Annotated in this window: 100 protein-coding genes (2 of these 100 only partly in view); 71 read left to right on the forward strand and 29 right to left on the reverse strand. The window is 63.6% G+C overall.

The features are described 5' to 3' along the window. The 9 genes from ACWPW1_RS13400 to ACWPW1_RS13440 form a co-directional block, all read left to right on the forward strand. Positions 1 to 41 carry the end of a sugar ABC transporter ATP-binding protein gene (locus ACWPW1_RS13400; RefSeq protein ID WP_454253165.1) on the forward strand. 1,510 nt of this gene lie to the left of the window's left edge, so only the last 41 of its 1,551 coding nucleotides appear in the window; its start codon lies beyond the left edge, outside the window; it ends in the stop codon at positions 39 to 41. A gap of 37 nt (positions 42 to 78) precedes the next feature. Continuing rightward, positions 79 to 1,065: an ABC transporter permease gene (locus ACWPW1_RS13405; RefSeq protein WP_454253166.1), complete on the forward strand. Its 987-nt coding sequence runs from the start codon at positions 79 to 81 to the stop codon at positions 1,063 to 1,065. A gap of 30 nt (positions 1,066 to 1,095) precedes the next feature. After that, entirely contained in the window at positions 1,096 to 2,040 is a 945-nt protein-coding gene (locus ACWPW1_RS13410; protein ID WP_059315225.1) for an ABC transporter substrate-binding protein, read from the forward strand. 14 nt (positions 2,041 to 2,054) lie between these two features. Continuing rightward, a complete protein-coding gene (locus ACWPW1_RS13415; protein WP_454253167.1) occupies positions 2,055 to 3,071 on the forward strand; it encodes an aldo/keto reductase in 1,017 nt (338 codons plus the stop codon). Positions 3,072 to 3,206: 135 nt separating this feature from the next. Next, positions 3,207 to 4,217, forward strand: a complete 1,011-nt coding sequence (locus ACWPW1_RS13420) for a zinc-binding alcohol dehydrogenase family protein (protein WP_454253168.1) — start codon at positions 3,207 to 3,209, stop codon at positions 4,215 to 4,217. Between the two features lie 39 nt (positions 4,218 to 4,256). Next, positions 4,257 to 4,595, forward strand: a complete 339-nt coding sequence (locus ACWPW1_RS13425; protein ID WP_313647311.1) for an L-rhamnose mutarotase — start codon at positions 4,257 to 4,259, stop codon at positions 4,593 to 4,595. A 64-nt stretch (positions 4,596 to 4,659) separates the two neighbouring features. Further along, positions 4,660 to 5,367: a FadR/GntR family transcriptional regulator gene (locus tag ACWPW1_RS13430; protein WP_059315229.1), complete on the forward strand. Its 708-nt coding sequence runs from the start codon at positions 4,660 to 4,662 to the stop codon at positions 5,365 to 5,367. Between the two features lie 362 nt (positions 5,368 to 5,729). Next, positions 5,730 to 6,968 (forward strand): OprD family porin, encoded by a 1,239-nt coding sequence (locus tag ACWPW1_RS13435; RefSeq protein ID WP_059315230.1) that lies wholly within the window; start codon positions 5,730 to 5,732, stop codon positions 6,966 to 6,968. A 60-nt stretch (positions 6,969 to 7,028) separates the two neighbouring features. Beyond that, complete coding sequence (locus ACWPW1_RS13440; RefSeq protein WP_454253169.1) at positions 7,029 to 8,621, forward strand: argininosuccinate lyase; 1,593 nt, start codon at positions 7,029 to 7,031, stop codon at positions 8,619 to 8,621. 14 nt (positions 8,622 to 8,635) lie between these two features. Here the strand turns inward: ACWPW1_RS13440 and ACWPW1_RS13445 are convergent, their stop codons facing one another. Further along, positions 8,636 to 9,880: a cation:dicarboxylate symporter family transporter gene (locus tag ACWPW1_RS13445; protein ID WP_454253170.1), complete on the reverse strand. Its 1,245-nt coding sequence runs from the start codon at positions 9,878 to 9,880 to the stop codon at positions 8,636 to 8,638. A gap of 106 nt (positions 9,881 to 9,986) precedes the next feature. Here ACWPW1_RS13445 and ACWPW1_RS13450 point away from each other — a divergent pair, with 106 nt between their 5' ends. After that, entirely contained in the window at positions 9,987 to 10,937 is a 951-nt protein-coding gene (locus ACWPW1_RS13450; protein WP_454253171.1) for a LysR family transcriptional regulator, read from the forward strand. Between the two features lie 117 nt (positions 10,938 to 11,054). On the opposite strand, the gene ACWPW1_RS13455 is transcribed toward ACWPW1_RS13450, so the two are convergent. After that, positions 11,055 to 11,663: a TetR family transcriptional regulator gene (locus ACWPW1_RS13455; protein WP_313647305.1), complete on the reverse strand. Its 609-nt coding sequence runs from the start codon at positions 11,661 to 11,663 to the stop codon at positions 11,055 to 11,057. A gap of 87 nt (positions 11,664 to 11,750) precedes the next feature. Here ACWPW1_RS13455 and ACWPW1_RS13460 point away from each other — a divergent pair, with 87 nt between their 5' ends. After that, on the forward strand, positions 11,751 to 12,905 hold the full coding sequence (locus ACWPW1_RS13460; protein WP_454253172.1) for an epoxide hydrolase family protein: 1,155 nt from the start codon (positions 11,751 to 11,753) through the stop codon (positions 12,903 to 12,905). 25 nt (positions 12,906 to 12,930) lie between these two features. Here the strand turns inward: ACWPW1_RS13460 and ACWPW1_RS13465 are convergent, their stop codons facing one another. The 3 genes from ACWPW1_RS13465 to ACWPW1_RS13475 are packed head-to-tail and all read right to left on the reverse strand — an operon-like array spanning position 12,931 to position 16,337. Further along, positions 12,931 to 14,733 carry an ABC transporter ATP-binding protein gene (locus ACWPW1_RS13465; protein WP_454253173.1) on the reverse strand — a complete coding sequence of 601 codons (1,803 nt, stop codon included), beginning with the start codon at positions 14,731 to 14,733 and terminating at the stop codon, positions 12,931 to 12,933. A 9-nt stretch (positions 14,734 to 14,742) separates the two neighbouring features. Continuing rightward, positions 14,743 to 16,122 (reverse strand): ATP-binding protein, encoded by a 1,380-nt coding sequence (locus ACWPW1_RS13470; protein ID WP_454253174.1) that lies wholly within the window; start codon positions 16,120 to 16,122, stop codon positions 14,743 to 14,745. After that, entirely contained in the window at positions 16,107 to 16,337 is a 231-nt protein-coding gene (locus tag ACWPW1_RS13475) for a hypothetical protein (protein ID WP_454253175.1), read from the reverse strand. The genes ACWPW1_RS13470 and ACWPW1_RS13475 overlap by 16 nt, the downstream gene beginning before the upstream one ends. A gap of 285 nt (positions 16,338 to 16,622) precedes the next feature. On the opposite strand from ACWPW1_RS13475, the gene ACWPW1_RS13480 reads away from it, so the two are divergent. The 3 genes from ACWPW1_RS13480 (at position 16,623) to ACWPW1_RS13490 (ending at position 19,831) form a co-directional block, all read left to right on the forward strand. After that, on the forward strand, positions 16,623 to 18,020 hold the full coding sequence (locus ACWPW1_RS13480) for an efflux transporter outer membrane subunit (RefSeq protein WP_454253176.1): 1,398 nt from the start codon (positions 16,623 to 16,625) through the stop codon (positions 18,018 to 18,020). A gap of 543 nt (positions 18,021 to 18,563) precedes the next feature. Continuing rightward, positions 18,564 to 19,307, forward strand: coding sequence for a BPL-N domain-containing protein (locus tag ACWPW1_RS13485; RefSeq protein ID WP_454253177.1), 744 nt, complete (start codon positions 18,564 to 18,566; stop codon positions 19,305 to 19,307). A 107-nt stretch (positions 19,308 to 19,414) separates the two neighbouring features. After that, a complete protein-coding gene (locus ACWPW1_RS13490; protein WP_323149565.1) occupies positions 19,415 to 19,831 on the forward strand; it encodes an NUDIX hydrolase in 417 nt (138 codons plus the stop codon). Positions 19,832 to 19,835: 4 nt separating this feature from the next. Here ACWPW1_RS13490 and ACWPW1_RS13495 read toward each other — a convergent pair whose 3' ends face one another. Next, positions 19,836 to 22,307: a YbcC family protein gene (locus ACWPW1_RS13495; RefSeq protein WP_454253178.1), complete on the reverse strand. Its 2,472-nt coding sequence runs from the start codon at positions 22,305 to 22,307 to the stop codon at positions 19,836 to 19,838. Further along, entirely contained in the window at positions 22,304 to 23,830 is a 1,527-nt protein-coding gene (locus tag ACWPW1_RS13500; protein WP_454253179.1) for an NADH-quinone oxidoreductase subunit L, read from the reverse strand. The genes ACWPW1_RS13495 and ACWPW1_RS13500 overlap by 4 nt, the downstream gene beginning before the upstream one ends. Positions 23,831 to 23,933: 103 nt before the next feature. On the opposite strand from ACWPW1_RS13500, the gene ACWPW1_RS13505 reads away from it, so the two are divergent. After that, positions 23,934 to 24,821, forward strand: coding sequence for a LysR family transcriptional regulator (locus tag ACWPW1_RS13505; RefSeq protein ID WP_454253180.1), 888 nt, complete (start codon positions 23,934 to 23,936; stop codon positions 24,819 to 24,821). A gap of 158 nt (positions 24,822 to 24,979) precedes the next feature. On the opposite strand, the gene ACWPW1_RS13510 is transcribed toward ACWPW1_RS13505, so the two are convergent. The 4 genes from ACWPW1_RS13510 to ACWPW1_RS13525 all read right to left on the reverse strand — a co-directional run bounded on the left by ACWPW1_RS13510 (position 24,980) and on the right by ACWPW1_RS13525 (position 29,122). Continuing rightward, complete coding sequence (locus tag ACWPW1_RS13510; RefSeq protein WP_454253181.1) at positions 24,980 to 26,308, reverse strand: MFS transporter; 1,329 nt, start codon at positions 26,306 to 26,308, stop codon at positions 24,980 to 24,982. 84 nt (positions 26,309 to 26,392) lie between these two features. Beyond that, positions 26,393 to 27,238, reverse strand: coding sequence for an NAD(P)-dependent oxidoreductase (locus ACWPW1_RS13515; protein WP_454253182.1), 846 nt, complete (start codon positions 27,236 to 27,238; stop codon positions 26,393 to 26,395). Between the two features lie 8 nt (positions 27,239 to 27,246). Beyond that, positions 27,247 to 28,248: a transketolase family protein gene (locus ACWPW1_RS13520; protein WP_454253183.1), complete on the reverse strand. Its 1,002-nt coding sequence runs from the start codon at positions 28,246 to 28,248 to the stop codon at positions 27,247 to 27,249. A 1-nt stretch (position 28,249) separates the two neighbouring features. Further along, entirely contained in the window at positions 28,250 to 29,122 is an 873-nt protein-coding gene (locus ACWPW1_RS13525; protein WP_271655177.1) for a transketolase, read from the reverse strand. Positions 29,123 to 29,248: 126 nt separating this feature from the next. On the opposite strand from ACWPW1_RS13525, the gene ACWPW1_RS13530 reads away from it, so the two are divergent. Beyond that, a complete protein-coding gene (locus ACWPW1_RS13530) occupies positions 29,249 to 30,154 on the forward strand; it encodes a LysR substrate-binding domain-containing protein (protein ID WP_454253184.1) in 906 nt (301 codons plus the stop codon). Between the two features lie 79 nt (positions 30,155 to 30,233). Here ACWPW1_RS13530 and ACWPW1_RS13535 read toward each other — a convergent pair whose 3' ends face one another. Continuing rightward, positions 30,234 to 31,103: an NAD(P)-binding domain-containing protein gene (locus tag ACWPW1_RS13535; RefSeq protein WP_454253185.1), complete on the reverse strand. Its 870-nt coding sequence runs from the start codon at positions 31,101 to 31,103 to the stop codon at positions 30,234 to 30,236. Positions 31,104 to 31,117: 14 nt separating this feature from the next. After that, positions 31,118 to 31,738, reverse strand: coding sequence for an RraA family protein (locus ACWPW1_RS13540; protein ID WP_454253186.1), 621 nt, complete (start codon positions 31,736 to 31,738; stop codon positions 31,118 to 31,120). Between the two features lie 97 nt (positions 31,739 to 31,835). On the opposite strand from ACWPW1_RS13540, the gene ACWPW1_RS13545 reads away from it, so the two are divergent. Beyond that, positions 31,836 to 32,735, forward strand: coding sequence for a LysR family transcriptional regulator (locus ACWPW1_RS13545; protein ID WP_059315248.1), 900 nt, complete (start codon positions 31,836 to 31,838; stop codon positions 32,733 to 32,735). 100 nt (positions 32,736 to 32,835) lie between these two features. Here ACWPW1_RS13545 and ACWPW1_RS13550 read toward each other — a convergent pair whose 3' ends face one another. Continuing rightward, positions 32,836 to 34,209: an MFS transporter gene (locus ACWPW1_RS13550; protein WP_454253187.1), complete on the reverse strand. Its 1,374-nt coding sequence runs from the start codon at positions 34,207 to 34,209 to the stop codon at positions 32,836 to 32,838. A gap of 282 nt (positions 34,210 to 34,491) precedes the next feature. Here ACWPW1_RS13550 and ACWPW1_RS13555 point away from each other — a divergent pair, with 282 nt between their 5' ends. The 3 genes from ACWPW1_RS13555 (at position 34,492) to ACWPW1_RS13565 (ending at position 39,452) form a co-directional block, all read left to right on the forward strand. Beyond that, a complete protein-coding gene (locus tag ACWPW1_RS13555) occupies positions 34,492 to 36,507 on the forward strand; it encodes a peptidase U32 family protein (protein ID WP_271655181.1) in 2,016 nt (671 codons plus the stop codon). Between the two features lie 519 nt (positions 36,508 to 37,026). Beyond that, the gene (locus tag ACWPW1_RS13560) at positions 37,027 to 38,172 is read left to right on the forward strand and encodes a mechanosensitive ion channel family protein (RefSeq protein WP_271655182.1); all 1,146 of its coding nucleotides are present in this window, start codon (positions 37,027 to 37,029) and stop codon (positions 38,170 to 38,172) included. A 20-nt stretch (positions 38,173 to 38,192) separates the two neighbouring features. Then, a complete protein-coding gene (locus ACWPW1_RS13565; RefSeq protein WP_271655183.1) occupies positions 38,193 to 39,452 on the forward strand; it encodes a cation:proton antiporter in 1,260 nt (419 codons plus the stop codon). A gap of 106 nt (positions 39,453 to 39,558) precedes the next feature. Here ACWPW1_RS13565 and ACWPW1_RS13570 read toward each other — a convergent pair whose 3' ends face one another. Continuing rightward, positions 39,559 to 40,257 carry a glutathione S-transferase family protein gene (locus ACWPW1_RS13570; RefSeq protein ID WP_454253188.1) on the reverse strand — a complete coding sequence of 233 codons (699 nt, stop codon included), beginning with the start codon at positions 40,255 to 40,257 and terminating at the stop codon, positions 39,559 to 39,561. 469 nt (positions 40,258 to 40,726) lie between these two features. Between ACWPW1_RS13570 and ACWPW1_RS13575 the strand changes: the two genes are divergently transcribed. The 10 genes from ACWPW1_RS13575 (at position 40,727) to ACWPW1_RS13620 (ending at position 50,102) form a co-directional block, all read left to right on the forward strand. Continuing rightward, on the forward strand, positions 40,727 to 41,692 hold the full coding sequence (locus ACWPW1_RS13575) for an amino acid ABC transporter permease (RefSeq protein WP_454253189.1): 966 nt from the start codon (positions 40,727 to 40,729) through the stop codon (positions 41,690 to 41,692). Positions 41,693 to 41,706: 14 nt separating this feature from the next. After that, entirely contained in the window at positions 41,707 to 42,471 is a 765-nt protein-coding gene (locus ACWPW1_RS13580) for an amino acid ABC transporter ATP-binding protein (RefSeq protein WP_454253190.1), read from the forward strand. A gap of 55 nt (positions 42,472 to 42,526) precedes the next feature. Then, complete coding sequence (locus ACWPW1_RS13585; protein WP_454253191.1) at positions 42,527 to 43,366, forward strand: transporter substrate-binding domain-containing protein; 840 nt, start codon at positions 42,527 to 42,529, stop codon at positions 43,364 to 43,366. A 75-nt stretch (positions 43,367 to 43,441) separates the two neighbouring features. Continuing rightward, on the forward strand, positions 43,442 to 44,737 hold the full coding sequence (locus ACWPW1_RS13590; RefSeq protein ID WP_454253192.1) for an NAD(P)/FAD-dependent oxidoreductase: 1,296 nt from the start codon (positions 43,442 to 43,444) through the stop codon (positions 44,735 to 44,737). A 14-nt stretch (positions 44,738 to 44,751) separates the two neighbouring features. Beyond that, on the forward strand, positions 44,752 to 45,222 hold the full coding sequence (locus ACWPW1_RS13595; protein ID WP_058790472.1) for an Lrp/AsnC family transcriptional regulator: 471 nt from the start codon (positions 44,752 to 44,754) through the stop codon (positions 45,220 to 45,222). Between the two features lie 284 nt (positions 45,223 to 45,506). Next, positions 45,507 to 46,232, forward strand: a complete 726-nt coding sequence (locus tag ACWPW1_RS13600) for a GntR family transcriptional regulator (RefSeq protein WP_454253193.1) — start codon at positions 45,507 to 45,509, stop codon at positions 46,230 to 46,232. 32 nt (positions 46,233 to 46,264) lie between these two features. After that, complete coding sequence (locus tag ACWPW1_RS13605) at positions 46,265 to 47,563, forward strand: MFS transporter (protein WP_454253194.1); 1,299 nt, start codon at positions 46,265 to 46,267, stop codon at positions 47,561 to 47,563. A gap of 32 nt (positions 47,564 to 47,595) precedes the next feature. Next, positions 47,596 to 48,450 carry an amidohydrolase family protein gene (locus tag ACWPW1_RS13610; RefSeq protein WP_454253195.1) on the forward strand — a complete coding sequence of 285 codons (855 nt, stop codon included), beginning with the start codon at positions 47,596 to 47,598 and terminating at the stop codon, positions 48,448 to 48,450. A 361-nt stretch (positions 48,451 to 48,811) separates the two neighbouring features. Then, a complete protein-coding gene (locus ACWPW1_RS13615; protein ID WP_454253196.1) occupies positions 48,812 to 49,444 on the forward strand; it encodes a pyridoxamine 5'-phosphate oxidase family protein in 633 nt (210 codons plus the stop codon). A 94-nt stretch (positions 49,445 to 49,538) separates the two neighbouring features. Next, complete coding sequence (locus tag ACWPW1_RS13620; protein ID WP_434774413.1) at positions 49,539 to 50,102, forward strand: DUF1993 domain-containing protein; 564 nt, start codon at positions 49,539 to 49,541, stop codon at positions 50,100 to 50,102. A gap of 71 nt (positions 50,103 to 50,173) precedes the next feature. On the opposite strand, the gene ACWPW1_RS13625 is transcribed toward ACWPW1_RS13620, so the two are convergent. Further along, positions 50,174 to 52,126 (reverse strand): sigma 54-interacting transcriptional regulator, encoded by a 1,953-nt coding sequence (locus tag ACWPW1_RS13625; RefSeq protein ID WP_454253197.1) that lies wholly within the window; start codon positions 52,124 to 52,126, stop codon positions 50,174 to 50,176. Positions 52,127 to 52,342: 216 nt separating this feature from the next. Between ACWPW1_RS13625 and ACWPW1_RS13630 the strand changes: the two genes are divergently transcribed. The 5 genes from ACWPW1_RS13630 (at position 52,343) to ACWPW1_RS13650 (ending at position 58,498) form a co-directional block, all read left to right on the forward strand. Then, the gene (locus tag ACWPW1_RS13630; protein WP_454253198.1) at positions 52,343 to 53,239 is read left to right on the forward strand and encodes a DUF1932 domain-containing protein; all 897 of its coding nucleotides are present in this window, start codon (positions 52,343 to 52,345) and stop codon (positions 53,237 to 53,239) included. Continuing rightward, a complete protein-coding gene (locus tag ACWPW1_RS13635) occupies positions 53,236 to 53,940 on the forward strand; it encodes an RraA family protein (protein WP_454253199.1) in 705 nt (234 codons plus the stop codon). Before ACWPW1_RS13630 ends, ACWPW1_RS13635 begins: the two co-directional genes overlap by 4 nt. 80 nt (positions 53,941 to 54,020) lie before the next feature. Next, complete coding sequence (locus ACWPW1_RS13640; RefSeq protein WP_454253200.1) at positions 54,021 to 55,382, forward strand: CitMHS family transporter; 1,362 nt, start codon at positions 54,021 to 54,023, stop codon at positions 55,380 to 55,382. 719 nt (positions 55,383 to 56,101) lie between these two features. Then, entirely contained in the window at positions 56,102 to 56,458 is a 357-nt protein-coding gene (locus ACWPW1_RS13645; protein ID WP_454253201.1) for a response regulator, read from the forward strand. Positions 56,459 to 56,839: 381 nt separating this feature from the next. Next, positions 56,840 to 58,498: a methyl-accepting chemotaxis protein gene (locus tag ACWPW1_RS13650; protein WP_454253202.1), complete on the forward strand. Its 1,659-nt coding sequence runs from the start codon at positions 56,840 to 56,842 to the stop codon at positions 58,496 to 58,498. 150 nt (positions 58,499 to 58,648) lie between these two features. Here the strand turns inward: ACWPW1_RS13650 and ACWPW1_RS13655 are convergent, their stop codons facing one another. Next, entirely contained in the window at positions 58,649 to 59,020 is a 372-nt protein-coding gene (locus ACWPW1_RS13655; RefSeq protein ID WP_454253203.1) for a hypothetical protein, read from the reverse strand. 412 nt (positions 59,021 to 59,432) lie between these two features. Next, positions 59,433 to 60,053, reverse strand: a complete 621-nt coding sequence (rlmE, locus tag ACWPW1_RS13660) for a 23S rRNA (uridine(2552)-2'-O)-methyltransferase RlmE (protein WP_059315259.1) — start codon at positions 60,051 to 60,053, stop codon at positions 59,433 to 59,435. Between the two features lie 245 nt (positions 60,054 to 60,298). On the opposite strand from rlmE, the gene ACWPW1_RS13665 reads away from it, so the two are divergent. Both ACWPW1_RS13665 and ACWPW1_RS13670 read left to right on the forward strand, forming a co-directional pair. Beyond that, positions 60,299 to 61,948, forward strand: a complete 1,650-nt coding sequence (locus ACWPW1_RS13665; protein WP_454253204.1) for an NAD(P)/FAD-dependent oxidoreductase — start codon at positions 60,299 to 60,301, stop codon at positions 61,946 to 61,948. Beyond that, positions 61,948 to 62,679: a TrmH family RNA methyltransferase gene (locus ACWPW1_RS13670; RefSeq protein WP_454253205.1), complete on the forward strand. Its 732-nt coding sequence runs from the start codon at positions 61,948 to 61,950 to the stop codon at positions 62,677 to 62,679. Before ACWPW1_RS13665 ends, ACWPW1_RS13670 begins: the two co-directional genes overlap by 1 nt. A gap of 116 nt (positions 62,680 to 62,795) precedes the next feature. Here ACWPW1_RS13670 and ACWPW1_RS13675 read toward each other — a convergent pair whose 3' ends face one another. Next, positions 62,796 to 64,265, reverse strand: coding sequence for an FAD-binding oxidoreductase (locus ACWPW1_RS13675; RefSeq protein ID WP_454253206.1), 1,470 nt, complete (start codon positions 64,263 to 64,265; stop codon positions 62,796 to 62,798). Between the two features lie 602 nt (positions 64,266 to 64,867). On the opposite strand from ACWPW1_RS13675, the gene ACWPW1_RS13680 reads away from it, so the two are divergent. The 3 genes from ACWPW1_RS13680 to ACWPW1_RS13690 are packed head-to-tail and all read left to right on the forward strand — an operon-like array spanning position 64,868 to position 67,925. Next, entirely contained in the window at positions 64,868 to 65,842 is a 975-nt protein-coding gene (locus ACWPW1_RS13680; protein ID WP_454253207.1) for a Bug family tripartite tricarboxylate transporter substrate binding protein, read from the forward strand. 59 nt (positions 65,843 to 65,901) lie between these two features. Beyond that, positions 65,902 to 66,393: a tripartite tricarboxylate transporter TctB family protein gene (locus ACWPW1_RS13685; RefSeq protein ID WP_454253208.1), complete on the forward strand. Its 492-nt coding sequence runs from the start codon at positions 65,902 to 65,904 to the stop codon at positions 66,391 to 66,393. Between the two features lie 11 nt (positions 66,394 to 66,404). Beyond that, positions 66,405 to 67,925, forward strand: a complete 1,521-nt coding sequence (locus ACWPW1_RS13690) for a tripartite tricarboxylate transporter permease (protein WP_454253209.1) — start codon at positions 66,405 to 66,407, stop codon at positions 67,923 to 67,925. A gap of 459 nt (positions 67,926 to 68,384) precedes the next feature. On the opposite strand, the gene ACWPW1_RS13695 is transcribed toward ACWPW1_RS13690, so the two are convergent. Both ACWPW1_RS13695 and denD read right to left on the reverse strand, forming a co-directional pair. Then, positions 68,385 to 69,791, reverse strand: coding sequence for a GntP family permease (locus tag ACWPW1_RS13695; protein ID WP_454253210.1), 1,407 nt, complete (start codon positions 69,789 to 69,791; stop codon positions 68,385 to 68,387). Between the two features lie 56 nt (positions 69,792 to 69,847). Next, positions 69,848 to 70,804 carry a D-erythronate dehydrogenase gene (gene denD, locus ACWPW1_RS13700; protein ID WP_454253211.1) on the reverse strand — a complete coding sequence of 319 codons (957 nt, stop codon included), beginning with the start codon at positions 70,802 to 70,804 and terminating at the stop codon, positions 69,848 to 69,850. Positions 70,805 to 70,996: 192 nt separating this feature from the next. Here denD and ACWPW1_RS13705 point away from each other — a divergent pair, with 192 nt between their 5' ends. Together ACWPW1_RS13705 and ACWPW1_RS13710 are read left to right on the forward strand one after the other, a co-directional pair. Beyond that, the gene (locus ACWPW1_RS13705; protein WP_454253212.1) at positions 70,997 to 71,704 is read left to right on the forward strand and encodes a FadR/GntR family transcriptional regulator; all 708 of its coding nucleotides are present in this window, start codon (positions 70,997 to 70,999) and stop codon (positions 71,702 to 71,704) included. A 660-nt stretch (positions 71,705 to 72,364) separates the two neighbouring features. Next, positions 72,365 to 72,856, forward strand: coding sequence for a DUF4126 domain-containing protein (locus ACWPW1_RS13710; protein WP_454253213.1), 492 nt, complete (start codon positions 72,365 to 72,367; stop codon positions 72,854 to 72,856). A 220-nt stretch (positions 72,857 to 73,076) separates the two neighbouring features. Here ACWPW1_RS13710 and ACWPW1_RS13715 read toward each other — a convergent pair whose 3' ends face one another. Together ACWPW1_RS13715 and ACWPW1_RS13720 are read right to left on the reverse strand one after the other, a co-directional pair. Continuing rightward, on the reverse strand, positions 73,077 to 73,292 hold the full coding sequence (locus ACWPW1_RS13715; RefSeq protein WP_313647279.1) for a hypothetical protein: 216 nt from the start codon (positions 73,290 to 73,292) through the stop codon (positions 73,077 to 73,079). Between the two features lie 262 nt (positions 73,293 to 73,554). Further along, positions 73,555 to 74,175, reverse strand: coding sequence for a TetR family transcriptional regulator (locus tag ACWPW1_RS13720; RefSeq protein ID WP_434774426.1), 621 nt, complete (start codon positions 74,173 to 74,175; stop codon positions 73,555 to 73,557). Positions 74,176 to 74,317: 142 nt separating this feature from the next. Between ACWPW1_RS13720 and ACWPW1_RS13725 the strand changes: the two genes are divergently transcribed. From ACWPW1_RS13725 to ACWPW1_RS13755, 7 genes are all read left to right on the forward strand, one after another. After that, a complete protein-coding gene (locus ACWPW1_RS13725; protein WP_454253214.1) occupies positions 74,318 to 75,580 on the forward strand; it encodes a serine hydrolase domain-containing protein in 1,263 nt (420 codons plus the stop codon). A 124-nt stretch (positions 75,581 to 75,704) separates the two neighbouring features. Then, positions 75,705 to 77,039 (forward strand): alginate export family protein, encoded by a 1,335-nt coding sequence (locus ACWPW1_RS13730; protein WP_454253215.1) that lies wholly within the window; start codon positions 75,705 to 75,707, stop codon positions 77,037 to 77,039. A gap of 41 nt (positions 77,040 to 77,080) precedes the next feature. Then, positions 77,081 to 77,569, forward strand: a complete 489-nt coding sequence (locus ACWPW1_RS13735) for a DUF3237 domain-containing protein (protein WP_271655203.1) — start codon at positions 77,081 to 77,083, stop codon at positions 77,567 to 77,569. Positions 77,570 to 77,645: 76 nt separating this feature from the next. Further along, positions 77,646 to 78,818 carry an MFS transporter gene (locus ACWPW1_RS13740; RefSeq protein ID WP_434774430.1) on the forward strand — a complete coding sequence of 391 codons (1,173 nt, stop codon included), beginning with the start codon at positions 77,646 to 77,648 and terminating at the stop codon, positions 78,816 to 78,818. A gap of 362 nt (positions 78,819 to 79,180) precedes the next feature. Beyond that, positions 79,181 to 79,384: a hypothetical protein gene (locus tag ACWPW1_RS13745; RefSeq protein ID WP_434774431.1), complete on the forward strand. Its 204-nt coding sequence runs from the start codon at positions 79,181 to 79,183 to the stop codon at positions 79,382 to 79,384. A 375-nt stretch (positions 79,385 to 79,759) separates the two neighbouring features. After that, complete coding sequence (locus ACWPW1_RS13750) at positions 79,760 to 80,077, forward strand: hypothetical protein (RefSeq protein WP_434774432.1); 318 nt, start codon at positions 79,760 to 79,762, stop codon at positions 80,075 to 80,077. A gap of 221 nt (positions 80,078 to 80,298) precedes the next feature. Continuing rightward, entirely contained in the window at positions 80,299 to 81,264 is a 966-nt protein-coding gene (locus ACWPW1_RS13755) for an endonuclease (protein WP_423815072.1), read from the forward strand. Between the two features lie 139 nt (positions 81,265 to 81,403). Here the strand turns inward: ACWPW1_RS13755 and ACWPW1_RS13760 are convergent, their stop codons facing one another. Both ACWPW1_RS13760 and ACWPW1_RS13765 read right to left on the reverse strand, forming a co-directional pair. Then, positions 81,404 to 82,660 (reverse strand): diguanylate cyclase domain-containing protein, encoded by a 1,257-nt coding sequence (locus ACWPW1_RS13760; RefSeq protein ID WP_454253216.1) that lies wholly within the window; start codon positions 82,658 to 82,660, stop codon positions 81,404 to 81,406. A gap of 428 nt (positions 82,661 to 83,088) precedes the next feature. Next, positions 83,089 to 83,466 carry a nuclear transport factor 2 family protein gene (locus ACWPW1_RS13765; RefSeq protein ID WP_454253217.1) on the reverse strand — a complete coding sequence of 126 codons (378 nt, stop codon included), beginning with the start codon at positions 83,464 to 83,466 and terminating at the stop codon, positions 83,089 to 83,091. A gap of 435 nt (positions 83,467 to 83,901) precedes the next feature. On the opposite strand from ACWPW1_RS13765, the gene ACWPW1_RS13770 reads away from it, so the two are divergent. The 7 genes from ACWPW1_RS13770 to ACWPW1_RS13800 all read left to right on the forward strand — a co-directional run bounded on the left by ACWPW1_RS13770 (position 83,902) and on the right by ACWPW1_RS13800 (position 90,513). Next, entirely contained in the window at positions 83,902 to 84,330 is a 429-nt protein-coding gene (locus ACWPW1_RS13770; RefSeq protein ID WP_313647271.1) for a nuclear transport factor 2 family protein, read from the forward strand. Between the two features lie 816 nt (positions 84,331 to 85,146). Beyond that, positions 85,147 to 85,923, forward strand: coding sequence for a transporter substrate-binding domain-containing protein (locus tag ACWPW1_RS13775; protein ID WP_434774435.1), 777 nt, complete (start codon positions 85,147 to 85,149; stop codon positions 85,921 to 85,923). Positions 85,924 to 85,987: 64 nt separating this feature from the next. Further along, positions 85,988 to 86,665: an amino acid ABC transporter permease gene (locus tag ACWPW1_RS13780; RefSeq protein WP_323148469.1), complete on the forward strand. Its 678-nt coding sequence runs from the start codon at positions 85,988 to 85,990 to the stop codon at positions 86,663 to 86,665. Next, a complete protein-coding gene (locus ACWPW1_RS13785; RefSeq protein WP_434774436.1) occupies positions 86,662 to 87,396 on the forward strand; it encodes an ATP-binding cassette domain-containing protein in 735 nt (244 codons plus the stop codon). The genes ACWPW1_RS13780 and ACWPW1_RS13785 overlap by 4 nt, the downstream gene beginning before the upstream one ends. Positions 87,397 to 87,416: 20 nt before the next feature. Then, positions 87,417 to 88,652: a cysteine desulfurase-like protein gene (locus ACWPW1_RS13790; protein ID WP_454253218.1), complete on the forward strand. Its 1,236-nt coding sequence runs from the start codon at positions 87,417 to 87,419 to the stop codon at positions 88,650 to 88,652. Between the two features lie 36 nt (positions 88,653 to 88,688). After that, entirely contained in the window at positions 88,689 to 89,558 is an 870-nt protein-coding gene (locus tag ACWPW1_RS13795; protein WP_434774438.1) for an SIS domain-containing protein, read from the forward strand. Between the two features lie 52 nt (positions 89,559 to 89,610). After that, on the forward strand, positions 89,611 to 90,513 hold the full coding sequence (locus ACWPW1_RS13800; RefSeq protein ID WP_434774439.1) for an allantoinase PuuE: 903 nt from the start codon (positions 89,611 to 89,613) through the stop codon (positions 90,511 to 90,513). A 321-nt stretch (positions 90,514 to 90,834) separates the two neighbouring features. Here ACWPW1_RS13800 and ACWPW1_RS13805 read toward each other — a convergent pair whose 3' ends face one another. Further along, positions 90,835 to 91,839: a dienelactone hydrolase family protein gene (locus tag ACWPW1_RS13805; RefSeq protein WP_454253219.1), complete on the reverse strand. Its 1,005-nt coding sequence runs from the start codon at positions 91,837 to 91,839 to the stop codon at positions 90,835 to 90,837. Between the two features lie 337 nt (positions 91,840 to 92,176). Here ACWPW1_RS13805 and ACWPW1_RS13810 point away from each other — a divergent pair, with 337 nt between their 5' ends. From ACWPW1_RS13810 to ACWPW1_RS13835, 6 genes are all read left to right on the forward strand, one after another. After that, complete coding sequence (locus ACWPW1_RS13810) at positions 92,177 to 93,169, forward strand: helix-turn-helix domain-containing protein (protein WP_454253220.1); 993 nt, start codon at positions 92,177 to 92,179, stop codon at positions 93,167 to 93,169. 55 nt (positions 93,170 to 93,224) lie between these two features. Then, positions 93,225 to 94,151 (forward strand): SphA family protein, encoded by a 927-nt coding sequence (locus ACWPW1_RS13815; protein WP_454253221.1) that lies wholly within the window; start codon positions 93,225 to 93,227, stop codon positions 94,149 to 94,151. A gap of 10 nt (positions 94,152 to 94,161) precedes the next feature. Further along, positions 94,162 to 95,379, forward strand: a complete 1,218-nt coding sequence (locus tag ACWPW1_RS13820) for an MFS transporter (RefSeq protein WP_434774443.1) — start codon at positions 94,162 to 94,164, stop codon at positions 95,377 to 95,379. Positions 95,380 to 95,399: 20 nt separating this feature from the next. Then, entirely contained in the window at positions 95,400 to 96,857 is a 1,458-nt protein-coding gene (locus ACWPW1_RS13825; RefSeq protein WP_434774444.1) for an amidase family protein, read from the forward strand. Positions 96,858 to 97,076: 219 nt separating this feature from the next. Then, entirely contained in the window at positions 97,077 to 99,539 is a 2,463-nt protein-coding gene (locus tag ACWPW1_RS13830) for a PAS domain S-box protein (protein WP_454253222.1), read from the forward strand. Between the two features lie 207 nt (positions 99,540 to 99,746). After that, positions 99,747 to 100,934: an NAD(P)/FAD-dependent oxidoreductase gene (locus tag ACWPW1_RS13835; protein WP_454253223.1), complete on the forward strand. Its 1,188-nt coding sequence runs from the start codon at positions 99,747 to 99,749 to the stop codon at positions 100,932 to 100,934. 78 nt (positions 100,935 to 101,012) lie between these two features. Here ACWPW1_RS13835 and ACWPW1_RS13840 read toward each other — a convergent pair whose 3' ends face one another. Together ACWPW1_RS13840 and ACWPW1_RS13845 are read right to left on the reverse strand one after the other, a co-directional pair. Then, positions 101,013 to 101,927 carry a membrane dipeptidase gene (locus tag ACWPW1_RS13840; RefSeq protein WP_454253224.1) on the reverse strand — a complete coding sequence of 305 codons (915 nt, stop codon included), beginning with the start codon at positions 101,925 to 101,927 and terminating at the stop codon, positions 101,013 to 101,015. Between the two features lie 203 nt (positions 101,928 to 102,130). After that, entirely contained in the window at positions 102,131 to 102,391 is a 261-nt protein-coding gene (locus ACWPW1_RS13845) for a hypothetical protein (RefSeq protein WP_434774447.1), read from the reverse strand. Positions 102,392 to 102,652: 261 nt separating this feature from the next. Between ACWPW1_RS13845 and cydP the strand changes: the two genes are divergently transcribed. From cydP to ACWPW1_RS13880, 7 genes are all read left to right on the forward strand, one after another. Beyond that, a complete protein-coding gene (gene cydP / locus ACWPW1_RS13850; protein ID WP_017641416.1) occupies positions 102,653 to 102,796 on the forward strand; it encodes a cytochrome oxidase putative small subunit CydP in 144 nt (47 codons plus the stop codon). A gap of 33 nt (positions 102,797 to 102,829) precedes the next feature. Further along, the gene (locus ACWPW1_RS13855) at positions 102,830 to 104,443 is read left to right on the forward strand and encodes a cytochrome ubiquinol oxidase subunit I (protein WP_454253225.1); all 1,614 of its coding nucleotides are present in this window, start codon (positions 102,830 to 102,832) and stop codon (positions 104,441 to 104,443) included. A gap of 10 nt (positions 104,444 to 104,453) precedes the next feature. Beyond that, a complete protein-coding gene (gene cydB / locus ACWPW1_RS13860; protein ID WP_454253226.1) occupies positions 104,454 to 105,593 on the forward strand; it encodes a cytochrome d ubiquinol oxidase subunit II in 1,140 nt (379 codons plus the stop codon). Between the two features lie 25 nt (positions 105,594 to 105,618). After that, positions 105,619 to 105,735 carry a cytochrome bd-I oxidase subunit CydX gene (cydX, locus tag ACWPW1_RS13865; protein WP_007158843.1) on the forward strand — a complete coding sequence of 39 codons (117 nt, stop codon included), beginning with the start codon at positions 105,619 to 105,621 and terminating at the stop codon, positions 105,733 to 105,735. Then, the gene (locus tag ACWPW1_RS13870) at positions 105,722 to 106,018 is read left to right on the forward strand and encodes a cyd operon YbgE family protein (RefSeq protein ID WP_454253923.1); all 297 of its coding nucleotides are present in this window, start codon (positions 105,722 to 105,724) and stop codon (positions 106,016 to 106,018) included. Before cydX ends, ACWPW1_RS13870 begins: the two co-directional genes overlap by 14 nt. Before the next feature lie 214 nt (positions 106,019 to 106,232). After that, positions 106,233 to 108,194 carry a methyl-accepting chemotaxis protein gene (locus tag ACWPW1_RS13875; protein WP_454253227.1) on the forward strand — a complete coding sequence of 654 codons (1,962 nt, stop codon included), beginning with the start codon at positions 106,233 to 106,235 and terminating at the stop codon, positions 108,192 to 108,194. Positions 108,195 to 108,375: 181 nt separating this feature from the next. After that, a complete protein-coding gene (locus tag ACWPW1_RS13880; protein WP_454253228.1) occupies positions 108,376 to 109,026 on the forward strand; it encodes a LysE family translocator in 651 nt (216 codons plus the stop codon). Here ACWPW1_RS13880 and ACWPW1_RS13885 read toward each other — a convergent pair. Then, positions 108,994 to 111,567: a bifunctional diguanylate cyclase/phosphodiesterase gene (locus tag ACWPW1_RS13885; RefSeq protein WP_454253229.1), complete on the reverse strand. Its 2,574-nt coding sequence runs from the start codon at positions 111,565 to 111,567 to the stop codon at positions 108,994 to 108,996. The genes ACWPW1_RS13880 and ACWPW1_RS13885 overlap by 33 nt on opposite strands. A gap of 314 nt (positions 111,568 to 111,881) precedes the next feature. Between ACWPW1_RS13885 and xdhA the strand changes: the two genes are divergently transcribed. Beyond that, positions 111,882 to 113,321 carry a xanthine dehydrogenase small subunit gene (xdhA, locus tag ACWPW1_RS13890; RefSeq protein WP_454253230.1) on the forward strand — a complete coding sequence of 480 codons (1,440 nt, stop codon included), beginning with the start codon at positions 111,882 to 111,884 and terminating at the stop codon, positions 113,319 to 113,321. Beyond that, positions 113,314 to 115,343, forward strand: partial view of a xanthine dehydrogenase molybdopterin binding subunit gene (gene xdhB / locus ACWPW1_RS13895; RefSeq protein WP_454253231.1) — the 5' portion only. The gene runs 370 nt beyond the window's last position; only the first 2,030 of its 2,400 coding nucleotides appear in the window; it begins with the start codon at positions 113,314 to 113,316; its stop codon lies beyond the right edge, outside the window. The genes xdhA and xdhB overlap by 8 nt, the downstream gene beginning before the upstream one ends.

Below are 115,343 nucleotides of genomic sequence, written 5' to 3' on the forward strand. Positions count from 1 at the left end.
ACCAGATCATGCACTACGCCTCCGGCTGCACGTCGCACTGACGGCAGGTCGCCTCAGCTTGTCGAGCGAGACAGAGAAATGACCGAAAAACAAAAAGAATTTCTGCAGAAGTTTGGCGCCCTGGTCAGCCTGCTGGCCCTGATCGCGGTGTTTTCCTCCATGAGCAGTGCCTTCCTCACCATGGGCAATGGCATGAGCGTGGCCTTGCAGGTCACCTCCATCGCCTTTCTCGGCCTCGGTGCGACGGCGGTGATCATCACCGGCGGCATCGACCTCTCGGTAGGCTCGGTACTGGCCCTGGCCGGCGTGGCCAACGCCATGGCGGTCAAGGCCGGCGCGTCCATCGAGGTGGGCATCCTGGTGGGCCTGATCGTCGGCGGGATCTGCGGCGCGATCAACGGCCTGTTCGTGACCCTAGTCAAGCTGCCGCCCTTCATCGCCACCCTGGGCATGATGCTGGTGGCCCGCGGCCTGGCGCTGCGACTGACCGATGCCCAGCCCATCTCCGGACTCGGCGCGGCCTTTGGCGTGCTCGGCAACGGCGTTCTGGGCCGCATCGAGCGCATCGGCGACGACGGCTTTCCCAACGTGATCTTTCCGGGCATCCCCTACCCGGTGATCATCATGATCGTCCTGGCCATCGCCCTGTGGCTGGTGCTCAGCCGTACCCGCCTGGGCCGCCACATCTATGCCGTGGGCTCGAACGCCGAAGCGGCCCGGCTCTCCGGGGTCAAGGTGCGCGCGGTCACGCTCTTCACCTATGTGCTGTCCGGCGTGCTGGCCGGCCTGACCGGCGCGGTGCTGATGTCGCGCCTGGTCACCGCCCAGCCGAACGAAGGGGTGATGTACGAACTGGACGCCATCGCCAGCGCGGTGATCGGCGGCACCTCCCTCTCCGGTGGCATCGGCAGCGTGTCGGGCACCCTGATCGGCGCCTTCACCATCGGCGTGCTGCGCAACGGCCTCAACATGCTCGGCGTCTCCAGTTTCACCCAGCAGATCATCATCGGCCTGGTGATCCTGCTGACCGTCTGTATCGACCAGCTCCGCAACCGCAAGAAGTGAACCCTCGATAACAACAACAAGGAACGACCGATGAAAAACTTCAAGAAAGTGGTCCTGGGTGTCGCCCTCTCCGCAGCGACCTCCCTGGCGCTGGCCGGTAACGGCGAGATCGCCGTCATCGTCAAGAGTGCCAACTCCAATTACTGGCAGAACGTGCAGAAGGGCGTGCAGGAAACGGCCAAGCAGCACACCAGCTACAAGGTCACCTTCCAGGGACCGGCCTCGGAATCGGCGATCGCCGACGAGGTGAACATGGTGGTCAATGCCGTCAACCGCGGCGTCTCGGGCATCGTGCTGGCGCCGTCCGACCCGGACGCCCTGGTCCCGGCCATCAAGCAGGCCTGGGAAGCCCATATCCCGGTGGTGCTGATCGACTCCTCGGTGGCGGAAAGCGGCGCGCCCTACTACCAGTCCTTTCTCTCCACCGACAACAACAAGGCCGGCGAGCTGTCCGCCCAGCGCATGATCGAGAAGGTCGGCAAGACCGGCAAGATCGCCATCATGTCCTATGTGCCGGGCACCGGCTCGGAAGTGGGCCGGGTCGGCGGCTTCCGCAAATACCTGGAGCAGCATTCGCAGCTGACCGTGGTGGGCCCCTTCTATTCCCAGTCGCAGATGGCCAACGCCCTCAACCAGACCACCGACGTCCTGGCCTCCAATCCCGACCTCAAGGGCATCTACGGCGCCAACGAACCCACCGCGGTCGGCATGGCGCGGGCCATCGCCCAGTCCGGCAAGGCCGGCAAGCTGCAGGCCATCGGCTTCGACGGCAACGAGGACCTGCAGGGCTTCGTGCGCGACGGCACCCTGGACGCCATCGTGGTGCAGAGTTCCTATCGCATGGGCCTGGAATCGGTCGCCACGGTGATCAAGGTGATCGAGAAGCAGAAGGTGCCCAAGTTCATCGACACCGGCGTCCTGCTCATCGACAAGGCCAACCTGGATAGCGCCGACGCCCGCAACGTGCTGTATTGAACGGAGGCCTGGCGATGAACCTCTCTGAGCGGCGACACCTGGCCGGAAGCCCCCTGACGCTCCCGGTACTCGGGCTCGGCTGTTCCCAGCTGGGGGGTCTGCATCAGGAGATGCCGGTGCAGCAGGCCGTCGATACCTTGGCGAACGCCTGGCAGCAGGGTATCCGCTACTTCGATACGGCGCCCTTCTACGGCCATGGCCGCTCGGAGCATCGCCTCGGGACCGTTCTCGACGAACAGGAGCGCGATGAGTTCGTGCTCAGCAGCAAGGTGGGCCGGCTGCTCGCCCCCAACGGTAGCGAGCGCGCGAACGACGACGGCTGGGCCCGTCCATTGCCCTTCAAGCCAGTCTACGACTACAGCTACGACGCCATCCTGAGATCTCATGAAGACAGCCTGCAGCGGCTGGGGCTGTCACGCATCGACATCCTCTATGTGCACGACATCGGTCGCCGCACCCATGGCGAGCGGCATGACCTGCACTGGCAGGCCCTGACCCAGGGCGGAGGTTTTCGGGCGCTGGAGCAGTTGCGCAGCAGTGGCCAGGTCCGGGCGATCGGACTGGGCGTAAACGAATGGGAAATCGTCGCCGAAAGCATGGGTGAATGCCAGCTGGACTGTACCTTGCTGGCGGGCCGCTACACCCTGCTGGAGCAGCAGAGCCTGCGCCCACTGCTCGACCGCTGCGTTGCTGGCGGCAATGCCATCGTCGCCGGTGGCGTCTTCAATTCTGGGATTCTCGCCGGTGGCCAGCATTTCGACTATGGCGTCGCGCCGGCGGCGGTGGTGGCCAAGGTCGGAGCGTTACAGGAGGTCTGCACCGAATTCGCGATACCCCTGGCAGCGGCGGCCCTGCAGTTTCCGCTGGCGCACCCAGCGGTGGTGTCCTGCGTCATCGGCGCCCGCAGCGCCGAGCAGGTCAGCACCAACGTGGCCTGGCTGCAGACGCCGATCCCGGTGGCTTTCTGGAACACCCTCAAGCAACGCGGCTTGCTGGACGATGCTGCCCCCGTGCCAGGAAACCCGGCATGAGACTGCCCTGCCAGGTCCATCTCCCCATCGGCGCCACCGCCGCCCTCTACCGACGAAGCCGACCGCTCGCGGTCATTCCCGGCGAAAGCATCGCCACGAATCCAACGTGCATCCCGAGCGATGCGGAGTTTCATCATGCTGACCGTCATCTGTGAAAAACCCGGCCTGCTGGTCTCCCGCGATACTCCCAAGCCCGCGCGTGGCAAAGGCGAAACCCTGATCCGCATCCGGCGGGTCGGCGTCTGCGGGACCGACCTGCACATCTACGAAGGCAACCAGCCCTATCTGGAATACCCGCGGGTGATGGGCCACGAGATTTCCGGCATCGTCGAGGAAACCGACGACAGCGGGCGCCTGCAGGCGGGGGACATCGTCTATGTGGTGCCCTACCTGTCCTGCGGCCAGTGCATCGCCTGCCGCCAGGGCAAGACCAACTGCTGCACCAAGATCGCGGTCCTGGGCGTGCATCGTGACGGCGCCTTGACCGAGTACCTCAGTCTGCCCGACCGCTTCGTCTTCAAGGCCGAGGGCCTCACCCTCGACCAGGCGGCGATGGTGGAATTTCTCGCCATCGGCGCCCATGCCGTGCGCCGTTCGGGGCTGGGCCAGGCCCAGCGCGTGCTGGTGGTGGGCGCCGGCCCCATCGGCATGGCGGCGGCGATCTTCGCCGGCATCGCCGGGGCCCAGGTCACCGTCCTCGACACCCGCACCGATCGCCTGGAATTCTGTCGCCAGCACTTGCAGGTCGCGGCCACGGTCACCGTCGGTGACGGCGACAAAGACGAACTGGCGCGGCTGACCGACGGCGACTTCTTCGACGTGGTGTTCGACGCCACCGGCAACGCCCGCGCCATCGAGCGCGGTTTCGAATTCGTCGCCCATGCCGGCAGCTATGTGCTGATCTCGGTGGTCAAGGACCACATCCGCTTCGCCGATCCCGAGTTCCACAAGCGCGAGACCACCCTGCTGGGCAGTCGCAACGCCACCGCCGAGGATTTCCAGCATGTCGAGCGCTGCCTGCGCGAGGACCTGATCCCGGACGCGGCACTCAACACCCATCGCCTGCAACTGGCCGAGCTGCCCACCCGTTTCGCGGAGCTGCTGGACCCGGCCCGTGGCGTCGTCAAAGCCATCGTCGAAATCTGAACGGGTCTGATCGGCCACCCCCGGCCGAGGAGCGAGAACATGACACGCTACTGTCTGCTGCTGGACCTGCGGGACGATCCCGAACTCATCGCCGAATACGAACGCCAGCACGCGGCGGTCTGGCCCGAGGTCATCGCCCATCTGCGCGAGGCCGGCGTCGCCAACATGACCATCTGGCGCCTCGGTTGCCGCCTGACCATGCTGCTCGAAGCCGGGCCGGATTTCTCCTTTGCGCGGATGCAGGCGCTGGAGCAGCGCAATCCCAGGATCCAGGAATGGGAAACCCTGATGGCGCGCTATCAGCTGTCCTCACCCGAGGCGGGATCGGAGAAGTGGCAGCTGGCGACGCCGCTGTTCGAGCTGGCCGCCCTGCCCTGAGCCGCTGGCGCCGAACCGGGTAGCCCATGAGATACTGAAGCCCTTGAAGATGCAGGTTTCATCAATGACGCTGCCCACTGCCACCACCGAAAGAAAGCTCTACCAGAAGATCGCGGATCGCCTGCGCCAGCACATCCGCGAGGGCGCCATCGAAGCCGGTACCCGTCTGCCGCCGGAGCGCGATCTGGCCCAGCTGCTGGGCGTCTCCCGGCCATCGCTGCGCGAAGCCCTGATCGCCCTGGAAATCGAAGGCAACATCGAGGTCCGCCAGGGCTCCGGGATCTATGTGAACGCGGCCCTGCTGAACACCGGAGCACGTACCTCCACCCTCGGCGAGAGTCCTTCGGAGCTGATGCACGCCCGGGCCATGATCGAGGGCGCGACCATCGTGCTGGCCTGTTCCCTGGGCGGCAAGGCCGATTACCGCTACCTGGCGAAGTGCATCCAGAACATGAGCGACAAGATCGCCCAGGGACTTTCGCCCATGGAGGACGATCGCAAGTTCCACTGCCGCCTGGCCCGGATGAGCGGCAACTCCACGCTGGTACGCATCATCACCTCGCTGTTCGACGAGCGCCATAGTCCCCTCTCCACCCACGTCGCCGAGCAGACCGAAAGCCAGAAGACCTGGGGCGTCGCCGTGGCCGAACACGAAGCCATCCTGCGCGCCGTGGAAGCCCGCGACCTGATCGGTGCCCAGACCGCCATGCGCCACCACCTGCTCTGTTCGGAAGCGCGCTGGCTCGAGGGCTTCGCCTCCAGCGAGGATTGAGGACGGCAGCGTCGCACCCGTGACCGGTGGATCTGCCGTCTGAGCCAACTCTTGACGATCAGAGAGCACCGGTTCTTTTCAGCAGGCGCCGCGCCAGCCTTTTCACCGGTCATCGTCCGCTGATACCCAGCGCGGATCGCTACCCCCGCATCCAGCAAGACTTGGCAAGGACCTCGACCCGGCCATCAGCGGCTGAGCAATGACACCCTTTTCGCTCCTCAGGGCCATACTCAAAAAGTATTCACCCACGACTTTTCATATATTTTTAATCTTTCAGCAAAGTCCTTAAGGTTCCCGTCGTGAGCGGCTATCGCCTCACGATGAAACGCGCCCAATAACAATAACGCGTCAAGGAACCCATCATGCGCCTGTCACCCCTAGCACTCGGGGTCGGTACCGCCGCCCTCGCCTCCTTCCTTCCCCTCGATGCCTCCGCCGAGCTGTTCGCCGACAGCAAGGCCGACCTGGAGCTGCGCAATTTCTACTTCAACGGCGACTATCGCCAATCCGGCGCTCGGCAATCCAAGCGGGAGGAATGGGCCCAGGGCTTCATTCTCAACTACGAATCCGGCTTCACCGAGGGCCCGGTAGGCTTCGGTATCGACGCCCTGGGCATGCTCGGCCTCAAGCTGGATTCGGGGCCGGACCGGCAGAACACCGGTCTGCTGCCGGTGGGCGATGAGCGAGCGCCCGACGACTACAGCAAGCTTGGGCTGACCGGCAAGGTCCGGGTGTCCAAGAGCACCCTGAAGGTCGGCACCCTGATTCCCCGGCTGCAAACCATCCGCAGCAGCAATTCGCGCCTGCTGCCGCAGACCTTCCAGGGCGCCCAGCTGGTATCCAAGGAACTGGACAACCTCACCTTCAACGCCGGGCGCCTGACCCAGAACCGGGTCCGCAACGACAGCGCGAACGAGGACATGACCGTGTCGGGCAGCGGCATTCGCGGCGGCCGACCGAGTGACCAGTTCGACTTCGCCGGGCTGAGCTACAAATGGACCAAGCAGCTCACCACCGTCTACGACTACGGTCATCTCGACCAGAACTATGAACAGCATATGTTCAACGTGCTGCATGTCCTTCCGCTCGGCAAGAACCAGTCGCTGGAGACCGATCTGCGTTATGCCCGCTCGCGCAAGGACGGCGGCACCAACGTCGACAACGATGCCTATGGAGCCAAGTTCACCTACAACCTCGGCCATCATGCCTTCGGCGCCGCCTACCAGCAGATGCACGGCGAGACCGGCTTTCCCCATCTCAACGGCACCGATTCGTACCTGGTCAACTACGTAATGCTGTCGCCGGACTTCGCCAATCCGGGCGAGCGCTCCTGGCAGGTGCGCTACGACTACGACTTCGCGGCCTGGGGCCTCCCGGGGCTCGCCTTCATGACCCGCTATCTCAAGGGCGACCATTTCGACGGACCCGGCGGGATCGCCGGCAAGGAGTGGGAGCGCGATACCGAGTTGGAATACACCGTCCAGACGGGTGCCCTGAAGAACGTCAAGGTGCGCTGGCGCAACGGCAGCTACCGCAGCCGCAACGATACCGACCTCGACCAGAACCGCCTGATCCTCAGTTACACCCTGCCCCTGCTCTGACGCCACGGCCGGCTGCGCCTCCGCACCGGCCCCGATCCCGCCCCGAAAGGACCATCGACCATGCTCGCTACCCCGCGTTTACTGCCGCTTGCCCTGTTCATCGCCCTGGCCGCCGGGACTCCGGCACTGGCCGCCAACACCGCCGACTCGCCCTGCAAGACCACCGCCGAGTGCAAGGCCGAGGTCGCCAGGATCGGCGGCACCGTCACCCACAGCGGCGCCCGCGTTGGAGGCGTCGAAGACCAGTTCGACGGACTGAACCGCATCAACAAGGCGTCCATCGTGATGCTGACCGAGGAAGGCATCGTCACCCCGGAGATGGGACGCAAGATCGCCGGCGGGGTCGAATTCGCCATCGACCAGGGCGCTCAGCCGGACGGCAAGCGACCCAGCGACGTGCTCCAGCTGGAAAAGATCATGACCGACAAGATCGGTCCGGAAGCCTCGCTGATCCACTCGGGCCGCAGTCGCCAGGACATCTATGCCACCTACCGCCTGGCGTCCCTGCGTAGCCAGGTGCTGGCCTACAGCGACGCCCTGAACGCGACCCGCCAGCGCCTGCTGACCCTCGCCGCCGCCAACGTCGATACCCTGGTGCCGGCCTATACCAACGGCGTTCAGGCGATGCCGATCTCCTACGCCCACTATCTGCTCGCCTACGCCGATTCCTTCGCCCGCGACGCCCAGCGCATCGCCCAGCTCTATCAGCGCCTCAACCTCAGCCCGATGGGTACCGCCGTACTGGCCAACTCCGCCTACCCGCTGAACCGCGAGCGCCTCGCCAGCCTGCTCGGCTTCGATGGCGTGCGCCAGAACTCGCTGGATTCCAGCCAGGTCTCCACCTACGACATTCCCATCGAAGCCGCCGATATCGCCGCTTCCTCGGCGATCCGTCTCGGCGCGATGATCGGTGACATCCACACCCAGTACCACCAGATCCGTCCCTGGCTGCTGTTGGAGGAAGGCTCCACCTACACCAGCAGCGCCATGCCGCAGAAACGCAATCCGGGGCTGCTGATGCGCACCCGGGAAGCCACCTCGGACACCATCGGCCTGGCGCAGACCATCACCCTGCGCGCGCACAACGTGACCACTGGGATGACGGACTACAAGTTCGCCTTCGATGACCTGAATTTCTACGATTCGGCCATCGGCATGTTCACCAGCATGGACCGCGTGCTCGACGCCCTGAAGGTCAATCCGCAGCGCGCCCTGGAAGAACTCGAGAACGAATGGACCACCTCGATGGAGTTGGCCGATACCCTGGAGCGGGCGCACAAGGTGCCCTTCCGCATCGGTCACAGCTTCGCCTCGCTGATCGTCACGGAAGCCCGCAACGAAGGCTACACGCCCAAGACCTTTCCCTTCGCCAAGGCCCGGCAGCTCTACACCCAGGCCGCCGAGAAATACCAGTGGAAGGAGACCAGCCTGCCGCTGCAGGAAGCCGAATTCCGCAACGCGCTCTCTCCGACCAACATGGTCAAGACGCGGGTCGGTACTGGTGGTCCGCAACCGGCCGAGGTGCAACGTATGCTCGGCGAGGCGAAGCAGGCCCTGCAGGCCGATGTCGACTGGACCAAGGCCCGGCGTCAGCGGTTGGCCGAGGCCGGTACCGCCCTCGACCAGGCCTTCGGCAAGCTGTTGAAGAACTGATCGACTCGCCCGGCTCAGGAGGCGAGCGCGGCCGCCAGTCGTGGCCGGTCCAGCGTCCCCTGCCAGCGCGCCAGCGCCAGGCAGGCGACGCAGTTACCCAGCACATTGGTGAGCGACCGGCATTTCATCAGTCGCTCGACGCCCAGCAACAGGCCGACCGCCTCCACTGGCACGAAGTGCAAGATCGACAGGGTCGCCGCCAAGGTCAGGAAAGCCGAACCGGCGACACTGGTCGAACCCAGGGTGGTGATCAAACCGACGATGATGAAAATCGCCAGTTGCGCGGCTGACAGCTCCACGCCAGCGAACTGGGTCAGGAACAGCAGTGCCACCGCGATATACAGATTCGAGCCCGCCAGGTTGAAGGTGTAGCCGGTGGTGAGCGACAGCCGAACCAGCTCCGTCGGACACCCGGCGCGTTCGAGGCGACCGATCAGCAACGGCAAGGCCGCGACCGAGGAGCCGGTGACCGCCACCAGCAGCAACTCGCGCCTCAACCAGACGATCAGGCGCAGCAGCGAAAAGCCACAGAGGCGAGCCACCAGCCCCAGCACGCCGCAGATGAAACACAGGGCGGCGAGATAGACCGCGACCAGGAACTTCAGGAGGGGCCACAGGGAAGCGCCGCCATAACGTGAGACGGTGAAGGCCATGGCACCAAAGGCGGCGAGGGGCGCCAGTCGGAGAAACAGGCGCAGCAGCCGCAACTGTAGCGCCAAGACCTGTTCGATCCCGGCGAGCCACGGCATACCCCGCTCGCCCAGGCCGCGCAGCACCAGCCCCAGGGCGATGGCCAGGCACAGCATGGGCAGCATGGCGCTCTGGGTAAAGGCGCCCACCAGGGTGCCTGGCAGGCTGTCGAGCAGACTCGGCAAGGGCGTGGCGGCACTCGGCAGCAGCGGGTCCGCGGGCTCCACGCCGTTCCAGTCGATGGGTACGGGGCCAAGCCCGGTGGCGGTACCCGGGTGGATCAGCAGGCCAACCAGTACGCCGACCAGCAGGGACAGCAACGACATGAGCTGAAAATAGAGAACCATGCGCGCCGCCATGGCGCCGGCACCCCGCCCCAACCGCGCGATGGCCGCGACGATGAGCGCGAACATGAGCAGGGGAATCACCAGGCCCAGGGTGCGCAGGAACAGATCGCTCAACGGCTTCATGGCAGCGCCCAGGTCAGGACGCCAGAGTCCGAGCAGCAAACCGCAGGCAAGGGCCACGCCTATCTGCACACTGCCATTGCGAGCGATCCGCGCGATCATCCGGACTCCTGCCGTTGTTATTATTGTGCGGGTGGCGCCAGACACCGTGCGCCCCATCCTAACCGATCGGTCACCCTGGCCGGCGTCAACGAGGTCCTGCGAGCGAATGGAATTGCGGCATTTGCGTTACTTCGTCACGGTAGCCGAGGAGCAGCATTTCACCCGGGCCGCCGCGCGGTTGAACATGCAGCAGCCTCCGCTCAGCCAGCAGATCCGGGCCCTGGAAGACGAACTGGGCTTCGCCCTCTTCCTGCGTCACCCCAAGGGCGTCGCCCTGACCGCCGGGGGCGCCGCCTTCCTGCTGGAGGCCCGCGACATCCTCGCCCGGGTGGGCCAGGGTGCCCACCGTGCGGCACGCGTCGCGCGCGGCATCGACGGCACCCTGGCCCTCGGCTTCACCAGTTCGGCGGCCGCCCATGCCCTTATTCCCCGCATCATCCGCGCCTACCGGGACAGTTACCCGGATGTGGAGATCGCCATCGCCGAAGACAACGCCCAGGGCCTTACCCAGCGGGTAGCCGAGGGCCGGTTGGATATCGGCATCCTGCGCGCCCCCGTCAGCGCGCCGGAGGGTGTCACCTATCACCGGCTGCTCAACGAGGCGATGCTGTTGGCATTGCCAAGCAATCACCGACTCATCGCCGGAATCGGCGAAGAGGCCCTGGAAAGCCTGGAGCGCCGGGGACTGCCACTGGCGACCCTGGCCGACGAACATTTCATCCTGGTGCGCAAACCGGGCGCGCCGGGCATGTATGCCAATCTGCTGGACGCCTGCCGCCATGCCGGCTTCGAGCCCCGGGTCGCCTTCGAAGTCGACCGCATGCTCACCAACCTCAGCCTGGTGGCCGCCGGCGCCGGTCTCTCGGCGGTCCCGGCCTCCATGACCGAGTTGCACAGATCCAGCATCTTCTACTGCCCCATCCTGGACGCCCGCCCCCGGCTGGCCGCCCCGATCACCCTGGCCTGCCGCGCCTTCAACCCTTCGCCCGCCCTGCAGAACTTCATCGCCCTGGCCCGGCAACTGGCCGGCAGGCCACAGCGGCGGGATCGCGTCTGAGGGAGTACGTCCACCCCCTTGGATATTCCGCGCTCAAGCAGGAGGAGGCTACCTGGCTAACGTGCCCTAAAAGGCCGGCCACAGCACTAAGGTGGCCCGTTCACCCGCCAGGTGCACTCAGCGGACCAGGAGGCGGATCGCCTTCTCGATCCGGTCCGCCGCCTGAGCCTGTAGCAACTGGGGGTCATCACCCAGCAGCGCCCGCAGCTGATGCGGGGCAAACACCAGATCGATGAACGCCTCCAGCAGGTGATCGATGTCGTCCGGCCGATCCGGGCCCGCTTCGATCGCCTGCCGCACACGCAGGCGCCCGGCTTCCCAGCCGATGCGGGTCGCCTCGGCCGCGACCGCCGGGAAACGATCGGCCGTCGCGATGACCAAACGCATCATGGCCAGGGTTTCCGACCGTGAGGCGTGCTCCAGCATGTCCTTACCGGCCAGCCGCAGCCGCTCTGCCAGGGGCAGGCCCGTGGGTAGGGGCTCGATCTGCGGCAGCGTTCCGGAGTGGCGGCGGATCACGGCCTCGAACAGCTGATCCTTGTTGGCATAGCGTGCATAGAGGCTGGCCTTGCCTGCCCCCGCGAGCCGCGCGACCGCCTCGCAAGAGGTACCGGCAAAGCCCTGCGCCAGGAACAGCTCGAACGCGGCGTCCAGCAATCGGCGATCGACATCGCCTGCCTCTTCCCGACGGGGTCGCCCGCCTCGTGGTTTGGTCATCTCGCTCATGGCCGAACCTTAAGCGGATTGACAGTGGCTGTAAACTGAACGATAACGTTCAGTTATGCGACTGCGCCCTTTACTGCGAGGCTCTCCATGACCGATCTCATCCAGCCCTTTCCTATCCAGGTGCCCCAAGCCCAGCTCGACGACCTGCTCGAAAGACTCCAACGGACCCGCTGGCCAGACCGCGAGACCGTCCGCGATGGGAGCCAGGGACCGCAACTGGAGCGTTTGAAGGCCCTGGTGGAGCGCTGGAGCGGGGGCTATGACTGGCGAGCGGCTGAGGCCCTGATGAACAGCTGGGGCAGTAGCCGTACCGAAATCGACGGGCTCGGCATTCATTTCCTGCATGTGCGCTCTCCCGAGCCGCAGGCCACACCGCTGCTGCTCACCCACGGCTGGCCAGGTTCAGTGCTGGAGTTTCGTGAGGCGATAGGCCCGCTCACCAACCCGGTCGCCCATGGGGGTGATGCGAGCGACGCCTTCCACCTGGTGATTCCGTCCCTGCCCGGCTTTGGCTTCTCGGACCAGCCGAGCGCATCCGGATGGGGAGTTGGCCGCACCGCCATGGCCTGGATCGAGCTCATGCGCCGGCTCGGCTACGGCGATCACTGGCTGGCGCAGGGTGGTGACTGGGGCGCTGCGGTGACAACGGCCCTGGCGCACCTGCGCCCAGCGGGCCTGGCAGGCGTGCATCTGAACATGGTGATGTTCCAGCCCACCGACCAGGAAGTGGCCGAGGCTACGCCGGACGAGCAACGGATGCTCGCGGATGCCACCCGCTACGAGCGCGAATACTCGGGCTACATGAAAGTACAGGCGACCCGGCCGCAGTCGGTCGCCTTTGCCTTGGCCGACTCACCCGTGGGGCTCGCGGCCTGGATCTACGCCCTGTTCCAGGATGTATCGCACACCGCGGGCGAGCCCGAGCGCGTGCTGGCGCTGGATCATCTGCTCGACGACATCATGCTCTATTGGCTGCCCAATGCCGGTGCCAGTTCGGCGCGTTTCTACTGGGAAGCGATGCGCGAGATGGCGAATGGCATGCCCACCGCCCCGCTACCCCTACCCGCTGGCGTCAGCATCTTTCCCGGCGAGCAGCTGCGCCTGTCCCGCCGCTGGGCAGAGCGGCGCTTCGCCGATCTGCGGTTCTTCGCGGAAGCCGATCAGGGTGGGCACTTCGCGGCGATGGAAAATCCGCAAGCATTCGTGGTGCACCTGCGGGAAGCCTTTCGGACAATGCGCTGAGGTCAGCTCCTCCACTAAGAGGCGTTCAGGCATTCAGTGCCATGGCTGCATAGAGTCCCTCCTGCCTCACCAACTCGTCGTGGGTACCCTGCTCCACCAGCCGCCCCGCCTGAATGACAAGAATCTGATCGGCCTGCCTGACGGTGCTCAGGCGATGCGCGATGGAGATCAAGGTCCGCTGGCCCTGCAGCGAAGCCAGGGCGCTGGCCATTGCGGCCTGCGTCTTGGCGTCCAGGGCGCTGGTCGCTTCATCGAGGAGGATGATCGGCGGATCGCGCAGCAGCATGCGCGCCAGCGACAGGCGTTGGCGCTCGCCGCCGGACAGCTGATAACCCCGGTCACCGACGCCCGCCTGCAACCCGTCGGCAAGCCCGCGCACCGTCGCATCCAACTGCGCCCGTTCCAGTGCCCACCACAACTCCTCCTCGCTCGCCTCGGGCTTGGCGAAGCGCAGATTGGCCTCGATGCTGGCATTGAGCAGGAAGGTATCCTGGGTCACGATGCCTACCAGGTTGGCCAGGCTTTCGAAGCTCAGCGCGCGGACATCGATACCGTCATAGGTGATACGGCCGTGATCGACGTCGTACAGCCGCGCGATAAGGTAGGACACCGTGGTCTTGCCAGAGCCGGTCGGGCCGACCAGCGCCGTGTGCTTGCCGGCCGGTATCTCGAGCGTCAGATCCTTGAGCACGACCCGGTCGCCATAGGCGAAGCTGACGTCCTCGAAGCGGATGCCCTGCGTGAAGTCCTGGCGCGCCAGGCTCACCGGCGATGCAGCCTCGGTGACCGTCGCCGGCGTATCCAGGTAGCTGAACACACGCGCCAGCAAGGCACGGCCCTTGGCGAACTCGATGCGGGTTTCGAATATCTCGATCAGCGGCCAGAGCAGCTGTTCCTGCAGGGCGATGAAGGCCACCAGGGTCCCGATGGATACCTCCAGGCCCAGGCCGATGAACAGGCCGCCGCCCATGAACGTCAGCGCGGGCAGGATATCCAGCGCCAGGAAGACGAGCGCGAACTCCCACTGCCCTGCGGTGCTGGCCTGGGTCTCCAGGCGGGCGAGCGTTGCCGAATCCCGCTGAAAACGGTGCACGAGGTAGTGCACGCGACCCATGGTGCGCGACAGGATGATGCCTCCGGCCGACAGGGACTCGGCGATATTGGCCGACAGGTCCGCCACCTGCTCCTGTTGCTGGTAGGTCACGCGCTCCCGTAACTGCGCGACGCGTCCATTGATCCAGACCAGCAGCGGAATGACCGCCAGCGAGGCACAGGCCAGTCGCCAATCCAGCAGCAGCATCGCTACCAGGGTTGCAGCCACCACGCTCAGGTGCTTGGCGAGATCCGTGGCGGAGTTGGTCAGCAGGGTCTGCAGACCGGCGATGTCACTGGACAGGCGCGCCTGGACTTCGCCCGCGCGGGTACCGGAGAAAAAGCTCAGCGATAGGCTCTGCAGGTGCTGGTAGAGGCGTGTCCGCAGCGCGTGCATGATGCTTTGGCCGACCCGGATCGAGACGTAGGTCTGCGTCAGGTTGGCGATGGCGTTGAACAGCGCGACCCCGACCAGGCCGCCCGCCAGATACCCCAGGAGCCTGAGGTCTTTCGCCGGCAAGGCATCGTCGACGATGCTGCGTATCAGGAACGGACCGACGACGCCGGTCATCCCGGCGACCGCGATCAGCAGCACCACCAGGATGATCGCGGCTCGATGGGGAGCAAGGAGCGTGAAGACCCGGGCGGCGGAGACGTGACGCTCGGCGAGGTCGCCATAGTGGTCAGGGGTCGCGGGATCGTCATGCGGCTGAGCGGAAGAACGGAAACTGGACATGTCACTGATTCAGGAAGGTGAAGAAAAGCGCGGACCGCTGTCCGCCGCGTAACGCGCAGCAGCGTGCGATGGTGTTTCAACGTCAGCCAGGAGGTGGTCGGGCAGCAGGATGGCGAACCGCGCCCCGCCCTTTTCGCTCTGGGCCAGGGTGAGCCGCCCTCCCTGCTTCTCTATCGCCCGACGACTGATCGACAGACCCAGGCCGAAGCCTCCCGTGGTCCGATCCCGACTGCGATCCAGCCGATAGAAGGGCTCGAATACCCGCTCCCGTTCGCCCGCCGGAATGCCTTCGCCGTCGTCCTCGACCAAGATCAGCAAACCTTCGGACTCGCGGCGAACGGTCAGCCATACCTGCTGCTGGCAATACCTCAGGGCGTTGCCGACCAGGTTCTGCAAGGCCCGGGCAGTGAGCCGTGGCGCCAGGACCACCCGTTCCGGCGCCTGGTCGACACTCAGGCTCAAGGTGACGCCCCGCCTTTCCTGTTCCTCGTTGAAATCCGCCAGGACGCTGTCCAGAAACTCGTCGAGCCTGAGCAACTGGCGCTCGGGGGCCTCATGGCTGGCGTGCAGGCGGCCGTAGGACAGCAGCTCGTTGACCAGCGCATCCAGCTCGCGCACATGGCGAATCTGCTGTTCGAGCCGGCGCTGCGTCTCGGCAGGGAGCGGATCGGCTTGCAGCAGCGCCAGGCCGAATTCCAGGCGCGAGAGTGGCGTCCGCAGTTCGTGGGAGACGGCATTGAGCAGGTCACGCTGCTGCACGATCAGGGTTTCGAGGTCCTGCGCCATGTCATCGAACGCCCGGGCGAGCTGGCCGATGTCCGAGCGCGGCGAAATGGCGGTACGTTCCTGCAGATGCCCCTTGCCCAGGCGGGCCGCGGTACGCCTGAGCCGTTCCAGATCTCGCCAGTGGGGCCGCAACCAGAAATACAGGCAGACCAGCAGCGCCGCGCCAATAAGGGCATTCATCGCCCAATAAGTCAGCGCTATGTCGGTGGGCGCCTCGGGAAAGGCTACCCAGAGCACCTGCCCGCCAGGCAACGGTACCAGGGCGATGCTGGGATCACCGTCGTCGCCAAGGCGCACCCGCCGTTCGCCCTTCGCCAAGCCGTGGCGCTCGCTGCGGGTCAACCGGGGATCGGTTTGCAGCCCCAACTGCAAGGCGAGAGGCGCAATCTCGGCATTCAGATCGGCCAGCAGCGTGGGCCACCGGGAAAGCGGCGCTTCTACAAAGGTGCGCTCGACCAGCTTAAGCGGGCCATTCATCTGCTCCAGGCTGTATCGGCTATAGCGATCGCTGAACATCTGTACCAGCGCCTCGGGCACCAGATAGCTGGCGGCGCCATAGGTCGCCAACAGAACGAGATAGAGTCGGATCAGGATCTTGAGCATCTAGCCTTCTCCACCCGGCTGGGCAGGCAACCCTGCCGGCCGTCCAGACCCGGCAACAGGGTATCGAGCCCCTCTTGCTGCGGACCCAGGCACAACATCTCGATCAGGTCCTGTTCAACACGCCCGATGATGGTCACGGCGTAGTCCTGCCGCGCCAGGCAGGGGGCGCTGGGCCCGACCAGGGCAGTGTCGTCTTCGGCGATAAGCAAGGGCATCACAAGGGGGCATCCCGGCAATAAAGCGCGGAGCATAACGGAGCGCCGAGCGCTCAAGCCCAGGCCTTAACACTCTTTCACAAGAGACCTACAGACCTTTACAAGACGGTCCACGGGAGCCGCCTACCATGGCGTTCTCCACGAGGATGCCCCATGTTTCGCCATCAGCACCCAGGCTTGCGCCCACCCTTGAATCAGGGGCCCGCAGCCCTCGATACCACCCTTGTCCCAGTCGCCCTGTCCTGCCTACTCGTGCGCCACGCGCGGCCTGGGAGTGGTGCCAGCATGGCTAAGAGCATCACCCTGGCCTTGAGCGTCCTGCTTGCCGGCTGCTCCCTGGCACCGCCCCACGAACGGCCGCCAGCGCCCATACCGGCGCGCTATCCGCTGGCCAGCGACACCGCTGGTATCCCCACTGACCGTCAGCGACTATTCGCGGACCCGCATCTGCGTGCCTTGCTGGACCAAGCCCTGAATGGCAACCGCGACCTGCGCCTGGTCGTGCTGGATATCCAGCAGGCTCGAGCCCGTTATCGCATCAGCCGCGCCGACCTCATGCTGGAAGTTAGCGCCACTGCCAGTCGGACGCGGGAGCGTACGCAGAGCCAAGGCTCTCGATCCGACGAGGAGAAATCCGCCCTCCAGACCGGTAATCGATACAGCGTCGGTCTCGGAACCAATGCCTACGAAATAGACCTGTTTGGCAGGCTGGGAAACCTGCGGGATGCGGCGCTCGACGAATACCTTGCCCAAGACGAGACACGCCGTGCTGTGGAGCTGTCGCTGACCGCGGAGGTAGCGACGGCCTATCTGAACCAGTGCGCCCTGGAAGAGCGGCTGACGGTGAGCCTTAGCACCCTGGAAGGTCGCCGACGCGGACTCGCCCTCATCGAGCAGCGGCATGCCGCCGGACTGGGTTCGGCGCTGGATCTGGCGCAGGCGCAAAGCAGCGTCGAGCTGGCTGAAGCCGACCTTGCCGCGCTGGAGCGCAACCGGGCCCAGGCAGACAACACCCTACGCCTGCTGCTAGGCGGAGATCCGCCCGCTGATCTGCCGGCACCCCTGCCGCTCGCCCGTCAGGGTCTCGACCAGCCGATACCTGTCGGCCTGCCCTCCGATCTGCTGGAGCGCCGCCCCGATATCCGCGCGGCCGAGTATCGCCTGCGCGCCGCCAACGCCAACATCGGTGCAGCGCGGGCGGCCTTCTTTCCCCGCATCACCTTGACGGCCAATGCGGGCTACCTGAGCTCCGACCTGGACGGCCTGTTCAGCGTGGGCAATAAGGTCTGGAGCTTCGTACCCCAGCTTCAGGTACCGCTGTTCGATGGAGGGCGTAACCGCGCCAACCTGAAGCTGGCAGAGGTGCGGCGAGACCAGGATGTCGCGCGTTACGAAAAGAGTATCCAGGTCGCCTTTCGCGAGGTGGCCGATCAGCTCGTCGCCAATGGTCCCCTGACGCGCCAGCTCGCCGCCCAGCAACGCCTGCGCGAGGCGACCGCATGCAGCCTGGCACTTGCCACCGAACGCTATCGCCAGGGATTGGACAGCTACCTGAACCTGCTAGACAGCCAGCGCAGCCTCTATCAGGCCGACAACGCCCTCATCGAGACCAGGCTGCAGCTGATGGTCTCCCAGGTCGAACTGTTCCGCGCGCTGGGTGGCGAGTGGAGCCCCGAGTCGTGAGGCGGACTGGCCAACGTCCAGGAACCAAGTAATTCGGAATCATGTGCGCAATATCGATTTAACAATCATTTACAGCCGCACAGAGAGTTTTACACGGCTTACTTTCTCGATAGTTACTCTTGGTCCAACGCTAATTTGCCAAGCAGTATGTTTGCAAAAGAGGAGCTCAGGGTGAGGCACTTGGTAAAAAGCATCGGCTTAATCTCCATGATAGCAGGCGTCACGGCAGTACTTTTCGGCTGGCTTATTGACCCCACCATATCCTTGAACAACGGAATAAAGTTGGTCTCGATAAAGCGAGAGTTCCTGCAAACCGACTTCTTCCTCTGGGGCGCCATACTGTTTGCCGCAGGGTTCAATGGCTATTCGCTGCATACCGATCTCTGACCCCGGCCTGGTCCCTGCCGCGAACGCCGACCGTTCAGCCGACGTTCGTTGCCGTGCTGCCAGGCACGCGGCCAATCGCACAGGGGCAGCCATCTGCCGCCTTGGACGCAGCCTTCACCTCTTCGCTCACCACTCGGATGCTACGAGCCTTTGCCTATGCGCGTGTTCGGCCTTGCGACGGCTCTCCTGCTGACCTGCCTATCGGCCGCACTGTGCCTGGTCGATCTCGATGCGCCTGACCTGATACGGATCGCCGTCTATCGCGGCCCTGCCGCCTGTGCGGGCTGCGCCGAAGCGGTGAAAGGTGCCCTAGAACGACGTGGTCCGGCGTATAGGGTCGATTTCCTGGGGCCAACTGAGCGCCTGGATGTTTCCATTGCAAACCTGGCGCGCTATGAGGCCTATGTTCAGCCGGGTGGCGGTCAGGATATAGCGGCGGCCCTGCACAGTTTGGGCAAGGACAGAATCGAAGCCATACGCGCCTATGTCGCTAGTGGCGGTCAATACCTGGGGATCTGCATGGGCGCCTATCTGGCCGACGCCGCCAATCTTGGCTTGATTGATCAGGAACTGGATTCGGAGGTCGGTCGTCCAGGCTTTCCGATCACCTCCCTTGAAGACAGCGTGGTGCGGGTGCGATGGGGTGGTAAGAAGAATCGGCTGTTTTTCCAGGATGGCCCTTATCTGCCACAAACGTCCGGCACCGGTTTTCGCGTGATAGGGGTCTATGGCAACGGCGATATCGCCGCTGCGCGCTATCGCTTCGGAGCCGGCGTCGTGGTCTTGAGCGGCCCCCATCCCGAGGCGGATGAATCCTGGTTTCAAGACGCGGACTTACCCAAGAAGGTGCGGCCCCGGGGTGATCCCTTCAAGATCCTGCTCGACGCCCTTGACCTGTGACTCGCCTCAAGCGCCCTCCTCTCAGGGCAACGGCCGGATCGACGACAGTTGCCTTTTCGACCTCCTGGCTGCAGGGTGATCCGCCCCTCTCGACCGGTACCCGTACGTTGACCACTACCCTCAAGATCGCCGCCGCCATCCTCCTGAATCACCGCCAGCAGATGCTGTTGGTGCGCAAGCGCGGCACCACGGCCTTCATGCAACCCGGAGGCAAGGTGGATCAGGGTGAGCTCCCGTTGGCGGCCCTGATCCGCGAGCTGGAAGAAGAACTCGGCCTGGTCATCACCGCGGACGCTGCAACCTTTCTCGGCAGCTACCAGGCACCCGCCGCCAACGAACCCGGCTTCATCGTCGATTGCGCCCTGTATCAGGTGGCGATGAAGCCGGACGACCGCGCGATTCCTGCCGCCGAAATCGAGGAGGCGCTGTGGGCGTCGGTGCTGGAGCCCTGTGATCTGGCGCTGGCCCCCCTCACCCGCGAGGTGATCTTTCCTCTGCTCAGGCAGCAGCTGTTGTCCCGGTAGCGCCTCAGTGCGCCCGCTGGCCGCCCACCCCAGCCTCTGGCAAGGGCTGCCAGCCCCCCGCCGTGCGCTGCTCCAGGCAGGCCGGCGCTCCATCGAGACGCAGCAGGTACAACCAGCCATTGCGCACCAGATCCCGGACCACCGCGTGCGCCGCGATCACCTGGTCGAGCATCGCACGGGGCGCCTCGATCACCACGTGCAGGCGTAGCGGGCGATGCACCCACTGCTGGCCATCGTGCAACGACTGACGGGCCAGACCGATACGCAGGTCGCCGCCGTTGCCCTCGAACACCCCGATATGGCCGCCGACCACGTTGTGCAGCAGCTTGTTGCCGCTGCCAAAGCGCAGGTTGTCGGTGGTCGAGGTGAAGTACTGCAGGTTGATCCAGTGCGCCACCACCATGGGCGCCGTCATGATCAGCTCCAGTACCCGGCCGTCCCCATCCTGCCGCCAGTCGTAGTCATGCAGGAAGGCACGCCCCTGTAGGTCCACGCCGCGGGTGCGGGCACGCGGCGCGGCGATGAAGGCGGCATTGCCGGCCAGGCCCCATTCGGGCCGGGTTTGCGCCCAGTCACGGGCACGCCGCCGCAGCCGCCCGAGCAGCTTGTCCGGCTGCTCACGCAGCGGCGCCAGGCCCAGGGCGGCGGCCCGCTGACGACGCACCTCACGGCTGGCAACGTCCAGCGCCACTCGCAGACGCTGCCAGCCGGGCTGCAGGGCGGCGGGCAATTCCTCGTGGGCGAAGACCTGCACCTCGTCGGTGGTGGTGTTGTGCAGGCCAGCAAGGACCTGGCAGTGCGGCGGCAGGTCGAGCCCACGTGCGCGCAGTCCCGCGCGGACCTCGCTGTCGTTGAGCAGGCGTGCCAGCAGACGGGCATTGACCTCGCCGCTCTGACCACAGCAGGCGCCGCAGTCGAGGCCGGCCGCCTGGGGATTGTTCGCGCTCTGGCTGCCGTGTCCGAGCAGTACCAGCAGCGCCGGCATGGGCCCGCTGAGTCCCATGCCCTTGAGGATACGTGCGGCCAGATCGACCTGCTGTTGCATCGCCATGGCAGGCAGCTGGGGGTGCAGGCGTTGCCATTCGCCGAGGCGCCAGGCGATGCGCTCTGGTTGCGGCACACCCTCACTCACCCCATAGGTCCGTCCCAGCAAGGCGCCGGCGTAGCCCAGGCCAATACTCTCGACCAGGGTGAAGGTGGAAGCCGGCAACCGCTCGAACAGGCGCCAACCGCCCTGGCGCGCCAGACGATCCTGACGCACCGCCGCCAGTTGCCGATCCTGGACGGCATCGCCACTGCCCTCACTGACCTGCAGCTGCGGGGCGAGCAGGCCCGGCAACTGCGGGCGCGTGGCGCTGGTGCCCAGGGGGGTGTAGGCGATGGGCAAGCCGAAGAAACCGGCGAAGCCGCCCGTCTCGAGTTCAGGGCACGCCTGCTCCAGGGCGCGCCTCAGCGGTTCGGAGCGCACGTCGATGCAAAAGAACAGCTTGGCCAGCGGTGCCTGGGGCAAGGCTGCCGGGGCGCTCTGGCACAGGGCCTGTTGCAATTGCTCCTGCCAGGCCAGCTCATCGGCGCGCTGCCACAGCTGCAGCGCCTGCCAGTTGGCCGATGGGGGTTGCTGCAGCCGCGCCTGCCAGGCCGAGCGCCAAATTTGCCAGCGGCTATCAGCGTCGCGCCGACGATCATCCACCAGGCATTCCCAGGCGGCGCGGATGGCCAGCAAGTCGAGCAAAGTCTGGTCATCCCCACCCTCCAGCCTGGCCTGCCAGCGCTGGTAAGCGCACCAGGACGCCCAACCCAGGCTACGCAGCAGCAGGCAATCGAACCAGGGCGCCCAGTCTTCCGCCGCCAAGCCCAGTCGCTGCACCGCCACTTCCAGGGCCGCCCGGGGCTCGGCGGGCAACTCGGCGATGCGCTGGTGCAGATCGCGACAGGCGCTGAGGACGGTCAGGCCGCGGTCGGCCAGCAGGCTGGCGTGCCAGGCCTGATAGAGTCCGGTACTGTTTGCGGGACGCCAGTCCGCTTGCTCGTGATCGAACCAGGCCGCGCAGCTCTGGCCAATCTGTTGGGTGATCAGGGTCGGCCAACCCGGGAGCGAACTGCCTGGCTCGGCGAGATCCTCCAGGAGCGGCAACCCCGGACAGGCCTCTGCGGAGGCATCCAGGGCCTCCAGCAGCCGTGCCGGCTTGCAGGACTCGCCCTGTTCGGCCAATGCCTGTTGCAGATGGCGTTCGGCGATACGGCCGTCTTGCCAGGCCTGGCGATAGTCGGCGGCGCTCAGGGTGAGGCGGCTACCGGCGCGCTGCCAGAGTTGTGCGGCAACGGTCTGCCAGGCCTGATCGCGACGTTCCCATAGCGGGCTGACCGCGATCATTCGGTCCAGCGGCCAGGTCGGCGCAATGCGCGCGCAGGCCTGCCGCGCCACTTCGTGCAGGGCCTGGTATTCGAGGTCGGGCGTGGGTTCGAAGGCAGTCATGGGCGGGCTCCGGAGGGTGCCATAACGGGCTGCGGCGTGCGCGCCGGCCACAGGCGGAAGGTCAGACGGGTGACGTGTTCATCCAGGTAGAAGCCGGCGAAGGCCAGCGGATAGAGTCGCCGGGCCAGGGCGCCATGGGGATGGGCCAGAAGCAGGCCTTGCAGCAGGTAGAGGCCGAGCAGCAACCCCATCGCCAAGCCACTCAATGGCAGCGGTGCCTCGGCAAGGCGCTGGTCTAGCAGCCAGCCGGCCACCTGGTGCCAGAGCAGGTAGGCGCCCAGCAGCAGGCTGAACATGAGCAGCCCATGGACCCGCTGTCCGCGACCCAGGCACCAGGGCGCCAGGCCGATGGCCAGGATCGTCAGGGCCACCCAGGGCAGCGCAAGGTCCGGTAGCAGCCAGGCCCAGAGTCCCTTGACCCCTATCAGGGCCAGGACCGCCAGCAGCAGCGCACGCACCAGGCCACCCAACTCGGGGACCGGCGTTGGCGGCTGCAGCGCCCGTTGCCGCGCGTGCGCCACCGTATCCCCGGCCGCCAGGAAGGCATGCGCCTTGTACAGCGAGTGGGCCAGCAGGTGCACCAGGGCCAGCTCGTACAGTCCCAGCCCACATTCCAGCAGCATCAGCCCCATTTGCGCGCAGGTCGACCAGGCGAGGCGGACCTTGATGCTGATCCGCGTCATCATCACCAGCGCCGCGAGGACCGCCGTCAGTCCCCCCACCAGCACCAGCAGGCTCTGCGCCGGCACGGCGACGGAAAACAGCGGCGCGAAGCGCAGCAGCAGGAAGCCACCCAGGTTGACCACACCGGCATGCAGCAAGGCCGATACCGGCGTCGGGGCTTCCATCACCTGGATCAGCCAGCCATGCACCGGCAACTGGGCCGACTTGAGGATCACCGCCAGGGCCAGCAGCAGCGCCGCCGCCTGCAGTTCCCAGCCGAGCTGACCGTTGGCCTGCACCTGGGCGGTCACGGCAGTGAGGATCTTCGTGATCTGGCTGTCACCGCTCGCCTGTACCAGCAACAGGGTCGCCAGCAGCAGGCAGATATCGGCCAGGCGGCTGGCGAGAAATTTCTTGTGGGCGGCCACCACGGCCTGAGGGCGGTCGGGGTAGAAGGTGAGCAACTGATGCAGGCACAGACTGGACAGGATCCAGGCACCGACCAGCAGGTACAGATTGGCGCTGGTCACTACCGTAGCCACCGCCGCGAGGGTGGCAAGCAGCGCAAGCACATACCGCCTTTGCCCTGGTTCACCCTCCAGATAGCGCTGGGAATACTCGATGATCACCAGCGCCAGCAGACTGATCAGCCCCGCCATCGCCAGGCCGAGGCGGTCGTGGTGCTGCCCGGCGAACACGGCCTGCAGCCAGGCGGCGAGGACCAGGAAAAAGCCCAGATAACCCGCCACCCGGGCGGGCCACCAGAAGCGGCGAGGTGAAGTGACCAGGGCCACTGGTAACAGCGCCAGGGCATAGACCCAGGGCAACAGCGGCGCCAGGGAAAACAGCAGGCTAGACATCGTGCACACTCCTTGAACACCAGAGGTCACTAGTGTCCGGATGTGTACGAATTATTTAAAATAGATTGATAAGAACCTAACGTTCACTTTTGAAGAACCATCCATGCGCCGACTCAATTTTCATCACCTGCACTACTTTTGGGCCGTGGCCAAGGAAGGCAACCTCACCCGCGCCGCCGAGGCGCTGCACGTTTCCCAGTCCGCGCTTTCCACCCAGATCCGCGTGCTGGAGGATCAGCTCGGCCATCCCCTGTTCATCCGCTCCGGACGCAGCCTGCGGCTGACCGAAGCCGGGCAACTGGTACTGGATTACGCCGAAACCATCTTCGCCCTGGGTAGTGAACTGCAGAACACCCTGCAGAACGCCCGCCAGACGAATCAGACTCTGCGCATCGGCTCCGTGGCGACCCTCTCGCGCAACTTCCAGGAGAACCTGCTACGCCCCTTTCTCGGCCGTGAGGATCTGGTGCTCACCCTGGAATCTGGCGGTGTGGACGCGCTGCTGGAACGCCTGGCCCTGCACAAGCTGGACGTGGTGCTGACCAACCAGGCGGTCAGCGCCGACAGCCAGCGCACCTGGCAATGTCGCCTGCTGCATCGCCAGCCGGTGTGCCTGATCGGCCCGCCTCGCCAGGACAGCCGACCCTTCGACGTGCACCGCGACCTGCAACAGGCGCGGCTGATCGTGCCTGGTCGCAGCAGTGACGTGCGCAGCCAGTTCGAGGTCTATTGCAGCGGCCAGGGGCTGAGCCCGCTGATCTGCGCCGAGGTCGACGACATGGCCATGCTGCGCCTGCTCGCCCGCGACTCCGGCGACATGGCGCTGCTGCCCACCGTGGTGGTCCAAGACGAGTTGCGCAGCGGTGTGCTGCAGCTATACGCCGAATTGCCGGAGATCGCCGAGTGCTTTTATGCGGTGACGCTGCAGCGGCAGTTTCGGCTGAGTATTCTGGATGAACTGCTCGGTCAGCCCGCTCAAGCGGCGACCTGACTACTAACGTATGACTGCTCTGCCGCGAGGGATGACCTCCCTGGCCCTGCCATTGCGGCAGGGCCAAGGCGCTGCATGGCCTGGTAGCGCCAGCTGAGCCGGGCGTAGGCGTCGTGGTGGTCAGCCCAGCCAGCCCGAGGGCACGACCGAAAGCGAACTCAACCCAGCGTGACGGACCGCCGCGCCACCATGGGCTCGCGCTTGGTACCGGCAACCGCAGGCGCTGTTTCCGGCATCCGCAGCGCGCAGAGCGTGGAAATCACCCCGAGCGAACTGAACAGCAGCGCGGGTCCCATCCAGCCCACCACGGCAAACAGCCCGGTCGCGAGGAACGGCAGCAGGCCCGCGATCATGGAGGCGCCGTTGTAGCCCAGGGAAATGCCCGAGGTACGCACATTGGGCGGGAACTGCTCGGTGAACCAGCTGGCTTCGACGGCGAAGATCGGATCGTGACTAAGCAGCAGGGACAGCGCCACCGCCACGATGACCATGACGAACACGCCACTGTTGATCAGCAGGAACAGGGGTATGCCGAATGCAATGGTGAACAGCGATCCCAGCAGGAACACCGGCTTGCGCCCAACTCGATCGCTCAGGGCACCAAACAGCAGGTGGCTGAGCAGGCCGAGTGCCGACCCGATCATGGTCCCCCAGAGCACGTTTTCCTTGGTCGCGACGCCCGCCAGCAGGACGTAGGAAAGCATGAAGCTGGTCGCCAGGTAGTAGCCCCCGGTTTCGGCGAGCCGCAGGCCGATGATCTGCAGGATCTTTCTCCAGTCGTTACGGATCACCTCGAGCGCCGGCTGTTTGACCAGGGTGTTTTCCGCCTTCATCTTCTCGAATTCCGGTGATTCGCTGACTCCCATCCGGATGTACATGCCCACGCCGACCATCACCACCGATGCCAGGAAGGGCGCACGCCAGACCCAGTCGCCCTCGAACAGCGCACCGGATGCGAGGAAGGCGCCATTGGCCATCAACAGGCCCAGCGGAATGCCGATCTGCGGAACGGCGCCAAAGAAGCCTCGCCGCTGCGGCGGGGCATGCTCGCAGGCCATTAGCACCGCCCCGCCCCACTCGGCACCGAAGCCGATCCCCTGGATCATCCGGAGCAGGATCAGCAACAACGGCGCGACTACCCCGGCCTGCTCGTAGGTCGGCAAGGCGCCGATCAATACCGTGGCGCCGCCCATGGCGATGAGCGACCAGAGCAGGATGGCCTTGCGCCCGATGCGATCACCGTAGTGGCCGGCAAGATAGCCGCCCAGCGGGCGCATGAAGAAGCCGACCGCCATGGTGGCGAAGGCCGCCAGGATGCCGACGATGGGTTCGGTCGTATGGAAGAACACGCTGCCGAACCAGCCAGCGGCGGCCGTTCCGTAGATGAAGAAATCGTAACTCTCGACCGCCGAGCCGATCATGGAGGCGAAAGAGACTTTTCCGGCATTGTCCCGAGCCGGCATGGCCTTGCTATCTGAAGGATGCATGGATAACTCCGCTACCTATTGTTGTTGTAATGAGGCGGGTGTCTGCCTCTGGTGGTGAAGCCGAGAAGCTGTAATCCGTCTTGGCTAGCGCCAGGTCTCGATGACGCGACTGTCGTCCCGCTGGCCGAGCCCCGCCGCAGCCGCCGCCGTGAAACGGGCATGGGCGGTGTCGAGCAGGGGCACCGCGGCCTGACAGGCCTGGGCGGCCTCGGCGACCAGGCCGCTGTCCTTCACGAAGATGTCCACCATGCTGGTCACGCGGGTAGTTGTTCCCTCCAGCATGCGCGGGCCCCGGTCGCTGAGCATCCAGGAACCACCAGCGCCCTTCTCGACCAGCTCCAGAACCTGGGCGGGGTCAAGCCCCAGGGATTGGGCAAGACTCAGCGCCTCGGCGGCGGCTACCAGGTGCACGGAACACAGATGCTGGTTGACCACCTTGATGGCCTGCCCATCGCCCACCTGGACGCCGGCATTCTTGACCTCTCCCATCGCCCGCAGGACGGGTTCGCAATGGGCTACGGCCTCCGCCGAACCCGAAGCGAAGATCAGCAGGCTTCCGGTAAGGGCGCGGGCCACCCCGCCAGTGACTGGCGCATCCACGACACGGATACCCTGCGCCTGAAGGCGATTGGCCTGCTCGCGAACGGATGCCGGCCCCACGGTGCTCATGACAATCCAGTGCTGGCCGGCACGAAGCCCGTCGCACTGGCTGACCAGGGACGCCAACTGCGCCGGCGTCGCCACCATCACCACGACGACGTCGGCATCGATCAACGCCCGCCAATCGGCGACCGCCTCCAAGCCCTCCGCTGCCGCCCGCTCCCGGGACACGTCTGCCAATTCGATGCCGATGACTCGGTGCCCGGCGCGCTGGATCTGTACCGCCATGGGCAACCCGATGGCGCCCAACCCTACGAAAGCTACGTTCATGCTGCCTCCTAACCCAACCAGCCTTGAATGCGGGCGACCATGGCGGTCGTGGAAATACCGTAACGGTCGTGCAGCGTCGGCAAGGCGCCAGCGTCGAGAAACCGATCAGGCAAGGCGATCTGCCGGAATTCAGGATGTACGCGCGCGCGCAGGAGGGTCAGGGCGACCGCCTCGCTCAGCCCGCCCACCGTGCTGTGGTTTTCGGCGACCACCACCAGGCGACCGCTACGGCGGCATTGCTCGATGAGGGTGGCCTCGTCCAGCGGTTTTATCGTCGGCACATGCAGCACCGCGACGTCGGCACTGCCATCGGCCATGGCGTCGGCAACTTCCAGCGCCCGCATGGTCATGATGCCGCTGGAAATGATCAGCACGTCGCGTCCGTCACGCAGCAACTTGGCCTTGCCCAATTCGAACCGGTAGTCGTACTGATCCAGGACCATCGGCACCTTGCCCCGCAGCAGGCGCATGTAGACCGGCCCGTCGTGGGCGGCGATGGCGGCGACCGCCTGGGTGGTATCCAGGGCATCACAGGGGTCGACCACGGTCAGACCGGGTATCGCGCGCATCAGCGCGAGGTCGTCGGTGGCCTGATGGCTGGGGCCGTAGCCGGTGGTGAGGCCTGGCAGGGCTGCGCATATCTTGACGTTCAGGTTCTCTTCGGCGATGACCTGATGGATGAAGTCATACGCCCGTCGGGTGGCGAACACGGCATAGGTCGTGGCGAACGGCACCAGGCCTTCCTTCGCCAGGCCGCCGGCCGCGGCCATCAACAGCTGCTCCGCCATCCCCATCTGCAGGTAACGATCCGGGTACTCCCGGGCGAAGAGATGCAGGTCCGTGTACTTGGAAAGATCCGCAGTCATGCCGACGATGCGCGAATCCCGCGCAGCCGCCGCGATGAGCGCCTGCCCGAAGGGTGCAGCCTCGGTACGCTGCCCTTCACTGGCAATCGAGGCGATCATCGCCGAGGTGGTGAGGCGCGGCTTTTTCAAGGTGTCGACACTCATGTCACTGCGCCTCCCGCTGATAGTTGCCATCGAGCACGTCGAGCGCCTGTTGCCATTCATGGGGCTCGACGCGGATGAAGTGGTTCTTCTCCCGGGCTTCGAGAAAGTCCACGCCCTTGCCCATCAGGGTGTCGAACAGGATGACCCGCGGCTTGGGCTCGGGTAGCGCCATCGCGGTATCGAACGCCGCGAGCACGGCGGCCAGGTCATTGCCGTCCACGCGCTGTACGTGCCAACCGAACGCCTGCCATTTATCAACCAGGGGCTCGAAGCCAAGGATGTCGTTGGAATCGCCATCGGCCTGCTGCTTGTTCAGATCCACCAATGCGATGAGATTGGTCAGCTTGTGGTGGGCGGCCGACATCGCGGCCTCCCAGGTCGCCCCTTCGTCCAGTTCGCCATCGGACATGGAGTTGAAGACCCACGCCGGGTTGCTCTTGAGCCGTAATCCGAGCGCCATGCCCACACCGATGGCGAGCCCTTGGCCAAGCGATCCACCGGAGATCTCCATTCCCGGCGTGTAGGTGGCCATTCCCGACATCGGCAGCCGGCTGTCATCCGCGCCATAGCTCTCCAGCTCGCTCTCGGGAATCACCTGCGCTTCCAGTAGCGCGGCGTAGAGCGCTATCGCGTAATGGCCATGGGAGAGCAGAAATCGATCCCGGCCATCCCACTCGGGATCGCCAGGGTCGAGATTCATGGCGTGGCAATAGGCGACGGCCAGGACATCGGCCCAACCGAGGGCCTGGCCTACATAGCCCTGGCCTTGGACTTCACCCATGCGCAGGGCAAAACGGCGGATTCGCCAGGCGTGATAGGCCAGGCGGTCGAGTGGTTCCACCGCCGGAGCAGCGGCCACGGAATTTATTGTCATTATGAATTCCTCGATGTGCAGGCCTGCTCAGGACAGGTGCTTCAAATTCATCCAAAGCACAGTGAGCGGCCTGGAAACCACGCTACCATCGGGAAAACTAGGCGGACAAAGGAGTTTTTAACAGCAATGGATGAATCCAATTCACGTATCAACCTGCTCAGGCGTGTGCCCCTGACCACCCTCAAGGTCTTCGAGGCTGCCGGCAGAACCGAATCCTTTGCCCTGGCCTCCCAGGAACTCGGCATCACCTCCAGTGCGGTCAGCCACTCCATTCGCAAGCTCGAAGAATCCATCGAGCTCGTCCTGTTCGAGCGCAGCACACGCGAGGTTCGCATCACCAGCAAAGGCCGCCTTTTGCTCGAGCACGTTCAGCGTGGACTGGGCGAGATGCACAGAGGGCTCTCACTCATCCAGGCGAGCGAACCGCCCCCGCTCCGCCTGCACACCGCCCCCAGCTTCGCGACGCAGTGGCTCTTGCCTAGGCTTCCGGATTTCGTGAAGAAGCATCCCCACATCGATCTGCGCTTCTCCGCGAGCACGGACTATGCGCGGTTCGAGAACGACGATTTCGATCTCGACATCGTCTACGGCGAACCCCGCCAGGACTTCTGCGAACACGTCCCGCTGGCCGTCGAGCATCTCACGCCCCTTTGCTCCCCCGCGCTGGCCGAGGCCATCAAGACGCCACAGGATCTGCACCAGCACACGCTGATCCAGTGCGATGTGCAGATGCTGCAATGGAAGGGCTGGTTCGAAGCCAATCACCTGCTGCCGGTGCATCACTACTCCCTGCGCTTCGATCGCAGCGCCATGGCCATCGCCGCTGCGGTCAATGGCATGGGGGTAGTCCTGGAGTCCACGCTCCTGGCTGAAAGGGAACTGCAGGAAGGCCGCCTGGTGGCCCCCCTGCGCAGCCTGACCCACGACATCCAGTACGTCGGCCACTTTCTCGCCTATCCCAAAAGCCGCACTCGCAACGAAGCGGCAGAGGTATTCAAGAAATGGCTACTGGACGGACTGGGCGTTCGTTAGCACGACGGCAGGCGGCGCGGTTAGGTGAGCGAGAGCGCCGAGCGGGCGATCTTCGCTCGGCGTTGCGTCGAATGCTTCCCTACCTGACGACCCCATTCGCCTTGAACAGCCAGTCGAAGGCCTGGTCAAGGGTGGGCGAAGCCGTTTCGAGAGGTTCCTTCGCCAGCTGGTCGGAGGTGCGCGCGAACACCTCCCTGACCCCCGGCAACACCGCGACCGGCATCTCGGCTACCCGCAGTTGGCGCTCGGCCTCTTCGACTTCCTTGAGACGACGCGGAGCATGCACGACATGCGTTCTGATCAGGGCGCCGAGAAAGTCTCTGAGCGACGCCTGGTCGATGTCGCTCAGGGCATCGTGGAGCTGTTCCGTGATGCCCTGCTTTTCCGCCGCCATGAAGCACTCGATGGTCAGGGCCTCCAGCCCCTTGGTGAAGACGCTGCGCAGGATCTTCAAGGCGGCGGCATCGCCTGCAGCGCCTCCCTCGACCGGCTTGAGCGGTGCGCCGGCTTCGGCGAAAAGGGCAACCGCGCGCTCCAGGCCAACGCCCGCACCCAGCAGGTTGGTCCTGGCCTGCGTCAGCGCGATGGCACCCAGAATCGCCACATCCACGTAGGGTATCGCGCGCTCGGCCGCGATGGCCGCAGCCTGCCTGATCTGCTGCGGATCCGCGGTGGTCATGTCGATGAACAGCGCACCCGCCTGCATAGGGGCGAGCGCCTGTTCGGCGACCTGAAGCGAGACGGTACCGAAGACGCACGAGACGACGATGTCGCAGTCGGATATCGCCTCCTCTATCGAGGTGAAGAGGGCCAGGCCATGCTCTTTGGCAAAATCCTGGGCTCTGGGTGACGGCTTGAGATCACACAATATGAGCTCGTGACCCGCTGCCACCCAAGGGTTCGCATAGGTGAGGCCCACTTCGCCTGCGCCGATAATCGCTATCTTCATTTGCTATTCCGTAATCAATGGGTCGCGTAGGCGCCCCGGTAGGTTCCAGCGGCAATTTGCGCCAGCATGTCCGCTTCCTTGCGTTCGGTCGCCAGGCACCGATCGAGCAGCTCAGCGGCCTGGGCGATGGGAAAGGCGACGATGCCGTCATGGTCGCCCACGACGAGGTCACCCGGGGACACGATCATGTCGCCAATGCTCACCGGCACGTTGATCTCGCCAGGGCCGTTCTTGTAGGGGCCACGGTGGTAGCCGCCGCGGGCGAAGATGGGAAAGCTGCCTTTGCTGATCGTCGCCAGGTCGCGAATCGCCCCGTCGACCACCACTCCCGCGGCACCGCGCTTTTCCGCGATAGCCGCCATGATGTCTCCCATCAGGGCGCGACTCAGGTCTCCACCGCCATCGACCACCAGCACCTGACCAGGCACGAGGAGTTCCAGCGCCTGGTGGATGGCGCGGTTGTCGCCGGCGGGTACTTTGACGGTGAGTGCAAGGCCGGCCATGGTGCCTTCGATACGGTGGAAGGGCCGCAACGGGGCGCCAGGAAGCCGATCGAGACAATCGCTGATGATCGAGGTGGAGGTGCGGGCGAAGGCTTCGACCAGCGCGGTTGGACTGGAAGCGATGACGGTCATGGGGGCTCCTCTTGTTGGATTACGTCGAGGATAGGCCTGTGGCCAAATAGAAAAAGCGATATTAAGGTATGGTCATTCATGCCTGGAAGGAATGCTAATGGTCACGCTTCGGCAATTGCTGGCACTGCACTGGATCGAACGGCTGGGTACGTTCGAAAGGGCTGCCGAGCACCTCAACACAACCCAGTCGGCCATCTCGAAACGGGTGCAGGAGCTGGAGTCCTCCACGGGCCTGCAGCTGTTCGATCGCTCGCAGCGGGGTGCCCGTTTCACTGCCGAGGGTGAAGAGCTTCTGGTCATTGCGCGGGAGATGCTCGATCTTAGCGAGCGCATCAGTTCGCTCAAGGACGGCAAGCACGTCACCACGCGCCGGCTGCGGCTCGGCGTCACGGAGCTCACCGCCTGGACCTGGCTACCTCGGCTGGTCACGCGCCTGGTCGAGGATTTTCCCGGGCTTACCGTGGAGCCCGAGGTCGACATGAGTCGCAACCTCCATGAGCGCCTGATGGACGACCTGGTCGACCTCATCGTGATCCCGGATACCTTCACGGCACCCGAGGTCACCAGCGTGCCGCTGGCGACGGTGGAGAATGCCTGGATGGCGGCGCCGGGGCTGGTCCGCAGTTCGGGGGTGGTGAGCCTGGCAGAACTGGCCAGGTATCCCATGCTGATGCAGGGCAAGAAGTCTGGATCGGGGCTGTTCGTGAATCGCTGGCTGCATGCACGGGGCATCGAGCTGCCCAGGATTCTCTCCTCCGACAGCCTCACCGCCATGCTTGGACTGGCCTCGGCGGGCCTGGGCGTCACCTATCTGCCGCGCGAGTGCTTCCGGCCGCTGGTCGACGAAGGAAAACTCGCCATCGTCGAGACCGATCCCGAACTGCCTCCGGTCCCCTACATGGCGATGTATCGCAATGATCGGCCTTCGACCTTCGTGGCCGAGATCGCGACCTTGGCTACGCAGCTCTGCGACTTCACCAAACAGTTGCAGCGTTAGCCCCGGACCGCCTGGCGGCCCTGCCGTCACGGGAACGGCGGCGTGGTCGGTAGGACCGATCACGCCGCGGACGCAACCCTGGCACTCCAGGCCCTTTCGGCTAGGCAGCAGCGGCTTCGGCAGGCGCGGTAGCCGGCTCGGAAATGGTCAGCACGAAGGCCAGGGCCGCCAGGGAGCAGACACCGAGGAAGATGAACACCGCCGTCCAGCTATAGCTGTCCAACAGAAAACCGGTGATCAGCGGCGCCATGGCCCCGCCCGCCTGGCCGGCGCTGTTGACGACCGACGCGGCGACCGGATAGGTCTTGCGAGTCGTCAGGCTCATCGAATAGACCGAAAACGACGAGTAGCCGATGTTGAGCAGAAAGCCGGTACCGAAGAGCAACAGACTGACCGCGAGCAGGCCGTTGGGCGCATAGACCAGGGCGATCATCATCAGGCAGGTGGCGACCGCGCTGATCATCATCGTGGGTTTGCGGCGGCGATCCAGGATCCGGTCCGATAGCCAGCCGCCGACGATGTTGCCCAGCACGCCACCGACAAAGGGCAGCGCAGCCACGAAGCCCACCTGCATCAGCTCGAAGTGCTTCACCTCGCCCAGGTATTTGGGAAGCCAGGCCAGCAGCACGTTCACCACACCGGTCATGAGCAGATAGCCCAGACCGCAGCCCCACACGTTCCAGGATCTGAAGACGGATCGGGACGTCTCCAGGGTGGGCGTACGCTCATAACGCAGAACCCGGTCGAAGGTGCCGAAGTCCTTGTGTATGCGGACCGCGCCATTCTGCATGGTCGTCTGATCCTCGATATGTTCAGCCTCGGCGTCGCTCACCCGCTTGCAGGTCCGCGGATCGTTCGGGACCAGCCACCACCACAACAGCGCCAGCAGTACCCCAGGAACGGCGAAGGCGATGAACATGGTCCGCCAGCCATCCAGCAGGATCAGCGCAGCGCCTACCGGCGGCGCAATGACCGCCCCCATCTTCGCTGCAGACAAAAAGGCTCCGGTAGCCATGCCCTTCTCCCGCGGCGGAAACCAGCGATTGATGGTACTCAGCATGGATAGCGGCAAGGCAGCCTCCGCCACGCCCAGGGCGGAGCGATAGAGCTTGAGCATGCCGATGCTGTGGGAGGTACCTATCAACAGCGTGACGACTGAGGTGAGCCCAATCGCGGCGGGAGCAACTACACGCACGCTGACTTTGCTGAGCAGAAAGCCGGCGGGTATCTGGCCAAGGGAATAGAACAGGAAGAAAGCGCTGACCAGCAGGCCTACCTCGGCATTGGTCGCACCGAACTCCTTCTGGATATAGGGCAACGCGATGCCGATATTGGCCCGATCGGCCGCCGCGAGCATGTACACGACCACGATGACCGCCAGCACCACCCAGCGATAGCGGGTCATGGACGCGGTCTTCCCAACCGCCCGCTCCGCTGCGCCAGGCGCTGCCTTCGAAGCCAAAGATTCGCTCATGGGTCCTCCAGTTTTTTATGCTTATCAGGAATAGAGGACGTTGTACGGCGGTCTTGTAGGTGAAAAAAGCGATAAATAGGCACATAGAACCATTCCTCTATGGAATGTTCACGGCGCAGGCTGTGCTATTTGTCAGTACTGAAATAACTCCCAGGCGCCACCTTTACCGGCGAACACCCAAGGTTCCAGGATCAACCACCCAGCACCCCAGAGGTGCCCTCCTCCCCCTCGCCCGCTACAATGCGCGCCTTGTCGTGCCACGCCTGATCGAGAAGACCCGCCATGTCCCTGCCCAAGCACCATCTGGAATTGCTCAGCCCTGCCCGCGATGTCGGTATCGCACGGGAGGCCATCCTGCATGGGGCCGATGCCATCTACATCGGCGGGCCGAGCTTTGGTGCACGGCACAATGCCTGCAACGAGGTCAGCGAAATCGCCGAACTGGTGAAATTCGCCCGGCGCTATCACGCGCGGGTGTTCACCACCATCAACACCATCCTGCATGACGACGAGCTGGAGCCGGCCCGCAAGCTGATCCACCAGCTGTACGACGCGGGGGTGGATGCGCTGATCGTGCAGGACCTGGGCGTGCTGGAGCTGGACATCCCGCCGATCGAGCTGCATGCCAGTACCCAGACCGACATCCGCACCCTGGCACGGGCCAGGTTTCTCGACCAGGCCGGCTTCTCCCAGCTGGTACTGGCGCGCGAGCTGAATCTGCAGGAGATCTCGGCCATCGCCGCCGAGACCGACGCCGCCATCGAATTCTTCATCCATGGCGCCCTGTGCGTGGCCTTCTCCGGCCAGTGCAACATCTCCCACGCCCAGACTGGGCGCAGCGCCAACCGTGGCGACTGCTCCCAGGCCTGCCGCCTGCCCTACACCTTGAAGGATGACCAGGGCCGGGTAGTGGCCTTCGAGAAGCACCTGCTGTCGATGAAGGACAACAACCAGAGCGCCAACCTGCGCGCCCTGGTAGAGGCTGGCGTGCGCTCCTTCAAGATCGAGGGGCGCTACAAGGACATGGGCTACGTGAAGAACATCACCGCCTACTACCGGCAGCTGCTCGACGAGATCCTGGAAGACCGCACCGACCTGGCCCGCGCCTCCAGCGGCCGCACCGCGCACTTCTTCGTGCCCGATCCGGACAAGACCTTCCACCGCGGCAGCACCGACTACTTCGTCACCGACCGCAAGGTGGACATCGGCGCCTTCGACTCGCCGACCTTTACCGGTCTGCCGGTGGGTCAGGTGGAGAAGGTCAACAAGCGCGACTTCATCGCCGTGACCGAGGAGCCCCTGTCCAACGGCGACGGCCTCAATGTGCTGGTCAAGCGCGAGGTGGTGGGCTTTCGCGCCAATGTCGCAGAGCTGAAGAGCGAATTCGAGGAAGACGGTGCGAAGCGCTACCGCTATCGCGTCGAACCCAACGAGATGCCGGAAGGGCTGTATCGCCTGCGCCCGAACCACCCGCTGTCACGCAACCTCGATCACAACTGGCAGCAGGCCCTGCTCAAGACCAGCGCCGAGCGCCGCATCGGTGTGCGCTGGCAGGTCGAGCTGCGCGAGCAACGGCTGCAGCTGACCGCCACCAGTGAGGAAGGCGTCAGCGCCACCGTCGCTCTGGACGGCCCCTTCGGCGTGGCCAACAAGCCGGAACAGGCGCTGGACGGCCTGCGCGACCTGCTGACCCAGCTGGGTACCACCGAGTACCATGCCCTGGACGTGACGCTGGATGCACCCCAGGCCTTTTTCGTACCCAATTCGCAACTCAAGGCGCTGCGCCGCGAGGCCATCGAACAGCTGACCGCCGCGCGCGTCGCCGCCCATCCGCGTGGACGGCGCAAGGCCGAGACCAGCCCGCCGCCGGTGTACCCCGAGTCGCACCTGTCGTTTCTCTACAACGTCTACAACCAGAAGGCCCGCGACTTCTACCACCGCCATGGCGTGCAACTGATCGACGCGGCCTACGAGGCCCACGAGGAGCCTGGCGAGGTGCCGGTGATGATCACCAAGCACTGCCTGCGCTTCTCCTTCAACCTCTGCCCCAAGCAGGCCAAGGGCGTCACTGGCGTGCGCACCAAGGTCGCGCCGATGCAGCTGGTCCACGGTGATGAGGTGCTGACCCTGAAGTTCGACTGCAAGCCCTGCGAGATGCACGTGGTGGGCAAGATGAAGGGCCATATCCTCGACCTGCCGCTGCCCGGCAGCCAGGCCGCCGCCAAGGCGGTCGCCAGCATCAGTCCGGAAGACTTGCTCAAAACCATCCGCCACAAGCCGACCGGCTATAGCCACTGATCCCACGTGGGCTTACCAGGATCTGATCCGGACTGACGTCCCCCACGCCAGCTGATCGATTCGCGAGCCCGCCTGGTCGCCGTGACCTTGGCAGGCTGGCGAAACCTCCGCTGCCTTCCTTACCTCCTCCCTATCGGCGCACGGCCATCCCGGCCGGCGCTGCTGTGCGCTCATCACCCTGCGCTCGAGTGTCGGACCGCCCTATCGAGGGTGGACGACCCCTTCTATTTAGCCAGTCCGCACCCCCACCAGAACGCCCAGGCCAAAGGCGCTCACTATTGATCACGGCTGCTTTCCCACTGGTTGCATGCGCCAAAAAGCGAAAAAAAATGGCACGGCACCGGCTCAATGGACTCAAACCCGGCTGATGCGATCCGCAGGTTCCTGATTGAACGGCGAACTGGCGGACTGCGTCCTGTGTTCCAGTTGGCCAAGAGAGCGCTGGATAAAACGAGTCGCGACAACGCCTGACCGGGCTGGTCGTGATTATTTTTAAATCAGCTAGAAGACCCCTGCTTTATGGATCTAGGATTTTTCAACGTCATGCTATCGACCAGTCTGCTCGGCATCTCGCTGGCCAACTGGTTCGCCATGCTGTGCACCATCCTGCTCAGCTTCACCCTCGCCCGAACCGTAATCGGCTTCGTCCTGAGAAACCTGCGGTCCCGCGCAGAGAAACCGGGTGCCCATGTCAGCCATATCGCCATTCAGGTCTTGTCCAGCACCAGCAATACGCTGTTGCTGCTGGCCGCCATTCTGATCGGCGTAGGGATACTGGACTTGCCCGAACGCTGGCTGACCCGGGTCAGCAGCCTCTGGTTCGTGGTGGCGGCGCTGCAGGTCGGGCTATGGGCCAACCGGGCGGTGGCCTTGGCGGTGCACCACTACTTCGTCAAGCATAGCCAGGCGGACGTCTACCAGGGCAGCGCCCTGGCCACCTTGTCGCTCTGGGGGGCCAAGGTGTTGCTCTGGGCCGTGGTCGGCCTGGCCATGCTGTCCAACCTCGGGGTGAACATCACTGCCTTCGTCGCCAGCCTTGGCGTCGGCGGCATCGCCATCGCCCTGGCCGTGCAGAACATCCTGGGCGATGTGTTCGCGTCCCTCTCCATTGCGGTGGACAAACCCTTCGAGGTCGGTGACTTCATCGTCGTGGGCTCCCTGGCGGGCACGGTCGAACACGTAGGCCTCAAGACCACCCGGATCAGAAGTCTGGGCGGCGAGCAGATCGTCATGGCGAACGCCGAGATGATCGGCAGCACCATCCAGAATTACAAGAAGCTGCAAGAGCGCCGTATCGTCTTCAAGTTCGGACTGACCTACGCCTCCCAGCCCAACCAGATCAAACAGGTCACCACGGCCCTGAAGGAGATCATTCAACGGCAGGACAAAACGCGCTTCGACCGCGCCCACTTGCTGACCTTTGGTGACAGTTCGCTGGAATTCGAAGTCGTCTACATCGTGCTGGATGCCAGCTACAACGTGTACATGGACATCCAGCAGGCGATCAATATCGAGATGATGGAAGCCTTCGCCAAGATCGGCGTGCGTTTCGCCCTCTCCAGCCGAAGTCTCTATGTCGAAACCCTGCCCGCGGACTTTCCCCTGGAAAAGGATCGGCAGGATGACACTCAGCGGGATGCCTGGACGCAACACGGCATCCAATAGATCCCCCTCGGAGACGACCCGTGCTGGAACTGGCAGCGATCATTCTCTTCATAACGGCGGTTCTGGCTTTTCTGAACCGTCGTTATGTCGGGCTTCCCTCAGCGATCGGCGTGATGGCCATCGCCCTGGCGCTTTCCCTCGGGTGCATCGGGCTGGACTGGCTCGGGTTTCCTCTGGTTCGCGACTACGAGCAGAACCTGTTGAGCTCCATCGACTTTTCCGAACTGCTGATGCAGGGGATGCTGTCGGTGTTGCTCTTCGCCGGGGCCCTGCATATCGATCTGAGCGAGCTCAGAGCCTTTCGCTGGCAGGTGTCGCTGCTGGCGGTCGTGGGCACGACCGTATCCACCCTGGTGGTCGGATTTGCGCTGTTCTATCTGTTGTCCTTTACCCATGTCTCGCTCTCGCTGATCCACTGCCTGATCTTCGGTGCGCTGATTTCACCGACGGATCCCATCGCCGTCATGGGCATCCTCAAGACGGCCGGAGCGCCCAAGAACACCGAACTGGTCATCGCGGGCGAATCGCTGTTCAACGATGGCGTGGGTGTGGTGCTCTTTTCGGTGCTCCTGGCGACGTTGGTCAACGACGAACCCATCACCGTGATCAGCACCCTGGAGATCTTCGCCCACGAAGCGGGTGGCGGCATCCTGCTGGGGCTGGTCGTGGGCTATCTGGCCTTTGTCATGCTGCGCAGCATCGACAGCTATCCGGAAGAAATCCTGATCACCCTGGCGACTGTCCTGGGCGGCTACACCCTGGCCAATCGCCTGGGCGTATCCGGTCCGCTGGCAATGGTGGTCGCCGGTTTGATCATCGGCAACCATGGCCGGGCGCTGGCGATGTCGGACACCACGCGCAAACGGATCGACGCCTTTTGGGAAGCCCTCGATGAGATCCTCAATGCCGTGCTGTTCGTGCTGATAGGACTGGAAATCATCCTGATCGACCTGGCCCCTCCGCTGCTGCTGGGCGGGGTTATGGTCGCGGTGCTGACGCTACTGGCGCGCCTGGTCACGGTGGGAATCCCCGTGGGGCTGCTGGGCAGGAAATTTCGGCTGGTGCCTGGCTCCTGGCGGATTCTGACCTGGGGTGGCCTGCGCGGTGGGATCTCGGTAGCGCTGGCCCTTTCCCTGCCCATCGGCGGCGAGCGCGACGTGATCCTTACCCTGACGTACGTGGTGGTGATCTGCTCGATATTGGGTCAGGGTCTGACCATCGGCAAGGTTGCGAAAACGGTATGCAATCCTGCCGCGACCCCATCGCAGGAGCGGCACTGACCCACTGCGGAGCACCGTATCCAGCCGCTGGCGGCTCGATACGGGAAAAGACGAGTCGACCCATGCCCACCGGACACCGGTTCAGCATAGGTCGCCCGCTACGTCTTCACGCGGCCTGCGGCGCCTGTCGAGCCAGGCCGTTGTAGGCGTCGAGCATGCGTTCGCACCAGGCCGTGAGGGGATCGTCTTGGGCCAATAGCATTTGGGTGCTGACGACCCGGGCCCACTGGAAGGCGCCGAATACGATGTGATCGGCGTAGGCCGGCGCGTCACCCGCCAAATAATCCTGTTGGGCCAGGGTGCTACGCAACGGCTTCAGGATCGCCCGAAAGGCCTGCAGCGATGACTCGCGCTGGCTAGCCAGCTCATCCAGAGATACCCCAAACGCGGCTTCGCGGGTCTGCTTGAAATAGTCCTTGTCGGCTTCGTCCAGCACGGCATGGACATCGGGCAGGATCAACCGGGCGAGTGCCGGATGCACGCTGTCCGCCACCCATTGACTGACGAAACGCGTCAGCGCCTTGAGCGAAGCGTCGCCCAGCAACGAGGGCCGATCAGGGTACTGGTGATCCAGATACTCGGCGATGGCCCAGCTGTCGGTCACCCAGTGCTCGCCGTCGACCAGCACCGGCACCTTGCCCTGCCCGGAGAAGGCAATGGCCTCCTTCTCGTGGAAGCGCCAGGCGACGGTTTCGACCGGTAGGCCCTTGTGAGCCAGCGCCAGGCGCACGCGCCAGCAATAGGGGCTGAAGCGGCAGCTGTCGTCGGCACCAGCCAATTCGTACAGGCGTAGCGGAGTGGTCATTAAGGTTTCCTTTTCGTTGCTCATCTGGCCGTCAAGAAACGGCGAGCCTTACGGATGTTGAACCATTGCGGCGGCTAACCACACCTTGCTAAGACCGCGTCTCGACCGCAAGTGTCCGGCTCGAGCAGAAACACTGCGCCGCGCGCGGTGATCCTTCAGCGCGGATCACTATAGGACGCATCACCGCAGAAACCGCTCCTGGACGTGAATGCCATGGCTTAAATGCTGACCGCCCTGCGACGGTTGTCTGCAGAGGATCCGGCCTTGCGTGGAGACCGTACTGCGCCACTCCGAGTCCATCGCAGCCTTATCCATTCGCTAGTTCCATCCATCAAATCGACAGGTTAATACCGTCAAATTTCAATCGACTACCTATAAACAGGTCTGTTTCGTCGGCTATTGCCCTGCGCAATGCCTGCCTACAATGGCTTCACAACAATAATAACGCCCAGCGCGTGAGGACAGAGCCATGTATCGCGACCACATCATCAAATCCCGCGCGACGGACAGCCTTCCCTTCATGGCCACGGTGGCTGTCACAGTCTTTCTCCTGGCCTGTGTATATGGCGTCGGAGAGGGCGTTCTGGCCCGCCTCATGGGGCCCATTGTGCTTGACCTAGAAGCCCCCATGATGCGCAACATCGCGGTTTCCGGCACCCTGACCCTTACTCTGATGGTGAACCTGTTCATACTCGGCCGATTTCCGCTGAGGGCTCAGGTCGTCACCGTCTGGTGCGAGTTGCTCCTGCTATTCCTGCTGTTCTTCGACAGCTTCGATCTGTCCTACAGCTTCATCTTCAGCAAAGTCGGCTTCATGATCACCCAGGGGGTGTTCACCACCGTCTACGTCTCGGCGCTTTCCATTGCCTTCGCCTTCGTGCTGGCCTTGCTTGGCGCCACTGCGCGCCTTTCGGCGAATGGCTTTGCCGTCGCCATCGCGAGCTTCTACACCTCGTTCTTTCGCGGCGTACCGCTGCTGATCCAGATCTACCTGATCTACCTGGGCATTCCCCAGCTGGGCTATGTGGTAGGCGCGGTACCGGCGGGGGTGCTGGCCTTGTCGCTGTGTTACGGCGCCTATATGACCGAGATCTTTCGCGCCGGGATCAGCAGCATCCCACGTGGGCAATGGGAAGCCTGCCGGGCAATCGGCCTCACCCCCTTCCAGGCCATGACCCGCGTGATCCTGCCTCAGTCGATGCGGCTCATCATCCCGCCGACCGGCAACCAATTCATCTCGATGCTCAAGGACAGTTCTCTAGTGTCGGTGATAGGGGTCTGGGAGCTGATGTTCCTGGCGCGTACCCAGGGACGTGCGGAGTTCCGCCATCTGGAAATGCTGATCACCGCCGCGGTTCTCTATTGGGTGCTGTCGATCCTGCTCGAAACCGTGCAGGCCCGTTTGGAAAAGCGCTTCGACCGCGCCCATCGCTAACCTGGGAGCCCCCCGTGCATCAGATCTCTGCTTCATCCAACCTCAACGCGGCCGTCTCGGTACGCGATCTGCAGAAGTGGTACGGCGACTTCCAGGTCCTCAAGGGGATCGACCTGCACATCGCCAGTGGCGAGATCGTCGTGATCTGTGGCCCCTCCGGCTCGGGCAAGTCGACGCTGATCCGCTGCCTGAACCTGCTCGAAGATTTCCAGCAAGGCGAGGTGCGGATCGCTGGCCAGGTGCTATCCCGCGAAGCGGCCAGCGTGGCCAGTATCCGCCGACAAGTCGGCATGGTGTTCCAGCAGTTCAACCTCTTCCCGCACCTGACGGTGCTGGAGAACCTGATGCTGGGCCCACGGCTGGTCAGCAAGCTTGATCAGGCTGAGGCGAGAAAACTTGCCCTGCAGTATTTGGCGCGGGTGCGGATTGCCAACCAGGCAGACAAATATCCCGGCCAGCTCTCCGGTGGCCAGCAGCAGCGGGTCGCCATTGCCCGGGCGTTGTGCATGAAGCCACGCATCATGCTCTTCGACGAACCGACCTCGGCGCTCGACCCGGAGATGGTCAAGGAAGTCCTGGATGTGATGGGCGAGCTGGCTCAGGACGGCATAACCATGCTCTGCGTGACCCACGAGATGGGCTTCGCCCGCAAGGTCGCCGACCGGATCATCTTCATGGACCAGGGCCAGATCATCGAAGAAGGCCGTCCGGACGAATTCTTCGATAACCCGCGCCAGCCGCGAGCGCGCGAATTTCTTTCACAGATTCTCAGTCACTGACCGCAGCCGTTACACCTCTCACGACAACAACAAACGTGTATCCGGAGACATCACCATGATCCCAGCCGCTCGCCTTCTCACCGCTTTCGCTGCCGCTGCTACCCTAGGTGCCGCCCTGCCCTCTGCCTGGGCCGGCCCGACCCTTGATCGCATTCATCAAACCAAGGTCATGAAGGTGGCCACCGCAGCCAACTGGCCGCCGCAATCCTTTCTTGGCGAGGACAATCAACTACGCGGCTTCGACATCGATGTGGCGACCGAGATCGGGCGAAGACTCGGGACCAAGGTAACCTTCGTAACCCCGGAGTACGGCATCATCACTGCTGGTCGCTGGGCCAATCGTTGGGATCTCTCCGTTGGCTCCATGACGCCAACGACCGCCAGAGCACGGGTACTCGATTTCCCTGCCGTCTACTACTACACGCCCTATGTATTCGCGGTGCACAAGGACGCAGCCAAAACGACGCTTTCCGAGCTGAATGGCAAGAAGATCGGCGTCGAAGCCGGTACCACTTCAGAGGACTACATCAACCGACGTCTGAAGATCGATGCCGCCGATGTTCCCGCATTTACCTACGAGGTGGAGCCTGGCGAAGTCCTGACCTATGGCGACAGCATGGGTCCGCTCGACGACCTGCGCATGGGCAACGGCACGCGGTTGGATGCCACCCTGTCTGCGTTGCCGACCGTCCTGGGCGCTATCAAGGCGGGCTACCCCGTCGCCGCCGTATCGGGCAAACCCGCCTACTACGAACCCCTCGCCATCGCGGTCGACAAGGGCGACGAAGCCTTCAATGCCGAGCTGGCCAAGGCCGTCACCGACATGAAAGCCGACGGCACACTCAAGCAACTCTCCCAGAAATGGTACGGCACTGACCTTACCCTGATTCAGTAACCGCCGTTCTGATACCCATGCCTGTCATGCGACGGGCACGAGGCCCGCTGCTGCCCGAAAAAAGGACACCCACTCATGGCTGTTTACAGCAACAACTACTACACCGGGACCATGCGTGCGACCACGCAACGGGCACCTTTGCTAGGCGATGTGGCGGCGGACGTCTGCGTCATCGGCGGCGGTCTGGCCGGCCTGAGCACGGCCCAAGAGCTAGTAGCGCGCGGCCGTTCGGTCGTTTTGCTGGAAGCGAATCGCGTGGCCTGGGGAGCCTCCGGCCGGAACGGTGGCTTCGTGCTGCAAGGCTGGTCGGAAGGCCTGTCCGCGATTGAGCGGCGTTGTGGCAATCAGACGGCGGCCGCCTTGTTCAGACTGTCGCTGGAGGGCGTCGACATCGTCCGAGATACCATCGCCCGCCACCAGCTACCCGGCTGCGCGCCCACGTCCGGCAAGCTCAGCGTGGTGCGCTACGAAGATGGGGTCAATCTGCAACGGACCCGCGATCGCATGGCACAAGACTTCGGCTTTGAATTGGAGTACCTGGACACCCAGCAGATTCGCGAACGCCTGAAGACCGATCGCTATTTCCAGGCGTTACGCGACACCCACGGTTTCCATTTTCACCCCTTGAACTACTGTCTGGGCCTAGCGGAGCTGGTCGAGGTCGGCGGCGGAGTGATCCACGAGCGCACGGCGATGCGCGAGGTGGTGAGCCGGGGAGACCTTCACAGAGTCACGACCGACCACGGCTCGGTGACCTGTCACGACGTAGTCCACTGCTGCGGAGGCTATGGCGGCGCAGAATTTGGACGACTCCGACGCGCCTTCCTGCCGATTGCCACCTATGTGGTGCTGACCGAGCCCTTGGGCGAGCGGCTCGCGAGCGCTGTCACCACCACAGATGCGGTCGGCGACAACCGACGTGCCTCGGACTACTACCGCATTGTCGAAGGCAATCGTCTGCTCTGGGGCGGCCACATCACCACCCGCAACCTGCAGGATGAGCAGCGGCTGGGGCAACTACTCACCCGCGACATTCTCTCCGTCTATCCCCAGCTGCAGGGTCTGAAGATCGCCAAAGCCTGGTCCGGATTGATGGGCTATGCGCGCCACAAGATGCCGCACATCGGTCGCCTGGCGGCAGGGCTATGGACCTGTACTTCATTTGGGGGCCATGGTATGAACACCGCACCGATTGGGGGGCGTGTGATAGCGGAAGCCATCTGTGGCGAGACGGATCGCTATCGGCTGTTCTCCGCCTATGGCCTCGAATGGAATGGTGGCCCCGTCGGGCCAGCGGCTGCGCAGACCGTCTATACCTATCTCAAGCTGATGGACAAATTCCAGGAAGCCCGCGCGCACGGATATCGCTGAGCTGAGGAGAGGTCATGGATGCACGCAACACCGGAGCGTTGTTTCAACTCACAGAAAAGGATCGGCAGCTGCTGGCTCTGCTGCAGGCTAATGCCCGCGAACCTACCGCGGCCCTAGCGCGCAAGCTTGGCGTCTCGCGTTCCGCTGTACAGGAGCGGATCACGCGCCTAGAGCGGGCTGGCGTGATCACCGGCTACAGCGTCCGCATCGATCAGGACCGTCTGCAGCAGGTAATCAACTGCTTCACTATGACCTCCTGTACCAACAAGAGCTACACGGATGTCATGACGCACCTACGCAACATGGACGCGGTACAAGCCGTGTACGCCGTGTCGGGTGAATCCGACTTCATCATCCACCTAGCCACCCACACGCTTGGCGAGCTGAATGCAGAGCTCACCCGCATCAACATGATCAAGGGTGTCGCCCACACAGCCTCGCACATTGTGATGGAAACAAAATTCAGTCGAAAGCTAACGATTTGAACGGGCGTTGCCGCGGCAAGACGCGGCATTGATTGCCCCTCCTCTTGTCACCAGTACGTGCCAGGTGGTCCGCACCAGCCCTGTCCTTCATCTGTTCGATAATCGCCTGTCCGGCGTCTTATTCTTCCGCTGCATGTGAAGCGGCAGGATTGTCTCTCCACCGTGCCCAAAGCGGCACCCCCTCTTGATGTCCTCTGACGGCTGCTCATCCGACCTCTTGACGATCTTATCTATGTCGCCCAATATCGAAATTCATATAGATAACTATAACTATGGATGACCAGATGACCTCAGTCGATACTCGTCTACCGCTCTATCAGCGGCTACGTGATGACCTGGCTACCGCCATCGCTCGCCAACAGTGGCGGCCGGGTGACGCCATTCCTACCGAGGCCATTCTGTGCGAACGCTATGCGGTGTCGTCTGGCACAGTGCGCAAGGCACTTGATCTATTAGTGGACGAAGGCGTCTTGGAGCGTTTCCAGGGCCGAGGCACCTTTGTCAGACGACCGCAATTCGATCATTCCCTGTTTCGCTTCTTCCGCTTCGAGGATGCCAACGGCGAGCGGGTGGTGCCGGACAGCCACATCCTGCTGCGGGAGCAGCGCCAGGCCACAGCGGACGTTACCAAGGCACTCCAGCTGGCCGAGGAGAGCAAGGTCGTTTATCTGCATCGCCTGCGTCTGATCGCCGGACGCGCGGTGCTTGAGGAGCACATCTGGCTGGATGCTACGCGCTTCGGCGCCCTGCTCGACGTTCCGCTTAACGCCTTCGGACCGCTGCTCTACCCCCTCTATGAACAGCACTGCGGCGAAGCCGTGGCCCGTGCCGAAGAACAGCTCAGCGTCATCCAGGGCGCGGCCGACAGCGAGCACCTGCTGCAGCTGCCGGCGGGCCAACCGCTGGTGCAGATCGAGCGCCTGGCGCTGGGCTACGACAGCCGACCACTGGAATGGCGTCGCTCTCGCGGTGATGCCCTGACCTTCCGTTACCGCACCGAAATCCGCTAGCTGCCACTCCAATAACAAGAGGCATCCTGATCATGTTCAACTGGTACAAAGACGTTTCGCGCGGCGAGCGCAAAACCTTCTGGGCCTGCTTCGGCGGCTGGGCGGTCGACGCCCTGGAAGTCCAGATGTTCGGCCTGGCCATCCCGGCACTGCTGGTGGCCCTGTCCATGACCAAGGCCGATGCCGGCCTTATCTCCGGGATCACCCTGGTCACCACTGCCGTGGGTGGGTGGCTCGCCGGCAGTCTGTCCGATCGCTTCGGCCGGGTGCGGGTCCTGCAGTGGACCATCCTCTGGTTCTCCTGCTTTACCGCCCTGTCGGCCTTTGTCGAGGGCTACTACTCGCTGCTGGCGGTCAAGGCACTGCAAGGCTTTGGCATCGGTGGTGAGTGGGCGGCTGGCGCGGTGCTCATGGCAGAGACCATCCGCGCCGAACACCGCGGCAAGGTCATGGCGACGGTGCAGAGCGCTTGGGCCGTAGGCTGGGCCGGCGCGGTGCTGCTGTTCACCCTGATCTACACCTTCCTGCCGCAGGACTATGCCTGGCGGGTGATGTTCGCCCTCGGCCTGCTGCCGGCGCTGCTGATCCTTTATGTGCGCCGCTCCATACCCGAGCCGGACGCCTTTCAGCGCACCGCCAAGAGCCGCTCCGACGCCGGTTTCTGGAGCGCCCTGCTCGGCATCTTCAAGCCGCAGTACCTGCGCGTGACCCTGCTCGGCGGCCTGCTCGGCCTGGGTGCCCACGGTGGCTACCACGCGGTGATGACTTGGCTGCCGACCTTTCTCAAGACCGAGCGCCAACTGTCAGTGTTGAGTTCTGGCGGCTACCTGGCGGTGATCATCTTTGCCTTCTGGTGCGGCTGCATTGCCAGCTCGATACTGATCGACCGTATCGGCCGCCGTTACAATGTCGCCCTCTTCGCCCTCTGCTGCGTACTAACCGTACAAGCCTATGTAAGCTTGCCGCTGACCAATACCCAGATGCTGTTCCTCGGCTTTCCGCTGGGCTTTTTCGCGGCCGGCATTCCGGCCAGCCTGGGCGCCTTGTTCAATGAGCTGTATCCCAGCGAGATCCGTGGTGCCGGCGTAGGGTTCTGCTACAACTTCGGCCGAGTGCTCTCGGCGGTCTTCCCCTTCCTGGTGGGCCATATGAGCGCCTCCATGTCGCTGGGCTCGGCCATCGGTATTGATGCCGGGATCGCCTACGGCATCGCCCTGATCGCTGTCCTGGCGCTGCCGGAAACCCGTGGCCGGGATCTGCAGCGTCTGCCCGAGGCGGAGCAGGCACCGTCACCCTCTCACCAGGATGCCTCTGCACCGGTACGCCACTGAGGCGCCCGGTCCATCCCCAGCCAAGAGTTGCCATGATCCGTTCGGAAATTGCTCCCATTGCCGGCGTCGACAGCCACGCCCATGTCTTCCATCGCGGCCAGACGCTGGCAGCGGACCGCCGCTACAGTCCCGACTACGACGCGCCCCTGAGCCGTTATCTGGCACACCTGGATGCGGTGGGGCTGTCCCACGGCATTCTGGTGCAGCCGAGCTTTCTCGGTACCGACAACAGCCTGCTGCTCGACTGCCTAGCCCAGGCGCCCAGGCGCTTGCGCGGCGTGGTGGTGGTCGAGCCGGATATCTCCGCCGAGACGTTGGCGGCCCTGGTCTGCCAGGGCGTCTGCGGAGTGCGGCTCAATCTGATGGGCCAGGCATTGCCTGATCTGGCGGCACCACGCTGGCGTCACTTCCTGCAGCAGTTGGCAGAGCTAGGGCTGCATCTGGAACTGCACCGCCACGCCAGCGATTTGCCAGCCTTGCTCGGCCCAGCGTTGGAGACCGGGGTAACGGTAGTGGTCGATCACTTTGGTCGTCCTGATCCGGATCTCGGCGACCGCGATCCTGCCCTGCAGGAGCTCTGCCGCTGGGCAGACCCGGGCAGTGCCCTGTGGTTCAAGCTGTCGGCGCCCTATCGCAACGCGCCCAAGGACAGTACTACCACGATGATCATGCAGCGCGCTCAGGCCACCGCTGAGTGCCTGCTGGCCGCCTTTGGCCCGGAACGGTTCGTCTGGGGCAGTGACTGGCCCCATACCCAGCATGAGCCCCAGACCAGCTTCACTCAGGAGTACGAGGCGATGCCGCACTGGTTGCCTCGGCACTATCGCCGCCAGGTTCTGCAGGACAATCCCGCACGGCTATTCCGGATCGATGAGCTGGTGCACTAGCCAGGATTCAGCCTCTTCCACTGCTGCCTGGGCCTCAGGCAGCCGCCCCTGACTACCCCTGGGAGGCCTCTTCCCTACCCCTTCCCCACCTAGGAGGCGCTGTCGACGCTCTTTTCAGTCGCCACAGCACTGTGGGTGTGCCGCTCCCAAGTGATCGCCACCCTCTTCCAGTGGGCTATCCGCTCGAATCGCAAGCGCCGCCGGCTCAGCGCCTGACACAGAAGCCGGACCCAGGTCCGAGTCTACGTCTCACGTATCAGCTACAGTTCAGCACGCCCCTCTAGCCACTGCGAAAGAGGAGTACTGGGATGTCACGTGCGTGACCAGAGGTACGTAGACCACATTGAGCAAGGAGACGAGCATGGAGCAAGCCAACGACAATCAGGACTACATCACCACGATCCAGGCATTGGAAAGCCTCTATGGCCAGGTCGCGGCGCCGTCGATTCTCAAGGAAGTCGATCATATCCACCCGGTCTATCGCCCCTTCATAGAGGCAGCATCTTTCGTCATCCTGGCGTCTTCAGGGCCCGAGGGACTCGATGCCTCGCCACGAGGCGACGCGCCGGGCTTCGTCCACGTCCACGATTCGAAAACCCTTTACCTGCCAGATCGCCGTGGCAACAACCGCCTGGATACGCTACGCAATATCCTCCAGGATCCTCAGGTAGCCCTGCTGTTCCTCATTCCCGGCATCGGCGAAACCCTGCGCATCAACGGCACCGCCCGGATAGCGGTCGATCCGGCGCTGCTGGCGCGTTTCGAAGTCAACGGCCAGCGTCCCCGCACCGTTCTGGAAGTCACGGTCTCCAGCGTCTACTTCCAATGCAGCCGCGCGGTCATCAGGGCCGGCCTGTGGGATGCGTCCAAACACCTGGCGCGCAGTGCGCTGCCTACTCCTGGCGCGATTCTAAAAAGCCTCTGCCCCGAGAAGGTGGATGGAGACGCCTACGATCAAGCCCTGCCACAGCGTATCGCCAGTACGCTCTACTAGTGCGTGCTGGTAGACCAGGTCTGTTTGCCACCGCCCTCTCAGCTCACGCGCCGAGTGCCCTCGTCTCCCTGCGACAACCCTCAAGGACCTCACCATGAACTTCACGGATATCCTCGTCCCCACCTACGTGAACATGCTCCAGGCCTTGTCGGCCTGGCTCGACAAGGCGGAGGTCCAGCGGCCGGACGGCGCCGCAGAAGCCTTGTTGGTCGCACGACTGGCGCCCGATATGTTTCCCCTGGCGACTCAAATTCGCTTCGCCTGCGTCCAGGCCCAGGAAGGCCTGTTGCGCCTATACGGCCAGAGCTTTCCACCCGAGCTGAAAGTTCTGCTCGACGAGGGACGCAATGGGGCGGAACAGCCCGGCACCCTCGCCCAGGCACAGAACCGAATCCAGGAAACCCTGGACAGGGTAAAAACCATTCCGGCCGACGGGTCTCCCCTCACGGAAGGAGCGGCCGTCGCGCACGAACTACCCCAGGGGCTGGTGTTCGATTTCACCGCCGAACAGTTCGTCCGTGACTGGGCGCTGCCGCAGTTCTACTTTCATGTGATGACCGCCTACGCCATCCTGCGGGCCCAGGGTGTGGAGCTGGGCAAGGCCGACTATGTGGCCCATGTGCTGCCCTGCCTACGCTCCGGTGCGCCGCCTGCCTGAGCGAGGCGAAAGCGCTCGGATACCGTCCGTGAACGAACCTGCGGCAGGTTCCTTGGCTGGCGTGCTGCCCTTCAAGCGTTCCGGTAACGGCTACCGTCAAAACAGGCGGGGTCCTCGTTCAGGTATTTCTGCATCCGTCGCCACAGAGTGGTCGTACTGATTCCGAGGCGGGCGGCCGTCTGTTTGCGATTGCCCCCTGCGGCACTGAGAGCTGCATGGAGAATGGTCCGCTCATCGGGAAGCCCCGCCACCGTCGGGGTTCGCCCCAGCAGCTCCGGTCTGGGAAGATCACCGAGCACTTCGTCGAGCAGCTCTTCGGCAGGCCAGTTGCAGTTGAGCATGACGCTCAAGCGTTCGACGAGGTTGGCGAGTTGGCGTACGTTGCCCGGCCACGGATAGTCGGCGAGGCGAGCCAGCAAGGTCTGGGTGATCGCACGCCTCTCTGCGGATGGCTTCGGCAAGAGATGATCCAGCAATTCTGGCACGTCGCTACGCCGCTCGCGCAAGGGCGGCAGGGTCAGCCGCAGTACGCAAAGGCGGTAATAGAAGTCCTCGCGGAACAGGCCCTGGTCGACCTGGGTGAGCAACGGCTTGTTGCTCGCCGTGATGATGCGAATGTCTACCGGCGTGACCTTGTCGTCACCGATGCGGATGACTTGGCGCTCTTGGAGGGTGCGTAGCAGTTTCAACTGGATGTCCGCTGAGGTTTCGCTGATCTCGTCGAGGAACAGCGTGCCGGTATGGGCCAGCTCGAAGACACCCGTGCGACCTTCGCTGGAGGCGCCGGTGAAGGCGCCCTTTACGTAACCGAACAGCTCGCTTTCCAGCACGCCGGGGGCGAAGGCGGCGCAGTTGATGGCCACGAAGGGACCATGGCGTCGCGCCGAAGCGTTGTGAATGCTCTGGGCGAAGAGTTCCTTGCCGGTGCCGGTCTCGCCTTCAATGATAAGAGTGCTGTCGGCGTTGGCGTAGGCGGCTGCCAGGCGCTTCGCCCGCTGCAGGGCAGGACTACTGCCTACGATGTCGGTAAAGGTGCTGTGTGCCAGGTGTTGCCCCGCGAGCGCACGACGCATCTTGCGCTCAAGGGTTCTGATATCCGTCTGGTTTTGTAGGGTGGCGACCGCCCCTATGACCTGGCCGTCCAGCACGATGGGAGCGATGCTCAGTGTCAGGGCGCGCCGACCGATATCCAGGAGGGCTCCGCGTACCGCCTTCCCATGGTGCAATGCTTGCTCGAAGTAGCGCCCGATAGGCAATTCGAAGACGGGGTCGCCACAGGCGAGGTCGCCCATGTAGGTCTGGGCGACCTGATTCAGGCGCGTCACCAGGCCTGCGCCGTCGACACTGAAGATACCCTCGGAGACGCAGTCGAGGATCGCCTGAATCATTTCATAGCGGCGCTGCAGCTCCTGACGCTGGAGCCTGCGCTCGTCTTCCACTTGCAGCAGATGCAGGGCTTCGTCGAGCGCTTCAGCAGTAGCCTCAGTGTCAGTCTCCGACATCACGTAATGCATGCCACGCGCCGTGACGGCGTCGGAGAAGGACAGGCCGCCGATCGCGACCTCAACGCCCTGGGTCTGCAAATCATCCAGGCGAGCTTCGATGTCTTCGCTACTGGCCAGGGGGTCGATCACGCAGATAGCGGCGTCTGGCATGAACGCATGGGATTTCGCAAGAATTCGCGCATAGCCGTCCGAGGTGGCGAGGAAAGCCACTTTGGGCGAGAGGCGCAGCGCCCTTTGATAGGCATTGATGCAGTCGAAGAAGGTGTGCCGGAGCTCCACTACCGGCACGCGGAAATGCTCCCTCAGTCGACGTGCTGTCTTGCCGCGACTGATGAGGACCACGGCGCCCTGATCCAGCAGATGCTGGGCGGTATGCAGGGCATCACCTTGCACGGCCTCCACGACGGGCAAATCCAGCCCACGCTGGCGAAGGAGCTCTTCCATGGCACGCGTCAGGGTGCGCGACGGCGCTATTACCGCAATGCGGCCGGGTACAGGAGCTATCTGCCGGGTATTCATTAGCCTTTTCTTCTGGTTTCACGTCGAGCGACGGGTTGAACGCTTTTGCAAGCTTCTGAAGCCCATGTCAATGGCAGGTGCGAACCCGTCCCTATCTCAGCCGCACCTAAATACCTGAGGGATAAACCATTTTTCAGCGCCATATGCCCGATATCGATCGTTGGCACAGCCCTTGCGCCTCCACTGCCAAACAACACCAACAGAAGGTAGCTGGCGATGAAACTGGTCTTCATAGGCTTTGGCGAGGCGGCCTATCACCTCGCACTCGGACTGGGCTCAGCGCAGGAACTGCAATTGGGCGCCTACGACGCCTATAGCAACGATGCCAAGGTTGGCCCCCTGATTCAGCACCGCGCCCGTCAGGCAGGTGTGGAGCTGTTCGATAGCCTCGAGCGGGCCTGTCGGGACGCGCGATTCGTGCTCTGTCTCACCAGCGCGAACAGCGCCCTACCCCTGGCCGAGCAGATCCTGCCGTTGCTCACTGCTGGCCAGGATTATCTGGATCTCAACTCTGCAGCACCCGAGGTCAAGCGCTGCATCGAGCAATTGCCACGCGCGACCGGCGTTGGCTTCTGTGATTGCGCCGTGATGGGCACTGTTCCGGGCAACAATCACCGCGTCCCCATGTTGCTGGCTGGCAGCGCTGCACCCGCCTTCGCCGCTGCCCTTACGCCCCACGGCATGCGTCTGACCGTTCTGGACGCCGAGCCCGGCGCCGCATCGGCTATCAAGATGCTCAAGAGCGTGGTGATGAAGGGCCTGCCGCAACTCTTCCTCGAATCCTTCCTGGCCGCTGAGCGCTTTGGCGTGCTCGATACCCTGGTCGAGTCCCTGAGTGAGTCGCTCGACAGCAAGACGGTGACGCAACTGGCCGACACCTTCATTGCCCGCACTCTGATCCACGCCAAGCGACGCGGCGCCGAACTGGACGATGTGGTCACGACCCTGCAGAGCGTAGGTGTCGATGCCAGCATGTCCATCGCCACGCGCGACCAGCTGGAAAAGCTGGCACGTCACGACTGGCGCAGCGAGCTCGGGCCTGGCGGCAGCGACCTGGACTACCGCACAGCCATCGCCCACTTCTCCCGTCAGCAACAGGAGCTGCCGCTATGAACACCGACCACTACCTGCCGCTTCCCGAACTTATCCCCTCCGAGCTTCTGGAGCGTTTCCGCTCACTCAGCCCGGCACAGCTGTGCGATGGCATGCAGGGCCTCGGCATACCGCGCGACGGCTGCATGGATCATGACCTGCTGCCCCTGGACGAACACAAGGTCCTGCTCGGCACCGCCTATACCGTCGATACCGAGGACGGTGACAACTTCCCTATCCACGTTGCCATCTACCAAGGACAACCAGGCTACGTCCTGGTGGTCGCTGGCAAGGATCATCGTGAGCGCGCCTACCTCGGTGACCTGATGGCCGGTGCCGCCCAGGCGGTTGGGTTCGCAGGCCTGGTGATCGACGGGTGCGTGCGGGATCGACAACCGCTGGCCAAGCTGGATATCCCGGTATACGCCAAGGGCTTCGTCCAGCGCAGTCCTGCGAAACAGGGCCCTGGTCAGATCAACGTACCAGTGCAATGCGCAGGGATAGCCGTCGAACCAGGCGACTTGGTCTTCGGCGACTACGACGGCATTACCGTGGTGCCCAGGGCGCGCCTGCTCGAGGTCCTCGAAGCCGCGGAGAAAAAGGACGCCTACGAGGTGAAGCGCCGCCAGGTCATCGATGACTACGCCCGCTGTCGCGCAAAAGGTGTGCCCTTGCCCACGCTGGCCCCCGATTGGGTCACCGCGCTACTAAAAAGCTCCTGAAAGTCGCCCGGGAGCCCTTCGCCGGCTCCCTGTGACCACTGTTCGCGTCCCGATAACAATAAAACTGGGAGTCACCCCGGATGCTCACTTTTCTCGGCTATACGCTGATCGTCGCCTTCCTGTTCTTGGTGATCAGGCAGAAGCTTTCGCCTTTCACCGGTCTCATCGTCGTTTCACTGGCCGCCGGCGCCCTAGCTTGCCTCACGAGCGGCGTTCCGCTCGAGACCCTGGTCACCTGGATTCGCGAGGGCCTGTTCTACTCCACCAGCCAAACCGGCAAGGTCTCGCTGGGTACCGTCAATCCCACGGTGATGATCCTCTTCGCGATCCTCTACTTCAGCCTGATGATGAACGTGGGCCTGTTCGATCCGTTGTGTACGTTTCTTATCCGCAAAGCCAATGGCGATCCGCTAAAGATCATCCTGGTCACCGCCTTCACCTCGTCGGTGGTGACTCTCGACGGTGACGGCACCACCACCATCCTGATCATCACCAGCGCCTTCGTGCCCCTGTACAGGCAGATGGGCCTCAAGCTCTCGAATCTGGCGATGCTCATCATCCTTCCCTGCGGCCTGGGCAACTGCCTGCCATGGGGCGGGCCGCTGGCGCGCGCTGCAGCCGTACTCAACGTGGAAGTGAACACCCTGTTCGTGGCGATCCTGCCCATCCTGGGCGTGTCCTTCATCTATGTGTTCTGCATGGCCTACCTGATGGGACGCAAGGAACGCGCACGGCTGGGCTACGTCCCGGGCAAACGGGCTATCGTCACCCCCCAGCAGATCGAGGACATGGTCACGGTCATCCAGGAAAACGATCGAGAATTCAAACGGCCCCGCCTGTTCCTGTTTAATCTGGCGCTGACCATTGTCATGCTCGTCACGCTGTTGGCCGGATGGGCCAGCGGTGCCATCGTGTTCATGCTGGGAACCGCCCTCGCCTTGGCGGTGAACTACAGCGCCACGGAACAACGGGAGCGCATCACGGCCAATGGCGGTGATGCCATTGCTGTCGGCTCGATCATAATGGCAGCGGGTTGCTTTCTCGGGATCTTCAACGGCAGCGGCATGGCCGCCGCCGTGGCCAACAGCATCGCCGCCATGATCCCCGAATCCATGGGTAGCCATACCGCGCTGGCATTCGCCTTTCTCGGTGCCATCGCCTGCTACGCCCTGCCAGTCGACGCCTACTACTTTGGCATCCTGCCGGTGGTTGCCCCCATCGCCTATCAGTTCGGCATCACCCCTACGGAAATCGGTGTCGCGTCTTTCATGGGGCAGGCCCTGCGCTATGCAAGTCCCACGGTCGCCTGGCTGTTCCTGCTGATGAACCGTACGGAAATGACCTTCGGCGAGTACCAGAAGGAATTCTTCAAATGGTCGTTGCCCATGTTCGGACTCTTCATCGTCACCGCAATCGTGACCGGAGAACTGCCCATCGGCTGACTATAAGGGCCTTGCGGGCTCACACAGGAGTTAGCGAGACCCTCGGATGACGAAGGATCCCTCTACAACGTTTTCACCGTTCTCCCCCGGCTCCCGCAAGCCAAGTCGCCGGACCAGGCGATGGGCAGCAGCTAAATAGGGGAGGTTCAAGACTACGACGGTCTCGCCGCAGTTTGCGCTAGCGCTCCACAGCCTGTCTGCTCCCTAAGTACCAGCACTACCGACAGGCTTAGCTGGAGGATGCAGGCCTGAGTGGCCAGTTCGTGCATTTCGCTATCCCCACGTTAATTGAGCAGCAGCCAGAAAAGGCTATGGTGGCTTTCCGGGCGTGCAGAGTCCGCGTCCGGGAAACGTGAAAGGTCAACCTCGAAGGCGATCTCGCGGCGATCAGCCCTATCGAGAACAGTATCGGTTTGGGAGATCAATGGTGACTCGACTTGCTCAAATGAATCGCGCGATATGATTTTCCAACGCCATAACCGCGAAGCACTCTATGGCCAAACCTACTCCCAGCAAGCGACTTCTGATTAGTTAGCAATAGGTGACGGATCGCCTCTACTGCTAACTACCATTGGCGCATAGCAATGCGCGGACAGATGCCCTTCCCTACCCATCGCTGTACAAAACATGTACAGGCACCAGCTCGTCGTACAACGTGGAAACAGCAGCCGACATGGCGGTCCCTGTCTAACGACGTCCTACGATAGCCAGGTCCATCCTTGAACCGCCTTGTCCTTATTGCTGAAGATGAAAGGCTACTTGCTGAGATGCTCCGAGACATCTTCGAAGAGCATGAATGCGAAGTATTGGTCTTTAGTACCGCTGATGACGCCTGTCGCTATCTGGAACAGAAACATCCGCCACTGGACCTGCTGTTCACCGATGTAAGGATGCCAGGCTCGAAGACCGGACTTGATCTGGCGCTCAGTGCGCGGCGGCTCCAACCGACGCTACCCATCGTCGTCTCATCCGGGTACTTCGATGGCCCTACCCAGCACCTCTCCGAGATGACCTTGCTGCCCAAGCCCTGGAATCTGGAGCGACTATTGACCGTCTGCTCGTTGAAGCGCAGCTAGCTCGATACTTGCCGGAAAGTTGAGCGGCACCAGTTTTCTATTATAATCCGCGACGTTGAAAAGTCCTTATAGTGCATTCGACCGCTAGAGTCGCCATCCGCCACGCGGCTCTCCACAACGCCACTCTTCGATCTACCAAACCCTTTCTACAGGAGATTACCCTTACTATATAGTTATCGGGATAACTGGAATGGCAACAACCAATTGCGCGTTAAATATATGCGCGACGACCTAATTAGTAACCCGAACCACTCATCTCCATGGCTTAACGCCACTATAAATTTCTACACGACCCATCCGAAAGCCTGACTAATGGCGTCACTACTCCCTCTTAGTTACGGGCTGGACTTTACCGTCCGCCCTTTTTAGCAGGAGCTTCACATGTTCAAGAATTTCAGGATCGGCACCCGCCTTATCGTGTCCTTTATTGCCGTGGCAGCCATCAGCCTGGTGGTTGGGGTCGCGGGTCTGAACAACAGCAGCCAGATCAATGATCTGGCAACTCAACTCTATGAAAACGAACTGCTGGGGTTGTCATACATTAAGGACGCCAACCTGAATCTTATTTTCATTGGTCGTGCGCGCAGTAACTACCTGTTGGCAGCCAGCGACGAGGACCGGAGTCGTGCCCAGGCGGAAGTCAAACAAGGCCTCGCCAACGTACGGGAAAATCTGGCCAAAGCCCGCCCTCTGTTCAACAGCGAAGCGTCGGCGAACAACTTCCGGCAAATCGACGACCTGCTCACCAGCTATACCACCCAATTGGATCAGGCCATGACGCTCGCTCGTGGCCGGGCGTTGCGCGAGGCAGATCCGGTACTGGACAACCAACTCGCCAGTGTCCGTCGCTATGGTGATCAGGTTGGCGCGCTGATGGCCGAGCTGTCCAAGCGTAAAGAGCAGAATGCCAGCGACGCCAACGACCTCACCGACCAGCTCTATGAACACAGCCGGGTGATGCTGATCGGTATCATCTCCGTGGGCGTGGCCTTCGGCATCCTGCTGGGCATCCTGATGAGCCGCAGCATCACCCGCCCCCTGCGGGCCGCGGTCGAGATTGCCGATCGCCTGGCCGCTGGCGACCTCACCCAGCGCATCGAGGCCGAAGGTCGCGACGAGACGGCCGCTCTGCTACGCGCCATGGACGGCATGAACCAGCGGCTGTCGCAGATCATCAGTGACGTGCGCAGCGCGTCCGATGGACTGGCCAGCGCCTCGGAAGAAATTTCGGCCACCGCCCAGAGCATCAGCCAGGCCAGCACCGAGCAGGCGGCATCGGTCGAGGAGACCAGCGCCAGCGTCGAGCAGATGTCGGCCTCCATCGCGCAGAACACCGAAAACGCCAAGGTCACCGACGGCATGGCCGGCAAGGCGAATCGCGAGGCCAGCGAAGGGGGGCAAGCGGTGAAAGATACCTTGATCGCCATGAAGACCATCGCGACCAAGATCAGCATCATCGACGACATCGCCTACCAGACCAATCTGCTGGCGCTTAACGCCGCCATCGAGGCAGCCCGTGCCGGCGAGCACGGCAAGGGCTTCGCCGTGGTCGCCTCCGAGGTACGCAAACTGGCCGAACGCAGTCAGGTGGCGGCCCAGGAGATCAGCAACGTCGCCCAGGGCAGCGTGGCTCTGGCCGAGCGAGCCGGCGCGCTGCTGGACGAGATGGTGCCGTCCATCAGCAAGACCTCCGACCTGGTCCAGGAGATTACCGCGGCGTCTGAAGAGCAGACGTCCGGTGTCGAACAGATCAATGGCGCCATGCTGCAATTGAGCCAGGTCACCCAACAGAACGCCTCGGCCTCCGAAGAATTGGCCGCCACGGCAGAAGAGATGAGCAGTCAGGCCGAACAGCTTCAGCAACTGATGGAGTTCTTTACCCTGAACGCCGCCGCGGGAGACCAAGAGGCGCCACGCTCTACCGCCAAGCGTTCAGACCCAGCTCTGGCCAAGCGTACGTCGGCGTTGATCGGTACCCAGCGTCACGGGCCCCATGGCGGCGTGCCGGCTGGCTTCGCTCGTTTCGAAGAAACCGCCTGACCGGTTGATGGCTTCTGAGCGCAGCCAATGGGTTCTGGTGCCGGCTGATAGCCGGCACCTAGCGTCTCGCTAACGCGGCTTTCAATCGAACGGGATGGCCGCGTATCGAGGCGACGTGATGACACGTGAAGACCCGCCCGCCTCAACTTTTCACTCGTTCAGGCGAAGAAACTGCTTCAGTCTCAGCACGATGCATTCGACGTCTTCCTTCGTGGAGAAACCCACTCGCGGCCAGTCGTATCGGCTATCGCGCGCCGTGGCCTGGCCATTCTTGGCCTTCAGCTCCGCAAAGAACTTCTTGCTTTCAGCAATGCCCCTCCCCGCCCTGCGCGCATGGGATTCGACGTCAAAAGCAATTTCGCCAAGATTGCCATCGGCTGCTCCAGCGCCTGGCCGGTACAAGAAGATCTGGCCCTTCTCGGCTTTCACGCACCTGAAGCCACTGCCGCTCTCCATCTCGTAGAGGGCCCCATAGATATCGGTCAACAGGCGCCTGGCCGTCTCGAACACATATGCATCCATCTATCCTGCTCCCTGTTTTTCAAGCGAACGACGGCCGCCACAACTGCCTGGATACAGTTGATTGAAAACCTTAGCAGCAGGTGAGGAATTAATTCCTGATGGACATATCCCCTCACAGTTGTCAGGGATGCTGCACAAAACGCGCGACAGGTACGTCGTAGCGCCCCAATCGCAAGGTAGCGAGGTGCTACAAAGACCCGCTGACGCCTGGACCCTTGAAGATGGCAACGAACGACGGCAGACAGCGGATACGCCTAGCCAAAGATTTCCGCGCGATAAGCGGCAAATGACCCTGACCAAATGGCCAGAAGCGCACCTACCCCTGCTTACGGTCGCGATTACCCCCGTGGCGAACAGGCGTTTCCGCGGACCTTCGAACAGATTGAAAAGCGCGCGCTGGCGCCTGGACGGCTCAGCCCTTGAAGCCCTTGCCGACCAGATAGACCTCACGCGAGCGGGGACGCGAGGCTTCGGGCTTGCGGATCGAGACCTTCTCGAAGGAGGTACGCACATCCTTGAGGAATTCGTCGGAGCCCTCACCCTGGAAGACCTTGACCACATAGTTGCCGCCGGGCTTGAGCACCTGGCGCACCATGTCGAGGGTCAGTTCCACCAGGTACATCGCCGCCGCCTGGTCGGCCGCCGCGACACCGCTGATGTTGGGCGCGATGTCGGAGACGATCAGATCGGGCTGCCGGCCTTCGAGCATGCCGAGGATCTTCTGGAAGACGGCGTCCTCGGTGAAGTCACCCTGGACGAAGTCGACGTTATCGAGTGCACCCATCGGCAGGATGTCGGTCGCCACCACCCGGCCCTTCTCGCCGACGATGCCACCGGCCACCTGCGACCAGCCACCAGGGGCCGAGCCCAGATCCATGACCAGCATGCCGGGGCGGATCAGCTTGTCCTTCTCGTTGAGCTCGATCAGCTTGTAGCTGGAGCGTGAACGCAGGCCGTCTTTCTGAGCGCGCTTTACGAAGGGATCGTTGACGTGTTCGTCCAGCCAGCGACGGCTGCTTTTGGATCGTTTCATGTTGGAGCTACCACGGGAAATCGGGTGAGAAGCGGACGCACGCCAAACCTGGCCGGCCGCAAAGAGGCGGCGATTATAAGCCGATAACGCCCTGGCACGAATCAGGGATCGCCGTGGCGACCGCTAGACCGCCGAATCGAGCGCCCATCGTCCTGGCCTGACAGCGCCGATACCGCCGGGTACAATCGCCGCCCTACCCCTCCTCCTCCCTTCCTTTGCCGGAGTCACCGGCCAGGACTATTGTCATGATTCGCATCAACGAACTGTCGCTGCCGCTTGATCACACCCCCGACGAACTGCGCCAGGCCATCCTTGGCCGCCTGAACCTGCGCGACGCCGATCTCCTGAATTTCACCGTGTTCAAGCGCAGCTACGATGCGCGCAAGAAGAACAGCGTCATCCTGTTCATCTATATCATTGACCTGGAAGTAAAGGACGAGGCGGCGGTGCTGGCGCGCTTCGCCAATGACCTGCACGTACGTCCCGCCCCGGACACCGGCTATTACCCGGTCGGCCAGGCGCCGGCGAACTTGACCGAGCGCCCGCTGGTGGTGGGTTTCGGCCCCTGCGGGCTGTTCGCTGCCCTGCTGCTGGCCCAGATGGGCTTCAAGCCCATCGTGCTCGAACGCGGCAAGGATGTGCGCAGCCGCACCAAGGACACCTGGGCGCTGTGGCGCAAGAAGGTCCTGACGCCCGAGTCCAACGTACAGTTCGGTGAAGGCGGTGCTGGCCTGTTTTCCGATGGCAAGCTCTATAGCCAGATCAAGGACCCGAAGTTCTACGCCCGCAAGGTGATGCACGAGTTCGTCCGCGCTGGCGCGCCTGAGGAAATCCTCTATGTCAGCAAACCGCACATCGGCACCTTCCGCCTCACTGGGGTGGTGGCGGCCATGCGCGAGGAAATCATCGCGCTCGGCGGCGAAGTCCGCTTCGAGAGCAAGGTGACCGACCTGCTGATCAACGACGGCCAGCTCGAAGGCGTGGTGCTCGCCAATGGCGAGACCCTGCACAGCCGCCATGTGGTCCTCGCCCTGGGCCACAGCTCCCGCGACACCTTCCGCATGCTGCACCGCCAGGGCGTGTACATCGAAGCCAAGCCCTTCGCTGTCGGCTTCCGCATCGAACACCCCCAGGGCATGATCGACCAGGCCCGCCTGGGCAAGTACGCCGGCCACCCGGAACTGGGCGCCGCCGACTACAAGCTGGTGCACCACGCCAAGAATGGCCGCGCCGTGTACAGCTTCTGCATGTGCCCGGGCGGTACCGTGGTGGCCGCCACCTCCGAGCCGGGCCGGGTCGTGACCAACGGCATGAGCCAGTACTCGCGCAACGAGCGCAATGCCAACTCCGGCATCGTGGTGGGCATCAATCCCGAGCAGGATTTCCCCGGCGATCCGCTGGCAGGCGTCGAGCTGCAGGAGCGCCTGGAGTCGCGCGCCTACGAGCTGGGCGGTAGCGACTATTCCGCACCCGGCCAGCTGGTTGGCGACTTCATTCGCGGCGTGCCCTCCACCGAATTCGGTGAAGTGGAACCCTCCTACAAGCCCGGCGTGCGCCTGGGCGACCTGGCGCCGTCGCTGCCCCCCTACGCCATCGAGGCCATCCGCGAAGCGCTGCCCGCCTTCGGCAAGCAGATCCGCGGCTTCGACCGCCATGACGCCATCCTGACCGGCATCGAAACCCGCACCTCCTCGCCGGTGCGCATCACCCGTGACAACGACAGCCTGCAAAGCCTGAACCTTCGTGGTCTCTACCCGGCCGGTGAAGGCGCCGGTTATGCCGGCGGCATCCTGTCGGCGGGCGTGGATGGCATCAAGGTGGCCGAGGCCCTGGCCAAGTCGATGCTTGCGGATGCCGACGAGCAGCATGCCCCGCTGGCCCGAGCCGCTGGCTGATGAAGCTCGACGACCTCAAGAAACTCCACCAGAAGAAGTACCGCGCCGAATTCGGCCACTTCCTGGTGGAGGGCGAACATCTGGCACTCGAACTACAGAAGGCCGCGCTGCAGAATCCCCAGCTGCAACGTGCCGAACTCTATGTGACGGGTGCCTACGAACACTGGCGGAGTCCGTTCCGGACGCACCTGATCAGCGACCGGCAGATGGGGCAGCTCGCCGACACCAAGACCCCGCAAGGGATCCTTGCAGTGGTGCCAATGCCCGTACCTCTGACCAGCGCGTCGGTAATCGCCGAAGGCGAACGCGCGGTCTATCTGCACGAGATCCAGGACCCGGGCAACCTGGGCACCATCCTGCGTACCCTGGCCTGGTTCGGTGGCTTTCGCTGCCTGCTCAGCCCCGGCAGCGTCGACCCCTACAACCCCAAGGTGGTCCGCGCCAGCATGGGCGCCATCTTCCATACGCCGCTGGAGCTTGACGTCGAACTCGACGGCTTGCAGGAACGCTTCCCTCGCCTCGCCTGCTTGGACATGCACGGCGAGCCCGTGCAGTCGGCCCAGTTCAAGGCCTTCGACTGTTACCTGTTCGGCAACGAGGCCCGCGGCGTTCCTCGTGAACAACTCACCGCCCTGAACGCTCAGCCCTTCACCATCGGCGGCTCGGGGGCCATCGAGTCCCTGAATCTGGCGGCGACGGTGAACATGTGCGCCTATGAGTTGAGCCGGTAGCGGCCAGCGATTACGAATCGATCGCCGCTCCGTCGGTCTTGCGGTGCGGCGAGTTCCGCCTAGCAGCAGCGTGAGCGCAACGCCTCATTCAGGCCCAGTACCGGTCGACCTGACTCTCAAAGGCGTGCCTGCCCTTTGATCAGGGACTCATCGAATTCAGGATCTTCCTCGAACACCTTCCCAGGATTCATCAGCCCGGTCGGATCCAGGGCCCGCTTGAGGGTACGCATCAACTCAAGTTCCAGAGGCGTCTTGTAATGGCGGGCGGCTTCGCGCTTTGCCTGACCGAGACCGTGCTCGGCACTGATGCTGCCGGCAAAGGTCTGGGTGACCCCGTAGATGAGGTGCATGATGGCCTCGGCCTGAGCCTTGAAGGTGGCGTCGGAGCTGCCTGGTGGTTTACTGATGTTGTAGTGCAGGTTGCCATCGCCCACATGGCCATAGCTGACGATACGCACGCCGGGAAAGGCCTCCAGCAGACGGCGATCGGCGACCTCGATAAAAGCCGGGATGCTGCTGACCGGCACGCTGATGTCATGCTTCAGGCTTGGGCCTTCGTGATTTTGCGCTTCGGAAATCCCCTCCCGCAGCGCCCACAGCGCCGCTGTCTGGGTCTCGTTGGCGGCCACCACGGCGTCGAGGATTTCGCCCTGTTCCATGGCTTCTCCCAATGCCTGTTCGAGGTGCGCTGGCAGGGACGCGTCGGCCCGGGTATCACTTAGCTCAATGAGCAGGTACCAGGGGTGTGTCTCCTGGAAGGGATCGCGGCAACCTGGTACGTGATCGAGGACGAACTGGACGCTCTGGCGTGACATGAGTTCGAAAGCGCTGAGGCGATCGCCACATTGCGCCTTCATGCGCTCGAGCAGCGCTACCGCCGCCTGCGGCGAAGACAGGGCGACCCAGGCGGTGGTCAGGCTGCGAATGGCCGGATACAGCTTGAGCACCGCGGCGGTGATGATGCCCAGGGTACCCTCGCTGCCGATGAAAAGCTGCTTGAGGTCGTAGCCGGTGTTGTCCTTGCGTAGCCCGCGCAGGCCGTCCCAAATGCGACCGTCGGCAAGGACCACTTCCAGGCCCAGGGTCAGGTCACGCATGTTGCCGTAACGCAGGACCGCGGTGCCGCCGGCGTTGGTCGCGAGGTTACCGCCCACCGTGCAACTGCCCTCGGCGCCTAGCGACAGTGGAAACAGGCGCCCGACCTGGGCGGCTGCCTCCTGCAGGCTGCGCAGGATGACACCGGCTTCGACGGTGATGGTGTCGTTGGCCGGGTCGATGGCGCGGATCGCCCTCAGCCGGGTCAGCGAGATCACCACCTGGATGCCGGAGGCATCCGGTATCGAACCGCCACAGAGCCCCGTATTGCCGCCCTGGGGGACCAGCGGAATCTTGGCCGCATGACATAGCCGTACCACGGTGGCGACCTCGGCGGTGCTGGCGGGACGTACTACCACGAGCGCCCGGCCACGATAGGCATCGCGCCAGTCACTTAGATAAGCCGGTAGTACCGCCGCATCACGAACCAGTCCGGCCGGGCCAACGACCGCTTCCAGGGCTTGTAGCAGGGCAGCATGTGCAGGGGACATGAGTTCTCTCCGGGTGCATGGTCTGAAAGCTGATCGATCAGGGCGGTGTCACGGGCGCGGGCGGCTCCTTTGATCGGTCCAGCAAAGGCGCCGCGAAAGCGGGCTTCGTAGCCAACCGCCCTCTTCCACGCAGACTTCAATCTCGTTTGCTTGCGCCTTGCTAGAACTCAGCTCGTTCAGACAAGGCTCAGATATCGTCGATAACAGTTTTAGAAACTTGTACTTACAAATTGGCTATCCATTAGCCATATAAGGTCTTGCTGTTTAAACCCTCATCCCGGCGCTTACTTTCGAACACACTTCCTAAGCATTGCACATTGACAGCATAGGGCGCGGTTGATAGAAATTGGCAGTCATACGATGACATATGACTGCCGTATTTAAACAATAACAGAGATCACTGTCATGCCGACTCGAGAGACCTTCCGCCCATTGTCGCCACGGCCTTAGGCCCTGAACGCGCGCCTCCGTCCACCACGTTCCCAGGCGCTATCGCCTGAGGCATTGGCTGCAGTGGCGGTTGCTCAGGTGCAGCCCATGGCTGGCGATATTGGCAGAGGGATTCGGCTCGAATCGGCCAGTTTTCGACCAGGAGCCTATCCATGATAAGAACAATTCGCGCCTCCCTTCTTTCCGCCGCCGTTGCTGTAGCGACCTTCGCTTCCCATCAGGTGGCCGTGGCTGCTGACGTCAAGTGGCCGACCCGTCCGGTGCAAGTGGTGGTGATCGCCAATCCTGGTGGAGACACCGATTTCAATGCTCGGATGATGGCCAAGTACTTCAACAAGATCACCGGCAAGACCATGGTGGTAACCAACGTTGCCGGCGGCGGTGGCACCCTGGCAGCCGAACAGGTCAAAGGCGCCGCTGCGGATGGCAATACCCTCCTCTTCACCCACCCCGGGCAATTGATCGTCAACGAGGTGGCCGGTTTGTCGGAGGACGGCTATGAGGCCTTCGACGTGGCCTGTATCGCCGGCGTGGACAAGGGCGCGATCTTCGTGGCGTCGAAGCAGTCGGGCATCACCAGTGTTCCGGACCTGATCGCGAAGGCGAAGGCCAAGCCGGAAAGCATCACCTACGGCACGGAAATGGGCAGCTTTTCCCATATCCAAGGGCTGATGTTCGAGAAGATCACTGGGGCCAAACTCAAGATGGTCGATGCCGGCACGGTATCGGAAAAGGTCGTCGCCCTGCTGGGCGCGCGTATCGACCTCGGCGCCATCAGCTACGGCTCGGTTCAGGACTACATCAACGGTGGCCAGATGGTCGCCCTGGGTCAGCCCAATGCCGAACGCAACGCCATGCTCGGCGACGTACCCACCTTCAAGGAACAGGGTGTGGACTTCACCATCGACAAGCCCTATGTCGTGGCCTTTCCCAAGGGCACGGATCCGGCCATCGTCGGCAAGATGGCCGACGTGATGAAGCAGATTACCGAGATGCCGGAATATGCCGAGGAGCTGAAGAAGTTCAAGCAACCGGTGGCCTATTACGGTACGGCGGATGCCCGGGCGATTCTCGCCAAGACCCGCAGCGACTTCATGGAATTCAAGGACGTATTGCGCACGAAGTGATACCCCGGGTTGGTCGCTGCACGCGGCCAACCTCCCCTTCGATCTCATGAGGTTTGCCGATGGCTATCGACAAGAAGAAAGAAGTGACGGTCGGGGTGATCATGCTGGGCGCGGCGCTAGGCTATCTGTTCATCTCGCTCAAGCTCCCCAACCACACCGGCATAGATGCCGCCTTCGTTCCGACTCTGCTGGCGGTCATGCTCTGCCTGCTCGCGGTGCTCCAGTTAATCAGTGTCTTCAAGACCGAACAGGCGCCGGCCGAGGGCGTTCCCACGGCCGGGGATGAAGATTCGCCACGCCGCCTGGACGTCGCGACCCTGACCAAGACGCTGGCCCTGATCCTGGGCTACATCGCCCTGTTGAGTCCGATCGGTTTCCCGATCATGACCGCCCTGTACCTCTATCTGCAATTCATCGTGCTGACGCCACAGGAGCAGAAGGTCACGCACGTCACCTATGCGGTGATCGCCCTAGTCACCTCGGCCGCGACCTATCTGCTGTTCCGGGAGGCATTCGATCTTCTGTTGCCCGCCGGATTGACGAATTTCTAGGAGTTTCGAGCATGCTGGATCTTTTGCAGCAAGGTTTCGGCGCAGTGTTCTCGCTGAATATCATGATGTTGATGGCGATTGGCGTGGCTGTGGGTATCGTCTTTGGTGCCGTCCCTGGTCTTTCGGCCACCATGGCCGTAGCCCTGTGCCTGCCCCTGACGTTCACCATGGGTCCACAGGCGGGGTTGTCGCTGCTGGTGGCGCTATTCATCGGCGCCACCTCGGGGGGGCTGATCTCGGCGATTTTGCTGAAGATTCCCGGAACCCCCTCCTCCATTGCGACGGTTTTCGATGGTGGTCCGCTCATGGAGCAGGGCCAGGGCGTCAAGGCGCTGGGGATCGGCATCGTGTTTTCCTTTCTGGGGACCCTGTTCAGCATTGCGGCGCTGATGCTCATCGCGCCGGAGCTGGCCAAGGTGGCACTGCGCTTCGGCCCCCACGAATACTTCGCGATCGCCGTTTTCTCCCTGACCCTGATCGCGACCCTCTCGGCGGGCTCCATGGCGAAGGGCCTGTTTGCCGGTGCCCTGGGTTTTGCCGTTTCCACCGTGGGTATCGCACCCGTGGAAGCCATCCGCCGCTTTACCTTCGGCTTTTCCGAACTCAACGGCGGCTTTTCCATGCTGACGGTGATGATCGGCATGTTCGCCGTGGCCGAAGTCATCAAGCTCGCCGAGAGCGGACGCCAGGGCCAGGCCGGCAAGGCCCGTTCGGTGAGCATGAAGAACATCAAGGGCTTCGGTTTTTCCCTTCGGGAGTTTCGCGAACAGCTACCCAATGCCTTCCGCTCTGGACTGATCGGCCTAGGGATCGGCATCCTGCCCGGCATCGGCGCAGGTACGTCCAATCTGGTGGCGTACATCATTGCCAAGAAACGCGCCAAGGATCCGGACTCCTACGGCAAAGGCAACATCGGCGGCGTGGTAGCCAGCGAGACGGCCAACAACGCCGGCATCGGCGGCGCCATGATGCCGCTGATGACCCTCGGCATCCCGGGCGACACCGTGACTGCCATCATGCTGGGTGGCTTCCTGATCCACGGCATTCAGCCGGGTCCGCTGCTGTTCATCAGTCAGGGGCCACTGGTCTACACCATCTTCGCCGCCCTGATCGTCGCGACCTTCATGATGCTGTTCATGGAATTCTACGGTCTGCGCCTGTTCATCCGGCTGCTGGACGTGCCCAAGCACATCCTCCTGCCGATCATCCTGGTGCTCTGCGTGGTGGGTGCCTTCGGGCTATCCAGCCGGCTGTTCGATGTCTGGGCGATTCTGGGCTTCGGCCTGCTCGGTTATGTGTTCAGCAAAGCCGGGATGCCGGCCGCGCCCTTCATCATTGGCTTCATCCTGGGGCCGATGGCCGAGACCAACCTGCGTCGGGGCCTGATGTTGTCGGACGGTAACTTCCTCGCCTTCCTGACCAATCCGATCGCCGCTTGCTTCCTAGGCCTGGCGGCCGCGTTCATCGTGTGGCAGATCTACAGTGCCACTCGCACCAAGAAGAGCGCCATCGGCGAGATCCTGCGCTCCTGACGCCCCGTCAGAGACCAGGCTGCTTGCGAAGGGCCTGGTTCTGTCCTTCAACCAGGAATACTTCGAGAGGACGTCGATCTTTCCATCGTCCTCTACCGGGGCCATCAGGAGGACAGTGCGTTCATCACCCGCGAAGTTGCCACGCCGATCGGCCTCGTGGTCGCCGCCCCCTCCTTTGACCAAGACCGGTAGGCAACGCCAGGTGCGCGTGTCCGCGCGCTCCGGGAATCGACACAGGCGCGGTTGGCTGGACCGGTCGCGCCTTTCATGGATCCCAGACCTGGGCTGACAGACCAGGTCCAATGCAGGGCGCGAAGTTCGGAATGACCTTCTTCAAGGCGACCGGAGCAAGCCTCGATGCCGGAAACTAGTCATCTCTCAGCTGGGCACGACATCGAGCAAACCCTTCGGCACCCAAGCAGGAACTCGATCGCTCCTACCGGGATACGCCAACACCTGTCAGCCGAGGATGGCGTTGAACACCAGTAGCGTTAGCAGCGAGCTGAGCCAGCCAAGCGTACTCGGCACGGACCAGGTCAAAAGCTGTTGCTTGGCGTTCTTGACTCCGAGCATCCGGTTGACCACCCAGAAGTAGCTGTCATTGAAGTAGCTGAAGACCATCGAACCGATGGCCGCGGCCTGGGCAGCGAACACCATGTTGACGTCCGGAATCGCGGCGAGGATCGGTGCGGCAATGGAAGCACCGGTGATCATCGCGACCGTTCCGCTACCCTGGATCAGCCGCACCAGCGAGGCGATCACGAAAGGAATCAGCACCGCCGGCATCGGCAGAGTGGCTACCCACTCACCCATGTACTGGCCCGCACCGCTGTCGCGCAGTACCGCACCGAGCGCTCCGCCGGCGCCGGTTACCAGCAGGATGATGCCAGCGCTTTCCACGCCTTTCTCCATCTCCGCTATGACTTCATCGCGTGGCCGACGCGGCACCAGACCATAGAGCGCTGCAATCACGCCGAGCCCCACGGCGATGACGGGATTGCCGACGAAGGCGACGGTTTGCCCGAACAGGCTCTGGACGATGGTGGTGTCACCGTTGAGCTTGGCGACCGTGCCGACAAGGGTGTTGGCGAAGATCAGCAGGATGGGCAGCAGAATCGGCAACATCGAAAGCCACAGCGGCGGCAGATCGGCCTCTCGCGCATCGGCACGTTCCAGCACCTCGCGATAGGCCGCGGCCGGCTCGACCGAGGGCTGGCCACTCTGGGCGATCATGGCCTCGATGCGCGGGCCCATGATGCGCGCATAGGCTACCAGTACGAACATCCCGGGGATGGTGAACACCACGCCCCAGAAGATCATCAGGCCAATATCGATATGGAATATTCCGGCGATACCCAGCGGACCTGGGGTAGGCGGCACCGCATGGTGCGTCAGCATCAGACCACCCGCCAGGGCGATACCCAGCGTGAGCACGGATTTGCCAGTGTTTCGCGACAGGGCGCGCACCAGCGGGTTGAGGATGACGAAGGCCGAATCGCAGAAGATCGGTACCGAGACGATATAGCCGGTGACCATCATCGCCCACTCTTCGCGTTTGCTGCCCAACCAGCGGACAAAGCTGTAGGCCATGCGCTCGGCCGCGCCTGACACTTCCAGCAGGCGGCCCATCATCACCCCGAAGCCGATGACCAGGCCGATCGTCGACAGTGTCGCGCCAAAGCCGGTGGTAATGGATTTGACCAGCGCGTCGGGTGCCATGCCGCCGACCAGGCCAGCGATAGACGCGGCGATGATCAACGCGAGCAGCGCGTGGATACGCGTTTTCAGGACCAGTACGATCAGTACCACGATGGCCATGACCAAGCCGACCATCAGCTGTGGACCGGCGATGGAAGTTGCGCCCATTGGAGATTCCTCTTGTTGTTATTAGATGCAGCGACGGCGACAGCAGCGCCGCCTGGTCAGCGATCCATGTCGCGTTGGTGCGCCCTGACGACGCTGTCGAAGTCCGCGTCGACAGCAAAGCCCAGTTGAAGCGGGCGCTCGATGTCAAAATTCCCAGGCCAGCTGCAGACGATGCGCTGCACTCTTTCGTCCGGCTCAAAGCCCACTCGCGCACGCGCCGTTTCGCCGCCGACCCGAGCAAGGCTGTCGAGCATTTCGCTGACACTGACGCTGATGCCAGGCAAGTTCAGCGTGCGGCGCAAGCCCAGCGCACTGCCGTCCAGGCGGGCAGCATGGATCAGATTGTCGATAACGGTCTGTGGCGAAGACAGCCAGAGACGAGTGTCGAGCGGCACCGGACAGTTGCTTGCCTCGCCCGCCAGAGGTTCGCGCAACATCCCACTGGCGAACGACGAGGCCGCGGCGTTGGGCTTGCCAGGCCGCACGGAGATCGTCGGCAAGCGGCACACACGGCCGTCGACGAAGCCCTTGCGCGAATAATCGTTGATCAGCAGTTCCGCCATCGCCTTTTGCGCGCCATAGGAGGATTGCGGCAACGGCGCGAGCGATTCGGGGACCTGCTCGGGTAGGGGTCCGCCGAATACAGCCAGGGAGCTGGCGAAGACGAAGCGTGGCATCTGCGCCTGCTGGCGGCAGGCCTCGAGGAGGATTCGAGTGGCGTCCAAGTTGACCCGCATGCCAAGGTCGAAATCGGCCTCGGCCTGGCCGCTGACGACCGCGGCCAGGTGATAGACCAGGGTTGTATCCGAATCGATCAACGAGGCGATGAAGCCTGGATCGGAAATGTCACCTGTGTAGGAGACTACTCGCGAATCTTCGAGCGGACAGGGCGCCAGGTCGACCGACACGAGGGTACCGCCAGCCGGCAGCAGGTCGTTCGTAGCGGGCGCAAGCAGCGCCTCGATCAGGCGGGTACCGAGAAAGCCGGCACCGCCGGTTACCAGGATCTTCATGCATCGCACTCCACTTCAGGAGAATATTCGGGTCGTGATGCACACGCCCATTCTTGTTATCGACGAATCAGGTGACAGCTATTTGTCATCTTGTATGATGAATTTTCTATCGATGCAACCCTTCATCCCGCCCTCCTTCGCTCAGCTAAGCTGGAAAGATGGGTGTTCATCCACCGTGAGACCTGAAAAAACATGCTGAACGACGCCACCCCTAAACTGGCCGAACAACTGGCCAAGCGCCTGAGCACGGCGGTTCATTTAGGGCAGCTCGCCGGGGGAACTCGGCTGCCTACCGAACAAGCGCTGGGCGAGCAATACGGGGTCAGCCGCACCGTGGTGCGTGAGGCCATATCGATGCTCAAGCGCGAAGGCATGCTCACGTCGCGGCAAGGCAGCGGTACCTTCGTCGTCCCTAACCCGTCCGTGGCGCTACGATTGTCGCCGCCGCAGGGCAACTTCGAGGCCGTGGTGGAAATCCTTGAGCTTCGTAGCGCGCTGGAGATCAAGGCCGCCGAGTTGGCCGCGGCACGGCGGACCAATGCCCAGCTACGAGCTATGCGCAACGCCCTGGCCGAACTCGACGAAGCGGCCGAGCGAGGTGAGGATGGCGTACGCGAAGACCTCGCCTTTCACCGGTCGGTGGTAGCGGCAACGGGCAATCAGCATTTCCTGGAAACTATCGATTTCCTGCACCAGCTGGTGCAGCAGGCGATCAGGGTGACCCGCCGCAACGAGGCGCGTGATGCCCGCTACATGCATCAGGTCAACCAGGAGCACCAGGCACTGCTGGAGGCGATCGCTGCGAGTGACAGCGAGGCGGCACGGCGAGCGGCCTCTACTCACCTGCAAAATGCCGAAGCCCGTCTGCGTGAAGCACAAAACGAAGCCGATACTCTTTAAGAACAAGGACCACGAGAGGCCTACCCCATGACAGCCAGGTCCCGCGTTGGGAGAGTTGGCCTCGGCTTGTATTCATCACCCTCTATCGCTCAACGGTGCTCCCTGCCCTAGGGCTTGCCCACTGGACTTCCTTTCCTCCTCCGCTACTGTCGCTCAGGGCGCGATCGATAGCGGGCGAAGCCGGGAATGGGGTGCGAAAAGGTGCGGCAGGGTACGAGCGCTGCGCCTGTTAGTGCCTTGCCGTCATTAACGGGAACAATGCGCGATGTACTATCACACCCACTTCTTTGCTTCGACATGGGCGTCGTAGTTGTCTGGGGTCAAGAGACTTAACGCCATGGCTGCGCCATGCTCGATCAGTATGCCGTGACAGTTTGATCCTCGAAGGCGCGGTAGAGACTGCTTATTGAGATGCCGAGGTATTGGAGGCGCGGGAAAGGTCGCGGGACACCCCGGTAGCGTCGCGTAAGCGCTTCGAACGCCTGGTCTTTGTGGGCGGGGTCCTTGGTAGAGCCGAGGATTTCGCCGCCGAGCCGAGCGTTCTCAGCAGCGGTGCTCCTACGCGACTTCTGGCGCGTGGGTACGACCTTCGGTGCCATCAAGCTGAACAGTCCCGTGCACACCCGGTCCGTATGGGAACAACCACCGGGAGAATCGACGATGACGACAGCCAGCAATCTGTTGTGGGGCGCTGTGGCGATTGGCGTGGTGACTGGCATGCGCAGCATGTTGGCGCCGACCATGGTCAGCCAGGCGCTGGCCGAGCGTGCAGGCATAGCGGACGCCGGCGAACCCGCGCGCACCCTCGCGTCGCACCGCGTACGGCGCTACGTGATGCCCCTGGCCGCCGGGGAGCTATTGGGCGACAAGATGCCCTTCGCCCCAGACCGTACCATCGCGCCATCGATGCTGGTTCGTGCCATATCGGGTGGTGTCAGCGCGGCAGCACTGGCAGGTGCGCGGCGGCAACCGATAATGCTGCCGGCACTGATCGGTGCGACCGCCGCCTGTATCGCCGCCAAGGTTGCGATTGATCTGCGCAAGCGCTACGGCACCAACGCCTGGCTCAATGCGGGTCTTGGCGTGGCCGAGGATTGCATGGCCGTATCGTTGGGCAATGCCGGGTTGCGTCGAGCACTACAGGATTGCTAGGCCGAAGGTTGCACGCCGCTCGCAATCAGCGCTTCGGTCTGGTCTGTCCAGTACGGCGTAGGCGGCAGGACAGGAGATATCAGCTCATCGGTATCGCTTTCACTGCATAGCGTCCCGTGGTGAAGAGACCTGGCTCATCTGCTCGAATGGCGACGAGCCAGCGTCCCATGAGAGCTGGGCAATCCACACCTTGGTCAAGTGTTATGGGGTACGAAGACGCTCATCCGCCAGCATCGGTACCTGGCGGGCGCTGGAAAGTACGCGCCCATTCGAGCAGATCATTTTCTTCATCGGTACGATCGTCTGGACCAGATTCCTCAAGCACGGCCACTAGCCGATTCATGAAGGCTCGATCAGCGCGAGCCTGATCGATGATCCTGTTCAGGTTCAATTGACCGAGCCGCTGGAGAGGAGCCTGAAATTCATTGTCTTCCATGCGAGGACGTCTGTTCCTAGAAGCACGGCTGCCGATTGCCGGCTGGCCTATTGCCATCATCTCCCAGGAAAGTAACCGGCCGGAATTGGTTATCGCAAAAAGTGTCGAGAATGATGACTGAACCGCAGTCGGTAGCTGGCTTGGGGCTGTTGCCCTAGGCATTGCATCGCTGCTCGTCAGTGGCAGGCGGATTCTAGCTCGCCTGCCCCGTTCGACTCGCTAGCGTCGCTCAGACGCCTGGTAGGCCAAGCGCCCTTGCTCGTCATGCTGGAACCGCACGCATGCCTTCGAACATCAGGCGCGTGGTGTTGCGGACGTTGGCGGCATGCCCCTGCCGATCCATCCGGTCACTGGCCGTCAGGCGAAGCAGCTGCAGATGGGAGTAGTCGTTGAGCAGGAAGGCGGCCAATTCCACATCCAGGTCGGCGCGCAGCTTGCCGGCGGCCTGCAATTCGCGCAGCACGTTGGCGATCTCGCCCTGTAGCCCTCGATTCATCTGCCGGTAGGCCTCGGGCAGACCACTGTTGCCACCTACCAGCACCAGTGGCAGCAGCTCACGCCAGAGCGCGGCGGGCAGCACCTCGAGGGCATAGCTGACGAGAAGGTGTTCGAGGTGGCAGAGCGCATCGACGGGATCATCGAATTCGCGGATGCGCTTGCGTACATCGATGAGGGCACGGCGATCGGACTCCTTGATCATCTCCAGGATGATCTCGTGCTTGCTGCCGAAATACTTGAACACCGTAGGCGCCGAGACACCGGCATTACGAGCGATCTGCTCGACGGTGGTCTCGCGAAAACCCTGGCGTTGAAACAGTGCCACCGCCGCTGCCGAGATGGCGCTTCGGCGTAATGCCTTCTGACGTTCGCGTAAGCCGCTCACCGTCGCTCCTGATTTCTGGGGTAGCGGAAAGCATAGCTGTCCCGGTTTGGTCGGGAAAAATATTTTATTGACTAAAGAAATTAACAGGGTTAATTATTTTCCCGTACCTGCTCGACGCAGGGCAACTGCCAGGATGAGTCTGATGAACCAGATCCTCGACCGCTCCCTGGTTTCCCGAAATCGGGAAGTCAGCGAGATGTACGACCAACAAGAACAAGAGCCCGTACTGATGCAGGGTTTCCCTGCCGAGCCGGAACAGCGCGTGACCTGGGCCAACTGGATGTCGCCGCCGTTCAATCGCTGGGGCTTCCGCAACCTGGCGCGCCTGCGCCCCACCATCGACGTTGCCGCCGGCCCACGCCCCGACGCGGTGCTGGCCTATGCGCCGGTGGCCCTGGAAGGTCTGACGTTCGAGAGTTCTTGCGGCCGCAGCGTTACCGCCCTCGACCATCTGCTGGCCAGCAAGACCGACGGCTTCCTGGTGCTGCACAAGGGGCGCGTGGTGTACGAGCGCTACTTCAATGGCCAGGTCGCCACTGACCGTCACATCATGTTCTCGGTCACCAAGTCGCTGATCGGCATACTCGGTGAACAGCTGGTCCACCAGGGCGTCCTCGATCCCCAGGCGCAAACCCGGCACTATGTGCCGGAGCTGGCTGGCAGTGCCTTTGGCGACGCCACCGTGCGTCAGCTGTTCGACATGGCTGTGGGCGTTCATTACACCGAGCTGTACGACGATCCGACGTCGGAAAGCTCCCAATACGGCTACGCCTGCGGCTTTAAGCCGGCACCCCCCGAGTACGCCCAGTACGAATCCCTGTACCAGTACCTGCCGGCGCTGCGTAAACGCTGCGAACATGGCGGGCTGTTCCATTACGTGACGGCCACCACCGAGGTGCTGGCCTGGGTGATGGAGCGCGCCAGCGGCGTGAGCTGCGCCGAGCAGTTGCAGGCGATCTGGCAGCAGCTGGGCTGCGAGCGCGACGGCCATTTCATGGCCGACCCCTGGGGCCGCAGCGTCGCCGGCGCCGGCTTCAACGCCACCCTGCGCGACATGGGTCGCTTCGGCCTGATGCTCGCCAACGGCGGCCTGGTCGAGGGCCAGCAGGTCATCGACCAAGCGGTGATCGACGCCATCGCAGCCGGCTCGGACCCTGCCATCTACGCCGTGCACAAGGACTTCTCCGAGTGGACGCCGGGCGCGTCCTACCGCAGCCAATGGTACGTCTTCAACGACCACAGCCCGGCCATCATGGCCAGCGGCATCCACGGCCAGTACCTGTTCGTCGACTTCACCTCGGACGTGGTGATCGTCAAGCAATCGTCGCTGCCCGAGGCGGTCACCGAACTGGATATCGACACCGTGCGCCTGCTGCGGGCCATCGCTGCCCAGTTGCACGGCTGACCGACAGTACAAGATCCAGGAGCGCCGGCTAGCCAGCGCTCCTACCTGCTGCGTCAGGTACCAGGTGGCCGCCTTGGCCGCCCTTCACTGCCCTGTAATAAAAAAAATTAGACAGGAGCTTCATATGTACGGACTCAAGCGCTGTTTCCGCGCGCTATTCGCGCTCGGCGTTCCGCTGGCCAGCCAGCCGGCCCTGGCGGGCTATCCGTTCCAGTACGAGAACCTCGCAGGCGAGGTCAACCTGACGGTTGGTGGCGCCTCCATCACCACCCGCGGCGTCAACTTCGGCACCGGCCGCGTTGACGTGCGTAGCGGCGAGAACGACGGCAGCAAGATCGGCTGGCAGGAGTTCTACGTCAAACCCGGCGTTACCCTCGATTACTCGCTCAGCGATACCGTCCGGCTGCTCGCGGGTGGTTCGGTGGTCGCCGCCACCACCTTCGGTGATGGCGATGCCGGTGGCTTCACGCGCAGCTCCGACGGCCGCGTGGCACCTGAAGAACTCTATGCCGGGGTGCAGGCGGGTGACTGGACGCTCACCGTTGGCCGCCAGAACTACCTCATCGGCACCGGGTTCATCGTCATGGACGGCAACCTCGATCTGTTCGGCGATGGCGCCTATTGGCTCGGCCCCCGTACCGCCTTCAGGGACTCGGCGATCCTGGCGTGGAATCCTGGACCGATCCAGGCACAGGCCTTCACCCTGCGCACCGACGACCACTACGGCGATTTCCGCCTGAGTGGCGTCAACCTGGACTACGACCTCGACGGCCAGGTAACGCTCGGTGCCATGGCCATGACCGTCGACACCCTGGCTAGCAGGAGCAGTACCGCCGTGCGCCGCGATGGCATGCAGGTCTATAACCTGCGCGTCCTGCGCGGCCACCTGCCGGGCGTGCCGAACCTGACCTTGAATGGCGAATACGCCGTGCAGCGCGGCGGCGACGGCCCCCTCACCTACGACGCCAAAGCCTGGTACGCCCAGGCCGACTACCAGTTCCAGGACCTGCCGCTCACCCCCACGCTGGGCTACCGCTACGCCGTGTTCTCCGGCGACGACAACCCTACCGACAACCGCCAGAAGGCCTGGGACCCGCTCAGCAAGGGCTTCACGGACTGGAGCAGCTGGCTGGTCGGTGACGTGGTGGGCAACTACCTGCTGTTCAACAGCAACGAGCGCGTCCAGCAATTCTCGATCAAGAACCGCCTGACCGACACCTTCACGCTGGGCGCCATTCACTATCAGTTCTGGCTCGACGAGAAGAACTTTCGCGGCGCCGCGGTGAGCGACCGACGCTTCGCCGACGAGACCGTGGTGTACCTGGACTGGACGCCGAACAAGCACTTCTACAGTTCGCTCTCGTACAACTGGATGCAGGCCAAGTCCGCCGCCAAGCAGGCGTTCGGCGACAACGACCGCTTCAGCGCCCTCGAGCTGTATTTCACCTATCGCTATTGAACCCGAGTCACAGACGCCCCTCGGGGGCACAGGAGTGCGTGATGACAACGACAACGCAAACCGGACTCGGCGTGCCGACTCTGGAATGGGTAATGAGCATCCATGTCGCCATCGCCGCCGGCGATGGACTGGGTGCTTGCACGGATGGCCAGCGCCGCAACTACCGGATACTGGGTGGGCATTTCGAAGGCCTGAACGTTCGTGGCGAGGTGGTCGCCGGCGGCGCCGACTTCTATCTACAGCGCAGCGATGGCGTGGGTGAGCTGGACGCGCGCTACAGCCTGCTCAGCGACCGAGGCGAGTGGATCAACATCCACAATACCGGCCTGATCGTGCTCAGCGACCAGGGACGAGAGCTGGAGGCTCAGGGCATCTGGCCCATCGCCGAAGAGGAATACCGCTGCCACTGCTCTCCACGCTTCCAGGTGGCGCGCGGGCGGCTCGACTGGCTAACCCGCAGCGTGCTGATAGGCAAGGTGAGCTATCCCGCCGCCGACCAGGTCGCCATTCACTGCTATCGACTCGCCTGACCGGCCTCCCCTATCCCCAGGCATGCTTTCCACTGAAGCGGCCGCCACCCCGTGGCCAGGCCGGCAGGTATCGATCATGATCCTCGCCAAGCAAACCGTCGTGCGCGCCGCGTGCATCCTCATCGCCGCGGCCTCCATTCTCGTCATAGGCGTGCAGCCGATCTTCATCGGGCTGCTGACCGAGCGCCTGACCCTGACCCTGGCCCAGCAAAGCTGGACCATGTCCGTCGAAATGTGCGGTTCCATCGTCGGTACGCTGTTGTACCTGCCGATGATCCGCTACCTCGGGCCACGCGCCATCGCCCTCAGCAGTGCGCTGTTGCTGCTGTTCGCCAACGCCGCCACCGCGAGCATCACCGCGCTCGATCCGCTCCTGGTGCTGCGCTGCCTGTCGGGCCTCTGCTCCGGCGTGCTCTATTCCTATGCCATCTACTGGCTGGGCAGCATGAGTGGGCAGGACAGGTCCTTCGGCATCCTGCTGTTCGTGCAGACCGCGCTTTTTTCCAGCAGCGCGGTGATCATGCCGATGATCGCCGAATGGCGGGGCTTCGCGGGGGCAATCTACTACCTGTCGGGCTGGTTCGGGCTGGTCTGCCTGCTGTGCTTTTGCCTGCCGGTCAAGCAGAGCGCGGATCAGCAGCACCGCTCCAGCGAGCCACTGCTGTCCGGGCTGACCCTGGTCGGCGTCTGCTCCCTGCTTGGCATGCTGTTCCTGCAGCTGTCGATCTATTCGCTGTGGGGCTTCGTCGAAGGCATCGCCAGCGATGCTGGCGTGGCGCTGGTGGAGATCGGCTGGGCGATCAGCATCGGGCTGCTGGGCGGCCTGCCCGGCGCGGCCCTGCCCAGCGTGGCAGGCCGGCACCTGGGCCGGGTACCGATGATCCTCACGGGCTCCCTGGCCGTGCTCGGCGCCATCTACCTGCTGGCGGCCCGTATCCACACGGCGTCGGACCTGATGATCGCGGTGTTCCTGATGAACTTCGGCTGGAACCTGGCGCTGTCCTACTACATGGCTTCGGTGGTGACCCATGATCCGACCGGTCGCCTGACCAAGCTGGTCGGCGTGGTGCAAGTGGCCTCGGCTGCTGCGGCGCCAACCCTGCTGAGCCTGTTCATCGAAGGCAACGACCGGCGCAGCCTCTTCGTCCTCTCCTCGGGCGCCATCCTGATCGGCTGCGTCCTGATGGTCGTCATGCTGTCGCTCGGGCGGCGCAAGGCACCCGGTAAAGCCCTGGACTACTCGGCCTGATCCTGGAAACTGAACGAGCGGGACGGCGGTGGGCCCTGCCCAGGCTCCCCTGCCGTCCTGCGCAGCAACGGGGTGCCCGGTCAGGGATAGCGCTCCTGCCTGGATCGAGCGCCTTGCCTTCCCACCGTGATGCCCATCTACGGTCACTTACCGCCAGCTCTCGACCTGATCGAACGGAAGCCTCTAACGCCGCTGTCATACGCCGCGGGTTAGCTCGCTGTCCGCTTGCTTGACGCTGGCTTTGGGCGGACAAACCGTCTATCAGCCAAGGACCTTTCTGCGTTAAGGATTATTGCGCCACCTAATTCGCGGAGGCATAGTGGCCATACGCCACCTGCCAAACCCAGATCTCGAGTGCGTGCATGTCCAGTGATAACGACACCCAAGTCCGCGAAGCCTTGCTGGCCCTGCATCGTCAGCTTCAGGAAAACGTCGCCCAGCTAGGTAGCATCTATTGCGAGGATTCAGGCGCCCGCGCCATGATCGACGCGATCAACGCCCTCAATGAACTCGCAGCGACGCTGGTGGTAGAAGCGTCCCTGCTCGTTCCCTTACCCGCGCTCTGAGTAGGCTCGACCAACAGGTACCTTGGACCACGTCTGAATGATTGGCTGGCATCGCCCCCCGCCCTCTCTGTCCCTGATTTCGTACGCCCTTATGTCGGAAAATTGCGCTTACGGGAGGGATTCGCTGGCGATGTACGGCAGGCCTGCACGCGAAAACGGCCGCGAGAATGCACCGGCGCAAGACCGCGACAGGAACTCTCATTAGACATCGCGATCATAGTTAGCATGAGTGCTCCAACCCTCATTGACTTTAGCCCCGCCTTAGCGCGGGGCTTTTTTTGTCTAGCGACAGCGCACGATGACGGTTGTAGGGCGCCACCTCCGAGGTGCTGACACAGCACGGTCAGCCCCCTTCCTCACCACGAGAACCTTGCCATGCGCCCTCTGTTGCTACCCCTGCTGCTAGCGCCCGCGATTCTGTTTGGCACTCCCGCGTTCGGCCAACAGACGTTGGAAACGGATAGCGACTACCTTCAGCAGCGCGCCGCCTCCCTGAATGAGCGCATAGAGGCTGCCGTGAAGGAGCGCCAAGTCTCCAAGCCAGAGGCAGCGAAGCTGCATTTGGCCGTAGGGCAGGTGCAGACCCTGGCGGGGCATCTGCAAACGCGCAACGGAACCATCAGCCGGCCGGATGCGGACGCGATGAACCAGAAGCTCACTGACGTCGAAAGGATCCTCACCCACCAGCCTTGATGGGCAAGGCGATCGCCGATCGTCACTCACGACGCGCACGCCTGCCTGGCGCAGCGGCGTTGCGAACGGCGGGCTGGGCAGCGAGATCGAACCTGCACCTGAAGCCAAAGGAGCGCCCTTTACTCGAATCGACAAGGATCTAACTGACTACGCCCGCCGTGCTCCGGGCAAAAGCTATACAATTCGGCGCCCTATTCGACCTGTGAAGATTCATGCGCCTTTTGCTCTCGCTGCTCCTCGCCGCTCCGCTGCTGGTTACCTCCGCTTACGCCGCACCGCCTGACACCTTCGTTGAAGCCAAGGTGATCGCCAAACAGAAAGTCTATTTCGACCAGAACACGAGCGCCCAGGGTGATCTGTACTGCGGTTGCAAATGGGAGTGGGTAGGCAAGTCCGGGGGCCGGCTCGATGCCTCGTCGTGCGGCTTCCAGGCCCGCAAGCAGGAGACCCGCGGCGAGCGTACCGAGTGGGAGCACATCGTGCCGGCCTGGACCTTCGGCCATCAGCGCCAGTGCTGGCAAAACGGCGGACGTGAACACTGTGTCGCCGACGATCCCGTGTTCCGCGCCATGGAGGCTGATCTTTTCAACCTCTACCCCGCCGTGGGCGAGGTGAATGGCGACCGGGCCAACTTCAACTACGGCATGGCTCAGGGCGTACCGTCGCAATATGGCCAGTGCTCGACCAAGGTCGATTTCCAGGGGCGCACCACTGAGCCCCGCGATGACGTCAAGGGCCTGGTGGCCCGAGTCACCTTCTACATGTTCGATCGATACGCGCTGAACATGTCCCGTCAGCAGCAGCAACTGCTCATGGCCTGGGACAAGCAGCACCCGGTGACCGCCTGGGAACGCGAACGCGATCAGCGGATTGCCGCCGTGATGGGTTATGGCAACCCGTTCGTGTCCGGTGAGCGCCATTGGACGCTGGGCTACAAGCCGGTCGGTGACGGCATCGTCAGCCCCCTGCCGGCCCCGAAGACGGCGCCGGTTGCGCCGACGAAGAGCGCCAGCCCCGTGAAGGCTGGCCAGGGCGTGATCATCGGCAACCGTAACAGCCATGTCTATCACCTGCCCGAAGGCTGCCCCAGCTACACCCAGGTATCGCCCAAGAACCAGGTCAGCTTCGCTTCCGAAGCCGAGGCAAAGGCGGCAGGTTTCACCAAGGCCGGCAATTGCTCACACTAAGGGGCAAGCGCGCTAACGCTTGAACGTGGACTGCTCGATCTGGAGGTAAAGGATCGAGCAGGCTTCTGCCGAAACCTCCATTCACAACCTGGAAAATCGACAGTCGTTCGAGCGAGGCGAAAACGCCAGCATAACCCGGTCAGGTTATGGGTCCTGTCGCCGGCTCATAAACCTCATACGAACCGTCACGTCGCGCCTTGGCTCGATACATCGCCAGATCCGCATGCTCGAACAATACAGTGGCGGTCGTCACGCTGGGCCCCGAGAGGCTTATACCGATAGAGGCACCCACTTGCACCTTCGCTCCGTGAATATCGAATGGCGCCTTCAGGCTATCGAGCAGACGCTGGGCCACTACCGTCGCAGCATTGCGATCGCCGCACTTCGAAGCGACGACGAATTCATCCCCTCCCATGCGCCCTATCACATCACCACAACGCATACAGCCTTGAAGTCGCTGACTCACCTTCAGCAGCAAGGCATCCCCCGCCGCATGCCCCAGGGAATCGTTTACTGCCTTGAATCCGTTCAGGTCGATGAACAGCACTGCCGTTTCAATATGATCCTCGCGTTGCAGTAGCATCGAATGCACTCGCTCGCTGATGCAGGCGCGATTGGACAACCCGGTCAAGGGATCACAGGACGCCAGCTTTTCCAGCTCCACCAGTCTTAACTTTTCGCGTGTGATATCACGCGATACCAGTACCGCCCCTATGCTATGGCCGGTACTTGGATCGCTGACACAACAAGCCTTGGTACCCAGGGTGATGAAGTGACCGTCACGATGCTGCTTGCGTACTTCGACGACATCGGGCACCACGCCGCCATTGAAGAGGTGAGCCAAGGCATCCTTTGCAGGGCCTTGGTCGTCAGGATGCAGGAACTCTACGACCAATCGACCTACCATTTCTTCCGCCGACCAGCCGATCATCTTGCTATAGGAGGGGGATACCGAGATATACCGGCCATTGGTATCACAATGGGCGATCAGATCCGTGCTGTTCTCCACCAACAGGCGGTATTCCGCTGCAGCTCGCAGTGCGTCTTCCAACGCCCTGCGCTGCCCGGTTATATCGAGGACAAACCCGCTGTATTGCCCCTGCGAAGTGCCCGAAGAGAGACTCGGCAACCCCGAAAACATCACTCGCCGCGTAGCTCCATCCGTACACTGAATGGGTACCTCGATATTGAAAGGTGCCACATGCTCCAAGGCTGCGGCGAGCTCCATGGCAATCCTTGCGTCATCATCGGCCTGCACTACCCCCAACCAGGCGCTAAGTGACACGCCTTTCATCAGGGGGATAAGGCCAGCCGGGCTTTCCAGGCTGGAAATGCAGATACCTCTGGCGTCAGTTGACCAAACGGCAGAATAAACCGGCTCACTCACAGTGCTCATAGACGATTATGACCTTTGTTGCCGACAAGACCGAGCGGCTTACTGACACATCTAAAAAGCGCATTAATCCTTCACTGCTCAAGCTTTATCATTCGCCCTTCCGACCACTATAAAATGGGCAAACACCATAAGAACCAAAAGAGAAGGTCGAAACAAAGCAAGGCTGGCAAAATAACCTTGACGTTATCGGCTACCGGAACGAAATCTTTAGCAGGGCTTTGCACAATGATGTCTTGCCAAGTGCCGACCCCAGAGTTGGATAAGCATCGCGGGCCTATCAAGCCTTTTACTAAATCCACTTTCAATCAATACAATCAAGAATCACGAAGCCCTATACCGCGCCTTTGCTGGTCTTCCTTCACCGACCGCGTATCGAAAACGCTACCTATCAAAATCGAATTTTAATCTAACTTGGTAGACGTCTTGATTCAGGCAGACCAGGTTTCGTGAAGGTGGCGCCAAAGTACTCGCCCTTCCCGAACCAATAATAACGCCGTGGAAAGACGTGATCGCGAATCGCCGCCCTTTACATGATGCGTTTCTCGATAACCTACCAAAGAGCCATCGCCCCACTCGGCCAAGGTCTTGAGCTCCGAAAGCTCGATCGTCAATCCTGGCTGCGTACCGATACGGTTGCCGAACATCTGCTCTAAATGCGACAGGTCAATATGATTACCCGTGGTGGTAATCATGGAAAAGTCAGGATGAAACCGCTCGATGAGGGAGGCCACGTCACCCTCACCCCGCGAGAAAAAGGCCTCGATCAGCAGGTGCAGGTCGACAACCTCATCCAGGTAGCGCGTCATAACAGTATCCTCCGCGAGCGTAGTGTCAGGGTGTCCTGGTCCTGGACCCTTAGTGGTAAGGCCGCGCTACCGATTACGGATTGCCTGGCCAGAGGAAACCTTGAATGGATCCCGGTGAGCCGGCGCAAGGGCTGTCAACCATCGTCAACACTGGCATACCCGACAGGCCCCACGTGAATGACTCCTGCAAAGGTAAGCAAGGTATTGCCCCCAAAATAAGATTCGCCAAAGGGTAACGATCCGGATGGAGTCCGACCCGTTCCAAAAGGGAGCCTTTCAACCCTGGCGTGCGCCTCGATTCGGATTTTACAACGGGTTGCATTCGCGCTCATCAGGCAGGCAGAATCAGGATGGTTGTACGATGACAGACAAATACCTTCATTTGCGACCTTCTCTTCGTATTCGTTCCAACAACTACAACAAAGGAATCTGAGCATGAAAAAGCTGAAACTGCTGGTAGGTTTCCTCTGCCTGTTCACCGGCTACGTCGCCGCTGCGACCCATGACGAAAGTGACGTGGCTACCGCCGTGGACAAGCTCACCCAAGCCATGTGGCACAAGGACATAGCGCAACTCAAGGCACTGACCGCCGATAACCTGACGTATGGGCATTCGAGCGGCAACATTCAGGATAAGCAGGCATTCATTGCCGACATCGAGACGGGCAAGAGCGCCTTCAATGAACTGAAGATGCTCAACCAGAAGATCACCCTGTCCGGGGATGTCGCGCTGGTCCGCAATCACTTCTCGGCTCAGGCGGTAAACAGCGGAAAAGTCGTGCCCACTGAAATCGAGAACTTTCAGATCTGGCAAAAGCAGAACGGCCAGTGGCTATTGATCGGTCGTCAGGCATTTCGCTTCTGACCTCCTCGCCACCCAAGGCTTCGTCGTCAGCCTTGCGCTACGCCGCTGACGACATAGCCTGCTCCCCTTTACTCACGAACCGGACCGCCTTGGTTGGCGTCAATGAGGAACGAACGGTGCCACTCATTGCGGCCTGACTCGTAGCAAACGGCCTCGATACGTTCGCGGCAAGCCAAAGCTGAGCTCTAGGCCAGGCAGAAAAGGCGCCTGGCCTTGTTCCTGACGTATAGGCGGCAAATGCTGGATGATTAATCAGCCTGAGACACGCGTTAGAAACCTGCTCAGCGAGGGAGAGACTGCAGGGCGGAGATTGCTAGAAGCCTAGAAGCTAGCGAAATACGGCTCAGCAATGCGAAGACCTGCCAGAAGTTCGTCTGAACTCCCAACGTCGAAACGTCGCAATCAGATTCCCCACAAGTCCGGTGCGCCGGCCGCGCCGCTGATCGCTGCTGAAACTCAACCGCCGCCGTTCTGTTATCGGACATAGGACCCACTTCGGGCATTTGACGACCTGCTTTGTATCTTCGCAGGCCGTCGGCACGCATCGGCATCAATGCCAGGCGCCGCGTGCATCATTTTCAGGCATGAAGGCTGCTGGTGTCGGCGAGCGTCTAGCTCGGCGTCTCGCAGATGCCCTACTCCATCAAATCATGCCTTCGGCCCCTGCGGAAATGTCATCGACAGCAGGCCTTCGCACAATTTTGGAGCAAAAACTCCAATAAAATTTATCGTTGAATAAAAAAATTCACTGCCTTACTCTCGATCCGACGTCGTAAGGAAATAGCCACTGACAGCATCTGAAAATAGGGAGTGAACATGAAAGCGAAGATAGCGTTGGGCTTGCTCATGACCGCCGCGGTAGCACTGCCAGCCTGGTCGGCCGACTGGACGGTAGGTGCCAACGTCGGCAACGTGCCCTGGGAGTTTCAGGACGCCAAGGGAGACTTCGTCGGCTTTGAGGTCGATGTGGTGAAGGAAGTGGCGAAGCGTGCGGGCAAGACCGTCGATTTCGTGAACATTCCCTTCAATGGTCTATTCAGTGCGGTGCAGTCGAAACGCGTCGATATCGCCATTTCGTCAATCACCATCACGCCCAAACGGCTGGAATCGGTTGCCTTCGCCCAACCCTATTTCGACAGTGACCAGTCGCTCACCGCCTTGACCAAGTCCCAGGTGAAAAGCCTCGCCGACATGAATGGCAAAGTCGTCGGCGTCGATACCGGCTCTACGGGCGACATGTGGATCGGCCAGCACAAGAGCGAGTACAGGTTCGCCGATGTCTCGCGTTACGAAGGGCTGTCTCCGGCCATGCTGGACCTGGGCTCCGGGCGCATCGACGGCTACCTGAGCGATATCCCCGCTGTCCTCTACTACATCAAGGACAAGCCACAATTCACCATCGTCGCCCGCATTCCCACGGGTGAGCGCTATTCGCTGATGCACGCCAAGGGCTGGGCCATGAGCGATCAGGTCAACGACATCATCAGCAAGATGAAAGAAGACGGCACCCTGGGCGCCATTCACAAACAGTGGTTTGGCACTGAAGCCGCTAAGGATTCGAGCACCCTGAAGGTCTCCGCGGTACCCAAATAAGCCCTGCCGATGCTGCATGCACAGGGCGACGTCCGTTCGCCCCGTGCATTGATCGAGGTATCCCATGGATCTCTTGCAAACCTTCTTTAATTGGAACGTACTCGTCGAGTCCCTTCCGCTGATGATTCGCGGCCTGGGCGTGACTGTACTTCTAGGCCTAGTCAGCATCGTCCTGGGCCTGGTCGGCGGGCTGTTCTTGGCGTTGCTGCGACTGTATTCCTACGCGCCGATCCGGCTACTCGCGCGTATCTACATCGATATCATGAGATCCATACCGCTGCTGGTCCTGCTGGTCCTGATCTATTACGCCCTGCCCTTCGTTGGTATTCGACTGTCCTCCTTTGCGGCAGCGGCCAGCGCGCTATCTCTCGTCTCATGCGCCTACAGCGCGGAGATCTTCCGCTCGGGCATCGAGGCCATTCCCCGCGGTCAGTTCGAAGCATCAGCCGCTCAGGGCATGAGTTTCTTCAACACGATGCGCGATGTCGTACTGCCCCAGGCGATCCGCATCGTGATGCCGCCCATGACCAGCAACTGTATCAACGTCATGAAGGACACCGCCCTCGCCTCGGTGGTGGCGATGCCCGACCTGCTCAAGCAGGCCACTCAGGCCCAGGCACTGGCGGCCAATCCTACCCCGCTGGTTGGCGCCGCCCTGCTGTATCTGTTGCTGCTGTTGCCTATGGTGCAACTGGTCAGCTGGGTCGAACGGCGCAATGTCGCAGGAGGCAAGACCGTATGAGCACCCTGATCGACATCGAACATCTCGACAAGTACTACGGCAATTTCCAGGCACTCAGCGACATCAACCTGCAGGTCGAGGAAGGCGAGGTCGTGGTCATCCTCGGCCCGTCCGGCTCCGGCAAGTCGACCCTGATTCGCTGCATCAACCTGCTGGAAAACTACCAGCAGGGCCATATCCGCGTGGCTGGGGAACGGGTCGAAACCGGACCACGACTCGCCGGCATCCGTAGCGAAGTCGGCATGGTCTTCCAGAGCTTCAATCTCTACCCCCACCTAACCGTCCTCGACAACGTATCGCTGGCGCCAATCCGAGTGCGTGGCCTGAACAAGCGCGAGGTCCATGCCCGTGCGCGGGAGCTGCTGCTCAAGGTCGGCATGGGCGATCACGCCCACAAGTACCCAAGCCAGTTGTCCGGGGGCCAGCAGCAACGGGTGGCCATCGCCCGAACCATGGCCATGGAACCCCGCGCGATCCTGTTCGATGAGCCCACCTCGGCGCTGGACCCGGAAATGGTCGGCGAGGTGCTCGACGTCATGCAAAGCCTTGCCCGCTCCGGCGTCACCATGGTCGTGGTGACCCACGAAATGGGCTTCGCCCGGCGTGTCGCCGACCGGGTGATCTTCATGGAAAGCGGACGCATCGTCGAACAGAACAGACCGGAACCCTTCTTTACCGCTCCTCAGGAACCCCGTACGCGGGCCTTCCTGCAGGCCATCCTGCACCACTGATCCTGGCTGGAGAAAGTCGCGTGAATTCTCTCGATATCGCTTACGTTCGCAAGCAATTTCCCGGTCTGGCCGGTGGCTACGCCTTCATGGACAACGCCGGTGGTTCCATGGTGTTGCAAGCGGTCGCCGACCGGGTGGCTGATTATCTGCTCAACAGCAGCGTCCAACTGGGCGCCTCCTATCGACCCTCGGTCGAGGCCGGCGAGCGGGTGATGCAGGCACGCCGGTCCGTCATGCAACTGATCAACGCCGCCCACCCCGAAGAAGTCATCATGGGCGGCTCGACCACCCATCTGCTGCAGATACTCTGTCGCGCCATCGCGCCCTCGATCGGGCCCGGCGATGAAATCATCGTCACCAATTGCGATCACGAGGCCAATATCGGCCCCTGGGTCAGGCTCTGCGAAGACCACGGCGCGACCCTGCGCGTCTGGCAGGTCGACCCAGACAGCTGCGAGCTGGAACTGGATGACCTGCAGGCGCTGCTCGGTGAGAAAACCCGCTATGTGGCCGTGACCCATGCCTCCAATATCCTTGGCTCGATCAATCCCATCGCCGAAATCGCCCGGCGCGTCCATGCCGTAGGGGCGAAGTTGTGCGTGGACGCGGTAGCCTATGCGCCGCACCGGCTGGTCGATGTTCAGGCCAGCGGTGCCGACTTCTATGTCTACAGCTTCTACAAGACCTTCGGACCGCACTTCGCGGTGCTCTGGGGGCGTCGCGACCTGCTACTGGAATTTCCCAGCCTTAACCACTTCTTCATCGGCCAGGAGGTGGTGCCCTACAAATTGCAGCCAGGCAACGTCAACTACGAGTTGTCCTTCGGCTGCATCGGCATCACCGACTATCTGCTCGACATCGGCGAACGATTGGGCGCACAGGGTAGCGAGCGCGAGCGGATGCAGGCAGCATTCGACGCCTTCGAGGTACAGGAAGATGCGCTCGCCGAGCGGCTGCTAGCCTTTCTGCGTCAATGCCCCGGGGTTCGTATCATTGGCAAGACGAGCACCCCTGATCGCGTGCCCACGATCAGCTTCGTGGTGGCAGGCGTGCGCTCGGAAGCCGTAGTGCTCAAGGTCGACGAGCATCGCATCGGCATTCGCTTTGGCGACTTCTATGCGCGACGCCTGATCGAAGCCCTGGGCCTGGCGCCCCTCGGCGGTGTGGTGCGCGTGTCGCTGGCGCATTACAACACGCTCGAGGAAATCGACCGTCTCATCACCGCGCTGGATCAGGCCATCACTGAATTGCGCTGACTGGCGCCCTATCCTTTCACCTGCCGAGCGTTTTTCATGGCCTTACCGGAAACCCTTGCGGAGCTGCGCGATTGCATAACCGCCCAGCACGAACACCTGTCGGAGCGGCTGCGAGACGCTGCCCGGTTCCTGATCGACAATCCGCACGAGATCGCCCTCAGTACGGTTGCCGAACTGGGCAAGCGCTCCAACATCGCCCCTGCTGCCTACATCCGCTTGGCACAGGCGCTGGGCTTCGCCGGCTTCAAGGATCTGCAGCGGCTTTTTCGCGCGCCGCTGCAACAGGCCGCCGATACCCACAGCGAGCGCATCCGGCATTATGGCGGGGAAAAGCTGCTGGACGATCCCAGCGACGTCGGGGCGATCCTGCGGGAATTCAGCCAGGCCAATATCGTGTCCCTGGAGCATCTGGCTGAAGGCGACCAGCAGGCCAACATAGAAGCTGCCATCGCCCACCTGCAGGTGGCGCGCACCACCTTCGTCATCGGTCTGCGCCGGGCCTTTCCGGTGGCCGCCTACCTGAGCTACGCCTTGAGTCGGGTGGGCCGCCGCGCCGTGCAGATCAGTGGTGGCGGCGGCACCCTGCCGGAACAGGTCAGCGCCATTGCTCACGACGATCTTCTGATCGCCGTGAGTTTTCCGCCCTACGCCAAGGATACCGTCGAGGCCTGTCGTAAGGCGCGCGAGGCGGGCGTGACGCTGGTAGCCATCACCGACACCGTGCTGAGCCCCATCGGGAAAATGGCGGAGACGGTGATAGAGGTCAACGATGCGGAGTTGCTGGGCTTTCGCTCCCTCACCGCCTCCTTCTGCATCGCCCAGACCCTGGCCATGGGGCTCGCCTTCAGCCAGGGGAATACCGGTGGCACCTTCGATCATGAGCGACTGAAGGACATCGACTGCTGAGCCGCCGCGCTCACCTTGTAGTTAAAAACAATCACTTCAGGAGTAGATCCCGATGCTGTCACCTGCACGCGATTTGGTGGGCTATGGAAGACAACGCCCGCAAGGTACCTGGCCAAACGGCGCCCGCTTAGCTATCAGCCTGGTGATCAACTACGAGGAAGGATCCGAGCGCTCGCTCGCCATGGGCGATCCGGACCAAGAATCGATGACCGAATGGGGCAGCTACGCCATACCCGCCGGTACGCGTAATCTGGCCATGGAATCGATGTACGAATACGGCTCACGGGTCGGGATCTGGCGGATTCTCGATATTCTCGACGAGCAGTCGGTGCGCGCGACCTTCCATGCCTGTGCCGTGGCCTTTGAACAGAATCCCGAGGTCGCGCGTGCTGCCGTCGCTGGTGGCCATGAGATCTGTAGCCATGGCTATCGCTGGGAGGAGGTCTTTCGCCTGAGTGAAGAAGAGGAACGCGAGCACATCCGCCTTGCCATCGAATCGTTCGAGCGCACCTGCGGCAAGCGGCCGGTGGGCTGGTATTGTCGCTACGGTGCCAGCATCCACACTCGGCGCCTGGTAGCGCAGGAAGGCGGCTTTCTCTACGACTCCGACGCCTACAACGATGATGTCCCCTACTTCGTCGAGGTCGAGGGCAAGCGCCATCTCGTAGTGCCCTACACCGCCGACGTCAACGACTTCCGCTACTGGAATTCACCCGGCCTGTCCCAGGCATCGGACTTCTTTGAATACATGAAGGAAAGCTTCGAAGTCCTCTATGAGGACTCCGCAAGCGGACCTCGCATGATGTCGATCGGACTGCATCCACGCATGGTGGGGCGTCCCGGACGAGTCCGGGCGATCAAGCGCTTCATCGAATACGCCAGGCAGTCCGAAGGTGTCTGGTTCGCGACCCGCGAAGAGATCGCCCGTGCCTGGTTGGAAAGGGCTGACGGCTAGCCTGACCTCGTCCTTTCTTGACGTGCGTCGAACGCGCCATCGCTGTCGTCACAGGCCAGGTCCAGTGACGATAGCGATTTAGCCCCTGGCAGAGGCACAGGTTCGATTCAGCGGCCGGGCGAGGTCTGAAGTACGACTGGATGTCTCTTCCAAGAGTGTCACTTAGAGGCTATGAGTGGCTCTGCGCCGGGGCCCTGATGAGCTGCCAAACCGCTATCGCCTTCCGAGTGGCTTGGCCGACATCCGCTATATTGAGCAGCCAGCCAACGCGCTGACCACTCGGGCATCGGCTCTCGATTTCCAGCCGATCCTGGATCGCGCCTACTTCACTATCGCCTTGACCGCCTCCAGGGCATCGGCCGTGGCCTGCCTGGTTGCTTCCGCGTCGGGCCCTACCCTGGGACCCAGCACGACACAGCTGTCCTGGTAGGAAAAGACCTTGCGCGTCTGCTCGTTGATCAGCTCGCCTTTGGCGTTCTCGGCGATCTGGCAGTCACGGACGGTCTGGCTATCCGCTACGACCCGGACCGGACTCCAGACGTAGGGCGTGTCGAAGCCATGCTCGGCGTGCTCATAGGTGTGCACCCTGAGGTCGGCGCCCTTGTTCTTGAGCGTCGCGAAGTAGCCCTCGCAGCGGGAATAGGGATCATAGTTGTCGGCCAGGCCGTGGTAGACCCGCATCGGTTTGGCGACGACCTTGTCCTGATCACGGAAGGTGATCGAGCAGTCGGGATAGAACGACAGGTAGCCGGCGAATTGGAAATCCGGACTTTTCCACCCTTTGTCGAAGCGCTCCATCGCCGCATAGAGCGAGGCCTGTCCACCGCGGGAGAAGCCCATCAGGATGATCTTGCCTGGATCGATCCGTGGGTGGTGAGCGAGGAGCGCGCCAGCACGATAGTCATCCAGGACGAAATTGAGCCGTCCAAGCTGGGACTGATCCGCAGCGGTACTGGTGATGCCTCGTCCCGAAAAGCCGTCGACTGCAAAGGTCGCGATGCCTGCCTGATTGAACTGTCGCTCCCAGTACGGAATGTTGGACCCCAGGCCGTCCGAGCCATGCTGGAGGATGACCACAGGGACCTTCTCAGTGCCTGGCGGTAAAGACAGCACACCGCCCAGCAAGACCTCGGTGCCTCCCTTGGCACCCGTCAGGAACTGCTGATCGGTCAGCGTCAGGGAGCTGAAGGTCAATACCTCTTGCCGCGCCGGAATATCGGTCGCAGGCGGCACTGCCGACACAGCCGCTGTGCAGGCAGAGCACGCGACAGCGGCGAGCAAACCTTTGCCGGAGCGACTAAAGAATTCGTTGGAAAGGTAGCGCATCGGGTTCAATCCTTTTTCATTTGGCCATGCCAGTCACCACTGCGCTTGCGAGACTTGGCCGATCCACTATAGGGCAGGCCATCTAATCGAGGGGGCCTTTGGTAAGCACCTGGGAGTCACAGAGGCTAGACGACAAGGGCAGCACACCCGGCTCTTGCCCGCCTTGAATCCAACCGGTGACGCCACCGACCAATCCAGTGAGAGCGTGCCATCCAAGAACAACCCCTTGGCTGGCGCACTAGCCAAAATTGGCACCTTTGCCGCTAAACCCTGCCTTGAGGTACGAAACTTGTAGTCCCTCGCCTACCGGCCCTTTGCTACCCAAAAGGTTTCCTAAATGCACCAAGACGGCTCCGTTGCGTTACCGCCGCGCGTCCGGCATCGGTATACCGGTGACATTGACGAGCATGCGCTCTGCGTCGAGGGCTGGCACATGCAATACGATCAGCTGTCGTCGGGTCGTTTTCAGGGCGAGCTCAGCGACCTCTGGCTGGACGACCTCAGCCTGCTGCGGGATCGCTCCAACCAGGCCATGCTCAAGAGCGGCGAGGCCCAGGGGGACACCCTGACCTTCAGCCTGCCCATGCGTGACGCGGGCGCCCTGCACTGCGGCGGCCATACCTTGCACGAGGCCCAGCTGCTGGTGGCGCGTGGCGACAATCTGCCGGAGCTGCGTACTCCCGCCAATCTCGATCTGCTCTGCATCAATCTGCAGGAAGCCGAGATGGCGCGCCTGCTGGCCTGCCAGCACAGCGCGCTCGACGTGCGCGACCTGTCCGGCTGCTATCGCCTCCCTACCGGCTGTGCCCATGGGGAGCTGGCCGCCCTGGCTCATGAACTCTTCGCCCCGGAAGCGGAGATCCAGACCTGGCTGGCCCACCCGCGTGCCCGCGCCGCCCTGCGCGACACCGTGCTGATGCACCTGCTCGACCTGCTCGACACCAGCGAACCCCACGAGCTGGCGCCCAGCGCGCGACTGCGCATGGTGCGGCGGGCGCGGGAATACGCCCTGGCCCATCCTGACCAGCCGCCCAGCATCCTGGAGCTGTGCAATCGCGTCGGTGCCAGCCGCCGCAAGCTGCAGTACTGCTTCCAGGAGACCCTGGGCATCAACCCGGTCGCCTACCTGCGCACCCTGCGCCTCAATGCGGCGCACCGCGCCCTGCACCGAGGCGAAGGCGAATCGGTGCAGGACGTCGCCGCCCAGTGGGGCTTCTGCCATCTCAGCCGCTTCGCCCGTGACTACCAGGCGCTGTTCGGGCAACTGCCCTCCGCCACCCTCAAGGAAGCAGCCCAGCGCCTGCCGCGCAGAAATGCTGAATCTGGCTAACGGCGGGTAACGGCTTTCCCTCAGGCTCGACTGGCCAATAAGAAGAGGGAACTCCATGAACGTTACCCGTCCGTTTCACGTCCTCGTCGTCGGCCTCGCCGCCCTGGGGATGACCGCAGCAAGCCTTGCCACCGAGAACGGCTCCCCCACCACCGCCTTCGGTGTCTACAACTTCGGCGCCGGCTTCACCCCGCCGCCCACGCCCCATGGCACCCTTGGCCTGCGTGCCAACTACTACCGGACGACGTCCATCCGCGACAGTCATGGCCGCGACAACGGCAACGACTTTTCCATCGATGTCCTGTCCCTGGGCCTGGCCTACCTGAAAATGACCGATACCCGGGTGCTCGGCGCCCGCTACGGCTTCGGCGGGGTGGCGCCCTTCTTCAAGATGGACGCGGACCTCACCATCAAGGCCAACGGCGTCCCGGTGTTTTCCGACAGCGCCAACCTCTTCCGCCAGGCCGATTTCCAGGTGATTCCGCTGATCCTGCAGTGGGAGCCCTCGCGCAACCTGGGGGTGAAATTCTGGTTCCAGGTGCAGGCGCCCACCGGTGACTATGACAAGAATCGGCTGGTCAATCCGGGCACCAACCACTGGACCGTCTCGCCGATGCTCAACCTGAGCTACATCACCGATTCGGGCTTCGAGGTGTCGTCCAGCTTCCAGGCCGATTTCAACAGCCGCAACCACGCCACCGACTACCGCAGCGGCACGGAATACCGCCACGAATTCGCCGTGGGTCAGCACTTCGGACCCTGGACCGCGGGCCTGGGCGGCTACTACTACCGCCAGCTCACCGACGACGACGCCCCTGGCCTCAGCCGCGGCAATCGTGCCCGGGTACTGGCGCTGGGCCCGGCGCTGAGCTTCTTCAAGCCTGGCCTGCCGCCGGTCTGGGTGCACCTCTACAAGGACATCGACGCCCGCAACCGCGCCGAGGGCTACACCCTCGCCGTGCGGCTCTCCCACAGCTTCTGAGGAATCGCGCATGACACTCACAGCCTCCTCCAGCCCCACGGCCGGCCGGCGCCAGGGCGCCGTGCTCCTGCTCGGCAGCAGCCTGACCATCATGGGTTCGGTGATGGTCGCCCCGATCATTCCCAAGCTGGGCACCGAATTCGGCCCCATCGAACCCCGCGCCGATCTGCTGATCCCCCTGGCGATGACCGGTCCCGCCCTGGCCATCGCGCTTTTCGCACCCCTTGCCGGCTGGCTGGCCGACCGCCTGGGTCGCAAGCGCCTGCTGATCCTGGCGACCTTCTGCTACGCCCTGCTCGGCATGCTGCCGGCGCTGCTGCAGTCGCTACCGGCCATCACCCTCACCCGCCTGGTCTTCGGCCTGGCCGAGGCGGCGGTGATGACCTGTTGCGTGACCCTGATCGCCGACTACTGGCAGGGCAGCAAGCGCCTGGCCTACGTCAACGGCCAGGTCATCGCCATCAGCCTGGTGGGCTCGCTGTTCTATGTGGTCGGCGGCGCCCTGGGCGAGCACTCCTGGCGCACGCCCTTCTACCTCTATCTGCTGCCGCTGCTGCTGGTGCCCTTCATGCTGCGACTGCTGTGGGAACCGGTCCGCGCCAAGGTCTCCATCGGCGCCGACGAAGGCCCCCAGCACAGTGCGCCGCTGCCCCTGATCGTCAATTACCTGCTGGTCTTCGCCGGCATGGTGCTCAGCGTGGTGGTGCCCATCCAGAGTCCGCTGCTGCTGGTGCAGCTGGGCATCACCTCCAGCACCCTGATCGGCGCCTCGGCGGGCCTAGGGCTGCTGGCGACCCTGGGCGGGCCGTTGCTGTGGCCGCTGCTGCGTCGCTGGTGGGGCTTGGCCGGCTGCAACGCCGTGCTGCTGGCCAGCATGGGCATTGGCCTCTGGCTGCTGGTGAACGCCCGCAGTTATGAAGCCGTGCTGGTGGCGGTGACGGTGCATGGTCTCGGCGTCGGCATGCTGGTGCCCAACACCATGGCACCGGTGATGGGCGCCCTGAGCGCCCGGGCACGGGGTCGCGGCATGGGTGGCTACACCGGCTGCCTCTACCTGGGCCAGTTCGCCAGCCCCCTGGTGGTCGCCGTGATCCTGCCCTTTGCCGGCGATCTGCACCTGGCCATCCGCGCCCTGGCCAGCGCCGCCCTGGTCGCCGCACTCGCCTGGGCCGCCGTCGGCCTGCTGCGGCGCAAGGCCGCCCTGCCGACCCCGTCGCGCTCTTCATGAATTCTGCTCGAGGATCTTCCATGCATAGCCTGCAACCCCTGCTGGACACCCAAGATGGCCACGGCCTGGCAACGCTGCTGCGACAAAAAGAAATCACTGCCAGCGAATTGCTCGAAGCCGTCATCGACCGCCTGGACACCGTGGAGCCCGGCCTCAATGCCGTGAGCGAACGGCTATACGACCAGGCCCGTGCGGCCGCCAAGGCACCGCTCGACCTGTCAGCGCCCTTCGCCGGGGTACCGACCCTGGTGAAGGATCTTTTCACCCCGCTGGCCGGGGCCCGCATGACCAATGGCTCCCTGGCCCTGGGCGAAGCCCGACCGGATTTCGACTGCGAACTGGTGACCCGCCTGCGCCAGGCCGGTTGCCTGTTCGTCGGCACCACCACCTCACCGGAATTCGGCACCTCCTACAGCACCGAGTCCCGCCGCTTCGGCGCCACCGCCAATCCCTGGAATCGCGCCCACAGTGCCGGGGGATCGAGTGGCGGCGCGGCAGCCCTGGTCGCCGCGCGGGTGGTGCCCTTCGCCCATGGCAACGACGGCGGTGGCTCGCTGCGGGTGCCGGCGTCCTGCTGCGGCATCTTCGGCCTCAAGCCCAGCCGTGGCCGGATGCCTTCCGGGCCCATGGTCGGTGAAGGCTGGGCCGGTATGGGCACACCCCATGCCATGAGCCTTTCGGTACGCGACAACGCCTTGCTGCTGGATGCCACCGCCGGTGCCGATCTTGGCGCGCCCTATGCCGCACCAGCCCACGACGTCCCCTTCGCCAGCCTGCTGGAGCGCGATCCGCGCCCCCTGCGCATCGCCCTGGTCGAGCATCTGGCGCCCTGGCCCAGCGGACCCGACGCCCTGGCCGCGGTGCGCCACACCGCCCGGCTGTGCGAAAGCCTCGGCCACCACGTCGAGCCGGCGACCCTGCCGGTGGATCTGCCAGGCTTTCTCGACCAGGTCTTCGACATCATCGGCCCCAGCACCCGCCACTACCTGAAGGTCCTTGGCGCCCTGCGCGGCGCCCCGGTCAGCGACGAGGAGCTGGATGCCCGCACGCGGGTGATCCTGCGCGAGCGGGGCGACATCCCGGCCCATCGCTATGCCGCCGCGGTGGAGGGCCTGCATGCCCTGGGCCGGACCCTGGCGCGCTTTCTCACCGGCTATGATGTGATTCTCACCCCTACCCTGACCCGCGAGCCGCCACGCCTGGGCGAGCTGGACGGCGGGCACGAGGAGCGCCCGCTGGCCGAGGCCATCGCCGCCTTCCACAGCTACTCACCTTTCACCGCCCTGTTCAACGCCAGCGGCCAGCCGGCCATGTCGGTACCCCTGTGGTGGACCGCCAATGGCCTGCCCCTGGGCAGCCATTTCGCCGCGCGCTTTGGCGAGGAAGGTACCCTGCTGGCCCTGGCCGCCCAGCTGGAGCGCGCCCAGCCCTGGGCCGGACGGCGGCCGCCGCTGTGCGGGATCCTGCGACCGGCTTGAGGCCTGGGAGCGGCAGGACAGACGTACAGCGGAGTGCATAAGAAGCGGGCGATGGGCATCACATTGCAGCGATAATCCTATCGCCCGCTTCGCTTGGCGGGTCGTTATACTGGCCGGGCACGGCGCGCGACGGACGCTTCCAGTGCTCGGCCTAAAGGCGCCCGCCTGTCGCTCGCCATTTTCCCTGCTGTCTGGGCGGGGCAACGTACGAGTGGCCCGATGAGCTCCCTGACCTCGACCCCAATTCCTTCGTACGTCCTCGCCGACGACCTCGATCTCGTCGCCGAGATCGCCGCGGTACCCAGGATTCTGGCAGTGATATGTCAGCTGACCGGCATGGGCTTCGCGGCCGTCGCCCGGGTGACCGATGACCGCTGGATCGCCTGCAGCACCCTCGACCACATCAATTTCGGTCTCGCGCCGGGCGGGGAGCTGGTGGTCAAGTCGACGATCTGCGATGAGATCCGCGATCACCGCCAGCCCGTGGTGATCGATGACGTGCAGCAGGATGCCCTTTACCGCGACCACCACACGCCCCGGCAGTATGGTTTCCGCAGCTACATTTCCGTCCCCATCGTGCTGGACGACGGTTCCTTCTTCGGCACCCTGTGCGCCATAGACCCCGAACCCGCCCGACCGAGTCGCCCCGAAGTCCTCACGAGCTTCGAGCTGTTCGCCAGCATGATCGCGCTGGAGATCGCGGCGCAGCGGCGCTTCGTCGCGGCGCGCAACGTGCTGCACAGCGAGGCCTTCTCCCGCAGTCTGCTCAAGGCCAGCCTGGACTGCGTGAAGGTGCTGTCCACCGATGGCCACATCGAATTCGTCAACGCCCAGGGCCTGGAACTCATCCAGCTCCACACCGAGGATCAGGTCCTGGGGCAGGAATATGCCGCGCTATGGCCGGAAGACGAACGTTGGAAGATCCGCAAGGCCGTCGAACAGGCCGGCCAGGGGCAGGCGACCCGGGTCGAGGGCTTCTGCCCGACCGCCCAGGGGGAGCCGCGCTGGTGGGAGGTGTCCTGCTCGCCCTTCGAGGTGGCGGGCACCCGGCACCCCAAGATCGTCTGCATCTCGCGCGACATCAGCAGGCGTGTCCTCGCGGATCAGGCGCTTCAGGCCCGGGCCGAGGCCATCTCCGCCCTCAATGACGACCTGGAACGCCAGGTTTCGGCGCGCACCGCCGAGCGTGACCAGATCTGGAGGTGCTCCAACGATCCCCTCTGCGTGGCGAGCCTCGACGGCTTCTTCCTCAGTCTCAACCCGGCCTGGGTGGTGACCCTGGACTGGACGATCAGCGAACTCAAGGCCCAGCCGCTGATGGCCCTCGTCCACACCGACGACCTGACGGCCACCCGCCAGGCGTTCTGGAAGCTGCAGCAGGGGACGCCGCTGGTCAGCTTCGAGAACCGCTATCGCCATCGTGACGGCTCCTACCGCTGGCTGTCCTGGAATGCCGTGCGCAGCGATGACCTCATCTACGCCACGGTGCGCGACGTGTCCCACCAACGGCAGCAGGCGCTGGACCTGGCAACGGCCGAGGATGCCCTGCGGCAATCGCAGAAGATGGAGGCCATCGGTCAGCTCACCGGCGGGGTGGCCCATGACTTCAACAACCTGCTGACCGTCATCAAGTCGTCCTGCGACCTGCTCAAGCGACCCAACCTGAGCGAGGAGCGACGCGACCGCTACATCGGTGCGATTTCCACCACCATCGACCGGGCGGCGAAGTTGACGGGTCAGCTGCTGGCGTTCGCCCGGCGCCAGGCGCTCACCCCCGAGGTATTTTCGGCAAGCTCGAACGTCCAGGCCCTGAACGACATGCTGGGGACGTTGCTGGGCTCGCGAATCAGCGTCGCGCTCGATCTGCCCAATCATCCCTGCCTGGTCTACGCCGACCCCGGCCAGTTCGATACCGCCCTGGTGAACATGGCGGTCAATGCCCGCGACGCCATGGACGGCGCGGGCCAGCTGACCATAGCCGTCACGACGGTCGAGGCGATTCCGGAGAGCCCCTCACACGCCGCCCTGGCGATTCCAGCGATAGTCATCTCGATCACCGACACCGGCAGCGGCATCGCCCGAGAGCACCTCGCACAGATCTTCGAACCCTTCTTCACCACCAAGCGCGTCGGTCAGGGCACGGGATTGGGCCTGAGTCAGGTGTTCGGCTTCATCAAGCAATCCGGCGGCGAAATCCGGGTAGCGAGCGAAGTCGGCCGCGGTACCACCTTTCAGCTCTACCTGCCGCGGGCGACCAGTGCGGTGCAGCCCCTGGCGGCGAACGAAACCCTGGCCGTGGCCGATGGACGAGGCACCTCGGTCCTGGTGGTGGAAGACAATCCCGACGTCGGCACCTTCGCGGTCGACTCGTTGCGGGATCTGGGCTATCACCCCGTCCTGGCCCCCAACGCCGAGGCGGCCCTGATCCTGCTCGCGGAAAGGCCAGAGCACTACGACGTGGTCTTTTCGGATGTGGTCATGCCTGGCATGGGCGGCCTCGCCCTCGCCATCGAAATCAGACGGCTGTATCGCAGCCTGCCCATCCTGCTGACCTCCGGCTACAGCCATGTCCTGGCAACCAACGGCGCCCAGGGGTTCGAGCTGATCCACAAGCCCTATTCGGTGGAAGAGCTGTCGCGCCGCCTGCAGAAGATTCTCGAGGACGCCGCGGCTCACCGTTGACCCGCGCAAGGCAGACCTCGCCGCCGCACCCGGTACCGTCTGCAGCGGATGCGACATGGCGGGGTTCCTTGCCTTTCCTGTCCGGTCAGCTCCGGCGACCGGGTAGCGACCGGTGGCGCGACGGCGGCCATCCACCCGGCTCGACCGATCGGGTAACATGCGCCGCCGCGGGCCAATGACCCGCTGTCAGTAGGCGAGGAGTTCAGCGTGTTCGATACCCAGGTCATCATCATCGGTGCCGGCGCCGCAGGTTTGATGTGCGCCCTGAGCGCCGCCGCGCGCGGTCGCCGGGTGCTGGTAATCGACCATGCCAACAAGGCCGGCAAGAAGATCCTCATGTCCGGCGGTGGCCGCTGCAACTTCACCAATCTCTATTGCGAGCCGGGCAACTTCCTCTCGCAGAATGCGCACTTCTGCAAGTCGGCGCTGGCCCGCTTCACCCAATGGGACTTCATCGCCCTGGTGGCCAAGCATGGCGTGCCCTATCACGAGAAGAAGCTGGGCCAGCTGTTCTGCGACAACAAGGCCAGCGACATCCTTGCCCTGCTGCTGGACGAGTGCGAACAAGGCGGCGTCGATATCCGCCTCGATACCTCGGTGCAGGAGATCGCCCGCCTCGACCCGGGTGGCTACCAGCTGCAGACCAGCCTGGGGACGGTGCGTGGCGAGTCCCTGGTGATCGCCACCGGTGGCCTGTCGATCCCGACCCTGGGCGCCACCGGCTTCGGCTATCAGGTCGCGCGCCAGTTCGGCCATCAGCTCCTGCCCACCCGGGCCGGCCTGGTGCCCTTCACCGTCACCGATCCGCAGCTGAAGGAATTCTGCAGCGCCCTGTCCGGCACGGCGGTGGAAGACTGCCGGATAAGCTGCAACGGCCAGAGCTTCGTCGAGAATCTGCTGTTCACCCATCGCGGCCTCAGCGGTCCGGCGATCCTGCAGATCTCCTCCTACTGGCAACCGGGCGATACGCTCAGCATCGACCTGCTGCCTCATCTCGACCTGGCGCAGTGGCTCGCCGAGCAGCGCCAGGCGCGCCCCAACAGCGAACTCAAGACGCTGCTGGGCGAGCTGTTCACCAAGAAGATGGCCACCCTGCTCGCCGACAGCTGGTTCCAGTCCAGGCCGCTCAAGCAGTACACCCCCGACGAGCTCAAGGCCATCGCCGCGCGGTTGCACGACTGGCGACTGGTCCCGGCGGGCACCGAGGGCTATCGCACCGCCGAGGTCACCCTGGGCGGCGTCGACACTCGCGAGGTCTCGTCCAAGACCCTGGAGTCGCTCAAGTCACCTGGCCTGTACTTCATCGGTGAGGTGCTGGATGTCACCGGCCACCTGGGCGGCTTCAACTTCCAGTGGGCCTGGGCCTCGGGCTACGCGGCGGCGCAATACGTCTAACCCAGGGATCACCACGAAGGGGCTTTGCCTGCGCTGGGCACGCCGCCGCGCCGAACGTTCCGCCGTCTACGCAAGGACTCAGGCTGCCGAAGACGGCCAGGTATGACTCGCGATGCGCAGGAAATTACCGCCCAGGATGGCGTCGATATCGACGTCGCCGTAACCCCTGCCGGCCAGCTGCTGCCTGAGCTCGGGTAGCGCCTCCGGTTGCAGCTGGGTATGGCCGTGAGGCTGTCCATAATGGCGCGCCGGCCACCAGTCTTCAGCGTCGACTCCCGCGGGAAGGTCATGGTCGGCAGGGCACAACTCGGTATCGAGCCCGATGCCGATATGACGGGTCCCGACCCGTTCCGCCAGGTAGTCGATCTGGCGGATATAGCTGGCCACTGACGCCTCGGGATCACCCAGAAAGATGCCCAGTCCCGTCAGGCCGATCACGCCATCCTGTTCGGCACAGGCCTGGATCTGCCGGTCGCTCACCGTCCGGGGATGATCGTGGAGCGCCTTGATGTTGGTATGGGAGAAGACCACCGGTTGCGTCGAGACCGCCATGATTTCGAGGCTGGCACGCTCGCTCGCGTGGGCACAGTCGAGGGTGATGCCAGCTGCATTGCCGGCTGCCACCATCGCTCGGCCCAGCGCCGTCAGGCCGCCACCCTCGCCATGGCAACCGCCAGCGCAGGCGTTGTCGCGGTTGTAGGCGAGCAGCATCTGGCGTACCCCGAGAGAAGCGTATAGACCAACCATCGCCGGGTCGTCGAGCAGCATGGTCGAGCCTTCCAGATCGAAGGAAATGGCCAGCTTGCCTTGCTCGCGCGCACGGTAGAGGTCGGCCACCTCGCCGGCGAGGCAGAAGTGCTCAGGATGCCTACCAAGCCAGGCGCGGAAGCCGGCGAGGGTTTGCAGCACCGTCGTGAACGGCGTCATGTCCATGCCGACGTTGATCGACACGTGATGGAAGCCGGCGTCGCGATAGCGACTCAAGACAGACATGTCCTGCCCCGGCACGAGGGGCAGGCAGGCATGGGCGTCCCAACGTAGCGGCAGAGGTCGTTCGCGCCTGGGCGCCATCGTTTCCAAGGTCTTCTCCCCTCTCCACGTCTCCGGAGGGGCTCACCATAGCACGCAGACTCAAAGGACGGCTTGGCGACGGAGACCCCGTCGCCAGGTAGGCCCGACTTCGTGTCGGCGGCGGCCTAGCCGAGGCTGACGCCCCGCAGCAGCGCCGGATCCACGCTTCGGGCCCGGTAGCGGACCGAGGCCTGACCATAGGCTTTGGGATCGAGCATCTGGTCCCAGCGGCTGGCGGCTACCTGCTGGACCGGTGCGACCTCGGTTTGCGCGACCTTGGGCTGCGGCACGGCCTGGCTGCGTCTTTCGTTGATCTCGGCGGCCGTGGCGGTATAGCTGGCGGTGCTGAGCAGGGCGAGTGCGGCCATCTTGTTGAAGACGTTCATGGTGGATTCTCCTGTCTTGAACATGGGGGCTGGCGTCACCGCGCAAAGGCGGTCCGGCGTCAGTCACGGTGCTACCTTGCGCCCTGGCGTCTTAACGCTGTCTTAACCCCTCTGAACCCGACCTGAACGGCTGCGACAACCTGCCCCAGGCGATGGCCACTGGCCAATTGATCTGGATCAGTTTTGCCCAGGGCCAGCAGGCGCATCCTGCATGCAGCCGCCACTCCGCCCTGGAGGGGCGCCACGGCTCGCGAGGTCGCCATGAACGGACGCCTGGTCAAAGAACTCTTGGTCATCCTCCTGATCAAGCTGGCGCTGCTGATGGTGATCAAGAGCCTCTGGTTCAGCGCCCCCACGGTTCCGCCCGACGCCACCCAGGCGGTCAGCGCCCACCTGCTGGACTAGTACCCCTTCCTTTAGCTTGAGGAGATTGCCGGGATGATCTCGGAATCCGTCGTGGACCTGTCACGCCTGCAATTCGGCATGACCGCGCTGTATCACTTCATCTTCGTGCCCCTGACCCTGGGGCTGGTGGTGATCCTGGGAATCATGGAATCGGTCTATGTGATGACCGGCCGCCAGGTCTACAAGGACATGACCAAGTTCTGGGGCAAGCTGTTCGGCATCAACTTCGCCCTGGGCGTCACCACCGGCCTGACCATGGAGTTCCAGTTCGGCACCAACTGGGCCTACTACTCACACTATGTCGGCGACATCTTCGGCGCGCCCCTGGCCATCGAGGGCCTGATGGCCTTTTTCCTCGAATCCACCCTGATCGGGCTGTTCTTCTTTGGCTGGGACCGCCTGTCCAAGGGCCAGCACCTGCTGGTGACCTGGCTGGTGGCGCTGGGCTCGAACCTCTCCGCCCTGTGGATCCTGGTGGCCAACGGCTGGATGCAGAACCCGGTCGGCGCCGAGTTCAACTACGTAACCATGCGCATGGAGCTGGCCGACTTCGGTGCCCTGCTGCTCAACCCCGTGGCCCAGGTGAAATTCGTCCACACCGTGGCCTCGGGCTACGTCACCGGCGCCATCTTCGTGCTGGCGATCTCCAGCTACTACCTGCTCAAGGGTCGCGACATCGGCTTCGCCCGGCGCTCCTTCGCCGTGGCCGCCGCCTTCGGTACCGCCGCGGTCATCTCGGTGATCGTGCTGGGTGACGAATCCGGCTATCGCGTGGGCGAGGTCCAGAAGGTCAAGTTGGCCGCCATCGAAGCCGAGTGGAACACCGAGGAAGCCCCGGCCTCCTTCACCCTGTTCGGCATCCCCAATCAACAGGAGATGCGCACCGACTACGCGGTGAAGATCCCCTACCTGATGGGCCTGATCGCCACCCGCTCCACCACCGAACAGGTCACCGGCATCAAGGATCTGGTCAGCCAATACGAGGCCCGCGTCCGCAACGGCGCCCAGGCTTACGCCCTGCTGGAGCGACTGCGCGCCGGCGACGACTCCGCCGCCACCCGCGCCGCCTTCGACGCCCACAAGCAGGACCTGGGCTATGGCCTGCTGTTGAAGAAGTACGTCAACGATCCCACCACGGCCACCCCCGAGCAGGTCCGCCAGGCCGCGCGGGACACCATTCCTGGCGTCGCCAGCCTGTTCTGGACCTTCCGCATCATGGTCGCCAGTGGCGTGCTGATGCTGGCGCTGTTCATCTGCGCCTTCTGGGCCTCGACCCGGCGCAACGAGCTCAAGAAGCCCTGGCTGCTGAAGTGGGCCCTGTTCAGCCTGCCGCTGCCCTGGATCGCCACCCAGACCGGCTGGTGGGTGGCCGAGCATGGTCGCCAGCCCTGGACCATCAGCGAGGTCCTGCCCACCCACCTGTCGGCCTCGACCCTGGCTCCGGCCGATCTGTGGGGTTCCATCGGCGCCCTGGTGACCTTCTACACCCTGCTCCTGATCGTGGAGATGTACCTGATGATCCGCTTCGCCCGCCTCGGCCCGAGCAGCCTGCACACCGGCCGCTACTTCCACGAACGGGCTGCCCAGGTCGGCGACGCCCTGCGCCAGGCCGCCACCGCCAAGCCCGTTGCACCGGCCAACGCCTGAGGAGACTGCCATGTTCGACTACGAAGTGCTCAAGCTCACCTGGTGGGTGCTGATCGGCGTCCTGCTGATCGGCTTCGCCCTCACCGACGGCTTCGACATGGGCGCCATGATCCTGATGCCGCTGATCGGCAAGACCGACAAGGAACGCCGCGCCGCCATCAACAGCATCGCGCCGCACTGGGACGGCAACCAGGTCTGGTTCATCACCGCCGGTGGCGCCCTCTTCGCCGCCTGGCCGATGGTCTATGCCACCGCCTTCTCCGGGCTCTATTGGGCCCTGCTGCTGGTGCTCTTCGCCCTGTTCCTGCGTCCGGTAGGTTTCGACTACCGCAGCAAGCTCGACAACACCCGCTGGCGCAACGCCTGGGACTGGGGCCTGTTCACCGGCAGCCTGGTGCCGGCCCTGGTATTCGGCGTGGCCTTCGGCAATCTCTTCCAGGGCGTGCCCTTCCAGCTCGACGACACCCTGAGATCCACCTACAGCGGCAGCTTTTTCGCTCTGCTCAACCCCTTCGCCCTGCTCAGCGGCGCGGTCAGCCTGGCCATGCTCTGCGCCCATGGCGGCAGCTGGCTGATGCTGCGTACCCACCACGCCCTGGGCGAGCGCGCCCGGCGTGCCACCGGCCTGTGCGCCCTGCTCCACCTCGTCACCTTCGGTCTGGCCGGTGTCTGGCTGGCCTACGGCTTCGACGGCTACGTGCTGATCAGCCAGGGCGATCCGGGCAGCGCCCTGAATCCGCTGCACAAGGTGGTAACCGCCGGCAATCCGGGCTGGCTGGCCAATTACCATACCCAGCCGCTGACCCTGCTCGCCCCGGTGCTGGCCGCGCTCGGCAGCGTCCTGGCCCTGCTCGGCAGCAGCTGGCGGCAGGCCGGCCTGGCCTTCACCGGCACGTCCCTGGCCATCGTCGGCACCCTCGCCACCGCCGGCTGCGCGCTCTTTCCCTTCGTGCTGCCGTCGAGCCTGGACCCGGCTTCCAGCCTGACCATCTGGGACGCCGTCTCCAGCCACAAGACGCTGGGCATCATGTTCGTCGCCGCAGCCATTTTCGTGCCGCTCATCCTGGCCTACACCCTGTGGGGCTACGTGCGCATGTGGGGCAAGGTCGATGACCGCTTCATCGACGCCAACCCCCACGGCCTCTACTGATCACCGATCTCAAGGAGACTCCTTCATGTGGTACTTCACCTGGATCCTCGGTGTCCTGCTCGCCGCGAGCTTCGGCATCATCAACGCCCTCTGGCTGGAAAGCACCCGGGAGCTGGACGTCCATGACGATGCCGAGTGCTGAGCCCCTGCCCCGCGTCCACCCACTAGGACGGACGCTGTCCCTGCTGCTGGCGGCGCCCCTGGCGCTGCTGCTGATGATTCACCCGGGCTTGATGCTCGATGCCAGCGGGCATTACAGCCATCCGCTGCTGATGGGAGTGATGCTGGGCGTCTCCGCCGGCCTGGTCCACGGCGTCGGTTTCGTGCCGCGGCTCTGGCTGTGGCGCCTGGTGTTCGGGCCGCTGGTGGGCTGGCCGTTGCTGGGGCTGGGTTACGCCCTGCTCATCAGAGCGCAGCTCGGCTGACGGAGCCTGACAATAGCGCCCGGACTTCCCGGGCGCTTTTCTGGCTACCCGCGGCCTGCAGGGACCCACTCCTTCTCCCCCGTCGTTCAAGCCTTCAATAAGCTGACCATAAAGCTTCACCTCTAGCTGCCGACATAACCGGAATCGACCCCGCCTTCGCCGGCTCATTGTCTTGCCGCCGGCCCGCCAGCTGACCGCATCAGAGAATTCACCCATGCTCAGGAACGCCCCCCTCAGTACCAAACTCCTGCTGATCCTGCTCCTGCCCCTGGCCGGCTTCCTGGTGATCTCGGGTCTCTACACCGCCGATCGCTACGAAACGCTCAAGAACATGGAGCACACCGTAACCGCCAGTGCCACGGCCGAGCGCGTCAGTGCCTTGGTCACTAGCCTGCAGCGCGAGCGCGGTGCCAGCGGCGTGTTCCTCGGCAGTGGCGGCAAGTCGATGCAGGACAAGCTCAAGACCTTCCGCGAAAACAGCGATAAGGCCCAGAAGGACCTAAGTGCGTTGGCCACCGGTAACGACGCCGCCATCCAGACCGCCATGCGCGCCCTGGACAACCTGCGTGACCTGCGCAGCAAGGTCGATGGCCTGGCGCTCAACAGCACCCAATCCGGCACGGCCTACACCGACCTGATCAAGGCGCTGATCGGCTACACCCATGCCCTCGAAGCGGGTGTCGATGATCCTGAGATCCTGCGCGCCCTGGGCGCCCTCAATCTCTTCGTCGAGATGAAGGAACGCGCGGGCCGCGAGCGCGTACTGCTGGGCCTGGCCTTCAACCAGAATCGCTTCGATGCCGGCCTGCTGTCGCGCTTCGCCCGCAACCTGGGCGAATTCTCCGCCTACGCCGACGCCTTCCAGCGCAAGGCCACGCCTGAATTCATCCGTCAGCTCGACGACACCTTCAAGCAGCCCAGCGCCATGGAAGTCAGCCGCCTGCAACAGCTGGCCTTCACCGTCCCCCTCGGCGATGCCCTGGGCGTCAAGCCGGAGGACTGGTTCAACCTGGCCACCCAGCGTATCGACCTGATGGGCAAGGTGGAGGCGGACCTGGGTGCCAGTGTCGGCGCCCAGGCTGAACAGGCCCGTGCCAAGGCCAGCCGCGATCTATGGACCACCCTCGGCCTGGTACTACTGGTGCTGGTAGCCGTCTCGGCGCTGGCCTGGGTGATCATTCGCAACATCAAGCAGGCGGTCGAGCAGGTCAACGGCACCCTCACCCGCCTGGCCACCCGCGACCTCACCGCCCGCTGCGCCTACCAGGGCAAGGACGAGTTCGGCACCATCACCGGCAATCTCAACCTGATGAGCCAGGAGCTGGGTCAGGTGATCCAGGAGATCGGCGCCGCCACCGTGCAGGTCGCCACCGCCGCTGAAGAGGCTTCGGCGGTTGCCATCCAGACCAGCCAGAACGTCGCCCAGCAGCGCCTGGGCACCGATCAGGTCGCCACCGCCATCGCCGAGATGAGCGCCACGGTCAAGGACGTCGCCCGCAGCACCACCGAAGCCGCCGAAGGCTCGCGGCAGGTCGAGGCCAACACCAGCCAGGGTCGTCGTGAATTGCAGGCCACCATCGGCCTGGTGCAGGGCCTGTCGGTACAGGCCGAGCGGACCTCGGAGATCATCGCTGAGCTCAAGCAGGAAAGCGACGCCATCTCCTCGGTGCTGGACGTGATCCGCGGCATCGCCGAGCAGACCAACCTGCTGGCCCTCAACGCCGCCATCGAGGCCGCGCGCGCCGGCGAAGCCGGGCGTGGCTTCGCCGTGGTGGCCGACGAAGTACGCTCCCTGGCGCAGAAGACCCAGCAATCCACCGGCAGCATCCAGCAGATGATCAGCCATCTGCAGAGCGGCTCCGACCGTGCCACCCAGGCCATGCAGGAGACCCTCAGCCAGGTGCAGACCGGTGCCAGTAACGTGGTCCGCGCCGGCGAGCTGCTCGGCGAGATCGCCGAGGGCGTCACCCTCATCAACGACCGCAACATCCAGGTCGCTTCGGCCGCCGAACAGCAGAGCCAGGTCGCCGAAGAGATCAGCCGCAACGTCAACGACATCAACGATCTGGTGATCCAGGTCAGCGCTGGCGCCGAGCAGACCGCCGTCACCAGTCGCGAACTGGCGCGCCTGGCCGAGCAGCAGCAAGCCCTGGTGGGGCGCTTCCGGGTGGCGTGATCCACGGGCCGGAAACAGTCGCATGCGGCTTGCCATCCGCCTCTGTACGGTTGGAAAGCCGCCACTCTGGATGGCGACGCCAGCGATCGCTCCACTAGACTAGGTAGGGTTGTCACGTCTCAGGACCTGGCAGCGGGAACCGGCAAACCAAGGACCGGTCGCCAGACTACCTAGGAATGCCATGGACGCCTTCGCCCTCTATCTGCTGCTGAGCAGTCTCACCATCGCCAGCCCCGGTCCGGGCGTCCTGCTGACCATCAACAACGCCCTGCTCCTGCAGCTGCGGGGCGCCCTGCCGGGCATCCTTGGCGTGGTACTGGGCATGCTGGTGGTGGCCAGCCTGGCCAGCACCGCGCTCGGCGCCCTGGTCAGCGCCTCGCCCCGGGCGCTGCTGGGCCTGCAGCTGATCGGTGCGCTCTACCTGGGGTGGCTGGGTGTGAGTCGGCTGCGCACCCCTTCGCCCCAGGGCCAGGTGCCCGATCGTGCTCAGCGAACAGCCAGCGCGGGAAGACGCCTCCTGCAAGGGCTGCTGGTGTCCATCACCAATCCCAAGCTGATCGTCTTCTTCATGGCGCTCTTTCCGCCCTTCATCCAGACCAGTCGGCCCGTGCTGCCGCAGATGTTGCTGCTGGTGACGACCTTCTGCGTCCTGAGCCTCGTCATTCATTGCAGCTATGCGGGCATCGCGACGGCGCTGAGTACCCGCTTGAGCACAGGCACCAGGCTTGCGCGCCTGAACCAGATCGCTGGCGCGATCTTTTTGTTGTTCGCGATACTGCTGCTGGGCGCGAGCCTGGGCTCACTCCTCAGCGAATACGGCGCGCGGGCCTGAGGGTGACTCGTCCGTCCCCTGCAACTGCCCTCTCCTGAGCGCCGCGAAACGCGCCTGGGACAGCGGCCGCTGCAGGTGAAAGCCCTGGGCCTGATCGCACTTGAGATCGGCGATGCGCGCCAGCTGGCCCGCGGTCTCGATGCCCTCGGCCACCACCGTGAGTGACAGCGCCCGTCCCATGCTGACGATGGCCTCGACAATGGCCGCGTTGCTTTCGCTCACCTCGATGTTGGAGACGAAGCTGCGGTCGATCTTCAGGCAATCGAAGGGATAGGTGCGCAGATAGCTCAGCGAGGAATAGCCGGTACCGAAGTCATCCATCGACAGCCGCACGCCCAGATCCTTGAGTTTCTTCATCAACTCAAGCGCGCCGTCGGCATCGTCCAGCAGCACGTTCTCGGTCAGCTCCAGCTCGACCCGCTCGGGTGCTATGCCGGTGCATTCGAGGACCGTGCGGATCCGCGCCACCAGGTCGTCGCGTTGGAACTCCAGCGGCGACAGGTTGATGGACACGATCAAATCCGGCGCCCAGGCCACCGCCTGGCTGCAGGCTTCCCGCAGGACCCAGTCGCTAAGGCCCAGGATCAGACCGGTCTCCTCCGCCACCCCGATGAACTGCGCCGGTGCCAACCGACCCCGGGTCGGATGGTTCCAACGTACCAGGGCCTCGGCGCCTAGCAACCGCTGGCTGCTGGCATCGAAGCGCGGCTGGAAATCCAGCTCGAATTCCAGCCGCTGCAAGCCCTGGCGCAACTCGGTTTCCAGCTGGCGCCGCTCCAGGATGCGCTGGTTCATGCTGGGCTCATAGAACCTCAGGGTATTGCGCCCCGCCGCCTTGGCTTCGTACAGGGCGATGTCCGCGTAGCGCAGCAGATCCTCGGCGCTGTGGCCGTCCTGGGGTGCCGTGGCAATGCCGATGCTCGCGCCGATGTTGATGTCATGTTCGTCGATACGGATGGTACGGCCGATGCCGTCCAGGATCCGGCCACAGAGCACGCTGACCTGCTCGGCGCTCTGGCAGCCATTCACGGCGATCACGAATTCGTCGCCCCCGATGCGGGCGACCAGATCATCCTCCCGCACACTGGCGCGCAATTCCCGGGAGACCTGGCAGAGCACCTTGTCACCGGCCCCGTGGCCGAGGGAATCGTTGACCGGCTTGAAGCGGTCCAGGTCGAGGGTCAGCAGATGCAGCGGCTGGCTGGCGTTGACGCCCTCGGCGAAGCGCTGCGCCAGGTAGCGGTGCAGCTGGTGTCGGTTGGCCAGTCCGGTGAGGGCGTCGTGCTGGCTGATGTGTTCGATACGCGCCTTGGCCTCGATCTCCTCGGTGACGTCGCACACGGTGCCGCGAAAGCCCGCCAGCAGCCCACCGGTAACGATGGCCTGAGCCGAGAGCTGGCAGAATCTCAGCTTGCCCTGGGCGTCATGCATCTCGCACCGCAGGGGCCGACGCACGCGACCGGCCGCCAAGGGGGTCCTGGCTACCTCGTCGACCTGGCTTGGCGAATAGTCGAGCAATTCGTGCAGGGGGCGTCCCAGCCAGTCCTCGCGGCTGAAGCCGGTGACGGCGACGAAGCGCTCGGAGAGATAGACCAGCTGCTGCTCGGCGTCGGCCTCCCAGATCCAGTCGGACGAGGCCTCTGAGACCGTCCGAAAGCGTTGCTCGCTGTGCCTCAGGGCATCCTCAGCCAGGTCGGTCTGGCGGGCGGCCAGGGCGATCCGGCGGCGCAGGTACCAGACCAGCAGCAAGGCCAGGCCGCACATCAGCGCCAGCAGCGGCAGGAACTGCGCCAGCAGCCGATGGCCCATGCCATGGACGGTCCAGTTGAAGGTCACCGCGATCCCGGGATCGGACCTCACCACCAGCGTTGGCCGCTGTTCGATGGTGGGCAGCTCACCCGGCTGTGCGGCCAACCCGTGCAATTCAAAGGCCTGCCCGAGTTGCGCGAGCTTGTCCGGCGTCAGGATGTCGACGAACACCATGTAGGACAGCCGCTTGAAGTCCTGGTAGGTGGCATCCGGGCGGATGACCGCGACCATGACACTGGCTGGCTTGCCGTCGATCAGGAAATAGCCCTGGGCATAGCCATCCTTGGACGAGCGCTCGCGGGCCAGCGCCAGCAGCCTGGCCTGATCATCACCCAGCCAGGTCTCCAGCTGCATCTTGCTCCGTCCGCCGCCGACCACCGCATAGCGTGTGATGCCGTTGGGCGCCAGGATGAAGGCGCCATTCACGCCATAGTCGCTGTAGAGCGAGGGCCCGACGTTGTCTTCTTCATAGGCCCAGTTCACGTCGACCTTGCTGCTGGTCCGTGCATAGGCTTCCATCCAGAACGAATAGTCAGTCAAGACCCGACCGAGTTTGTCCTGGCGCGTTTCCAGCGCCCGCTGGGCGTCCGCCTCGCTGTGCTCGCGCTGCTGCGCGTCGATGCGCGCGCACAGGTCGAACAGCATCCACCCCGCCAGGGTAAAGATGAGCGTGACCAGCGCGAAGAAACCAAGGGAAGCCTGACGGGCGACACGGTTGAGTTGGGTAGGCAAGGCAGTGACCTGTCGGAGCGGGTTGGTCGAGGGTACCGACGGCTGACGGCCTGGCCGTAATCGTCTGCCTATATATCGGCAACGGCGGCAATGGCTTGAAGCCGTCCCCTGAAGATTCTGCAAAGGGCCGGCTCAGACGGGCTCGTTTTGCACCGTCACTGGGCAGCCGCCTTCCCCGTGCGCCGGGACGGCGCAGCCATACCCTTACCGCTTGCTCAAAAACGACAGGGGTGGTCCGCTCGCCCGGACGATTGTTGACCTAATGGTCAGCTTTACCCACCATCGAATTATCCGAACCCAGGTGGAGAGCGGCCGTGATCAGGTTTCTGCTGGACCAGGAGCTGCGCGTCGAAGAGCAGCTCGACCCCAACCTCACCGTGCTCCAATACCTGCGCGAGCGCTGCGGCAAGACCGGCACCAAGGAAGGCTGCGCCTCGGGCGACTGTGGTGCCTGTACCGTAGTGCTGGCCGAACCCGACGGCGAGCGGCTGCGCTATCGCACGGTCAACAGTTGCCTGACCTTTGTCGCGGCGCTGGACGGCCGACAACTGATCAGTGTGGAGGACCTGAAGCACCAGGGTCGCCTGCATCAGGTGCAACAGGCCATGGTCGACTGCCACGGCTCCCAGTGCGGCTACTGCACCCCGGGCTTCGTCATGTCGCTGTTTGCCTTGCAGAAAAACGTGGAATCAGCGGACAGCGCCGCCACCCACGACGCCCTGGCCGGCAATCTCTGCCGCTGCACCGGCTACCGGCCGATCCTGGCCGCCGCCGAACAGGCCTGCACCCAGCGCCAGCCGGATCAGTTCGATGCCCGGGAGCAGCAGACCCTGGCGCGCCTCAAGGCCCTCGCCCCGGTAGCCGAGACCCGGCTCGACGGTGCCGGGCGGCGCTGCCACAGCCCCACGACCCTGAGCGAACTGGCGCGCCTCTACCAGGCCCATCCCGAGGCACGACTGCTGGCCGGCGGCACCGATCTCGCGCTCGAAGTGACCCAGCAGCATCGCCGCCTGGAGACCCTGATCTACCTGGGTAACCTCCCCGAACTGCGCGGCGTGACCGTTCGCGCGGACGGCATCGAGATCGGCGCGGCCACCCCGCTCGCCGATTGCGCCGCCGCCCTCGCCGCCGACTACCCGGACTTCGGCATCCTGCTGCAGCGCTTCGCCTCCTTGCAGATCCGCAACCAGGGCACCCTGGGCGGCAACATCGGCAATGCCTCGCCCATCGGCGACAGCCCGCCGCTGCTGCTGGCACTAGGGGCACGCCTGCTGCTGCGCCGGGGCGAACGGCTGCGCGAATTGCCCCTGGACGATTTCTTTCTGGACTACCGCAAGACCGCCCTGGAGCCGGGCGAATTCATCCAGGCGGTGCGGGTGCCGCGCGCCCATGAGGGGCTGGTCTTCCGCGCCTTCAAGGTGTCCAAGCGCCTGGACGACGACATCTCCGCGGTCTGCGCCGCCTTCGCGCTGGAACTGGAACAGGATCGCATCGCCACCGTGCGCATCGCCTATGGCGGCATGGCGGCCACGCCCAAGCGAGCCAGTCACTGTGAGCAGGCCCTGCTGGGCCAGCCGTGGACCAGCGACAGCATCGAGCGCGCCATCCAGGCCCTGGCGGAGGACTTCGCGCCGCTGTCTGATTTCCGTGCCAGCCGCGAATACCGCCTGCTGACGGCGCAGAATCTGCTGCGCAAATGTCATCTGGAGACCACCCAGCCCGCGCTCGCTACGAGGGTTACCGCCCATGTCTAGCACCCTCCCCGTCCCTACCCCCGAGGAAATGGCCGCCGCCTTCGCTGCCGGCCTGGCCACTGGCGTTGGCAAGCCGCTCAAGCACGAGAGTGCCGACAAGCATGTCAGCGGCGAAGCCGTCTACATCGACGATCGCCTGGAATTCCCCAACCAGCTGCACGTCTATGCGCGGATGAGCGAGCACGCCCACGCGCGCATCCTGCGTATCGATCTCGCGCCCTGTTACCAGATCCCCGGGGTGGCCCTGGCCATCACCGCCGCCGACGTGCCCGGCCAACTGGACATCGGCGCCGTGCTGCCGGGCGATCCGCTGCTGGCCGATGGCGAGGTGCAGTACCTGGGCCAGCCGGTACTGGCGGTGGCCGCTACCAGCCTGGACGCCGCCCGCCGCGCCGCTCAGGCCGCCCTCATCGAATACGAGCCGCTGGAAGCCATCCTCGACGTCAGGGAGGCGCTGAGGCGCGAGCACTTCATCTCACCCAGCCACAGTCATAAGCTCGGCGATGCCGCAGTCGCGCTCGCCGCCGCGCGCCATCGTCTGCAGGGCGAGCTGGCCATCGGCGGCCAGGAGCACTTCTACCTGGAAACCCAGGTCGCTTCGGTGCTACCCACCGAAGACGGCGGCATGCTGGTCTATTGCTCCACCCAGAATCCCACCGAGGTACAGAAGCAGGTGGCGGAGGTGCTGGGCGTCTCCATGAACAGGGTCACCGTCGACATGAGACGCATGGGCGGCGGCTTTGGCGGCAAGGAGAGCCAGGCCGGGATGCCTGCGGCGCTCTGCGCGGTATTTGCCCGTCTTACCGGGCGCCCGGTGAAGATGCGCCTGCCGCGCTTCGAAGACATGCATATGACCGGCAAGCGCCACCCCTTCCATGTCGAATACGACGTTGGCTTCGATGACGACGGGCGCCTGCTGGGCATCCGCTTCGAGCTGGCGGGCAACTGCGGCTACTCGCCGGATCTGTCCAACGCCATCATCGACCGCGCCATGTTCCATGCCGACAATGCCTACTTTCTCGGCAACGCCCTGATCACCGGCCACCGATGCAAGACTCATTTGGCGTCCAACACCGCCTACCGCGGCTTTGGCGGGCCCCAGGGCATGCTGGCCATCGAGAACGTCATGGACGCCATCGCCCGCCACCGTGGCCTGGATCCGCTGGAGGTGCGGCGGCGTAACTACTACGGCAAGGAGACGCGCCATGTCACCCACTACCACCAGGTGGTGGAAGACAATCTGCTCGAAGAGATGACCGCGGACCTGGCGGCCAGTAGCGACTACCAGGCCAGACGCGAAGCCATCCAGGCCTTCAACCGGGCCAACCCGGTGCTGAAGAAGGGCCTGGCGCTGACCCCGGTCAAGTTCGGCATCTCCTTCACCTCCTCCTTCCTCAACCAGGGCGGTGCCCTGGTCAACGTCTACACCGATGGCAGCATCCATCTGAACCACGGTGGCACCGAGATGGGCCAGGGCCTGAACACCAAGGTCGCCCAGGTGGTGGCCGAGGTCTTCCAGGTCGACATCGGTCGCATCCAGATCACCGCGACCAATACCGACAAGGTACCCAACACCTCGCCCACGGCGGCTTCCAGCGGTACCGACCTCAACGGCAAGGCCGCCCAGAACGCGGCCCAGACCATCAAGGACCGGCTGATCGATTTCGCCAGCCGGCACTTCCACGTCGGCTCTGAAGAGGTGGAATTCCGCAATGGCCACGTCAGGGTCCGCGAGCGGCTGCTGAGCTTCGAGGAGCTGATCCAACTGGCCTACGTCGGCCAGGTATCGCTGTCCAGCACCGGCTACTACCGCACACCGAAGATCCACTACGACCGCGACCAGGCCCGCGGGCGGCCCTTCTACTACTACGCCTTCGGCGCCGCCTGCTCCGAGGTGCTGATCGACACCCTCACCGGCGAATACCGCCTGCTGCGCACCGACATCCTCCATGACGTCGGCGCCTCCCTGAATCCGGCCATCGACATTGGCCAGGTGGAAGGCGGCTTCGTCCAGGGCCTGGG

The sequence above is a fragment of the Pseudomonas sp. Marseille-Q7302 genome, assembly GCF_965111925.1.

Coding starts and splice junctions, on each gene's coding strand:
- ACWPW1_RS13795 (WP_434774438.1), top strand. CDS start 88,689: ATGGCCTTACCGGAAACCCTTGCGGAGCTGCGCGATTGCATAACCGCC.
- ACWPW1_RS13575 (WP_454253189.1), top strand. CDS start 40,727: ATGTATCGCGACCACATCATCAAATCCCGCGCGACGGACAGCCTTCCC.
- ACWPW1_RS13735 (WP_271655203.1), top strand. CDS start 77,081: ATGACAACGACAACGCAAACCGGACTCGGCGTGCCGACTCTGGAATGG.
- ACWPW1_RS13515 (WP_454253182.1), bottom strand. CDS start 27,238: ATGAACGTAGCTTTCGTAGGGTTGGGCGCCATCGGGTTGCCCATGGCG.
- ACWPW1_RS13695 (WP_454253210.1), bottom strand. CDS start 69,791: ATGGGCGCAACTTCCATCGCCGGTCCACAGCTGATGGTCGGCTTGGTC.
- ACWPW1_RS13495 (WP_454253178.1), bottom strand. CDS start 22,307: ATGACTGCCTTCGAACCCACGCCCGACCTCGAATACCAGGCCCTGCAC.
- ACWPW1_RS13665 (WP_454253204.1), top strand. CDS start 60,299: ATGATTCGCATCAACGAACTGTCGCTGCCGCTTGATCACACCCCCGAC.
- ACWPW1_RS13805 (WP_454253219.1), bottom strand. CDS start 91,839: ATGCGCTACCTTTCCAACGAATTCTTTAGTCGCTCCGGCAAAGGTTTG.
- ACWPW1_RS13455 (WP_313647305.1), bottom strand. CDS start 11,663: ATGAGCGAGATGACCAAACCACGAGGCGGGCGACCCCGTCGGGAAGAG.
- ACWPW1_RS13770 (WP_313647271.1), top strand. CDS start 83,902: ATGAAAAAGCTGAAACTGCTGGTAGGTTTCCTCTGCCTGTTCACCGGC.
- ACWPW1_RS13550 (WP_454253187.1), bottom strand. CDS start 34,209: ATGAGCGAATCTTTGGCTTCGAAGGCAGCGCCTGGCGCAGCGGAGCGG.
- ACWPW1_RS13590 (WP_454253192.1), top strand. CDS start 43,442: ATGGCTGTTTACAGCAACAACTACTACACCGGGACCATGCGTGCGACC.
- ACWPW1_RS13650 (WP_454253202.1), top strand. CDS start 56,840: ATGTTCAAGAATTTCAGGATCGGCACCCGCCTTATCGTGTCCTTTATT.
- ACWPW1_RS13870 (WP_454253923.1), top strand. CDS start 105,722: ATGCCGAGTGCTGAGCCCCTGCCCCGCGTCCACCCACTAGGACGGACG.
- cydX (WP_007158843.1), top strand. CDS start 105,619: ATGTGGTACTTCACCTGGATCCTCGGTGTCCTGCTCGCCGCGAGCTTC.
- ACWPW1_RS13880 (WP_454253228.1), top strand. CDS start 108,376: ATGGACGCCTTCGCCCTCTATCTGCTGCTGAGCAGTCTCACCATCGCC.
- ACWPW1_RS13420 (WP_454253168.1), top strand. CDS start 3,207: ATGCTGACCGTCATCTGTGAAAAACCCGGCCTGCTGGTCTCCCGCGAT.
- ACWPW1_RS13675 (WP_454253206.1), bottom strand. CDS start 64,265: ATGTCCCCTGCACATGCTGCCCTGCTACAAGCCCTGGAAGCGGTCGTT.
- ACWPW1_RS13740 (WP_434774430.1), top strand. CDS start 77,646: ATGATCCTCGCCAAGCAAACCGTCGTGCGCGCCGCGTGCATCCTCATC.
- ACWPW1_RS13545 (WP_059315248.1), top strand. CDS start 31,836: ATGGTCACGCTTCGGCAATTGCTGGCACTGCACTGGATCGAACGGCTG.
- ACWPW1_RS13430 (WP_059315229.1), top strand. CDS start 4,660: ATGACGCTGCCCACTGCCACCACCGAAAGAAAGCTCTACCAGAAGATC.
- ACWPW1_RS13730 (WP_454253215.1), top strand. CDS start 75,705: ATGTACGGACTCAAGCGCTGTTTCCGCGCGCTATTCGCGCTCGGCGTT.
- ACWPW1_RS13625 (WP_454253197.1), bottom strand. CDS start 52,126: ATGAATACCCGGCAGATAGCTCCTGTACCCGGCCGCATTGCGGTAATA.
- ACWPW1_RS13505 (WP_454253180.1), top strand. CDS start 23,934: ATGCGCCGACTCAATTTTCATCACCTGCACTACTTTTGGGCCGTGGCC.
- ACWPW1_RS13605 (WP_454253194.1), top strand. CDS start 46,265: ATGTTCAACTGGTACAAAGACGTTTCGCGCGGCGAGCGCAAAACCTTC.
- ACWPW1_RS13595 (WP_058790472.1), top strand. CDS start 44,752: ATGGATGCACGCAACACCGGAGCGTTGTTTCAACTCACAGAAAAGGAT.
- ACWPW1_RS13840 (WP_454253224.1), bottom strand. CDS start 101,927: ATGTCTGTCTTGAGTCGCTATCGCGACGCCGGCTTCCATCACGTGTCG.
- ACWPW1_RS13775 (WP_434774435.1), top strand. CDS start 85,147: ATGAAAGCGAAGATAGCGTTGGGCTTGCTCATGACCGCCGCGGTAGCA.
- ACWPW1_RS13525 (WP_271655177.1), bottom strand. CDS start 29,122: ATGACAATAAATTCCGTGGCCGCTGCTCCGGCGGTGGAACCACTCGAC.
- ACWPW1_RS13560 (WP_271655182.1), top strand. CDS start 37,027: ATGGATCTAGGATTTTTCAACGTCATGCTATCGACCAGTCTGCTCGGC.
- ACWPW1_RS13810 (WP_454253220.1), top strand. CDS start 92,177: ATGCACCAAGACGGCTCCGTTGCGTTACCGCCGCGCGTCCGGCATCGG.
- ACWPW1_RS13435 (WP_059315230.1), top strand. CDS start 5,730: ATGCGCCTGTCACCCCTAGCACTCGGGGTCGGTACCGCCGCCCTCGCC.
- ACWPW1_RS13820 (WP_434774443.1), top strand. CDS start 94,162: ATGACACTCACAGCCTCCTCCAGCCCCACGGCCGGCCGGCGCCAGGGC.
- ACWPW1_RS13745 (WP_434774431.1), top strand. CDS start 79,181: ATGTCCAGTGATAACGACACCCAAGTCCGCGAAGCCTTGCTGGCCCTG.
- ACWPW1_RS13785 (WP_434774436.1), top strand. CDS start 86,662: ATGAGCACCCTGATCGACATCGAACATCTCGACAAGTACTACGGCAAT.
- ACWPW1_RS13780 (WP_323148469.1), top strand. CDS start 85,988: ATGGATCTCTTGCAAACCTTCTTTAATTGGAACGTACTCGTCGAGTCC.
- ACWPW1_RS13510 (WP_454253181.1), bottom strand. CDS start 26,308: ATGCATCCTTCAGATAGCAAGGCCATGCCGGCTCGGGACAATGCCGGA.
- ACWPW1_RS13830 (WP_454253222.1), top strand. CDS start 97,077: ATGAGCTCCCTGACCTCGACCCCAATTCCTTCGTACGTCCTCGCCGAC.
- ACWPW1_RS13570 (WP_454253188.1), bottom strand. CDS start 40,257: ATGACCACTCCGCTACGCCTGTACGAATTGGCTGGTGCCGACGACAGC.
- ACWPW1_RS13585 (WP_454253191.1), top strand. CDS start 42,527: ATGATCCCAGCCGCTCGCCTTCTCACCGCTTTCGCTGCCGCTGCTACC.
- ACWPW1_RS13450 (WP_454253171.1), top strand. CDS start 9,987: ATGGAATTGCGGCATTTGCGTTACTTCGTCACGGTAGCCGAGGAGCAG.
- ACWPW1_RS13710 (WP_454253213.1), top strand. CDS start 72,365: ATGACGACAGCCAGCAATCTGTTGTGGGGCGCTGTGGCGATTGGCGTG.
- ACWPW1_RS13815 (WP_454253221.1), top strand. CDS start 93,225: ATGAACGTTACCCGTCCGTTTCACGTCCTCGTCGTCGGCCTCGCCGCC.
- ACWPW1_RS13670 (WP_454253205.1), top strand. CDS start 61,948: ATGAAGCTCGACGACCTCAAGAAACTCCACCAGAAGAAGTACCGCGCC.
- ACWPW1_RS13640 (WP_454253200.1), top strand. CDS start 54,021: ATGCTCACTTTTCTCGGCTATACGCTGATCGTCGCCTTCCTGTTCTTG.
- ACWPW1_RS13725 (WP_454253214.1), top strand. CDS start 74,318: ATGAACCAGATCCTCGACCGCTCCCTGGTTTCCCGAAATCGGGAAGTC.
- ACWPW1_RS13685 (WP_454253208.1), top strand. CDS start 65,902: ATGGCTATCGACAAGAAGAAAGAAGTGACGGTCGGGGTGATCATGCTG.
- cydP (WP_017641416.1), top strand. CDS start 102,653: ATGAACGGACGCCTGGTCAAAGAACTCTTGGTCATCCTCCTGATCAAG.
- ACWPW1_RS13520 (WP_454253183.1), bottom strand. CDS start 28,248: ATGAGTGTCGACACCTTGAAAAAGCCGCGCCTCACCACCTCGGCGATG.
- ACWPW1_RS13405 (WP_454253166.1), top strand. CDS start 79: ATGACCGAAAAACAAAAAGAATTTCTGCAGAAGTTTGGCGCCCTGGTC.
- rlmE (WP_059315259.1), bottom strand. CDS start 60,053: ATGAAACGATCCAAAAGCAGCCGTCGCTGGCTGGACGAACACGTCAAC.
- ACWPW1_RS13460 (WP_454253172.1), top strand. CDS start 11,751: ATGACCGATCTCATCCAGCCCTTTCCTATCCAGGTGCCCCAAGCCCAG.
- ACWPW1_RS13800 (WP_434774439.1), top strand. CDS start 89,611: ATGCTGTCACCTGCACGCGATTTGGTGGGCTATGGAAGACAACGCCCG.
- ACWPW1_RS13845 (WP_434774447.1), bottom strand. CDS start 102,391: ATGAACGTCTTCAACAAGATGGCCGCACTCGCCCTGCTCAGCACCGCC.
- ACWPW1_RS13750 (WP_434774432.1), top strand. CDS start 79,760: ATGCGCCCTCTGTTGCTACCCCTGCTGCTAGCGCCCGCGATTCTGTTT.
- ACWPW1_RS13690 (WP_454253209.1), top strand. CDS start 66,405: ATGCTGGATCTTTTGCAGCAAGGTTTCGGCGCAGTGTTCTCGCTGAAT.
- ACWPW1_RS13470 (WP_454253174.1), bottom strand. CDS start 16,122: ATGCTCAAGATCCTGATCCGACTCTATCTCGTTCTGTTGGCGACCTAT.
- ACWPW1_RS13535 (WP_454253185.1), bottom strand. CDS start 31,103: ATGAAGATAGCGATTATCGGCGCAGGCGAAGTGGGCCTCACCTATGCG.
- ACWPW1_RS13425 (WP_313647311.1), top strand. CDS start 4,257: ATGACACGCTACTGTCTGCTGCTGGACCTGCGGGACGATCCCGAACTC.
- ACWPW1_RS13475 (WP_454253175.1), bottom strand. CDS start 16,337: ATGCCCTTGCTTATCGCCGAAGACGACACTGCCCTGGTCGGGCCCAGC.
- ACWPW1_RS13465 (WP_454253173.1), bottom strand. CDS start 14,733: ATGTCCAGTTTCCGTTCTTCCGCTCAGCCGCATGACGATCCCGCGACC.
- ACWPW1_RS13540 (WP_454253186.1), bottom strand. CDS start 31,738: ATGACCGTCATCGCTTCCAGTCCAACCGCGCTGGTCGAAGCCTTCGCC.
- ACWPW1_RS13875 (WP_454253227.1), top strand. CDS start 106,233: ATGCTCAGGAACGCCCCCCTCAGTACCAAACTCCTGCTGATCCTGCTC.
- ACWPW1_RS13635 (WP_454253199.1), top strand. CDS start 53,236: ATGAACACCGACCACTACCTGCCGCTTCCCGAACTTATCCCCTCCGAG.
- ACWPW1_RS13630 (WP_454253198.1), top strand. CDS start 52,343: ATGAAACTGGTCTTCATAGGCTTTGGCGAGGCGGCCTATCACCTCGCA.
- ACWPW1_RS13440 (WP_454253169.1), top strand. CDS start 7,029: ATGCTCGCTACCCCGCGTTTACTGCCGCTTGCCCTGTTCATCGCCCTG.
- ACWPW1_RS13620 (WP_434774413.1), top strand. CDS start 49,539: ATGAACTTCACGGATATCCTCGTCCCCACCTACGTGAACATGCTCCAG.
- ACWPW1_RS13500 (WP_454253179.1), bottom strand. CDS start 23,830: ATGTCTAGCCTGCTGTTTTCCCTGGCGCCGCTGTTGCCCTGGGTCTAT.
- ACWPW1_RS13530 (WP_454253184.1), top strand. CDS start 29,249: ATGGATGAATCCAATTCACGTATCAACCTGCTCAGGCGTGTGCCCCTG.
- ACWPW1_RS13705 (WP_454253212.1), top strand. CDS start 70,997: ATGCTGAACGACGCCACCCCTAAACTGGCCGAACAACTGGCCAAGCGC.
- cydB (WP_454253226.1), top strand. CDS start 104,454: ATGTTCGACTACGAAGTGCTCAAGCTCACCTGGTGGGTGCTGATCGGC.
- ACWPW1_RS13655 (WP_454253203.1), bottom strand. CDS start 59,020: ATGGATGCATATGTGTTCGAGACGGCCAGGCGCCTGTTGACCGATATC.
- ACWPW1_RS13410 (WP_059315225.1), top strand. CDS start 1,096: ATGAAAAACTTCAAGAAAGTGGTCCTGGGTGTCGCCCTCTCCGCAGCG.
- ACWPW1_RS13855 (WP_454253225.1), top strand. CDS start 102,830: ATGATCTCGGAATCCGTCGTGGACCTGTCACGCCTGCAATTCGGCATG.
- ACWPW1_RS13445 (WP_454253170.1), bottom strand. CDS start 9,880: ATGATCGCGCGGATCGCTCGCAATGGCAGTGTGCAGATAGGCGTGGCC.
- ACWPW1_RS13765 (WP_454253217.1), bottom strand. CDS start 83,466: ATGACGCGCTACCTGGATGAGGTTGTCGACCTGCACCTGCTGATCGAG.
- denD (WP_454253211.1), bottom strand. CDS start 70,804: ATGAAGATCCTGGTAACCGGCGGTGCCGGCTTTCTCGGTACCCGCCTG.
- ACWPW1_RS13760 (WP_454253216.1), bottom strand. CDS start 82,660: ATGAGCACTGTGAGTGAGCCGGTTTATTCTGCCGTTTGGTCAACTGAC.
- ACWPW1_RS13680 (WP_454253207.1), top strand. CDS start 64,868: ATGATAAGAACAATTCGCGCCTCCCTTCTTTCCGCCGCCGTTGCTGTA.
- ACWPW1_RS13555 (WP_271655181.1), top strand. CDS start 34,492: ATGTCCCTGCCCAAGCACCATCTGGAATTGCTCAGCCCTGCCCGCGAT.
- ACWPW1_RS13715 (WP_313647279.1), bottom strand. CDS start 73,292: ATGGAAGACAATGAATTTCAGGCTCCTCTCCAGCGGCTCGGTCAATTG.
- ACWPW1_RS13610 (WP_454253195.1), top strand. CDS start 47,596: ATGATCCGTTCGGAAATTGCTCCCATTGCCGGCGTCGACAGCCACGCC.
- ACWPW1_RS13485 (WP_454253177.1), top strand. CDS start 18,564: ATGCGCGTGTTCGGCCTTGCGACGGCTCTCCTGCTGACCTGCCTATCG.
- ACWPW1_RS13825 (WP_434774444.1), top strand. CDS start 95,400: ATGCATAGCCTGCAACCCCTGCTGGACACCCAAGATGGCCACGGCCTG.
- ACWPW1_RS13615 (WP_454253196.1), top strand. CDS start 48,812: ATGGAGCAAGCCAACGACAATCAGGACTACATCACCACGATCCAGGCA.
- ACWPW1_RS13415 (WP_454253167.1), top strand. CDS start 2,055: ATGAACCTCTCTGAGCGGCGACACCTGGCCGGAAGCCCCCTGACGCTC.
- ACWPW1_RS13600 (WP_454253193.1), top strand. CDS start 45,507: ATGACCTCAGTCGATACTCGTCTACCGCTCTATCAGCGGCTACGTGAT.
- ACWPW1_RS13480 (WP_454253176.1), top strand. CDS start 16,623: ATGGCTAAGAGCATCACCCTGGCCTTGAGCGTCCTGCTTGCCGGCTGC.